Below are 90969 nucleotides of genomic sequence, written 5' to 3'. Positions count from 1 at the left end.
ACGGGCAGGGCATCCCGCCCAGGGGCATGCGCGGGCCGCTCGGCAAGCTCCGGGCGCGCATGTCGCGGGCCTACGGCGGGGAGAAGATCCCCCTGGATGAGGGCCACGAGCCTCACGAGGAGGAGCACGCCGCCATCGGCGCGGGCGAGGACCGCTCGATCACGCGCCACTGACCGGAGTTGAACCAACGGGCCCGGACGGAGTCCTCTCCGTCCGGGCCCGCTGCTTTTTCAGATCCTGTACGGCTAGCGCCACCTTGCGGCCACCCGCCGACGCGGGTGGCCGCCGATCCTCCCACGCCACGCGGTCGGACGTGGTCGCCCACCGTGACGACGCCTGCTTGGGCGCCTCCCGGGTCGTGTTGCGACGCCTCGCCATGGGCGGCAGACCGCACCGGCGCGACGCACGGAGTGCCGTACCGCCAGCCGGACATCGAGGGGTGAGGCGGTCAGTCGGCCTCGCTCAGGCCGATGGAGAAGGCCGCGTCCAGGTCGTGCCGCGAGTAGGCGCGGAAGGCGACGTGGGTCTCGGTGTGCAGCACGCCCGGCACCTTGTTGATGCGCCCCGGGACGACCTCGGCGATCTGCTCGTAGGCGGGCACCCGCACCATGGCGAGCAGGTCGTATTCGCCGGTGATGGAGTAGACCTCGCTGACCCCGTCGATCTCGGCGATCGTCTGGGCGATCTCCGGAATCCGGTCCACCTCGGCGTTGATGTGAACGATAGCCGTGACCATGCGTCACACGATATCGGTCACCGGAGCGGGCGGCCCTCGCGGGACGGGCGCGACTCCAGCCCGCGGTAGGCCTGCTCGATCCGCTCCCTCAGCCGCGCCGCGCCGTGGACCGGCAGCGCCCAGTCGCCCTCGACCTCCACGAGCCGCACGCCGGGGGACTCCAGCCAGCGCAGGATGCACTCGGTCTCCTCGGCGCTGGCCGCGTGGATCGGGCCGGGGCCCGGGATGACGGTCTCGGCGGCGGCGACGAGGGACTCGACGAAGGGCGTGGGGTGGGCGCCGCGGGGCAGGACGCCCGCGGCGCACAACCGGCCGTGGCGGATGACGTGGACGTCCCAGCCGCCGTCGAAGGCGGGGGAGGCGGCCACCAGGTGGGGGATGCGGGTGAGCGCCGACAGGCGCTGCATGCGCGCGGCCGTACGGATGTAGGAGGCCAGGCGGTCGCGGTCGACGGAGGCCTCCTCGTAGCGCTGCTCGACCGACAGCCGTTCCATGCGGGCCAGCACCGCGGTGTAGACCGCGCCGGCGTCGGTCAGCATGGCGCGGCGGGCCTGCTCGACGTGGACGGCGTAGTCGGCGGGGGACAGCCGCCCCTCACAGGGGGCGCCGCAGCGGCCCATCTCGTACAGCACGCAGGCCCGGCGGCCGCCGGAGGCCGACAGCCGGTCGGTGCACTGGCGCAGCGGTATGGCCTCGTGCAGGGCCGTGCGGGCGTCCTCGGCCGCCCGCTGGCTGGAGAAGGGCCCGAGGTAGGTGCCGCGGTCGTCGCGCAGCTCCCTGACGATCGACAGGCGCGGGAACGGCTCGTCGGTGAGCTTGAGCCAGACGACCTTCTCAGGGAAGCGGGAGCGGCGGTTGTAGCGCGGCTTGGCCCCGCCGATCAGACGCAGCTCGCGGACCTCGGCCTCCAGCGCGGTCGCGCACACCACGTGGCGGACCCGCTCGGCGATGCCGATCATCTCGCGGATGCGCGGCCGGGTCTCGCTGGCGGTGAAGTAGGAGCGCACGCGGTTGCGCAGGTTGCCGCTCTTGCCGATGTAGAGCACCTCGCCGCGGGCGTCCTCGAACAGGTAGACGCCGGGCGCGTGGGGCACCTGCTCGGCCAGGTAGCGCTTGCGCTGCTGCTCGGGTGTGGGGGCGCGGACGAAGGACTGCAGCTCCTCCAGCGTGTGGACCTGGAAGGAGCCGGAGCGGGCGATGAGGCCGTGGAGCACGTCGACGGTGGCGCGGGCGTCGTGGAGGGCGCGGTGGATGGGCTCGACGGGGCTGCGGAAGAACCGGGCGAGGGTGCCGAGCTTGGCGTTGGGGATCTCGTCGCGCGTCAGCACCCGGCGGGCCAGGTCGACGGTGTCGAGGACGGGGTTGCGCGGCGGCGGGTAGCCGTGGGCGGCGCAGGCGGCCTTGATGAAGCCCATGTCGAAGCCCGCGTTGTGGGCCACCAGCACGCAGCCGCTGACAAATTCGAGGAAGGCGGGCAGCACCGACTCGATGCGCGGCGCGGCGGTCACCATGGCGTCGGTGATGCCGGTCAGCACCGAGATGAACGGCGGGATGGGCCCGCCGGGGTCGACGAGCGTGGCGAACTCGCCCAGCACCTCGCCGCCGCGCACCTTCACCGCCCCGACCTCGGTGATGGCGTGCTCGGCGGGGGAGCCGCCGGTCGTCTCGAGGTCGAACACGACGAAGGTCACCTCGTGCAGCGGGGTGCCGAGCTCGTCGAGTGTGCCTTGAACCGCGTCCACGCCCCAAGACACTAGATCGGTCCACCGACAGTTAGCGGCGGGCCCCAGGACGGACCAGGACAGACCCCAAGGCGGGCCCCAGGACGGGCCCCAGAGCGGGGCCTGCCTCACAAATCCTGATCTTTCGCTACTCTCGCCTGTATGTCAGGGGGACGGCTCGCCGGTCGCTACACCCTCATCCGCCGGCTTGGCAGCGGCGGCATGGGGACCGTCTGGCACGCCCGGGACGAGATGCTCGACCGCGACGTGGCCGTCAAGGAGCTCACGCTCCCCGAGGGCATCGATCCCGCCCTGCGCCAGGAGATGCTCACCAGGGCGGTGCGCGAGGCCCAGGTGACCGGCGGCCTGCGCCACCCGGGCATCGTGGCGCTGCACGACGTCGTGGTCGAGCACGGCCGTCCCTGGCTGGTCATGGAGCTGCTGCGGGGCCGCACGCTCGGCGACGCCGTACGCCAGCACGGGCCCATGGCCCCCGAGCAGGCGGCCAGGATCGGCGCCGACGTGCTGGAGGCGCTGGCCGCCGCCCACGCCCAGGGGCTGCAGCACCGCGACGTCAAGCCGGGCAACGTCTTCCTCACCGACAGCGGCCGGGTGGTGCTGACCGACTTCGGCATCGCCCGCCAGGAGGGCCAGGCGACGCTTACCCAGGCCGGGACGATGATCGGCTCGCCGGGGTTCATCGCGCCCGAGCGGCTGGAGGGCCATCCCGGCGGCCCGGCGTCCGACCTGTGGTCCCTGGGCGCGACGCTGTTCTACGCGGTGGAGGGACGCTCGGCCTACGAGGGCGGTCCCGCCGAGCGGATCAGGGCCACGCTGAGCGCGCCACCGCCGCCGGCCAGGGGCCCGCTCGGGCCGCTCATCGCCGCCATGATGGCCCGCCACCCCGCCGCCCGGCCCGACGCGGCCACCGCCATCCACGCGCTGCGCCAGCTGGCCGCCGGGCAGGCCGTCCACGTGTCCGAGGCCACCGTGCCCAGCAGGCGGCCACGCCGTACCAAACTGGTGGTCGCGCTGGTGTGCGCGGCGGCGCTGCTGGTCGCCGGAAGCGTGACGGCCCTGACCCTGACCGGCCGGACGCCGGCCAAGCCCACGGCGTACACGGTGCCCTTCGACGTGTGCGGCCTGCTCACCGGCGAGCAGACCGCGCAGCTGCTGGGCACCAGCAGGACGGTCAAGCCGCTGCCCGGCAACGGCGAGGAGGGCCCGCTGTGCGGCTGGGCGCTGCCCCAGATCGGCGTCCAGGTGCAGGTCCAGAAGGACTCCGACGCTCCGCACCCGTGGGCCATGACCGCGCAGCGGGCCAGGTCGCTGCTGATCAGCCAGGCGCGTGACGCGGAGCGCATGGAGGAGACGACCTGGGGCTGGCCCGAGATCGGGGTGAAGGGCGTCAAGGCCAAGCGCACGCCCGTGCGCTGGTTCAAGGGGCTGGGCGAGGAGGCGTTCGCGTTCGAGCTCGCCGGGCCCGACGGGCGGGTCCACACCGCCGTCGTCTTCTTCCGTGCCGCCAACCTCGTCTTCAGGGTCGACCACACCACGCTGCTGGAGCGGGCCACCGACGAGACCGTCAAGCAGACCGGCCTGCGGGCCGCCACGCTCGTGGAGGAGGCGCTGACCCGTGTCCGGTGAGGCGGCCGCCCACGTCCTGGCGGGCCGCTACGCGCTGATCGAGCCGCTCGGCCAGGGCGGCGCCGGGACGGTGTGGCGGGCGCGCGACCAGGTGCTCGGCCGCCAGGTCGCCGTCAAGCAGATCCGCATGCCCCAGGACCCGGCCCAGCGGGAGGAGTTCACGCGGCGGGCCATCCACGAGGCGCGCTCGGCCGGGCGGCTGCGCGACCCGGCCATCGTGCTCGTCCACGACGTGGTGCTCGACCACGGCCAGCCGTGGATCGTCATGGACCTGGCCACCGGCCGCTCCCTCGACAAGGTCATCAAGGAGAGCGGCCCGCTGCCGCCCGGCCAGGTCGCCCGCATCGGCCTGCAGGTGCTGTCGGCCCTGCGCGTCGCGCACGCCCACGGCATCCTCCACCAGGACGTCAAGCCGGCCAACATCCTGCTGGAGCGCGACGGCGGCGCCATGCTCACCGACTTCGGCATCGCCACTCCCATGGACGCCCGCGGCGACGCCCTCAGCAGCGCCGGCTCGCCCGCCTACATGGCGCCCGAGCGCTTCAACGGCCTGCCCGCCGGGCCGGCGTCCGACCTGTGGTCGCTGGGCGCGAGCCTGTACACGGCCGTGCAGGGCGTCGCGCCGTTCGAGCGCCCGCTGCCCGCCGCCGTGGCCGCCGCCGTCCTCATGCAGGACCCGCCGTTCCCGGACAGGGCGGGCCGCGAGCTCGGCACGCTCATCATGGACCTGCTGGCCAAGGACCCCGCCCGGCGCCCCACCGCGGAGGAGGTGCAGGCCCGGCTCATGGGCGCCCCTGCGCCGCGTCCAGGGCCGCGTCCGGAACCGGGGCCCGCGCCGCGCCCGGCACGGCGTCGCCGGCTGCTGCTGGCCGTGCCCGCCGTGGCCGTGCTGGGCGCGGCCGTGTGGTACGGCTCGGCCGTCCTGGCCCAGGGGCCCGAGACGGGCAGGTACGCCACGGCGCCCGACCCCTGCCGCCTGCTGTCGGACGAGCAGGCCGGGCAGCTGCTGGGCGGCAAGGTCACGCACGATAGGCCCAAGGCCGACGAGTGCCGCTGGCAGCTGCGCCGGGGCTCGCGCGTCCCCCGCGAGCTGACGGTGCGGGTGTGGCCGCAGCAGCCACAGGGCGAGGCCGGCGGGCCGCAGATCGCGGCCAGGCTTTACGCCGCCCAGCGGACCGCCCGCGCCGCCAACCAGGGCACCTCGGGCAACAAGGTCACCTCGGCGGTGCAGGACGTGCCAGGCGTGGGCGAGGCGGCGTTCGTCCAGGACGTCTACAGCACCTTCAACTGGCGCGGCTTCAGCACCGTGCTGTTCCGCGCGAGCAACCTGCTGGGGGAGGTGGCGCTCGGCGTCAACGAGGAGCACGGCGTCACACAGGCCGACCGCCGGACCGCGATCAAAGCCGCGCAGGCCGTATCAAAGCGGCTTTAAGCCATCTGTAAGGGCGCTTTACTAGCATGAGGCACCTTCCCGTCAGGGCAACCCCAGGAGTCCGACGTTGACCGAGCCCCCGACCAACCCCTTCCGCATGCCCGAAAGGCCGATCGGCCAGCCGCCCGCCGGACCCCCGACACAGCCCCACAGGCACCGCCGCGGCTGGGTCCTGCCCGTGGTGGCGGTGGCCGTCGTGGTCCTGCTGGCCGGCGGCGTCGGCGGCTACCTGTGGTACGGCAAGCGGTCGGCGACGACGGCCGAGCCGAACGAGCCGAAGAGGTCCTTCGAGCCCGCGCAGCCCGCCAGCGAGCCGGTGGCCAAGACGCCGCCGGACGTGTGCTCGATGATCCCCAAGGCCGAGGCCGACCGCCTGGTGCCCGAGGCCACGGTCGCGGCCACCTCGCGGGAGAGCGAGTACACGGTCACCTTCCAGTGCACCTGGGACAACCAGCGCATCGACCACGGCGAGTACTGGCGGCAGCGCACCGTCGAGGTCAAGGTCGACCAGTACAAGCCCGACGGCGCCCGCACGGGCCGGGCCATGGCCCAGAACTCCTACGACCTCGACTACGGCCAGGCCAAGTACAGCGAGACCTACAAGCCCACGCCCTCGCCCGGCGAGAAGGACTACACCTCCCAGGTCAGGGACATCCCCGGCGTCGGCGACGGCGCCTTCGCCCAGTACTTCTGGCGCCGCTCGGGCAAGCTGCTGTGGTACTCCTGGGGCGAGGCCAAGGCCCGCGTCGACGACATGACCATCGAGGTGAAGTTCCAGGCCAGCCAGCAGCGCAAGGACGCGGCGATACTGAACAACGAGTCGACCCAGTCCATCACCGAGGAGAACGCGCTGCGCGAGGTGAGCGGCCTGGTCGCGCACGTGGCCCGCGGCGTGGCGCAGTGGAAGGCCCAGAACCCGGGCGTGCTGGCCAAGCCGCGGCCGGGCGTGACGCTCTCGCCCTCCGCCCGGCCCAGCCCGTCGCAGTCCACGCTGGCCGCGATGCCGACGGCCTGCCAGGCGATCGGCGAGGTGGCCACCTCGCTGGTGCCCGGCGCCACGACCCGCACCCGGGCGGCGGAGGAGGGCAACGACAGCCAGACCGAGTGCCGCTGGCTCAACCTGAACCTGCCCGACGGCAAGGGCAAGAAGATCCGCAGCGTCCTCATCACGATGCACCGCTTCGCCAACCGCGCCGGCCTGGCCGACCCCACCTCCGCCAAGGGCTACTACACCGAGCAGTACGGCGGGGCCAAGCGGATGCAGGACTTCGAGCCGGGCGACGTGTCCTGGGACGAGCCGGTGACGCTCGACGGCCTGGGCGAGGCGGCGTTCATGCAGTACATCGCCTACCGCAGGAGCACGGTGTTCAACGGGTCGACGACGGTGACGATCCGCCAGGGCGCGCTGGTGGTCGAGGTCTCCTACGCCGGCAGCAGCGTGCCGGCGGGCGAGGGCACCAACAGCCCCAAGGTCAAGCTGATGGACCGCCGCGAGGCCGACGAGGGCGCGCAGAAGGTCGCCAGGGCGTTCATGAAGGCCCTGGCCGGCGACCCCGGCGGCAGCTAGACAGTTAGACAGTCCCGTGCGTCAGGCGCGCAGCTCCTCCACCCGGACGCCGCGCAGCAGCACCTCGCTGACCACGGCCGTGGCCAGCAGGCTCACCAGCGCGGTCACGCCGGCCAGCAGCGCCACCGCCGCCGGCGCGACCTCGAAGGGCAGCGGCGGGCTGGCCGGCGGCTCGGCGAACTGCGGGATGCGCTCCAGCGCGGCGCGCGCCGCCAGCAGCCCGGCGGCCAGGCCCGTCAGCAGGCCCGCGCAGACGGTCACGACCTGCTCCAGCAGGAGCGCGGCGCGCAGGGCACCGCGGCGCGCCCCGGAGGCCTCCAGGGCGGCCAGCTCGTGGCGGCGCCTGCGCGCGGCCGTGTAAAGGGCCAGGACCGTGCGCCCGAGTGCCAGCGCGGCCGCGGCGATGGCCGAGGCCAGGAGCAGCAGCAGCGCCAGGCCCGGCCCCTCACCGGCGAAGCGGGCCTCCAGGTCGGCCACGTGCCGGATGGACACCACGGTGAGGCCCTGGGCGCGCAGCGCGTCGGCGACCGCCGCCGCCTTGCCCGCGGCCGTCCACACCTCGAAGCGGGCCTCCTCCGCGACGCCGAAGGAGACGCGGTCGGCCTGCTCCAGGTCGACGATCACCCCGGTGTCCGACAGCCCGGGCGCGGCCGTGGTGCGGGCGACGGCGGCGGTGCGGGCCGCGTGCAGCCTGTCCAGCCCCGGCATCTCGCGGTCGCCCACCGGGCCGAGCTGGATCGCCGGGATCTTCGCGGGCGTGAGGACCAGCCGCATGCCGCCCGCCACCAGCGGCCCGACCGGCATGGACAGCCCGTCGGGGCCGGCGTGGCCGTCGCCCTCCCAGCGCCGCCGGTCGGTGAGCGCCGCGTCCACCGGCCGCCAGCGCCCGCCGGAGCGGACCTCGACGGCCTTGACCGTCGGATGGATGGTCGGGATGGCGAAGGGGTCCTCGTCCGGGGACTGCGGGGCGTGGACCTCGGTCCTGATCGACCGCAGCTCGCAGGGCTCCTTGGCGCACTCGGGAGGCAGGGGCCAGGCGTGGGCGCCGCCTGTGCCGGCGAGCCGGGCGACCGCGAGCTGCGCCGGGCCCACCCTGCCGGGCACCCGGACGACGGCGAAGAGCCGTACCTGCCAGCCCTCGGGCACCGGCTCGTGCGAGATCCGCAGCCGGATCCGGTCGCCGGACAGCGGCACGCGGGGCAGGTCGGGGCCGCTCAGCCGGGAGGTCGCGTCGGCCAGCCGTACGCCGCCCGCCCGGTCGGGACGCCAGTGGCCGACCCGCGCGAGCCGGGCCGGGTCGGTGGCGATCATGGAGACCGTGCCGGGGACCCGGACGACGGGCGCGGCGGCGCCGCCCGCCGGGTCGGCCGCCCGCACCGCCTCCGCCAGCCGGCGCGGGCTGACCGGCCCGACCTCGATGGCGCCGGGCGCGCCCAGGTGGAAGCGGGCGGTCTCGGCGTAGTTGCCGATCGTCGCGGTCCAGGCGCACACCGCGAACGTGGCCAGCCCGAAGGCCGTGCCCAGCACGATCACGCTGCCCGCCGCGACCGGCCCCCGCGCGACCTGCCGCAACGCCAGGAAGGGGCCCAGCCCGCCACGCCGCCGGGTCAGGCCGAACAGCAGCCGGACGAGCGGCGGCAGCAGGCGCCGGGCCAGCAGCGCCAGGGCCAGGGCGATGAGAGCAGGAACGGCCAGCGCGCCGGTCCGCTGCGCGGAGGCGTCGGTGATCACGCCGGTGCCCAGCAGCTCCAGCAGGCCGAGCCCGGCCACGGCCAGGACCACGGCGTCGACCACCCAGCTCTGCCTGGCCCGGCGGGGCGTGCGCCGCCACTCCTCGGTGACCGGGCGGCGCGCCGTCCGCCAGGCGGCGACCACGGCCGCCGGCAGCCCGCCCGCCAGCGCGGCGGCCCCCGCCAGCGCCGCGCCGGGCGTCAGGCCCACCGGGACGCCGGGCAGCAGGGCGGCCACGATCGCCTCGCCCGCGGCCCGCCCGGCCAGCACGCCGAGGGGATAGGCCGCCGCGAGCAGGACGAGCGGCTCGGTCAGCATGAACAGCCACACGCGCAGCCGCCCGTAGCCGCGCAGCCGGGCCAGCGCGGTCTCCGGCGACCGGGCCCTGACCAGGTCGCCCACGGTCTGGAACAGCAGCAGCCAGCCCAGACCCACCAGCTGGCCGATCACCAGGTAGGTCGGCACGGCCAGCGTGCCGGTCTGGCGGCCGATGTCGCGCAGCGGGCCGTCGATCCAGCTGAAGACCGCCACGCCGCTCTGCTGGCCCATGTCGACGGCGGTGGCCTGCATGGCGGCCAGCCGCTGCACGTCCGAGCCGGTCATCCTGGCCGGGTCGACGTAGACGATGCCGTAGTCGGCCCAGCCGGGCGCCTGGTCGCCGGCGTACAGGACGCCGGTGATGACGACCGCGTCACGGGTCTCCCGGGCCGTGAAGAACGGCTCGGCGCGCTTGTCCGTGCCCTGCGCCTCGGCGGCGAACAGGCTGCGGCCGAACCAGAACGGGTCGGCCGCCGAGACCGGCCGGTACAGGCCCACCACGCGCAGCGGGACGGGCTTGTACCCGGTGTCGCCGGGGCTGGAGGCGACGACGCTGGTCAACGCCACGCGCGCGCCCACGCGGTAGCCCGCGTCCTCGCTCACCATGATCTCGCGGGCGGCGCTCGGGCAGCGGCCGCGCACGATCCGGACGTGCTCGCACTGGCCCTCCTGCCACATCAGCGGCACGATCACGTCGCTGTGGACGATCGGGCTGTCGACCTCCATGCCGAAGACCGGCTCGGTCAGGAAGCGCGCTCCGGCGGTGAACGCGGCCAGCTCGCGCCGGATGTCGCGGTCGCCCTTGACGGTGTAGCGCCAGCCCTTGGCCTCGACCGGCGCCCGGGACAGGACGGTCCTGACGATGGTGGTGCGGGAGGCGTCGGCGTACAGCGGGCCGACCACCGCCGAGGCCACCGGGACGATCGCGATGACGAGGACGACCAGGGCCGGCGTCCGCCGCTCCCACAGCCCGCGCATGATCACGGTTCGGCCCTCCTGACCGCCACGCCGTCCTCGAGCGGCTCGATCCTGGCCCGCGAGCCGGGCGGCAGCAGATGGTGGTACTCCGGCGGGATCTGGACGGTCCCCTCGCGGCCGACCACGACGAACTCCTCGCCGCGCAGGCCCTCCGCGCCCACCCGGCCGTCCCTGATGGTCACCGTACGGCCCAGCGCCTCGCTCACCGCCACGTCGTGGGTCACCACCACCGCCGTGGTGCCCTCCTCGCGGGCCGCCTGCCGGATCAGCTCGATCACGGCCTGGGCGTTGGCGGCGTCCAGCTGGCTGGTCGGCTCGTCGGCCAGCAGCAGGCGGGGCCGGTTGGCCAGCGCCACGGCCATGGCCAGGCGCTGCTGCTCGCCGCCGGACATGCGCCCCGCCACGGTCCGGGCGGCCAGGCCCACGCGGTCCAGCAACTCGCGCGCCCGCCGCCGGTCGCGGCGGGCGCCGCGCTGGGCGAAGGCGACGTTCTGCCCGGCGTCGAGGTAGGGCAGGAGGTTGCGGGAGGGGTTCTGCAGCAGCACGCCCAGCTGGGTGGCGCGCAGCCGGTCCAGCCCTCGCTGGTCGAGCGCGGCCAGGTCGGCGCCGGCCACGCGCACCCGGCCCGCGCTGGGCCGCAGCAGCCCGGCCAGCAGCCACAGCAGCGTGGTCTTGCCCGCCCCCGACGGCCCCAGCAGCGCCACCGTCTCGCCCTCGTCGACCACCAGGTCGACGTCGCGCAGGGCGACGACCTCGACGTCCTGCGCCTTGTAGATCTGCACGACCCCCTCGCACCGCACGGCGTTCATGGCCTCACTCCGTTCGGCGGCTCCGGGCGCCCACAGACCCGCTCTTCCCTCGTCGTGGCTCGGGCGCCGGAGCGCCCGAGCCCCTCCTCAGTCCAGAGCGGGTCGCGCCCTTCGCGGCTCATGGCCGGAGCTCCACGATGCGGTCGCACAGCTTGGCGACGTCCGGGTCGTGGGTGGCCACGATCAGCGTGGCGGCCACGCCCATCAGCTCCTCCAGCACGATCTCGCGGTGACCGGGGTCCTGCTCGGCCGTGGGCTCGTCGGCCAGCAGCACCTCCGGCCGCAGCGCGAGGGCCCTGGCCACGGCCACCCGCTGCTGCTGGCCCCCGGACAGCTCCTCGACCAGGTGATCGGCGAAGGCGTCCACCTTCAGGCGCCTGAGGACGGCGGCGGCGCGCCCCATGGCCTCGGCCGGGGAGCACCCGGCGGCGCGCAGGGCGACCTCGACGTTCTCGGCGGCGGTCAGCAGCGACAGCAGGCCGTAGGACTGGAACACCAGCGCGACCCGGTCGCGGCGCTCGCCCACGGGCCCCCCGCCCACGAGCACGCGCCCGGCGGCGGGCGGCAGCAACCCGGCCAGCGTCGTCAGCAGGGTCGTCTTGCCGCTCCCGGACGGCCCCATGAGGGCCACCCGCTCGCCCGGCGCCACCTCCAGGGAGAAGGCGACGATGATGTCTCGCCCGCCCACGCGGCAGGCCAGGGCGTCACACGACAGGGCTGGGGGCACGCGCCGATCGTCGGCGCGCGCCCGCCCCGTCCGCAACGACCGCCCCCAAAGCGTTGCCGGGCCGTTGCGGGAACCACCGGGAAACGCGGAGAACCGCCGCCGGCGTGATCTTCCACGGGCCCGGTGTGATCCATCCGTTATCGCGTCGTGAGGAAGGGGCCGAGCAGACCTGGTACGGCTCGCGCCGCCAGCTCGAGCCCCTCCTCCGCGCCGACGTCCACCACGTCGTAGTGCCCGGCCCCGGCGGCGGTGGTCGCGGTGACGGTGATGAGGCCGAGCCGCCGCTGGAAGGGCGACTGGGTGACCGTCCAGCCGATGACGCCGTCGCGGTCCAGCGCCACGGTGCGGCGGGCGGCCACGCCGTACCGGGTCACGAGGTGGCGCTCGCCCAGCCCGTGCGCGAGGGCGCGGTACTCGGCCAGCGCGTACCCCAGCGAGAACGGCACGTCCAGGGCGGCGACCAGCCAGATCCAGGACGGCAGCCACAGCAGGTCCAGCGCCGCGGCGACGGCGGCCACCACGGCGATCTCGGCCGGCGCCCGCCGCAGCCGCCTGGCCCTGGCGGCGGCGGGACGGGGCCGCAGGGCGGGCAGCGGGGCGCCGCAGATCCGTTCGGCGACCTCGACGGCGAGCTCGCGCGGCATGGGCGGCGTCAGGGCGGAGACGTCGTCGACGTCCTCGTCGTCCTTCTTGCGCAGCCCGGTGGCGACGGCCTTGACCCGTGCCCCGCCGCCCAGCCGCAGCAGCAGGCCCTCGACGAGCTCCACCCCCCGCAGCCGCCGCTCGGCCAGCGTCAGGGAGCGCGTGGTGAGCAGGCCCCTGGTGAGGCGCAGCCGTCCGGGCTCGCGCTCCAGCCGGTAGCGCCCCCAGTACTCGGCGAACACCGCCACCGCGCCGACGAGCCCGACCAGCACGTTGAGTCCCAGCAGCAGGGGCACCGCCTGCCAGGGCCGCTCGGTGATCCACTCCCACAGGGCGTCGGCGAGGCCGTTCTTGACGGGGTTGAGCCCGAGGGCGTCCAGCGGCTTGTAGGCTGCGCCGGCCACCAGCGCGCCGCCCGCGACCGTCCACACGGTGAGCGGCGCGTAGCGCAGCCAGGCCCAGTCGAGCTCCGCCAGGCTGCCCTCGGGCGGCTGCCCGCCGGCCAGGCTCAGCAGGGTACGGCGCAGCTTCTCGGCGTCCTGCCTGGCCAGCGGGTCCAGGGTGAGCTCGTCGTGCTCGCCGGAGGCGTGCTCCCCGGTGCCGACCTTCACCGCGGCCAGGCCGAACAGGCGCAGCACCGGGTCGGCCTTGAGGTCGACGCTGCGGATCCGCTCGCGCGGCACGGAACGGTGCTTGCGATGGAGGATGCCCGAGCGCAGCTCCAGCCGCTCGCCGGTCAGGCGCCAGCGCGTGGCGCGCAGCCAGAGGACGTCCAGCACGAGCGCGCCGGCGACGACCAGCACGGCCGCCGCGGCGCAGGCGGCGACGACCCCCTCGACCGGCCAGTCCAGGCCGGAGGCCACGCGCGCCACCACGACGCCCGCCGGCGCCGCGATGCCCGCCGACTTCACCGCCGTGACGCCCAGGCTGCGCCTGCTCAGGGTCTGCCACGACGTCATGTGGCATCACCCGGCGTGGCGTGGGTGATCGCCGTGAGCTTGTCCGCCAGCTCGGCCGCGAGCCCGTGGTCCAGCGCCTCGATCATGACGGCGCCCTGCGCCGAGGCGGTGGTCACCTTGACGTTGGCCAGGCCGAAGGCGCGCTGCAGCGGCCCCTGCTCGGTGTCGACGGTCTGGACGCGCGACATGGGGGCCACGCGCCAGGTGTGCCACAGCCAGCCCTTGCGGGTGTAGACGGCCTGGTCGGTCACCTCCCAGCGCTGGAAGCGGTACTGCGCCCTCGGGGCGACCACGGCCGCCACCAGGACGAGGGCCGTCAGGGCGCCGCCCGCGGCGGCCGGCCACCACGGGTCCAGCAGCACCCACAGCGCCCCCGCCACGACCGCCAGGACGGCCGCGAAGACCAGCCACTGGAGCGTCCACCACCACACGGCGCGGGGGTCGGGCCGGTGGCGCGGCGGGCGGAGAGCGGTCACTTCCCACGCTCCGCGCCGGACCTGGCCAACGCGCCCAGCGCCAGCCCGAGGACGCCCACGACGATCCCGGCGTAGACCTCATACCCCTCCAGGAACGGCAGGCGGTTCACCAGGAACCAGCTCCCGCCCTCGCCCCAGACGTTGTCGACGACCGCGCCCACGCCCTGGACCAGGCACAGCAGCGCGGCGAGCCACAGGAAGATCCGCATGCCACCAGCCTCGCGCGGCCAGGGTCCCGGCGGCGACGCACTCCGGTCGAGCACGGCACCGACTTTGGTCGACTGTTTCCCGCCCTCGTCCAGGCTCTAGCCTCGGGAAACGTGAGGGAGTATCGGTGGGCGCTGCCTTCGGTCCTGCTCGGCGACGGCCAGGAGGGCCGCCCCGTCAAGCGGTCCATGCGGGACTGGGTGGTCGACACGGTCATGTTCCTGCTGGCGGCCGGGCTCGCCCTGGTCACCATCCCGGAGGTGAGCCACCTGCCGGAGGAACGGCTGCTGGCCGAGCAGGTGGTGGGGGCGCTCAGCTGCGCCGCCCTGTGGCTGCGGCGGCGCTGGCCGGTGGCGCTCAGCGGGGTGCTGACCACGGTGTCGTCGTACTTCGTGCTCGCGGGAGGCGCGTCGGTGGTGGCGCTGTTCACCGCCACCGTGCACCGGCCGGTCAAGGTGTCGGCATGGCTGCTCGCCTACAACCTGGTGTCGGTGATCCCCTACGCGATCATCCATCCCGACAAGGACCTGAAGTTCGAAGGCACGATCGTGCTGGGCGTGGTGATCGCGCTGCTGTTCTACACGTGGGGCATCCTGGTGCGGCAGACCAGGCAGCAGCTCATGCGGTCCCTGCGCCGCGAGGCCGACGAGGCCGCCCAGCAGGCCAGACGGTTGGAACGTGAGCGCATCGCCCGCGAGATGCACGACGTGCTGGCCCACCGGCTGTCCATCCTCAGCCTGCACGCCGGGGCGCTGGAGTTCCGCCCAGACGCGCCGCCCGCGGAGATCGCGCGCGCGGCGGCGGCCATCCGGGACAGCGCCCACCGGGCGCTGCAGGACCTGCGGGAGGTGATCGGCCTGCTGCGGCGCCCCGAGGACACGCAGGCCACGCCGGAACGGCCCCAGCCCACCCTGGACGACGTGGCGGGCCTGGTGGAGGAGTGCCGCCAGGCGGGCATGGACGTACGGCTGGCGCTGGAGGCCTCCTCGGTGCCGGAGGGGCTCGGCCGCAGCGTCTACCGGATCGTGCAGGAGGCCCTCACCAACGCGCGCAAGCACGCCCCGGGAGCGCCGGTCACCGTGGAGATCGCCGGCGGGCCCGGAGAGGGGTTGACCGTCCGGGTGCGCAACCCGGTGCCGGCCCGGGTCGGCCGCGGCCTGCCCGGCTCCGGCTCGGGACTGATCGGCCTGACCGAGCGCGCCGAGCTGCTCGGCGGGCGGCTCACCCACGGGCACACGGCCCGCGGCGACTTCCTCCTGGAGGCATGGCTACCGTGGAGCGCATGATCCGCCTGCTCATCGTCGACGACGACGCCCTCGTCCGCGCCGGACTGTCCATGATCCTCTCCGGGGCGGAGGACATCGAGATCGTCGGCGAGGCCGGCGACGGGTCCGAGGTCCCCAAGCTCGTGGCCGCGCACCGGCCCGACGTCGTGCTCATGGACATCCGCATGCCGACCGTCGACGGGCTGACCGCCACCGAGGCGCTGCGCGCCGGGGCCAGCCCGCCCGAGGTGATCGTGCTCACCACCTTCCACGCCGACGCGCAGGTCCTGCGCGCCCTGCGGGCGGGCGCGGCGGGGTTCCTGCTCAAGGACATCCCGCCGCGTGACCTGGTGGAGGCCGTGCGCCGGGTGGCCGCGGGGGAGCCGATCCTGTCACCCCAGGTGACGCGGCAGCTCATCGCCCACGTCGCCGACGGCGCCGCCGCCGACCGGCGCGCCCGCGCCCGCGCGCTGCTGGACCGGCTGAGCGAGCGCGAGCGCGAGGTGGCCATGGCCGTGGGGCAGGGCAAGTCCAACGCGGAGATCGGAAGAGAGCTGTACATGAGCGTGGCGACGGTGAAGGCACACGTGTCGCGCATCCTCACCAAGCTGGGGCTCAACAACCGGGTCCAGATCGCGCTGCTGGTCTACGACAGCGTCTACGACGGCGGTGTCCACGACGGCACGGAGGGATGAGGCGGGGCGGCGCTACCCGGCGAGCAGCTCCTCGATGGCCGCCCGGTGCATGACGAGGTCGTCGGGGTCGTCCGGCATGGGCTGTTCGCCGAAGTGGATGCGCCGGTGCCAGACCCTCGCCATGATGACGCCGTGGCGGAGGGCGGCATACATCTCGTAGAAGCCCATGTCACGAGGCTCATAACCGGAAATCTGGTGATATGTCCGGCAGACGTCCTCGCGCCGCATGAACTCCGGCAACCCGGGCAGCCCCAGCGCCACGGCGATGTCCTGGAAGAACCGGTGCAGGAAGACCATCCACCCCAGGTCGACCTCCCGCGGACCGAGGGCGGCCATCTCCCAGTCCAGCACCGCCACCGGCGCGAAGTCCCGGTAGATCACGTTCCCGATGCGCGCGTCCCCCCAGTTGAGCACGTCCGGGCCCGGCTCGGCCGGCCAGTGCGCCTCCAGCCACGCGAAGGCCCGCTCCAGCACCGGGATCCGCAGGGACCCGTGCGCCCACTCGTAGTACTCCCGCGCGGCGTCCACGTGGGCCCGCAGCCCGCCGGGCCCCAGACACGCCAGCGCCTCGTGCCGGGGGTCGGCCGAATGCAGCGCCGCCAGCACGCCGACCGTCGCGTCCTGCAGCCGCCGCCGGTCCGCCGGCGCCGCCTCCAGCAGCCAGCCCTCCATCGTGTACGGCATGACGTCCGGGGGCACCAGGCCGTCCACGCGCTCCATGACGATGAAGGGCGCCCCGAGGAAGGCGTCGTCCGGCTCGTACCACAGCGCCCTCGGCGCCGGGACGTGCCGGCTCGCCACCCGCATGACCGCGAACTGCGCGCCCAGGTCGTAGCTCGGGAAGACCGGGACCGCCTCCCGGGCCGGGGCCAGGCGCGCCACGCACCGTCGCGTCGCGCCCGGCCAGGCGGCCGTGAAGAACAGCGTCTCGCTCGACATCCCGTTGCCGCCGGGCCGTTCGAGCTCCGAGACCGTCACCGGGACGCCCATGCGGCCGGCCAGCCAGCCGCGCAGGCGGTCGTGGAGATCGGCCAGATCCCGCGTGGAGGTGCGCATCTGCTCGGACATGGACCAGTCCTACATACCAACCAAGCGCTTGTCCAGACACGTGGCGACTCCCTGGTGCGCAAGGATCGGCCGTACGGCGGGGCCTTCGCGCACGAGGGCCGACCGGCCCACGCGGGCGGCAGCCGTACCCTTGAGGTCAGGAACGGTAAGAAGCATGACCAGCAGGCGACGGAGGCAGCAGGATGAGCTCAGCCGGAGAAGGCCTGTCTCGTCCGCTTCCCGAGCAAGTACGACTCAACGTCGTCGACCTGGCCGCCCAGGTGCTCGGGTCGCTGCCCGCTGCCTCGGTGCCGCCGCCGCTGCGCGGCATCGCCAAGTTCGACCCGCGCAAGCGCGCCAAGCTCGGCGCCGCGCCCATCGCGGCGCAGCTGGAGAGCGACAAGGAGTTCCGCGAGCTGGTCGCCGAGGCGGTGGAGAAGGGCTGGCCCGAGCTGGCCGCCAGCCTCGCCGACGGCGCCGTGCCGCCCGCGGCCGACCCGGTGCTGGTGGCCGCCGCGGCCTACCTCATCAGACCGCCGGGCTGGCAGGACATGATCGAGGCGGCCCGCGGGGAGATCGAGCGGGCCGCCGCCGTCGCCGAGGGCTCGGCGCAGGAGCAGACCGTGGCCCGGCTGCGCGAGCAGCTCGCGGCGCAGAAGAGCGCCGCCAAGGAGGAGGCCGACCGGCTGCGCGAGCAGCTCAAGGCGGCCCGCGCGGAGAACTCCGACCTGCGGCGCAAGCTCCACGACGCCCGCGAGCGGCTCAAAGCCGCCGAGCGGCGCACCGCCGAGCTGGAGCAGGAGGTCCACGAGGCCAGGGCGGCCGCCGCCAGCGCGGGCGCCACCGGGGAGGCCGAGCTGCGCCGGCTGCGCGAGCGCCTGGCCGATGTGGAAAAGCAGCTCGAAGCCTCGCGGCGGGCGGCCCGCGAGGGCCGCAGCATCGAGGAGGCGCGCATCCGGGTGCTGCTCGACGCGCTCCAGGACGCCTCGGCCGGGCTGCGCCGCGAGCTGGCGCTGCCCACCACGATCCACCGGCCCGCCGACTCCGTCGCGGCCGTCACCCCGGGCGCGCCCGGCATGCGCGTGCCCGCCCGCGCCCTGGCCGACGACGACCCGCAGCTGCTCGACCAGCTGCTCGCCGTCCCGCAGGTGCACCTGGTCATCGACGGCTACAACGTGACCAAGACCGGGTACGGCACGCTCACGCTGGCCGACCAGCGCTCGCGCCTCATGACCGCGCTGGCCGGGCTGGTGGCGCAGACCCGCGTCGAGGTGACCGTGGTCTTCGACGGCGCCGAGCTCAACGCGCCGGTCCAGGTCAACGCCCCGCGCGGGGTCCGCGTGCTGTTCAGCCCGCCAGGCGAGAGCGCCGACGACCTGATCAGGCAGCTGGTCCGCGCCGAGCCGCCCGGCCGGGCCGTCGCCGTGGTGTCCTCCGACCGCGAGGTCGCCGACTCGGTGCGGAAGATGGGTGCCAGACCGGTTCCGTCTGCCTTGCTGCTGCGCAGGCTCGGCCGCGCCTAGGGTGCGGGACGGGCGAATGCATCGAAACCGTCAACTTGGCTTAGTCACACCTTTAACTTCTGTACTATTTCGCCCCAGGTGATTCACTGGGAGGCGACGCTGTGAGGCTTGGCCGCGGACCCCTGGCCGCCACACTCGCGATCGGGGCTCTGCTCGCGCACCCCGGAGGTGCGCTCGCGGACCCGAAGCCCACGATCAAGCAGGCCAAGGCCAGGCTGGAGAAGCTGAACGACAAGGCCGACAAGATCGTCGACCGCTACAACACCGCCAACGAGGAGTACAAGAAGTACAGGAACCTCTACGGCAAGCTCAACCAGCGCTACCAGGCCAAGCTCGCCGGCGTCTCGGACCTGCGCGGCCAGGTCGTCTCCATGGCGGTGGACCGCTACCGGGCGGGCGCCGACATCGTCTCCTGGCCCGCCCTCGTGGCCGACACCGACCCCTCCTCGCTGCTGTCCAGGCTCGCCCTGGCCGACCAGATCGCAGCCGAGCGGGCCCAGCGCCTGGCGCGCTTCGTCGAGGAGAACAAGGGGCTGGCCGCCCAGCGCGACGAGGCCCAGGCGGCGCTGAAGGCCGCCAACGCGCACCGCGACGCCGTGGCGCGGGAGAAGGCGGAGATCGAAAAGCTGATCAAGCAGCAGAAGGCGCTGCTCGTCCGGCTCGGCGCCTACCGCACGGGCAATCCCGACAGCACGGGCATCAAGTACACCGGTCCCGCCACCGGCAACGCCGCGGCCGCGCTGTCCTTCGCCTTCGCCCAGGTCGGCAAGCCGTACCGGTACGGCGGCACGGGCCCGGACGGCTGGGACTGCTCCGGCCTGACCCAGGCCGCCTGGCGGGCGGGCGGCGTGGAGCTGCCGCGCACCACCTGGCAGCAGTGGAGCTGGGGCGCCGACCGCAAGGTGTCGCTGGACGACCTGCAGCCGGGCGACCTGATCTTCAGCGAGGGGCTGGGGCACGTCAGCCTGTACGCGGGCGACGGGAAGATCGTCCACGCGCCGCAGACGGGTGACGTGGTCAAGGTCGTCAGCCTGTCGGACTACGGTCGGCCGCTCATGGGGGCCGTGCGCCCGTAGCGGCACGCTCGGGCCCGGTCTCGTCTGGGCCATCTTGTGGGTGCCGTCTTATGGATCCCGTCTTATGGATGGTGCCTTTGCCGGCACCGGCTTGCGCGTTACGGCCGGAAATAATCCACAATTTCCCCATGCGCCGCGATATCACCACCGACTGGCTCGCCCACGCCGTTGTCTACCAGGTCTACCCGCAGAGCTTCGCCGACGGCAACGGCGACGGCATCGGCGACCTGCGTGGCCTGGAGGAACGCCTGGAGTACCTGTCCTGGCTCGGCGTCGACACCGTGTGGATCACCCCCTGCTTCGCCTCCCCGATGCGCGACGCGGGCTACGACGTCAGCGACTACTACCGCATCGATCCCCGGTACGGCACGCGCGACGACCTAGCCTCCCTGGTGGAGGCGGCCGGGCGGCGCGGCATCCGCATCCTCCTCGACCTCGTCGCCGGGCACACCTCCGACCGGCATCCCTGGTTCCTCGCCTCGGCCGACGACCCCGGCGACCACCGCTACATCTGGTCCGACCAGATGGTGGAGGGCTTCGTCCCCTCGCCCGGCGCCCGGCCGGGCTCCTACCGGCCCAACTTCTTCCCCTTCCAGCCGGCGCTCAACTACGGCTACGCGCGCCCGTCCGCCGACGAGCCCTGGCGGCAACCCGTCGACGCCGAGGGGCCGCAGCAGAACCGGCGGGCGCTGCGCGACATCATGGACTACTGGCTGCGCCAGGGCGTGGCCGGCTTCCGCGTCGACATGGCCTCCTCGCTGGTGAAGGACGATCCCGGGCACGTCGAGACAGCCAAACTGTGGCGGGAGCTGCGCGGGTGGCTGGACCGGGAGCACCCCGGGGCGGTCCTGCTGAGCGAGTGGGGCGACCCCAAGACCGCCGTGCCCGGCGGCTTCCACGCCGACTTCTTCCTGCACTTCTCGGGGCTGGCCTTCCGGTCGCTGTGGGACAACGGGACCGTGGCCACCACGTGGACGCCCGTCGAGGCGTGCTTCTTCGACCCGTCCGGAGCCGGATCCCCGGCGGACTTCCTGGCCGAGTGGAAGGAGGCCAAGGACGCCATCGCGGGGACCGGGCACATCGCGCTGCCCACCTCCAACCACGACTGGCCGCGCCTGGCCTGCGGCGCGCGCACCGGCGAGCAGCTGCGTGCGGCCTTCGCCTTCCTGCTGACGTGGCCGACGCTGCCGGCGATCTACTACGGGGACGAGATCGGCATGCGGTACATCCCTGATCTGCCCGACGTCGAGGGCAGCCTGCTGGCCGAGGGCTACAACCGGGCGGGCTCCCGTACCCCCATGCAGTGGGACAAGTCCGACCCGCAGATCACCTACCTGCCGGCCGACCCCGACCCGGAGCGGCCCAACGTGGCCGACCAGCGCGCCGACCCCGGCTCGCTGCTGTCGCTGGTGCGCTCGCTGATCGAGCTGCGCCGGACGCATCCGGACCTGGGGACCGGGGGAGAGGTGGAGGTGCTCAACGCGGGATATCCGTTCGTGTACCGCAGGGGCTCCTTCCTGGTGGCCGTCAACCCGGGCGCGGCTCCGGCGGCGGCCTCGGCGCCGGGGGACGGGGGTGAGCTGGTGATGGGCGGCGGCGTCGAGTGGTCGGGCGAGCGGCTCCGCCTGGAGGGCTTCGGCTACGGGATCTACCGCATGGCGTCCTCCTGACCGGGCTTCCCTCCCGAGGACTCCCTCAAGCCTCCGGAGCGTCTTCCCCGGCTTTCCGAAACCCTCTGGAGGATTTCCCCGGGACCTCAGGAAAAGGGAAGCGGTACGTGACCTGACGGCTGGTGGAGTCCGGCAGGGGACTTCCCTGGGGCCTCCGGGAATGGTTTCCACGGGCTTCCGCAGGCCCCAGGCAACCCCGGGTGCTTTCCGCAGGGCCTCCAGGCGATCCCGGACGCTTCCTGCGGGCCCAGGCGACCTCCAGACGCTTCTCGCATGACCTCCAGGCGATCCCCGGGTGCTTCCCGCAGGCTCCAGGCAGTCTCCGGGTGCTTCCATAGGACCCCCAGGTGCTTCCGGCAGAACCCCAGGCGGCTCGTAGGGCTTCGAGGGGCGCGATGGAAGGAGGCCGTGTTTCCCGCAGGGCCCCGGATCGGATGCGTCCCCCATGTCCTTGGCGGCGTCTCGCAGCGCCTCCTCGCTGCCCTCTCGCGCTGGCTGCGGGACGATGGGCGCGTGCGGCTACGCCGCCCTACGGGTTGGCCAGGCCGCTCATCCGCCTGGGACGGGCGGGCGCCTGTCCCGCCTGCGGTCCGAAGCGGCGGAGTGTCCTGCTTGGGGCTCGAAACGACGGGTGTCCCGCCTGAGTCGGGAAGCAACGGGGTCGGCCTGGTCGCCCGGCCTGGGCGGGTCGGCATCTGCCACCACTGCGCCGATGCGAGATGGCCGGGATGGCGTTGTCCTGCCGGGTGGATCGAGAGAGCACCTACCCCGGACGCGGTCGTGGACGGGCTCGGCGCCGGCCCGCGAAGCCGTGGCTCAGGTCGCCAGCGGGCGGGAGGGCGGGGTGTCGATGGTGTCGGCGAGGTGGTGGAGGGCGGTGGCCAGGCGGCGGCGGAAGCCGGGGCGGCGCGTGACGAGCGGCGGGGAGGAACGCCTGGAAGAGCGCCGGGCCTGAGCCGCGAGACGCGATTCGGCCGCCTGCCGCATGTGCTCGACGTGAATGAGGACGGCGTGCCGGAAGAGGGGCTCGTCTGTCATCGCGCGGCTCCCGCCCGGACGATGGAGATGTCGCCGCTCGTGGTGCGAGCGCTGACCTCGGCGGTGGGCTCGCCGCCGGACGGCGCCTCGGTCCGGTCCAGCTGGGAGTTCACCCGCCCGGACAGGGACGACACGTCGAGCCAGGCGGCGGTGCCATGGGCGACGGCGATGGTGACGTCGCCGGACGCGCTGCGCGCGACCACGCGGCCCTGACGCACGCCGCGCAGGGTGAGGTCGCCCGAGGCGGACCGCGCGCTCACCTCGGCCCCGGGTTGCTCCAGCTCGGCGTCGCCGCTGGTGGTCTCGATCTCCGTGGTGCCGTGGACGGCGCCGATCCGCACGGATCCCGAGCTGGACGTGACGGCGGCATCGCCCTCGACGGTGCCGCACTTGACGTCACCTGACGCCGTCTTGATGCGAAGTGATGCCACACGTGCGATCGAGATGTCGCCGGAGGCCGTCTTGACGGCCGTCTCCCCGGCCTGCTCCACCGACACGTCGCCGGAGGCGGTCTGCACCTGCACGCCGCCCAGCGGCCCGCGCAGGGAGACGTCCGCCGAGGCCGTGGTGGCGTGGACGGCCGAGCCCGAGGGCAGGCCGACGACGATGCGCAGGGACGGGCTGCGCAGGCGGAAGGCCGCCGGCTCGGGGGCTTTGATCACGACGGTGTCGCCGGCGTGCTCGACCTGGACCGACCGGGCGTAGTCCTCGTCGGCGCCGCGGCTGGGCCGTACCTGGACGTCGGTGTCGGCGCGGTCGCCCGCGACGACCTCGAGGTCGCCCGCGGCGAAGGAGACCTGCAGGGTGATCGGTCCGGGGGTGGGGAAGGTCGGCATGATGTCTGGCTCCTTTGTGCGAATGGTCAGCGGGCCCAGCCGGTCAGGCGCTTGCCCGGCGGCATGCCGGGCGGCGGCTGCTCGGAGACGGCGAAGGTGAGGGCGCGCACGAGCCAGGCGTTGACCGACATGCCCGCGTTGCTCGCGGCCTGCTCGATGCGGGCCTTGAGCGACTCGGGCAGGCGCAGCGTCATCCTGGCCGTGCCGGGCTCGCCCTCGCCGGGAGGCGAAGGCGGCGCTGGCGGCTCGGGGGGCAGCGGCACGCCAGGCGGGAAGCCGGACGGGAAGCCGCTGTGACCGGCCGGGGGCGCGGTGACCACGAGCTGCGGCTCCCTGCCCCTGATGCGGACCTCGACGACGCCCGGCTCGATCTGCCTGGTCACCTCGTCGGCCGCGTCGGAGAGCACCTCGAGCAGGGTCAGCCGGACCGCCGCCTCGAGCGCGGACGTCAGCCGGTCCGCCGCGGCGCCCGCCTCCGGGCCGGCGATCTCGGCGGCGGCGCTGAGCTCCCGCCGGAGGCCGTCGATGTACGTCGTCAACTCCATGACGCCATCATGGCATCACAATGACGTCAAATCAAGCCTTCATGACGTCACCAGGTCGTGGAACCGTGCGGCGACCGAGTCCCACGCCCACTCCCGGACGATCCACTCGCGGCCGAGCGTGCCCAGCTTCGCGGCCCGCGCCCGGTCGGTGAGCAGGTCGATCACCGCCCCGGCCACCTCCGCGACGGACCGGCCGTCCACCACGAGCCCCGTCTCGCCGTGCCGCACCGCGTCCGGGGCCCCGCCGGACGCCCCGGCCACCACCGGCAGCCCGCAGGCCGAGGCCTCCAGGAACACGATCCCGAGCCCTTCCACGTCGACGCCGCCCAGCCTGGTACGGCACGGCATCGCGAAGACGTCGGCCGCCGCGTAGTAGCCGGGCAGCTCCTCGGCCGCCACGGTCCCCGCGAAGCGCACCGAGTCGCCCAGCCCGGCGGCCAGCCGTTCCAGCCGCCTGCGGTACGGCCCGCCGCCCACCAGCACGAGCACGGCGCCGGGCACGGCCCGCAGCACGCGGGGCCAGGCCCGGATGAGCTGGTCCTGCCCCTTGCGCGGCACCAGCCTGGACACGCACAGCACCACCGGCCGGTCGCCCAGGCCCAGCGCCCGGCGCACCGGCGAGCCGTCCAGGCCGGGCCGGAACGTCTCGGGGTCCACGCCCGGCGCGAGCCGTACCAGCTTGTCCTCGGCGACGGCGGCGCGCAGCCGGGCATGCGTGTAGTCCCCCAGGTAGGTCACGACATCGGCGTGCGCGCCGATCCGGCGCAGGAGCGCGCGCGACCCGGGCCAGGCCGCCCAGGAGGCCTCGTGCCCGTGCGTCAGCATGACCACACGCTCGGCGCCGGCCGCCCGCAGGCCGGGCGCCAGCAGCCCGAGGGGGGCGGCGGCGCCGAACACGACGGTGCGCGCGCCGTGCTCGGCCACCAGGGCGGCGGCCCGCCGCGCGACCGCGCGCGTGGGCAGCATGATCGAGCCCGGGTGGCGGATCACCGGGTACGGCTGGCGCCGGTCGAACTCCCGGCAGCCGCGCCAGGAGGAGGCGTAGACGACCACGCCCGGGGTGCGCAGCGCCAGGCCATGCACGAACGACTGGATGCCGCCGGGGCGCGGCGGGAAGTCGTTGGTGACGATCAGGACTGTCATGGCGGGACGGTCATGGCTCCGGGACGTGGTTCAGCCGGGCCCACGTGCGCGCCATCGCGATGCGCTCGGGCGCCGTGGGATGGGAGGCGTAGAGGGCATACTCCACGACATCTGGCGACAAATCGGAAATATTAGTGACTGCCAGGCGTTTCTGCATGGCCACGAACGTGCCCGGATCTCGCGTCAGGTTCAGCGCGCTCAGGTCGGCCCGTGCCTCGATGTGGCGGCTCACCAGGTTCTGCGCGGGCCCGGACAGCACGGTGGCGAGCGTCATCAGGCCCATGACGGCGCCCACGGCACGCGGATCGGCGATCGAGGCCACCCCGGCGCGCCGCCGTACCGGCCCGAAGACCACGAACAGCGCCGTCGCCCCGAAGGCGGCGCCCAGCCCGCCGACCAGCGTGCCGTGCAGCACGTCGCCGGCCTTGGCGTGGCCGAGCTCGTGCGCCACGACCAGCTCGACCTCCTTCAGCGGGGCCTTGAGCAGCGTGTCGTAGACGACGATCCTGCGGGTGGCGCCGAAGCCGGAGACGTAGGCGTTCAGGGCGGTCGTGCGGCGCGAGGCGTCGGCGATGAGCACGTCGTCCACGGGCACGCCGTCGCGGTGCGCCAGGGCCATCAGGTTGGTGCGCAGCTGGCTGGACGGCATGGGCTGGAAGTCGTTGAACAGCGGCTCGAAGACCAGCGGGTAGACGAAGGACGCGGCCACCGTGAACGCGAACGCGCCCGCCGCGGCGGGAATCCACCAGCGGGCCAGGCGGCGGGCCAGGGCGACCAGGGCGAGGATCAGCAGCGCGGTGACGAACGCGCTCACGCCGATGGACTTCAGGCGGTCGGCGGTCCAGCTCGCCCAGTCCTGGGTGGACAGGCCATACTCGCGCAGCCGGGTCTCGTACCACATGCCGAGAGGCCACCTGATCAGCTCGACGATCGCGGTGAGCGCGAGGACCGTCAGGGGGATGCGCAGCCACCAGGGGCCGCGCAGGCGATCGGCGACGCGGGCGCCGAAGGGGGTGGCGACGAGGAGGCCGGCGAACAGGATCGTCAGGCCCAGGGAGAGGTAGCCGGGCGTGCTGACGGCGGCGTCGAAGGCCTGCGAGCGGGCGATCTGGGCGGGGGAGAAGTCGCGGGCGGGATCGGGGCGGACGAGCTCGGGCTGGAGGGACCACGGCGTGGTGAGGGCGACGACGGCCAGGACGGCGGCGCCCAGGACGGCCATGGCGACGCCCGCTTCGCGCCGGATTCGGGGGTGCGCATGCTCGCCGTTGGACGTCCTCGCCGCCGGCGCCCTCCCGTCCCGCCGCGGTGCAGGCATGAGGGGGGAAGAGGGGGCGGGCGGGCCGCCCGGAGGGGGACCGGCGGGCGAGCCGGCGTACGGCATCGCGGTGGCCTCCTGGTCCTCCGGCCGGTCACTCATCCGTCTCCCCCTCCAGCTCCTGCAGGACGTACCGGCGCCACCACGCCGTGAAGGCGGCGGGCAACGCCGGGGCGGCGGCGCCCTCCACGGCATCACGGTAGAGCCTCACCAGCCGGTCCTCGCCGAACCGGGCCGCGATGAGGCGGCAGGCCAGCCAGGCCTCCTGGTAGGCCTGCGCCAGCCGCCGCGACCCCGGCGCGAACGCCTCGGGGCCGGGCAGCGCCGCGGGCAGGCGGCCGGCCCGCACCTCGCCGGCCAGCTCGGCGGCGGCCGTCGCGACCGGCAGACCCGCGTCCCGGTAGGCCACGTAGTCCGCGAACCCCTCACGCAGCCACACCGGCACCCCCGCGGTCCCGGCGACGACGTGCGTCAGCTCGTGGGTCAGCACGACGTCCCGCCCGACCGCCGTGAGGAGCGAGAACGCCTCCGGCACGACGATCACGCGCCCGGCGTGGGCCAGCGCGGCCATCCCGTCGACCGAGCCGGCCCCGGCCAGCCGCGCCGCCTCAGCCGCCGAGCCCGGCACCACCACGACGGGCTCGACCGCCCGCCCCAGCACCGCCTCCACGCGCGCGGCGGCCGTGCGCGCGTGCCGTACCAGATCCGCCCTCGGCAGCCCCGGCACGGCCGAGCCGGTCACCCGCGCCAGCCCGGCCGGAGCCCCGCCCGCGCACGTGGCCGCGGCCAGCAGCGCGCACAGCGCGGCTCGGCGGGTCACCCGGGCGGACATGTCCTCCAGGGTACGGACCGCTTCCTCTTGATGTGATGTTTGACTCGGTGTTATCTGGTCATTACTTAGCGTGGCAAGCGGGCCGGGCGACGAGGGAAGGTCTTCGGGTGGCCACAGAGACGATGCCGTACCAGAACCAGACGGACTGGCTGCGCAGCCAGGTGCACGACGCCCTGACCGCCTTCTTCGCCGAGCACTCGGCGCCCGTGGGCGACCCGGAGGTGACCGCCGCCTTCACGGTGCTGCGCGACTTCGTCCTCGACGGCGGCAAGCGGCTCCGGCCGGTCCTGTGCTTCTGGGGCTGGCGCGGCGCGGGCGGGCACAGCTTGGGCGGGCGCGAAGGCGCTTCCTGCCGGGACCGTCCCATCGTCTCGGTGGCCGCCGCGCTGGAGCTGTGCCACGCCGGGCTGCTGATCCACGACGACATCATGGACGGCAGCGACCTGCGGCGCGGCCGGCCGACCGTGCACCGCGCGCTGGGCCAGTCGGCGGCGATCCTGCTCGGCGTGCTGGCGCTGGCCTGGTCCGACGAGGTGTTCGCCGGGTGCGGGGCCGACCCGGTGCGGCTGCGCGCCGCCCGCCGCCGCTTCGACCGGATGCGCACCGAGGTCATCGCCGGCCAGTTCCTCGACGTGCTGGCCAGGGCCGGCGACGCGCCCGAGCGCGCGCTGACGGCCATCCGGTACAAGACCGCCAAGTACACCGTCGAGCGCCCGCTGCAGATCGGCGGCGAGCTGGCGGGGGCCGGCCCCGAGCTGCTGGCCGCCTACTCCCGGCTCGGCCTGCCCCTGGGCGAGGCGTTCCAGCTGCGCGACGACCTGCTGGGCGTCTTCGGCGACCCCGCCGAGACCGGCAAGTCCGCGCTGGACGACCTGCGCGAGGGCAGGCACACCCTGCTGATCGCGCACGCCTGGCAGCACGCCTCCCCGGCCGCCGCCCGCCACCTGCGGCTGTGGTACGGCAGCGCCGGGCTGACCGAACGGGCCGCCGAGACGATCCGGCAGATCCTCCTGGACACCGGCGCGGTCGCCCACGTCGAGACGATGATCGCCGACCGGGTCCGCCAGGCGCTCGAGGTGCTGCGGACCGCCCCCATCACGCCCGAGGCGCGGCAGGCGCTGACCCGGCTCGCCGACGGCATCGCCAACCGCACGCGCTGACTCCCCGCGGTATCCCTTCCCGATCCCAGTTAGGTGGGTGTGCTCTGCCATGACCGAGACGACCGTGACCAACGCCGCCGGCGACACCGCCGACAACACCGCCAACGGCCGGCTCAGCCTGTCCACCGCGGCGGCGCGCAACCTCGCGACCACCACCAAGACGCCGCCGCAGATGCAGGAGATCACCTCCCGCCACCTGCTCAAGGTCCTGCCCTGGGTGCAGGTGGTCGGCGGGACCTACCGGGTGAACCGGCGGCTCAGCTACGCGATCGGCGACGGGCGGCTGACCTTCGTCAACACCGGCGCCGACGTCCGCGTCATCCCGGCCGAGCTGTGCGAGCTGCCCGCGCTGCGCGGCTACGACGACTCCGGCGTCCTGGACGAGCTGGCCGGGCGGTTCGTCCAGCGCGAGGTCGGGCCGGACGAGGTCGTCGTCGAGGCGGGCTCGCCCGTCACCGACCTGTTCCTCGTGGCCCACGGCAAGGTCGTCAAGCTGGGCGAGGGCGCCTACGGCAACCACATCGAGCTGGGCGTCCTGGCCGACGGCGAGTACTTCGGCGACCGGGCCATGACCGAGGACGGCCTCGTGTGGGACTACACGGTCAAGGCGCTGACCGCCACGACCCTGCTCGCCCTGCCCCGCGAGGCGCTGCGCGAGCTGGCCGGCCGCGAGCGGAGCCTGCGGGAACGGCTGGAGCGGCACCGCACGGATCCGCCCAGGCCCACCAACGACTTCGGCGAGGCGGCGATCGACCTGGCCTCCGGCCACAGCGGCGAGCCGACGCTGCCGGGCACGTTCGTCGACTACGACGCCGCGCCGCGGGAGTACGAGCTGAGCGTCGCCCAGACCATCCTGCGGGTCCACACCCGCGTTGCCGACCTGTACAACGAGCCGATGAACCAGACCGAGCAGCAGCTGCGCCTGACCATCCACGCGCTGCGAGAGCGGCAGGAACACGAGCTGGTCAACAACCGCGTCTTCGGCCTGCTCCACAACGCCGACTTCAAGCAGCGCGTCCACACCCGCAGCGGCCCGCCGACCCCCGACGACATGGACGACCTGCTCGCCCTGGTGTGGAAGGAGCCCGCGGTCATCCTCGGCCACCCGCGCGCCATCGCCGCCTTCGGCCGCCAGTGCAACAGCCGCGGCCTGTACCCGCAGAGCGTGGAGGTCAACGGCCAGAAGGCGCCCGCCTGGCGCGGCGTGCCGATCCTGCCCTGCAACAAGATCCCCGTCACCGACCGCGGCATCAGCACCTTCATGGCCATGCGCGTCGGCGAGCAGAGCCAGGGCGTCATCGGGCTGTTCCGCACCGGCCTGGCCGACGAGTACGAGCCCGGCCTGTCGGTCCGCTTCATGGGCATCAACGACAAGGCGGTCATCTCCTACCTGGTGACCACCTACTTCTCGGCGGCCGTCCTGGTCCCCGACGCCCTGGCCCTGCTGGAGAGCGTCGAGGTCGGCTGAGTGTTCACCGTCGACTTCTACCTGCCGTATCCGGCCAGGCTGAACCCCAACGTCGAGACCGCGCGCGCCCACACCCGGCAGTGGGCCCGCGACATGGGCATGATCGACGGCACGGTCTGGACCGAGGAGCCCTTCGAGGGCATGGACTACGGCCTCATGTGCGCCTACACCCACCCCGACTGCGACGCGGAGGCGCTCAACCTGATCACCGACTGGTACGTGTGGGTGTTCTACTTCGACGACCACTTCCTGGAGACCTTCAAACGCACCCGCGACCTGGCCGGCGCGCAGGTCTACCTCGACCGGCTCGACGCCTTCATGGCCGGCGACCCGCCCGAGCCGGCCAACCCGGTCGAGCGGGGCCTGGCCGACCTGTGGGCCCGCACCGTGCCCGCCCGGTCGGCCGGGTGGCGCGAGCGGTTCGCGGAGGTGACGCGGGACCTGCTGCAGGAGTCGATGTGGGAGCTGTTCCACATCGACGCGGGCCTGGTGTCCAACCCGCTGGAGTACATCGAGGAGCGCCGCAAGGTGGGCGGCGCGCCCTGGTCGGCCTGCCTGGTGGAGCACGCCACGGGCGCGGAGGTCCCGCCGAGGCTGGCCGGCACCCGGCCGCTGCGGGTGCTCACCGAGAGCTTCGCCGACGCGGTCCACCTGCGCAACGACCTGTTCTCCTACCACCGCGAGGTGGCCGAGGAGGGCGAGCTGTCCAACTGCGTCCTGGTGTGCGAGCGCTTCTTCGGCTGCGACACCCAGCGGGCCGCCGAGCTCACCAACGACCTGCTCACCTCGCGGCTGCACCAGTTCGAGCACACCGTGCTCACCGAGCTGCCCCAGCTGTTCGCCGACCACGCCGTGGACCCGGCCGAGCAGGAGCGCGTCCTGCGGTACGCCAAGGGCCTGCAGGACTGGCAGGCCGGCGGCCACGAGTGGCACATGCGCTCCAACCGGTACGTCAAGCCCGGCACGGGCAGCTGGCCGGCCGTCTCGGCCTGGCACCTGACCGGTCCCGGCGGACTGCGCAACCACACGGCGGTGCCGTACCGGACCGTGGGCCCGGTGCGGCTGCCCGAGCTGCACATGCCGTTCCAGGTCGGGCAGAACCCCCACCTGGAGCAGGCCAGGGCGGCGGAGATCGAGTGGGCCCACAGGATGGGCTTCACGAGCGTCTGGACCGACCGGCAGATCCGCCTCCACGACTTCGCGCTCTGCTCGGCCGGCATCGACCCGGACGCCTCGCCGGAGGAGCTGATCCTGTCGGCGAACTGGCTCACCTGGGGCACCTACGGCGACGACTACTATCCACTGGCCTTCGGGCCCGACCTCGCGGCGGCCAAGGCGCAGAACCGGCGGCTGTCGCTGTTCATGCCGCTGGACCTGGCGCCGGCGGCCACCCCGGCCAACCCGCTGGAGCTCGGCCTGGCCGACCTGTGGTCCCGTACGGCCGAGCCGATGCCCCCGGCCTCACGCGCGGCCTTCCGCGCCGCCGTGGAGCGCATGGTCGTCAGCTGGGAGTGGGAGCTGGCCAACCAGGCGCAGCGCCGCGTGGCCGACCCGGTGGACTACATCGAGATGCGCCGCCTGACCTTCGGGTCGGACATGACGATGTCGCTGGCGCGGCTGAGGCCCGGCAGGCACATCCCGGACGAGCTCTACCGGGCCCGGCCGCTGTGGAGCATGACCCACGCCGCGCAGGACTACCTCTGCCTGCTCAACGACATCGTCTCCTACCAGAAGGAGATCCAGGTCCACGGCGAGACCGCCAACGGCGTGCTGGTCATGGAGACCTTCCTCGGCTGTGACCTGCCGCGGGCCGTCGAGGTCGTGGCCGCCCTGATGAACTCGCGGATGAAGCAGTTCCTGCACGTCGAGGCCGCCGACCTGCCCGCGCTGCTGGACGACGCCGGGGCGGACGACGAAGTCCGCCGCGCGGTCGCCGACCACGTCCAGGAGATGAAGGACTGGATGGCCGGGGTGATGAACTGGCACCTGCGCACCGGCCGCTACCGGCAGTACGCCGAGTGGGACCCGCTGCCGCGCGGCCTCGGCACGGCCACCACCAAGATCGTGAGCCTGGTGGGAGGCGCCCGATGGCCGATCGGCTGAGCCTGTCGACCGCGGCGGCGCGGCAACTGGCGACCACCACCAAGACACCGCCGCAGATGCGGGAGATCACCCCCCGGCACCTGCTTCGCGTCCTGCCCTGGGTGGAGGTGTCCGGCGGCGCCTACCGGGTGAACCGGCGCCTGACCTACGCGGTCGGCGACGGCCGGGTGACCTTCGTCGCCACCGGCGCCGACGTCCGCGTCATCCCGGCCGAGCTGGGCGAGCTGGCCTGGCTGCGCGGCTTCGACGACCCCGGCACGCTCCAGGCGCTCGCCGACCGGTTCGTCCAGCACGAGCTCGAACCGGGGGAGCGGGCCCCCGAGGCCGCCGTCCTGCTGGTGGCCCACGGCAAGCTCGACAAGCTGCGCCCCGGCGAGTACGGCAGGCCCCGCTCGCTCGGCGTGCTGGCCGACGGCGACCACCTCGCCACAGACCGTCTCGACGGGGAGCCGGACGTCTACGCCCGGGCCGTCACCTCCTGCACGGTGCTGACCCTCTCGCGCGCCGACCTGGAGGACGTCGTGTCCCGCTCCCCGGCGCTGCGGGCCCACCTGGACCGGCGCACCGACGGGCGCGCGGACGGCAGGGCGGTCAACAGGTACGGCGAGGCGGCGATCGAGCTGGCGGCCGGGCACAGCGGCGAGCCGACGCTGCCGGGCACGTTCGTCGACTACGACGCCGCGCCGCGGGAGTACGAGCTGAGCGTCGCCCAGACCATCCTGCAGGTGCACACCCGCGTTGCCGATCTGTACAACGAGCCGATGAACCAGACCGAGCAGCAGCTGCGGCTGACCACCCACGCGCTGCGCGAGCGGCAGGAACACGAGCTGGTCAACAACCGCGACTTCGGCCTGCTCCACAACGCCGACTTCAAGCAGCGCGTCCACACCCGCGCCGGGCCGCCCACCCCCGACGACCTGGACGAGCTGCTCAGCCGCCGCCGCAGCTCTCACTTCTTCCTGGCCCACCCCCGGGCGATCGCCGCGTTCGGCCGCGAGTGCAACCGGCGCGGCGTGAGCCCCGGCGTCGCGGAGCGGGGGATCATGGCCTGGCGCGGCGTCCCGATCCTGCCGTGCGACAAGATCCCCGTCAGCCGCCGGGGGCTCACCTCGATCCTCGTGATGCGGACCGGGGCGGACAGGCAGGGCGTGGTCGGGCTGCGCCGTACCGGCCTGGTGGACGAGTACGAGCCCGGCGTGTCGGTGCGGTTCGCCGGGATCGACGACAAGGCGGTCGTCTCCTACCTGGTGACCACCTACTTCTCGGCGGCCGTGCTGGTGCCCGACGCGCTGGGCGTCCTGGAGAGCGTGCAGGTCTGACGGCACGCGAAGGCCCCGCCCGGGATGGGGCGGGGCCTTCTGCCGCTTGTGGACGAGCGCGACCGCACGGTCACGCGCCGGGCCGGACCGCGCCGGCGAAGGCGCGCTTGCGCCAGCCGCTCAGCGGCTCGATCCGCACGGTCTTGCCGGTGCGGGGCGAGTGCACGAAGCGGCCCTTGCCGACGTACATGCCCACATGGCCGCGACCGCTGAAGAACACCAGGTCGCCCGGCTTGAGCTGGCTGAAGGACACCTTCTTCCTGATGCGCGCGTACTGGCTGTGCGTCACGCGGGGGATCCTCACGCCGGCCTTACGCCAGGCGTACTGCACCAGGCCCGAGCAGTCGAAGGAGCCGGGACCCGTGCCGCCGTAGCGGTAGGGGTCACCGACCTGCGCCTTGGCGACGGCGACCGCCTTGCTCGCCCTGAGCTGCTGCAACGCGGCCTTGCTCAGCCTGGCCGTGCGGGCGGCGGGGGCGGTCTTGACGGTGCTCGTGCTGGTGACGGTGCTCTTGACGGTGACCGTCGCGGCCTGAGCCGGGGCGGCGTGGGAGGCGGGGAGCACCAGGCCGGTGCTCACGGCGACGCCACCCAGGGCAAGGCACGACAAAAGGGGGATACGGCGGGTAGACAGTGTGTCTCCTTGGGACTTCCACGAACGCCTACCGGGTTAGCTGACGGGTTAGGGCGTGGAAGTCGCCCTTCGGCGCCCCGCTGTTCAGCGGGCCGCGCCGATTCACCCCGAGAAAGGTGGGTCCCCGGCTCCGTGCCTCCTGTCTGCACGGATTCGGCAAGCGGATGGCTATCTGTCCAGATCGGCCGTCATGGGGGCCGATGCCTCGAACGGCGGCGCCATGGCTTGAACGCCGCGAGGCCCGAAGCTAGCCCGGGGATCTCGAAACGGCAACGCCACGGTCAAGAGTCAGGATTCTCCGGGCGGTTTGTCAAAAAAGAATCTACCTGCTCATAGGCAAACAAGAAGCCGCGAATGTGGCCTTGCTCACATTCGCGGCCTCACAGCAGCCGTCAAGTCACTTTTATGGCATTAATCACAAAAATCTCAGGAGTAAAGCGCCTCGATCTCGTCGGCGAAGTCACGCATGACGACATTTCGCTTGATCTTCAGCGTCGGCGTGAGATGTCCTGACTCCTCGGTCAGGTCGCGGTCGAGGATGGCGAACTTGCGGATCTGCTCCGCGCGCGACACCGACCGGTTCGCCGCGTCGACGGCGGCCTGGACCTCCGCCCGGATCTGCTCCTCGCTCAGCCGCGTCCCCTCCAGCGCCTCCTGGTCGAGGGTGACGAGCGCGGCCACGAACGGGCGGTTCTCGCCCACGACCATCGCCTGGGAGACCAGCGGGTGGGCGCGGATGGCGTCCTCCAGCGGCCCGGGGGCGACGTTCTTGCCCGCCGCGGTCACCAGGATCTCCTTCTTGCGCCCGGTGATGCGCAGGTAGCCCTCCTCGTCCAGCTCGCCGACGTCGCCGGTGTGGTACCAGCCGTCCGCGTCGATCGCCTCGGCGGTGGCCTCCGGGTTGTTCCAGTAGCCGTCGAACACGTGACGGCCCTTGACGAGGACCTCCCCGTCGTCGGCGATCCGCACGGTGACGCCGGGCAGCGGCTTGCCGACCGTGCCGACCTTGTTGGCGCCGGGCGGGTTCACGGACGTGGGGGCGGTGGTCTCGGTCAGGCCGTAGCCCTCGAACACCTCGATGCCCGCGCCGCGGAAGAAGTGGCCCAGCCGCTCGCCCAGCGCCGAGCCGCCGCTGACGGCCGCGGTCAGCCGCCCGCCGGTGGCCTCGCGCAGCCTGCCGTACACGAGCCTGTCGAACAGCCAGTGCCGCAGCCGGGCGCGGGAGGGGTCGCGGCTCCAGGCCACGGCGGCGTCGGCGGCCATGGCGAAGATCTTGCCCTTGCCGGAGGCGATCGCCTTCTGCTCGGCGCCGTTGTAGACCTTCTCGAACACGCGCGGCACGCCCAGCAGGAACGTCGGCTGGAAGGAGGCCAGGTCGGGCGCGACGTTCTTCATGTTCGGCGTGTGGCCCAGCACCGCGCCCGTCTCCACGAACACGACCTGGATCAGCCGGGCGAAGATGTGCGCCAGCGGCAGGAACAGCAGCGCCGAGGCGTCGCTGCGGCTCAGCAGCGGTTCCAGCGGGCCCTGGGCCACGTTGCGCGCGGTGAACAGCAGGTTGTCGTGGGTGATGCGGCAGCCTTTGGGCCGGCCGGTGGTCCCGGAGGTGTAGACGATGGTCGCCAGGCCGGGGCGGCGCAGTCCCTCCAGCGCCGCCTCGCCGACCTCGCCGGGGTCGAGGTCCTGGTCGACCCGCCACACCAGCTTCAGGCCGGGCGCGGCCTCGCGCACCGTCGCCTCGTGGGCGTCGAGCTCGACGAAGGCCGCCTTGGCCCCGCTGTCGGACAGGATCCAGCGGACCTGCTCGACCGAGGAGGTCTCGTAGACGGGCACGGTCACCGCGCCCGCCAGCCAGATCGCGTAGTCGACCAGGGTCCACTCGTAGCGGGTGCGGGACATCAGCGCCACCCGGTCGCCCGGCTCGACGCCCGCCGCCACCAGCCCCCTGGCCAGGGCCGCCACCTGGTCGCGGAACTCCCGCGCGGTCACCGGCAGCCACCGCTCGCCGTCTTTGCGCCGCATCACCACGGCGTCGGGGGTCTGCTCGGCACGCCGGACCACGGTGTCGGCCAGGGTCGCCGAAGGGGGCACATCCACCAGGACCGGGACGCTGTACTCACGCACGGAAACACTCCTCGATGAAACGCGGTCCACACGCTAGCAGCCCCTTCGTAGGATGACGGCCATGCGGGTTCACGTGGTCAGCGACGTCCACGGCAGGGCCGACGCGCTGGCCCGGGCGGGCGACGGCGCCGACGCGCTCATCTGCCTGGGCGACCTGATCCTGTTCATCGACTACGACGACCACGCGCAGGGCATCTTCGCCGACTTGTTCGGCGCCGAGCGGGCCGCCGAGTTCATCGCGCTGCGCACCGCCCGGCGGTTCGAGGAGGCCAGGGCCTTCTCGGCGCGGCTGTGGGCGAGCCTGGGCGGCGACCCGCGCGAGCACATCGAGCGCAACGTGCGCGAGCAGTACCGGACCCTCTTCGAGGCCATGCCCACCCCGGCCTACCTCACCTACGGCAACGTGGACGTGCCGCGGCTGTGGGCCGAGCACCTCAAACCGGGACACCACGTGCTCGACGGCCAGACGGTCGAGCTGGGCGGCTGGCGGTTCGGCTTCGTCGGCGGCGGGCTGCGCACCGAGTACCGCACGCCGCACGAGCTGGACGAGGCCGACTTCAACGCCAAGGTGGCGGCCCTGGGCGAGGTGGACGTGCTGTGCACGCACATCCCGCCCGCCGTGCCCGAGCTGCTGTACGACACCGTCGCCCGGCGCCTGGAGCGCGGCAGCGAGGCCACGCTGGAGCTGATCAGGCGGACCCAGCCCCGCTACGCCCTGTTCGGGCACGTCCACCAGCCGCTCTATCCACGCATGCGCATCGGCCGCACCGAGTGCGTCAACGTCGGACACTTCCGCGGCAAGGGAGTTCCGTACATCCTGGAGTGGTGAGCGGACCGGTACGGTTGTCGCATGGCTGATCGCACTTCCTCGAGCATCACCGTCGACGCCGACCCGGCGAGCGTGATGGCGGTCATCGCCGACTTCCCCTCCTACCCCCAGTGGGCCGGCCAGGTGAAGAGCGCGGAGATCCTGTCCACGCGCGAGGACGGCAGGCCGGCCACCGTCCGGTTCGTCCTGGACGCGGGGGTCATCAGCGACTCCTACACCCTCGCCTACGACTGGAGCGGCGAGGAGCTCGTCAGCTGGCGGATGCACGAGCCCGGCACGATGGTCTCCGGGCTGACCGGGAGCTACCGGCTCGTGCCGCAGGACGGCGCCACCCACGTGACCTACGAGCTGGCCGTCGACCTCAAGGTCCCCATGATCGGCATGATCAGGCGCAAGGCGGAGAAGGTCATCGTCGACACCGCCTTGAAGGGCCTGAAGAAGCGCGTGGAAGGCCGATGAGGCTCCTGCTGTTCACCGGCAAGGGCGGGGTCGGCAAGACCACCGCCGCCGCGGCGACGGCCACGCTGGCCGCCCGGCGCGGACTGAAGACCCTGGTGGTCTCCACCGACACCGCGCACTCGCTGGCCGACGCCCTGGCGGCCGAGCCCGGCGAGATCGCCCCCGGCCTGCGCCTGCACCAGGTCGACACGCAGCGGTCGCTGGAGCGCCACTGGGGCGAGCTGCAGCGCTACGCCAAGGACGTGCTCGGCGAGCTCGGCCTGGACGAGATCACCTCCGAGGAGATCACCGTCCTGCCCGGCGCCGAGGAGGTCATCGCCCTGCTGGAGCTGCGCGAGCACGCCCGATCCGACAGCTGGGACGTCATCGTCGTCGACTGCGCGCCCACCGCCGAGACGCTGCGCCTGCTGGCCCTGCCCGAGGCGCTGGACTGGCACGTCACCAAGCTCATGCCGGTGGGCCGCCGCCTCATGAAGGTGGCCGCGCCGTTCGTGCAGCGCGTCGCCCGCGTCAGCGCGCCCGGCGAGGAGGTCATGAACGCCGGCGAGCGCTTCCACCGCGGCCTGCTCGAACTCCGCGAGCTGCTCACCGGCCCCGGCGCCTCCGTCCGCCTGGTCCTGACCCCCGAGGCCGTCGTGCTGGCCGAGGCGCGCCGCACCCTGACCTCGCTCAACCTGTACGGCTACCGCGTCGACGCGGTCATCGCCAACCGCGTCTTCCCGGCCGACGGCGCCGACGCCTGGCGCGCCCAATGGGTGGCGGCGCAGTCCAGGCTGCTGGCCGAGGCCGAGCAGTCCTTCGCCCCGCTGCCCGTCCACATCGTGCCCTACCTGCCCGCCGAGCCGGTCGGCCTCGACGCGCTCGCCGAGGTCGGAGCCGCCCTGTACGGCGAGGCCGACCCCTTCGCGCCGCCCGGGGTCGACCCGCCGCTCACGATCGAGGGCCCGCTCCTGCGCCTGTCCCTGCCCGGGGCCAGCAAGGAGCAGGTCGACCTGGCGCGCAAAGGCGAGGAGCTGATCGTGACGGCCGGGCCGTACCGCAGGATCCTGGCCCTGCCCGCCGGGCTCGCCCGCAGGAAGATCTCGGCCGCGACGCTCCGCGACGGCGTGCTGGAGGTACGGTTCGAGCATGAGTGAGACCAGCGGGAGCGATCCGATCGGGACCGTGGCCGAGGAGGCCCGCAAGCTGTTCGAGGCGATCCAGGGGCGGGCCACCCGCCAGATGGGCAGGAGCATGCTCAACTCCATCGGCGGCGGCGGCCGCCGGGAGCGTGACGTGTGGAGCGAGGCGGTCTCCGAGCAGGACGAGTACATCTGCCGGGCCTGCCCCTTCTGCCGGGCCCTGGCCGCCCAGCGGGAGGCCGGCGGCGACGTGGCCGGCCACCTCATGGCCGCGGGAGGCGAGCTGTTCGCCGCCTTCCGCCAGGCGCTGGAGGCGCTGAGCCGTCCCGCCCCCCGGCGGCGGGAGCCCGAGCCGGCCGGGCAGAATGTCGAGCACATCGACCTGGGCTGAAAGGGTTTCGAGCATGCTCACGATCGGCGTGGACATCGGCGGCACGAAGGTCGCCGCGGGCGTGGTGGACGAGGAGGGCCGCATCCTCGCGCAGGCGCTGCGCCCCACGCCCGCCGACCGGCCCGACCTGGTCGCCGAGACCGTGGCCGACGTCGTGCGGGAGCTGGCCGACGGGCGCGACGTCGAGGCGGTCGGGGTCGGCGCGGCGGGCTTCGTCGACGAGACACGGTCGATCGTGCGCTTCGCGCCGAACCTCGCCTGGCGCGAGGAGCCGCTGCAGAAGAAGATCACCGAGCTGGTCGGGCTGCCCGTGGTCGTGGAGAACGACGCCAACGCCATGGCCTGGGCGGAGACCCGGTTCGGCGCGGGACGCGACCAGACCCACGTCGTGTGCATCACGGTCGGCACGGGGATCGGCGGCGGCCTGGTCTTCGACGGGCAGCTGTACCGCGGGCGGTGGGGCATGGGCGCCGAGCTGGGCCACATGCAGGTCGTCCCCGGCGGCAGGCGCTGCGGCTGCGGCAACCTCGGCTGCTGGGAGCAGTACGCCAGCGGCAATGCCCTGGTCACCCGGGCACGGGAGATCGCCGCCGAGGAGCCGGAGCGGGCCGCGATCCTGCTGGGCCTGGCCGGGGGCACCATCGAGGGCGAGGAGGTCACCGAGGCGGCCCGCCGCGGCGACCCGGCCTGCGCCGAGGCCTTCGAGCACATCGCCGACTGGCTCGGCCAGGGCATGGCCGACCTGGCCGCGGTCCTCGACCCGGGCTGCTTCATCGTCGGCGGCGGCGTCTCGCGAGCGGCCGACCTGTTCCTGGACCGGACCCGCGCGGCCTTCGCGCAGCGCCTCACCGGCCGGGGCCACCGCCCGGTCGCGGAGATCCGCCTGGCCCGGCTGGGCGCCTCCGCGGGCCTGGTGGGCGCCGCCGACCTCGCCCGCCAGCGCTAGCGTCCCCTGCCCGCACTGTGGGCGAAACGTCCATGTCGCCGCACAATCGACACTGTGAGGGTAGGGACGTACAACATCCGAGGGATGCGCGATGACGTGCCGGCTCTTGTCCGGGTCATCGCGGCGATGGACGCCGACGTCCTGTGCGTCCAGGAGGCGCCGCGCGCCCTCTGGTGCGGGCGCAGGCGCCGGGAGCTGGCCGAGCTGACCGGCACGCGCGTGGCCGCCGGATGCGGGCTGGCCGGTCTGGCCGTCTACGTCAAGCCCACGGTGAAGGTCGTGCACGCGGAGGCCCACCTGCTGCGGGTCTTCTTCCCGCGCGAGGTCCGCGGGCTCGCGACGGCCGTGGTGGAGCTGGAGGGCCTGCGGCTGGCGGCCGGCTCCATCCACCTGGATCTCGTCCCCGCCCACCGGCTCTACCACGCGACCGAGATCGTGGCGTTACTGGAGCGGGTGGCGGCGCGCTTCGCGGCGATCCCGGTGCTCGCCGGCGACCTCAACGAGCGCGACCACGAGCCGACGTGGCGCTACCTGGCCGCCAGGCTGGCCGACTGCTACGCGCGGGCCCCTCTCGGCGACGCGCCCACCTTCCCGGCGCGCAACCCGACGGCGCGCATCGACGCGGTCTTCGCGGGCGCCGGGCTGGAGGTGGACTCGTGCGGCGTCGTCCCCGCCCCGCGCGCGGACCTGGCCGCCGCGAGCGACCACCTTCCCGTCGTGGCCCGGCTCCGCCGGGCGGCGGTCGCGCCGGAGCCGTGACGGCAGCAAACAGCCGCATAACGGATTGCACCTCCCGGCGAGTCGCGGTCCGGCACCCCGTACGATTTGCACATGACCCGTCGCTCATGGCGGCGTGTGGTGGCGGCGTGCGCGCTCTCCCTGTCGATGGCTGCGTCGATGGCTGCGGGCCCTGCCGCGCACGCCGATCCCCGGCCCGGCACGATCGAGGCCTGGCAACGGTCCACCAGCGTGAGCCTGGAGGCCGACGGCGCGCTGTCCGACGTGCAGGCGCTGCCCACCGGAGAGGTGTGGGCGGTCGGCCACCAGCAGATCTGGGACGTCTGGCGCAACCGGGCGGCCATCCGCCACTGGAACGGCACGACATGGGCCGAGGTGCCGTTGCGCGACACCACCGGGGCCAGCGTGCTGCGCGGCGTGGCCGTGGCGGGACCGCGCGAGGTCTGGGCGATCGGCGACGGGCTGGACGGCCTGCCGTACCTCGCCAGGGGCGACGCGAGCGGCCTGGACCGGGTGACGGTGAGGGAACTGGCGGCCAGAGACCGGCTCGGCGGCGTCTACGCCAAGGGGGGCCGCGTGGTGGTCGTGGGCAGCCGCCGCGACATGTGGATGGTCCTGATCAAGGACGGCTCGTCCTGGACCACGCAGGTCTCCTCCACGCCCGGCGCGCTCTACGCCGTCTCGGGCGCCTTCGCCGTGGGCGACACGGGCACCCGGCCCCTTGTGGTGCGGCACTCGGGCGGCACGTGGAAACCGATGCGGCTGCCGGACATCCCGGGCGGGTACCTGCGCGACGTGCGCGCCGACGGCTCGCGTCACGCGGTGGCCGTCGGCGGCGTCTACACCCCGGCCGGGAAGGTCGAGCCGCTGGTGCTCACCTGGGACGGCAAGCGCTGGAGCCGCCAGGCGCTGCCGCGGACCGAGGCCCGGCTGTACGGCGTGGCGGGCGACGGGCACGGCAGGTACTGGATCTCCGGCTTCGATCCCGCCCGTCCCGGCGAGCCGTTCCTGCTGCGGCTGGAGAAGGGCGTGGGCACGATCATCAGGGGCGCGCCGTCCGGCGGGCGGGAGACCGTGCGGCTGCAGGCGGTGACGTACCTGCCGGGCAAGGGCCAGGTCTGGGCGGTCGGGCACGCGGTCGACACGGCCGACCGCTACACCGGCATCGTGGAGGCCTTCGGGCCGCGGCCCCAGGTCTCCTGAGCGGCCTCGCGCGACCGCCGGCCGGTCTCACACGACCGCGCCGTCGTCCCAGCCGGAGTCGTTGGGCGGGCCGTCGCCCATGCGCAGCACGAGCGCCACGAAGCCGCCGATGAACGCCGCGACCGCGGTGAACAGCGCCCAGCCCTCCATCTCCCAGTTGGCCATCGCGGCGATCAGCAGGTACGCCGGGCCGCCGAACAGCGCGACCCAGGCGACCTTGGTGGCCAGGTCGATCTTGGGCAGGGGCGGCGGGGGCGGCGGCGTGTAGTGGTCCTCGTCCTCGGCCGCCGCCGGCTCGCCCGCGGGCTCCCCGGCGTGATCGGCGTGATCGGCGTGGTCGGCGTGGTCGGCGTGGTCGGCGGCCTCGCCGAGCTCGGGCTGTGAGGGCTTGACCACGCGGCGGGCGGGCTCGGGCGGGAGGTTCTCGCTGTCCGGCCACGGCTGGTCGGCCGAGTCGCGCTCGGCTGTCTCGTTGAAGGAGGCGACGATCTGACGCCAGACCTCGTCCTCGTCACTCTGGGGCGTCACTACGCGCCTTCCCCTGGGTGCGTTCAGTCCCTCTGCAAGGGTACCGATGCATGTGTCCGGATGAAGTCGAGGCTCCCGGCAAAGATCCTGTCCGCATCGTTGTCCAGGGTCGCAACATGGTAGCTATCGGTCAGCTCCTCGATCACCGCATGGGACAGGACCTGTCGGATCATGGCCACGCTCGTCGGCTTGACCACGTGGTCGTCGGCGCTGTGGTAGACGAGGACCGGCTGGGTGACCCTGTCCAGGTCCGCCTGCACCAGCGACCACAGGCGCGGCAGCGACGCCGCCGCGCTCACGGGGGTGCGCGGGTAGGCGAGCTCTGCCACGCCCGGCTTCTTCACGTCGCCCGCCACGCCGGGCACCGACCTGACGAACCACTTCAGCACCGGGGCCAGCCTGAGCAGCGGCACGTCGTTGGCGATCGACGGGTTGACCACGATCACCCCTGCGACCGCCGCGCCGTGCACCTCGGCCAGCCGCAGCGCCAGGCAGCCGCCCAGCGACAGCCCGGCCACGAACACCTCGGCGCAGCGCCCGCGTAAGTCCTGGTAGGCGTTCTCCAGCTCGGCGTACCAGTCCTCCCAGCGGGTGCGGTTCATCTCCTGCCAGGTGGTCCCGTGCCCGGGCAGCCGCGGCAGCGACACGCTCAGCCCGTGCCCGGCGAGGTACCGCGCCCAGGGCCGCAGCGACTGCGGGGTTCCGGTGAACCCGTGGCACAGCAGCACCCCGATCTCGCCGCCCTCGTGGGCGTACGGCTCCGCGCCTGGCATGACCGGCATAACACCCTCGCTCCCACGAAATCATCCCGAATTTCCCGATAGTTACACGATCCGGCACGGTAGGGCGAGAGCAAGGTGTAGGTGCGTGCCCGATCTGATGGGAAGATGACCCTGCACAACGACATGGGGAGGTGTCCGGGTGTTCTACTGGGTGGTCAAGGCGATCTTGGGCCCCATCCTCCATCTGGTGTTCCGCCCCTGGGCCGAGGGCGTCGAGAACGTGCCGCGGGAGGGCCCCTGCATCCTCGCGGGCAACCACCTGTCCTTCGCCGACCACTTCTTCGGCCCCCTGCACCTCAAGCGCAAGGTCATCTCGCTGGGCAAGTCCGACTACTTCACCGGCCGCGGGATCAAGGGCTTCCTCACCCGCATGTTCTTCAGCGGCGTCGGCACCGTCCCCATCGACCGCTCCGGCGGCAAGGCCAGCGAGGCGGCGCTCCGCACGGGCCTGCGCATCCTCAAGGAGGGGCAGATCCTGGGCATCTACCCGGAGGGGACCCGCTCGCCCGACGGGCGGCTGTACAAGGGCAAGACCGGCGTCGCGCGGCTCGCGCTGATGTCCCGTGCGCCCGTCATCCCGTGGGCGATGGTCAACACCTTCGAGATGATGCCGCCGGGGCGCCCGCTGCCGAAGCTGGGCATCCGGCCGGGCGTGCGGTTCGGCAAGCCGCTGGACTTCTCGCGCTACTACGGGATGGAGGACGACCGGCTCGTCCTGCGCGCGGTGACCGACGAGATCATGTACGCGCTGATGGAGCTGTCGGGGCAGGAGTACGTGGACAAGTACGCGACCAGCGCGAAGGTGGAGATGGAGCGCGCCAGGCGCGCCGCCAAGGACGCCAAGGACGCCAAGGAGAGCGCCGTCAAGGAGTGACGGCGGCGGGCGTCAGGTCAGGTGCAGCCGGATCTGCCTGATGTGCTCCGGCGTCGTGCGGCAGCAGCCGCCCACCAGCTCGGCCCCCCACGTGGCGGCGGCCTGGCCGTACTCCACCGGGTCGGCCAGCCCCACCCAGCGTCGCAGCGTGGCGTTCCAGGTCTCCCCGGAGTTGGGGTAGGCGACGGCCGGCTTGGCGTGGAGCCGGGCGACCAGGCCCGGGACGAACCGCGGCGCGGTGCAGTTGACTCCCACGGCCACGACCTGCGGCAGGCCGTCGAACAGCTTGGCCGCCTCCGCCAGCGGCGTCCCGTCGTTGATGTGCTCGTCGTCGCGGCAGGAGAAGCTCACCCAGGCCCGCACGCCGGGCGAGTCGGCCAGCAGCCTGGCCAGCGCCCGCGCCTCGGGGTAGGAGGGGATGGTCTCGACGGCCAGCAGGTCGGCCCCGGCGCCGGCGAGGATCTCCCAGCGGGGCCGGTGCCAGGCCAGCAGGCCGTCCTCGTCCAGGTCGTAGGCGCCGGTGTACTCCGACCCGTCGGCCAGGTACGCCCCGTAGGGGCCGACCGAGGCCGCCACCAGTCCTGACCCGTGCTCGTCCCGCGCCTGCCGCGCCAGCTCCACCGACAGCCGGATCAGCCGCTCGGCCTCGGCCACGCTCAGCCCGCGCCGCATGAACCCGGGCAGCGACGCCTGGTAGCTCGCGGTCGTGGCCACCTCGGCCCCGGCGGCGAAGTAGTCGGCGTGGACGCGGCGGATCAGCGCCGGGTCCTCCAGCAGCAGCCGCGCCGACCACAGCTCGTCGCCGAGGTCGGCGCCGAGCGTCTCCAGGTGGGTGGCCAGGCCACCGTCGAGGACGAGCGTCTCCACCCGACCAGGCTAGACCCCGGCCAGGCCGGACAGCGCCGCCAGGTCCCTGACCGTCACCTCCCGGTCGCCGATGGCGATCAGGCCGCGCCGCTCCAGACCGCGCAGGGCCCGGTTCACGCTCACCCGCGTCGCGCCGATCTGCGCCCCCAGCCCGGCCTGGCCGCCGGGCAGCGGGATCCGGCCGGAGGGTACGGCATGCCGTACCAGCCAACGGGCCACGCGGGTCGGGACGTCCGACAGGGCGACGTCGGCCAGCCGCTCGTCGAGGTCGCGCACGGCGCGGGCGAGGGTCACCAGGAGCCTGGCCGACACGGCGGGCTCGGTGGCGATCAGCCGCAGCACCGCCTCGCGCGGCACCGACGCCACCTCCACCGGTGTCACCGCGGTGAGCGTGGCGCGATGGCGGTCGCCGGTCAGCAGCGCCGTCTTGTCGAAGGCGACCGGCGGATCGTAGATCCCGAGCACCAGCTCGCGGCCCTCGGCGGTGAGCCTCGCGGCCTTGACCCGCCCTTCGAGCAGGACGATGAGCTGGTCGGCCGGATCGCCCTGCGTGCACAGCACCCGGCCGGCCGGATGGCGTCGCCGGCTCGCCGGGACGTCGTCCAGCCGCACCCCGCGGAACATCGGCAGACCGGCCAGCGCGTGCGTCATGTATCCGGTGATACAGCATGATCCGCGGCAGGTGCCTAGCGTGCCGGGCATGACCATGTTCGTCCTGCAGATCGCCTTCACCGACGACCCGCGGCGGCTGGCGGCCCGCCCGGCCCACCGCGAGCACCTGGGCAGGCTGAAGGCCCAGGGCAAGCTGGTGACCGCCGGGCCGTGGGCCGACGACGGCGGCGCCCTGCACGTCTACGACGTCGCCGACGAGGCGGAGGTCCACGGCATCCTGGCGCGCGACCCCTACACGGCCGTGGGCGCCTACGAGATCGTCCAGCTCAGGGAGTGGCGTCCCCTCTACTCTTGACGCGCTCCCCGGTCTGAAGGCCGGGGATTCAGCCTGCGCCGCGTGTGCGGCGCTTCTGCGGCTTCCTGTTTCATCGGGTTCTGCCCTCCGTCAGGCGGAGGGTCTTACGGTCCCTCTGCAGGCGTTTAGCCTCTCCGCCTGCCCGGCGGCGAGGATGTTGATCGCGGCGTTGACGTCCCGGTCGTGGCCCGCCCCGCATGAGCAGGCCCACGTCCGGACGTTCAGCGGCATCGACTCGGCAACGGCACCGCACGCCGAGCACAGCTTCGAGCTGGGGAACCAGCGGTCGATCTTGGTGAAGGTCCGGCCGTGCCGGGCGGCCTTGTAGGCGAGCATCGCCGTGAACTGGCCCCACCCGGCGTCGTGGACGGACTTGGCGAACTTCGTGCGGGCCAGGCCCTTCACGGACAGGTCCTCCACTATCACCGCTTGGATGCTCTCGCGGATGATGCGGGTGGAGAGCTTGTGCGTGAAGTCCCGGCGCGCATCGGCCATCCGGGCGTGTGCCTTGGCGACCTTGGCTCGCGCCTTGGCCCGGTTGTTCGACCCCTTCTCCTTGCGGGACAGCGCCTGCTGGGCTTTCTTCAACCGGCGTTCGGCGCGGCGCAGGAACCGAGGGTTGTCGATCTTCCGGCCGTCCGACAGCACCGCGAAGTGGGTCAAGCCCAGGTCGATGCCGACCTCGGCGGTCGTCTCCGGCAGCGACTGCTCGCCGACCTCGACCACGAACGACGCGAAGTGCCGGCCGGATGCGTCCTTGACGACCGTCACGCTGGACGGCTCCGACGGCGGTCGCCGGGACCAGCGCACCTTCACGTCGCCGATCTTCGGCAGGCGCAGCTTCCCGCCTACCGTGATCTGGAACCGGGCGTTGTGGATGAAGCGGATGGCCTGCCGCCTGTCCTTGCGGGACCGGAACTTCGGCGGGGCGACCTTCGCCCCCTTGCGCTTGCCGGTGATCGAGGCGAAGAAGTTCCGGTAGGCGGCATTCAGGTCTGCCAGCGCCTGCTGGAGCACCACGGAGGACACCTCGCCCAGCCAGGCCCGCTGCGGTGTCTGCTTCGCCTCGGTGATGACCCGCTTGGACAGCTCGGCGTCCGAGATGTACGGCAAGCCCCGTTCCCGAGCGTCCTGCCGGATGCTGCACGGTAACAAGTGTACCATTCGATCTATGGATATTCGCATGGGTATTCGAGAAACCAGGGAACGACTCGGTGATCGGGTCAATGCCGCCCACTACCTCGGCGAGGTCACCATCGTCGAACGAAACGGCACGCCGTACGCGGTCCTGGTCCCCTACCAGTGGTGGGCCGGTCAGCAAACCCATCCCAATTCCGCCGGATGACGCCGATCCGCCTTGACGGCGGATCGGCTTTTCCCTGCCCCGCTACGCGGGAGAGTCCGCTTCACCCCGGCCTAAAGGCCGGAGCACTGCGGATGAATTGGGTAGCGCAGGCCGACGCCCGGCGTGCAGGCGACGTCGACGCGGCGCTCCGCTCCGGCGTCAGGTCCGCTTCCAGAACGCGCCGCGCCGTCCCTGCTTCTGGCCGCCCTGTTCCCGGCCGCCGCCCGCGAGCCGGGTGAGCACCTCCACCGCGCGCCGCCACAGCGCTTCGACGTCGGCGTCCGGCTGCTCGGCTCGCTCCAGCTCCCTGGCGAGGGCCTCCAGCTCGGCGTGCCCGCCCAGGTGGGCGGCCAGCGCGGCCAGGCGGCTGGCCAGGTCGGTGAGGTAGGCCGCGCGGCCGGAGGCGCCGTCGGGGGTGGGGGTGCGCAGCCGTTCCAGCTCGGTCGCCAGCTGCTCGGCCACGAACTCGTCACGTGGGCGCGCCTTGCCCTGCGGGGCCGCCTTGGCGAAGCCCGGCCCGCGGAAGGCGGCCATGGCCGGTGGCGCGGCGGCCCCGGCGAACGTGGCCGCCTGCTCCTGGAAGCCCATGGGCATGGCCGCGCCCGCCGCCATCATCGGCACGGCGGGCGGCGGCAGCGGCGGCTGCCAGCCGCTGGGCAGCTCGACGGGCTGGATCACGTGGTGCCCCGGCCCGCCCTCGGCCACGACCCGAGAGTCGACCGCCACGTAGGCCGTGAACCGGCACAGCACGCCCGTGGCCAGCGACGTCTCGACGATCCGCGCCTCCAGCTCGTGCTCGCCCATCGCGTAGCGGTCCTCCAGCTCGCGCAGGCGGGCGCGGGCCCACACCGCCTTCAGCGCCGGGCTGGCCGCCGTCGTCGGCTCGACGGTCTGCTCCCACGGCGCGCCCGAGGCCAGCCCGCGTACGGTGACCGGCCCGGCCTCCCGGTAGCGGCCGAACACCCGCAGCGGCACCCCGGGGAAGATCGACCCCAGGTGGGTGACGTCGTGGGCCTCCAGCCCCTTCAGCGACAGATCCGTCACCAGCGGCGCGCCGATCCTGCGGTGGATCTGCTCCATCGCGGCGTCCAGCCGGTCCTCGGACTCCACCAGCTCGCAGCGGCCCGCGCCCAGCCCGGCCAGCCGTCCCAGGAACCCGGCGTTGACGGCTCGGTCGATGCCGACCACGTGCACGCGCATGGCCGACAGGGCGCCGCCGACGCGCTCGAGGATCTGGTCCTCGTTGCCCACCTGGCCGTCGGTGACGAGCACCAGGACCCGTTCCCTGGCCGGGTCGCCGAGCAGGGAGATCGCGCGGCGCAGCGGCTCCAGCAGCTCGGTGCCGCCGCGCGCGTCCACCCGGGCCAGGTGCTCCACGGCGCGGTAGCGGTTGCGGTCGGTGGCCTCCACGAGCCCCTCGAAGGCGCTCTCCACGCTGGTGTCGAAGGTCAGCACCGCGAACCTGTCCCCGGCGGTGAGGGTGTCGACGATCCGCGCGGCCGCCCGCCTGGCGGCGACCATCTTCCAGCCGCCCATGCTGCCCGAGCGGTCCAGGACCAGCGCCACGTCGCGGGGCGTCCGGGCCGTGGGCAGCTCCGGCGGCACCACGGTCAGCGCGAAGACCCCCTCGCCGTCGAGCTGGAGCGAGGTGGAGGCGTCGAAGGCCAGGCGCAGGATGAAGTCGCGGTCCAGCCGCTCGCCCGGCCGTACCCGCACGGTCATGCCGTCCTGCTCCACCACGTGCAGGCTGGAGGCCAGCTCCCGCAGCTCCAGCCCGGCCGGGTCGACGGTGGCGGCCAGCGAGAGCCGTACCGGGTTGGGGAAGCCGGGCAGCAGCACCGGGGGAGTGATGCGGGAGGCGTCGGGGGTGGCGTCGGTGTCGGGAGCCGTGCCCGAGCCGGCCTGCGGGCCGTCCAGGGGCGTGCCGGGGATGTAGCGGGGCGCCACGACCAGGGGGAAGCGGAAGGTGGCCGCGCCGTCCTCGTACGGCAGGGGCTGGCTGAGCGTCAGCCGTACGGTGACGCGCTCGCCGGGGACGATGTTGCCCACGCGGATCGTGAAGACGTCGGACCTGTCCTCCTCGGCGATCGCGGCCCTCCTGCCCTCGCGCAGGGCCTGGTCGTAGTCGGCCCTGGCCTCGGCCCGCTCCTTGAGCACGCCCTCGACCACGCGGTCGTCGGCCTCCATGCGGAACCCCGTGACCGCCGCCCGGTCGGGCAGCGGGAACACGTAGGTGGCCTCCAGCGGCACGTCGAACGGGTTGCGGAAGGTCTGCGCCACCTTGACGCCCGCGATGAGGCCCGAGATGTCGGCCGCGACGTCCAGGCTCTCCAGCGGGAGGTTGCCGCGCTCGGTCTCCAGCGCGCCCAGCCCGGCGTCCTCCAGGGGGCGGCAGCCGGCGGGGTCGAGCGACGTGATCTTCATAGGAGCCTCCTTGCCTCGAGCACCTCCACGAGCGGCCCGGCCGCGGCGAGGACTGCCTCGATGTCCTGGGTCGATGGGGTACGGCGAGCGCCGTCGAGCAGCAGGGTGACGCCTGGGGCCAGCCGGAGGGCGGGAAGCGTGGCGAGCGGTCCGGCCTCGCCGGCGGTACGGCTGGGCGGGCTGGTCGTGGTGGGGACGGATGACTCGGCCGCGGGGGCGGGCGGCTCGGCCGCGGGGACGGGCGGCCGGGCCCAGAAGCGGGTGCGGGCCGGGGCCGCCTGCCGCAGTGGGGCCTCGCCCTGGTGCGGCCGGGCCTCGCCGTCGACAGCGGCGTCCGGCACCCCCGCGATCCGCTCCAGGACGGCGTCGGTCGCCCCCGCCAGCGCGGCCTGGATCTCGGCGATGGACCGGCCCTCGGCCTGGAGCCGCTTGACGGCGACCAGCTGGAGGAGGTGGCGCCTGCCGTACCTGGCGATCCTGCCGCGCCGGGTCAGCGGGGGATCCACGAGGCCGATCGTGGTGTACCAGCGGATCAGCCGCTCGCCGGGCACCTCGCGGACCCGGCCGTTGACGGGCTGCGCCGCGGGGCCGAGCGCATCCGCCGCCCGCCGCGCCAGCTCGCCGATCGTCCAGGTCTCCGCCATGCCCCCACTATGACACTGTCACAATTGCAGTGTCAATGTAGGAGGGGAGGGGTAGCGAAAGGACTGAAATACGGACATCAGGGAAGAAAGGGGCAGGTAACGGGGGTTCTTCTAAGAGAGCCAACACTGCCGAACGACGGAGGGACAAGCTCATGGCACCCATCACCGGATCGCTGTCCGGCCAGGCCAAGACCGTCGTCGCCGAGGCGCTGCAGGGCGCGTTGGTGGACCTCGTCGACCTGACGCTCGTGGCCAAGCAGGCGCACTGGAACGTCGTCGGCTCCCAGTTCCGCTCGCTGCACCTGCAGCTGGACGAGCTCGTCGCCATCGCCAGGGCGCACACCGACACGGTCGCCGAGCGCGCCGTGGCGCTGGGCGTGAACCCGGACGGCCGCTCCTCGACAGTGGCCTCGACGACGAAGATCCAGCAGCCCGAGGCCGGGTGGATCGAGACGGGCAAGGTGGTGGCGACCTTCACCGATCTGCTCGAAGGCGTCATCAAGCGGATGCGCGAGCGCATCGAGGCGACCGCCGAGCCCGATCCCGTGACCCAGGACCTGCTCATCGACGTCGCCCGTGACCTGGAGAAGCAGCACTGGATGTTCCAGGCGCAGCGCTGAGGCCGCGCCGGACGTCGGCGACGCCGCAAGCCCGGGACGCAGGTTCCCGGGCTTCGGCGTGTCAGAGCGGTTCGGCGGGCGGCTGGCCGGGCCGCCCGACCGGCGGCCCGCTAGAGTTCCCGCGCCCAGATCTGCTCGGTGACCGGCACGCCGTTCTCGACGCCGGGCTCCTCCGACTCCAGCGCGAACCCGTTGGCCTGGTAGATCCTGCGGGCGCTGGCCAGGCAGCCGCGGGTCCACAGCATGATCCGCTTGTAGCCGCGCTCCCGCGCGTGCCGCAGGCACTCCTCCACGAGCCGCCCGCCGATGCCCAGCCCCCGGGCGGACGGCTCGACCAGCAGCATCCGCAGCTGGGCGGTCTGGTCGTCGCGATGGACGCAGAAGACGCACCCGACCGGCGAGCCGTCGATCTCGGCGATCCACCCGGCGTCCCTGCCGAAGTCGAGGTCGGCGCAGATGCGGGCCACGGTCTGCTCGAAGGCCGGGCCCCAGCCGTACTCCCTGGAGTACAGCACGCCGTGCCGCCAGACCACCCAGCCGAGGTCGCCGGTCCGCGGCGGCCGGATGACGTACGGCTTGCGCTCCCCGGAGGGCTCCAGCAGCTCGCGGATGGACCGCATGCTGCCCACCAGGCGCTGCTGCTGCTCCTCGGTCAGCGGCGCGAGCAACCCCTTGACCTCCTCGGCAGAGCGCCGGTCCAGGTGGCGGAAGACCTCCGTGCCGGCCTCGGTCAGCCGGACGACCTGCCTGCGCCCGTCGGCCGCCGAGCGCTCCCTGGCGACCAGCCCGTCGGACTCCAGGCGGGCCATGATCCGGCTGAGGTACCCGGCGTCCAGGCCGAGCAGCCGCCGCAGCTCGGCGGTCTCCATCTGGCCGGCCTGGGCCAGCTCGTAGATCACCCGGGCCTCGGTGAGCGAGTACGGCGAGTCCATCATGCCGTCCCGGACCACCCCGATGACCTTGGTGTAGAAGCGGTTGAACGCGCGGATCTCAGAGACCCTTGCCTCCGTCAACGAATTCATTGACATAGTCAAGCATGAGAGGATGCCCGTTGTGAAGCAGCTCTTCCTCGGCGGCTACGGCGCCGGCATCACCACCCTCGGCGAAGACCTCCGGCCCGTCGGGCACACCCCCTTCGCCGCGCCGTCGTTCCTGGCGGCCCACCCCTCGCTGCCCGTCCTGTACGCCGTGGGGGAGCACGAGGAGGGCAGGCTGGGCGCCTTCACCCGGTCGGCGGCCGGGCTCACGCCGGCGGGGGAGCGGTCCAGCGGCGGCTCGCTGCCCTGCCACCTGGCCGTCCATCCGTCCGGCCGGCTGCTCGCGGTGGCCAACTACGGCGACGGCACGGTGAGCCTGCACCGCCTGGACGAGCGCGGCGGCTTCGACGGCGAGCCGATCCTGCTGCGCCATGAGGGCAGCGGGCCGGTGGCCGACCGGCAGGAGCGCTCCCACGCCCACCAGGCGGTCTTCCACGACGACGTGCTCCACGTCTCCGACCTCGGCACCGACGAGATCCGCCGCTACGGCCTCGACGGGCGGGCCCTGGAGCCGGTACGGCTGGCCCCCGGCTTCGGGCCGCGGCACTTCGCCTTCGACGGGACAACCTGGCACGTCGCCGGAGAGCTGGACGGCACGGTCCGCGCCTACGACGCCTCCTGGCTGGAGACCGCCCGCGCGCGGGCGTCGGAGGGGCAGCCGAACCACCCCTCCCACCTGGAGGTCTCCGGCGGCCTGGTCTACGTGGCCAACCGCGGTCCCGACACGATCTCGGTGCTTCGCGCCGGGTCCCTGGAGAAGGTCGCCGAGGTGCCCTGCGGCGGGCGCTGGCCGCGTCACTTCGCCCTGGCCGGCGACCGGCTGCTGGTGGCCAACCAGCACTCGGGCGGCGTCGCCGTCCTGCCGCTGGAGGACGGGATCCCCGGGAAGGCGGAGCACGTGATCGACGCCGAGAGCCCTGCTTGCGTCCTGAAGTCGTAAGGTGTCACTCAAGCGGCGGACACGGGCGGTGACTCTTCGTAACGATGACTCGCTGTGCGTATCACAGCGATAGCCATGGTCCTGCTCCTGGCAGGCTGCAACGCCTCCCACGCCACCGACGCCTCGCCACCGCCCCGTGGCCGGTCCGCCGAGTCGGCCCTGTCCGCCCGGCCGAGCCCGCGACCGCCCAAGCCGGAGTTCGGCCTGGAGGCGCCGGCCAGCGAGCCGGGGCTGGCCCTGCCCACCCCGGACGCCACGCAGGAGCCGGCCGTCGAGGCCGCGGCCGACTGGCAGCTGACCAGGAGCGGCGGCATCGAGGGCTACGCCACCCGCGTCAGCGTGCTGCCCGGCGAGCGCTTCTACCTGCGCGTCTCCACGGCGGCGCCGTACTTCACCGCCACGGCCTTCCGCATGGGCGGCCAGGTCCGCCGGGTGTGGACCTCCGGGAGGGTGCGCGGCCTCCTGCAGCCCAGGCCGCGCACGATCAGCACGACCAAGAGGATGGCGAGCGCGGCCCACTGGAAGAACTCGCTCATCGTCAGCACCTCGGGCTGGCCGGAGGGCGCCTACCTCATCAGGCTCGACTCCCCTCTGGGCCAGAGGTACGTGCCCGTCACCGTGCGGTCGCGCTCGACCCGGGGCAAGGTGGTGATCCTCAACGCGGTGACCACGTGGCAGGCGTACAACGCCTGGGGCGGGCGCAGCCTGTACCGCGGGCCCGGCGGCTACAAGGACAGATCGTGGGCGGTCACCTTCGACCGGCCCTACGACGGCACCGGAGCCCGCAAGTTCCTGCTGTTCGAGAAGGACGTCATCGAGACGGCCGAGCGCAGCGGCGTGCCCTTGGCGTACCTGACGGACCTGGACCTGGTGCCCGGCGCACTCGACGGCGCGCGGGCGCTGGTGTCGCTGGGACACGACGAGTACTGGTCGCCGCAGATGCGCCAGGTCGTCGAACAGGCCCGCGACCGCGGCACCAACCTGGCCTTCCTGGGCGCCAACGCCGTCTACTGGCGCATCGGCCTGCGCGGGCGCGTGATCGAATGCGACAAGAAGGTGCGCTGCCGCCGCTGGCGGGACGTCGGCAAGCCGGAGAGCTCGCTGGTCGGGCAGATGTACGCCTGCTACCCCGCCGAGGGCACCTACCTCGTCACCCAGCCCCGGCACTGGGTCTTCCGGGGAACCACCGGCACCAGCTTCCCCGGTCTGGCGGGCCACGAGGTCGACACCGTGATGCGGGGGTCCCCCAAGAACGTGCAGATCCTCGCCGAGTCCCCGGTGCGTTGCAACGAGAAGTCGGCCGTCGCCCACACCACCTACTACGTCGCGCCCAGCGGCGCGGGAGTGTTCGCCACCGGCACCCTGCGGTGGGTGTGCGCCATGCGCGGCAGCCTGTGCGGGCACGGCGTGACCGACGAGGCGGCGGACTTCACCCGCCAGGTGACCACCAACGTGCTGCGGCGCTTCTCCGAGGGGCCGGTCAGAGATTCTCGAGCAGACGCTTGATCTCCCGCTCGGCGGCCTCGTGGGTGACGTTGAGCCCGGCCAGCGCTCTGACGACCCGGCTCTCGCCCGCCGCGAGGACGCCCAGCAGGATGTGCTCGGTGCCGATGTAGTTGTGGCCGAGCCGCAGCGCCTCGCGCAGGGTGAGCTCCAGCGCCTTCTTGCACTCGGCGCTGAAGGGCAGGCCCTCGCCCTCGGCGGTGTCGGCCGAGCCGGTGCCCAGCCCCTCGGCGATCGCCTTCCTGATCGCCGTGGGCGTGGCGCCGAGGGCCTGCATCGCCTTGACGGCCAGGCTCTCCGGCTCGCACAGCAGTCCCAGGGCGAGGTGGTCGGGCTCGATGTGGTCGTGGCGGGTCTGGCGGGCTTCGGCCTGTGACTGGACCACCACGTGGCGGGCCCTGTGGGTGAAGCGCTGGTAGTTCTTCAGGTCGTCGATGAGCATGGGCTCCTTGGGGACGAAGCGCTTCTGCGCGGCCTGCTTGGTGACGCCCATGCTGCGGCCGATCTCCGTCCAGGAGGCGCCCGCGCGCCGGGCCTGGTCGACGAAGTGGCCGATCAGGTGGTCGGCCACCTCGCCCAGGTACTCGCCGAGGGTGACCGCGTCGGACAGCTGCGTCAGGGGGTCGTCGGCACGGCTCTTGATCGCGTTGATGAGGTCGTCGAGACGCACGGTGTTGTCCATGCGTCAACGATAGGTTGACGCATGCTTGCGGTCAACCCGAAGTTGACGCCTAGGGTGTCATGAGTGGGTGGACGCCAGCCGTACGGCATGCCTCCAGCGCTCGTAGGCCGCGTCGTCCCGGTCGCCGGGCTCGAAGCGGCGGTCGAGCTGCCATGTCTTGCGCAGCTGCTCCGTCGAGGCCCACACGCCGTGGCCGAGCCCGGCCAGGAAGGCCGCGCCCAGCGCCGTGGTCTCCTGGACGACCGGCCGCTCGACCGCGACGCCGAGCTGGTCGGCCTGGATCTGCATGAGCAGGTCGTTGGCGCTGGCCCCGCCGTCGGCCTTCAGCACCGAGATCCGCGGCATGACCTCCGCGACGTCGCGCACCTCGAAGGCGATCGCCTCCAGCGTGGCGCGCACCAGATGGGCCCGGGTCGTGCCCCGCGTGATCCCGCTGATCAGGCCCCGCGCCTGCGGATCCCAGTGCGGGGCGCCCAGGCCGGTCAGCGCGGGCACGAACACCACGCCGCCGCTGTCGGGCACGGTCCCGGCCACCGCCTGCGACTCCGGCGCGCTGCCGATCAGCCCGAGCCCGTCGCGCAGCCACTGCACCGCCGCGCCGGTCACGAAGATCGACCCCTCCAGCGCGTAGGTCAGCTCGCCGGAGGGCGCCTGCCAGGCCACGGTGGTCAGCAGCCCCGCGTCCGACCTCACCGGCTCGGAGCCGGTGTTGACCAGGATGAACGAGCCCGTCCCGTAGGTGCACTTGACGTCGCCCGGCTGGAAGCAGGTCTGCCCGAACAGCGCGGCCTGCTGGTCGCCCGCCATCCCCGTGATCGGCACCCGCAAGCCCAGGAAGGCCTCGGGCTCGGTGTGGCCGAACAGGCCGTAGTTCGGCTGGATCTCCGGCAGAGCCTGCCGCGGCACGCCGAACAGCTCGCACAGCTCCGGCTCCCAGGTCCCGGACCGCAGGCCGTACAGCAGGGTCCGCGAGGCGTTGGACGGGTCGGTCACGTGCCGCGCGCCCGCCGTCATGCGGGCGACGAGGTAGGAGTCGACCGTGCCGAGCGCCGTCTCGCCCGCGGCGACCCGGCTCCACAGGTCCGGCTCGTGCCGGGCCAGCCAGGTGAACTTCGTGGCGGTGAAGTACGGGTCCAGCCGCAGCCCGGTCAGCTCCGACACCCGCGCCTCGTGCGGGCGCAGCTCCTCGCAGATGCCCGCGGTGCGGCGGTCCTGCCACACGATCGCCCGGCGCGGCGCGGCCAGCGTGCGGCGGTCCCAGAGCACCGCGGTCTCCCGCTGGTTGGTGATGCCGACGCACACGGGCACATCGGCGGCGCTCGCCAGGGCGGTCCGGCACGCCGCGAGCGTCGCCTGCCAGATCGACTCCGGGGCGTGCTCCACCCAGCCGGGCCGGGGGAAGTGCTGGGCGAACTCCTCATACCCCCGGGAGACGACCGCGCCCTCCTCGTTCACGAGCAGCGCGGTGACGCCGGTCGTCCCCGCGTCGATGGCCAAAACGCTCACGGACTCGCCCTTCTGTCACTACGTTGGTCTAGACCACTGCCCGATCCCCCGGGCACAATGCGATTCTGGTCGTGAACCCCATCGGGAGGAACCCGCCATGCGAATTGGAGTGCTCACCGGAGGTGGCGACTGCCCCGGTCTCAATGCTGTGATCAGGGCCGTCGTCCGCAAGGGCGTGAGCGTTTACGGTCATGAGTTCGTCGGATTCCGCGACGGCTGGCGCGGCCCCCTCGAGGGCGACACCATGCCCCTGGACATCCAGGCGGTCCGCGGCATCCTGCCGCGTGGCGGCACCATCCTCGGCTCCTCGCGGACCAACCCCATGAAGATCGAGGGCGGCGTCGACAGGATCAAGGACAACCTGGCCTCGGGCGGCGTCGACGCGCTGATCGCGATCGGCGGCGAGGACACCCTGGGCGTCGCGCGCCAGCTGTCCGACCGTGGCGTCAGGGTCGTGGGCGTGCCCAAGACGATCGACAACGACCTGGCCGGCACCGACTACACCTTCGGCTTCGACACCGCCGTCAACATCGCGATGGAGGCCATCGACCGCCTCCACACCACCGCCGAGTCCCACCACCGGGCCCTCATCTGCGAGGTCATGGGACGCCACGCGGGCTGGATCGCCCTGCACGCGGGCATGGCCGGCGGCGCGAACGTCATCCTCATCCCGGAGAAGCCCTTCGACATCGACAAGGTCTGCGAGTACGTCGAGTCGCGCTTCCGCACCCGCTACTCGCCGATCATCGTCGTCGCCGAGGGCGCCCACCCGATCGAGGGGCAGATGGCGGTGCAGACCGGCGAGCTGGACGCCTTCGGCCACGTCCGGCTCGGCGGTATCGGCGAGGTGCTGGCCAAGGAGATCGAGAAGCGCACCGGCAAGGAGGCCCGCACCACCGTGCTCGGCCACATCCAGCGCGGCGGCACCCCGACCGCGTTCGACCGGGTCCTGGCCACGCGCTTCGGCCTGCAGGCCATCGACGCGGTCCACGACGGCGCCTTCGGCACCATGGTCGCCCTGCGCGGCACGGAGATCGTCCGGGTCGGGCTGGACGAGGCCACGGCGGAGCTGAAGACCGTGCCGGTCTCGCGCTACGAGGAGGCCGAGGTCTTCTTCGGCTGATGCGGTGCCGTTGACGCGCCGTTCAGGAGCCTGACAGCGCCCTGCAAGCGGGCCGCCGTAGGTTGCTCGCATAGCGGGGTCAGCGCAGACCTCCTTGTCGCGGGTACGGCTCGCGCCGACAACCAACTCGGCGGCCCACCACGGCGCGAGCCGTGCCCGCTCCTCACGCCCGGCGCCGGCTCTCCAGCAGGGCGAGCAGTTCGGCGTCCTCGCGCTCCTCCTGTTCCGACGGCGACAGGATGACCATCAGGAACATGGTCAGCGTCAGGACGCTCACCAGCGTCATGAGGGGGACGAGGAAGTCCAGCGCCTCGGCGCCCGGCACGAACCGGGGCCGCGGATCCAGATCGACGGTCATCGCGAACATGCCGGTGTAGTGCATGCCCGACACCGCCACGCCCATGATCAGCGCGGCGACGGTGATCCAGACGGGCCGTTTGATCCGCAGCGTGAACCACAGCGCCACGGTCGCCGCCACGACGGCGATCGCCACCGACAGCGCCACGGTCGCCCGGTCGTAGTGGACGCGGCCGGAGAGGTTCATCGCGTACATGCCCATGTAGTGCATGGCCGCCACGCCCAGGCCGGTCAGCAGCCCGCCCCCGAGCAGCGGCAGCACGGTGCCGCGGCCGGAGGAGACGACGAGCAGGCCGGCGGCCACGACGACGACGGCCACGACCGCCGAGGCCGCCGTCAGTCCGACGTCGTAGCGGATCGCCGTGCCGGGCACGTCGAAACCGAGCATGGCGATGAAATGCATGACCCAGATGCCGGTGCCGCCGATGGACACCGCCGCCCCGGCCAGCCAGCGCAGCCGCGTGCCGCCGGAGCTGCGGTGCGCCTGGGCGGTGAGCCGCAGGCCGAGCATCGATCCCAGGCACGACATGACGTAGGCCAGGACCGGGGTGAACGCGCCGTACGCGAAATGATGAATATCTGTCACAATTGCCTCGGAAATAAGCGGGCTTTCACGTATTGATAGCGCTCCCAAGGTGTTTATGAATGGATAATTCGACTATCCTGTGAAATGCGAAATAAATTCACTGAATGGGATGGGCGGAAAGTCCGCTTTGCGGAGAGCGCCGTCTTCCGCCCCCAAGGCTCCAAGCCAGGGCCGGACGAGGACTAAACTCGGTGGGTCGCGGCGTTGCCAACAGACGGCGTTGCCCCACAGTTGCCCCACGGTTGCCCGACAACCTGCCGCACGTCCCGATGGAGGTCCCACCATGACGATGTCCGCCCTGGGCGAGCCCTGCGTGCTGCTCAAGCTGGGCGAACTCGTGCTCAAAGGCAAGAACAGAGAGCTGTTCGAGCGGCGGCTGGTGGGCAACATCCGCGGCGCCCTCAAGGAGTTCGACGTCAAGCTGGACATCCGCGTACGGCACGGCGTCATCGCGATCTTCCTGCCCGAGGGCACGAGCGTGGAGACGGCCGAGGCCATCGCCCGGCGCGTCACCGAGGTGCCCGGCCTGACCTGGGTGCACCGGGCCTGGCGGGTCGCCAAGGACCCCGACGCGGTCCTCAAGGCGGCGATGGAGCTGGTCGGCGACACCGAGCAGGCCCGGCGCGGCGCCACCTTCCGCGTGCGCTCGCGCCGCCGCGACAAGCGCTTCCCGCTGCGCTCCAACGAGATCGACCGGCTGGTCGGCGGGGAGATCAACGAGAGGTACGGCCTGCCGGTCGACCTGACGGGCGCCGAGCTGACCGTCTCCATCGAGGTCGACCGCGACGAGGTGTTCGTCTACACCGACGGGCTGCCGGGCCTGGGCGGGCTGCCCGTGGGCAGCAGCGGGCGGGCGCTGGCGCTGATGTCGGGCGGCATCGACTCGCCCGTGGCGGCCTACCGGATGATGCGGCGCGGGCTGCACGTCGACTTCCTGCACTTCTCGGGCATCCCGTTCACCACCTCAGAGTCGATCTACAAGGCGTATGCCCTGGCCAGGCGCCTGGACCGGTTCCAGGGCAAGTCGCGGCTGTGGGTGGTGCCCTTCGGCAAGGCGCAGCAGTCGATCAGGACCTCCGGGCAGGACCGGCTGGCGGTCATCGCGCAGCGGCGGCTCATGCTCAAGACCGCCGAGGAGGTCGCGCACCGCATCCGCGCCGAGGCCCTGATCACGGGCGACGCGCTGGGCCAGGTGTCGTCGCAGACGCTGGCCAACATCACCGCCCAGGACAACGCCGTCGACCTGCCGATCCTGCGCCCGCTGGTGGGCTGGGACAAGACGGAGATCATGGCCGAGGCCCGGAAGATCGGCACCCTGGAGATCTCCGAGCTGCCGGACGAGGACTGCTGCACGCTGCTGGCGCCCAGGCGGGCGGAGACGCGGGCCAAGATCGAGGACCTCAAGGCGATCGAGCGGCGGCTGGACGCCGAGGAACTGGCCGTCCGGCTCGCCGACTCGGTGCAGGAGTACACGATCTGACCGAGTGATCCCGTTGGCNGGCGGGCGCCCACCCCGGGCGCCCGCCGTACCACCACCGCCGGACGGCGCTCAGACGGTGAGGACGTCGCCCACGAGGGCCCTGCCGAGCACGGGCGGGAGGGTGCGCAGCAGGTGGGCCAGCTCCTCCAGGTCGCCGTCGACGAGCGCCTGGGGGCCGTCGCAGAGCGCCTGCGCCGGGTTGGGGTGCACGTCGATGATGACGCCGTCCGCGCCGACGGCGACGGCCGCGCGGGTGAGCGGCAGCACCAGGTCGCGCCGCCCGCCGGAGTGCGACGGGTCGACGATCACCGGCAGGTGCGACAGCCGCTGGGCGACCGGCACGGCGGAGACGTCCAGCGTGTTGCGCGTGGCCGTCTCGAAGGTGCGGATCCCGCGCTCGCACAGCACGATGTCGAGGTTCCCGCGCTGCGCGATGTACTCGGCCGCCATGAGCCACTCCTCGATGGTCGCGCTCATCCCGCGCTTGAGCATGACCGGCCTGCCCGCCTGGCCGACGGCCTGCAGCAGCGCGAAGTTCTGCGCGTTGCGGGTGCCGACCTGCAGCATGTCCGCGTAGGAGGCGACCAGCTCGACGTCGTGCGCGTCGACGACCTCGGTCACGATGGGCAGCCCCGTCTCCTCGCGGACCTCGGCCAGGATGCGCAGGCCCGCCTCGCCGAGCCCCTGGAAGGCGTACGGCGAGGTGCGGGGCTTGAACGCGCCGCCGCGCAGCAGCGTCGCCCCGGCGGCCTTGGCCATCCGGGCCGCCTCCAGCGTCTGCTCGGGCGTCTCCACGGCACAGGGGCCCGCGATGAGCGTCACCGTGCCGGGCCCGATCGGCACGCCGCCGACGCGCACCGTCGACCGCTCGGGGTGGTTGTCCCTGCTCACCAGCTTGTACGGCGTGCTGATCCGCATCACGTCGGCCACGCCCGGCATGCTGCGCAGGTTGGGCGCGTCCAGCTGCTCGACGTCGCCCACCAGCCCGATGATCGTGCGCTGCACCCCCCGGCTGACGAACGCCTCGACCCCTGCCGCCTGGACGATCGCGACGATCGCCTCGACGTCCTCACCGGTGGCCTGCGGGCCCATGACGATGACCATCTTCATCTCCTCGGCACTCGATCGGAAAACTGGCCAGGAAAACGAAAAGGCCCCGGGTCCTCGATGGACCCGGGGCCTTCCCGACGCCTGTCTGCTAGCGCAGCGCCTCATGGCGATCGGTCCCCCTGGGTCCGTCGCCATACCAAAACAGGAACGCGGTGCGCATAGGCCGCAATGATAACCACACGCGAGCGTCGATCACAAAGCCAGCCCGCCGGAACCGGCGCGGGGGCGCGATGGCAGGATGGCGAGGGTGAGTGAGGCCATGGGAGATGAACCACGCTTGCCCCCGGGGCAGTACATCCCTCGCGGCAGGCCGATCATTCACTACGGCAGGGTGCCCGAGTTCAAGCCCGACCGCTGGGACTTCCGGATCTTCGGCGCCACCGCCTCCGGCCAGGAACACCGTTTCACCTGGGCCGACATCGAGCGGTTGCCGCGCACGACCGTGATCGCCGACTTCCACTGCGTCACCAGGTTCTCCATCATGGGCAACGAGTGGCGCGGCGTGAGCCCGGCCACGCTCATGGAGCTGGCCCCGCCCGATCCCGGCGTGCGGCACGTGATGATCTGGGCCGAGTACGGCTACAGCGCCAACCTGCGGATGAGCGACTTCACCGCGCCCGGCACCCTGTTCGCGACGGACCTGGACGACAAGCCCCTGTCGCCCGAGCGCGGCTACCCCCTGCGGATCGTGGTGCCGCACCTGTACGCCTGGAAGAGCGTCAAGTGGGTGCGCGGCGTGGAGTACATGCTGGAGGACCGCAGGGGCTTCTGGGAGGAGCGCGGCTACCACAACGTGGCCGACCCCTGGCGCGAGCAGCGCTACTCCTACCAGGAGGAGCCGGGCGAGGGACCGCCGTAACTCGCCGTTTCGGTCCCGTCGCGGCCCGTGTCCGGCTACGGTTGCCCGCATGTCGACCGCCGCATGGGTGGTGATCGCCCTGCTGGCCTTCCTCGTGGGCCTGGCCGTGGGGCGGGGCCGGGCTGCCCGGCCGTACGCGAGGGGGGAGAGGGGATCCGTCTACGCCGTGCTGCGCGCGGCGGCGCTGGCCGGCTCGCCCCTGCGCGGCGGGCTGAGCCGGGAGTCCGCCCGCCGGGCCGTACGCCGGCTGAGGCCGCTGCTGGGCGCGCGGGCCGTGGCGCTGACCTCGACCGACGTGCCGCTGGCGTGGGAGGGGCCCTGCGGCCAGGAGGTGTTGGCCCACGTGCGCCCGGCCCTGGCCTCGGGGCGGCCGCACGTGGTGGCGGGCGAGCCGCTCGCCGCGGTGGCGGTCCCGCTCCGCGTCGGCGGCAGGGTCGTCGGCGCGCTGGCGGCCTACGACGCCGAGGTGGGCACGGCCCTGGTGCGCTCCGCCGCCGAGGCCGCCAGGTGGATCTCCACCCAGCTGGAGCTGGCCGAGCTGGACGCCGCGCGGCGGCGCGCGGCCGAGGCCGAGATGCGGGCGCTGCGCGCGGAGATCTCCCCGCACTTCATCTACAACGCGCTGACCACCATCGCCTCCTTCGTCCGCACCGACCCGGCGCGCGCCCGCGAGCTGCTGCTGGACTTCGCCGACTTCGCCCGGTACGTCCTGCGCCGGGCGCGCGACTTCACGACCCTGTCGGAGGAGCTGACCTGCGTGGACCGGTACCTGCTGCTGGAGCGCGCCAGATTCGGCGACCGGCTGCGCTTCTCGGTGCAGGTCTCGCCCGAGGTGCTGCCCGTGCCGGTGCCCTTCCTGTGCCTGCAGCCGCTGGTGGAGAACGCCATCAAGCACGGCATGGACGGCCGTGACGGCGGCGAGATCCGCGTGGTGGCGTGCGACGCGGGCCCGGAGGCCCACATCACCGTGGAGGACGACGGCGCCGGGATGGACCCCGAACGCGCCGGGCGGCTGCTGGACGGCGACGGGGGCGGCATCGGGCTGGCCAACGTCGACGTGCGGCTGCGGCACATCTACGGCGAGCGCTACGGGCTGGCGGTGGAGACGGCGGTCGGCGCGGGAACCAGGATCCTTCTGCGCATCCCCAAGTCCGCGCCATAGCTCTTTGTAGTCAATTCTTGACGGTCCGTTGGCGGAACGCTTGTGGCCACGTCGAGCTTCCGGCAGCGTGTACCCATGCTGCGTGTGCTGGCCGTCGACGACGAGGAGCCCGCGCTGGAGGAGCTGGCCTACCTCCTGCGCCGGGACACCCGGGTGGAGCAGGTCCTCACCGCGTCCGACGCGGTCGCGGCCCTGCGGGACATGATGCGGATGATCGGCACGGGCGAGCGGCTGGACGCGATCTTCCTGGACGTGCGCATGCCCGGCCTCGACGGCCTGGACCTGGCCAGGCTCGTCGGCGGCTTCCCCGACCCGCCCAAGCTCGTCTTCGTCACCGCCCACGACGACCGCGCGGTGCAGGCCTTCGAGCTGGCCGCCGTCGACTACCTGCTCAAGCCCGTGCGGGCCGAACGGCTGGCCGAGGCGGTGCGCCGCGTCCAGGCCGCCGCCGAGCCCGCCGGCGAAGGCGAGCCGGGCGACGTCATCCCGGTCGAGCTGGGCGGGCGGATCAGGTTCGTGCCGCAGCAGGCGGTGTGGTTCGCCGAGGCCAAGGGCGACTACGTGCGCCTGCACACGGTCGACGGCAGCTACCTGGTGCGCATGTCGCTGGCCGCCCTGGAGCGGCGCTGGGCCGCCGCCGGGTTCATGCGGGTGCACCGCAGCACGCTCGTCTCCACCCGCCACGTCAGCGAGCTGCGCTTCGACCAGGGCAGGGTGCTGCTGACCGTGGGGACGGAGACGCTCACCGTGAGCCGCCGCCACAGCCGGCAGGTCCGCGAGCAGCTCGTCCACCAGCCCCGCGCGGGGCTCGCGCGGTGACCGCGCGCCGGGTGGCGGTCGTGCGCCGCCAGGCCACCCTCGGCCGTCCCCCCGGCCGAGAGTGGGGGAACGGCCCGGATCACGCCCTTGCCCGCGCCCTTGAGGCCGCCCCCGGCGTCCCGGGTCTGGAGGAGACGCGGCACGCGGACGTGACCGCCGTGCTCGCCGGGCAGCTGCGGGCGTCCCTGCCCACGCTCGCCGCGGTCTTCGGCGCGCTGGTCGGCCTGCCCGTCCTCGTCGCGCTGCTCGGCCCGGGCAGCGTGTGGCTGTCGCTGGCCGCCCATCCGATCTGGGTGGCGCTCGCCGTCCTCCACCTCAACCGCGCCGAGCGGCTGGAGCGATGCTCGCCGCCGCGCTGACCGGGATCGCCGTCGTCCTCGTCGTGTCCGTGATGGTCGGCACGGTACGGCCCCGCCGCTACGCCACCGTCGCCGACTTCTATGTCGCCGCCCGCACCGTGCCGCCGTTGCGCAACGGCGCGGCGATCAGCTCCGAGTTCACCTCCGCGGCGGCCTGCCTCGGGCTGGCCGGGATGATCGCCACGCACGGCCCGCAGATGCTGTGGTATCCGGCGGGCGCCGCGGCCGGGTTCGTGGTGCTGCTGGCGCTGGTGGTCGCCCCGCTGCGCCGCTCGGGCGCCTACACGCTGCCCGACTTTGCCCGGTGGCGGCTGGGCTCCGGCGCGGTGCGGCGCATGACGACCTGCGTCGTCCTCGCGGTCGGGGTGGTGTACCTGGTCGCGCAGTTCCACGCCGCCGGGCTGGTCGTCGGGCTGCTCACCGGGCTGCCGGAATGGGCGGGCTGGGCGGCCGTGGCCGTGCCGTCCGTCGCGGTGGCGCTGGCGGGCGGCGCCGGCAGCGTCACCAGCGTGCAGGCCACGCAGTTCTGGATGAAGCTGGCCGTCTTCTCCGGGGTCGCGCTGGCGCTGTGGGCCGCGTGGCACTGGGGCGCCGTGCCGGACGGGCCCTCGCGGCAGGCCGCCCCGGCGCCGGGCCCGGTCCGTCCGGAGATCCTGGCCGGCGCGGGCGACACCTCGCTGCCGGGCGTGCTGGCCGTCCTGCTGGCCTGCGCCCTGGGCGCCATGGGGCTGCCGCACGTCGTGGTGCGCGTCTACGCCAGCCCCGACGGGCGCGGCGCCCGCCGCTCCCTGGTGGCCGCCCAGGCGCTGCTGGCGGTGTTCTTCCTGCTGCCGCCCCTGTACGGGCTCCTCGGGCGGATCCACGTCCCGCACGCGCACCCCGACGAGGTGGTGCTGCTGCTGCCCTCGGCGATGCTGCCCGGGCCGGTGGGCGACCTGCTCACGGGCCTGCTGGGCGCCGGGGCGTTCGCGGCGTTCCTGTCGACCTCCTGCGGGACGCTGGCCTCCGTCGCGGGAGCCGTCTCCTCGTGTGTGACGCGGGCCAGCGTCGAGTCCTTCCGCGCCTCGGTCGCCGGCGTGGCCGCGCTCACGCTCGCCGTCTGCGGGGCGACCGACCACGGCGGCTCCGTGCCGCTGGTGCTGGCGGCCTTCAGCCTCTCGGCCGCGACGTTCTGCCCGATGCTCGTGCTGGGCATCTGGTGGCGCCGCCTGACCGACGCGGGCGTCGCGGCGGGCGTGGTCGTGGGAGGCGGTCTGACCGCGGGCCTGGTCTGCGCCGACCTGGTGGGTGTGAACTTGGGGCTCGCGTCCGCGTGCCCCGCGGCCTTCGCCGTCCCGCCTGCGTTCCTCGCGATGGTGCTGATGTCGCTGGTCACGCCCGATCGTGTACCGCCGGGCGTGGACGCCATGATGCTCAGGATGCACCTGCCGGAGGACCGCTCGCCGCGCTGAGACGACCGCTCGTCGCTCTGATACCCTCCGTATGGCTACGACTACGCACCGTTAGGCGAGCGGCGGGCGAAGAAGGTTTCAGGCACAAGATCGCGACCGTAGGGTCTACGGCATCGGAAAGCCAAGCCGCCGCGTGGAGGGGGCGAGCCGCAGGCTCGCGAGACGGCCCACCGCGACGGGAGCGCCGGTGACCCATCGGGTCGCCACGGCTGTCGGGCCCTTGACCGGGGGGTAGGGCCCGCCGGCCGCTCCGATGGAGGGATGTCCGCCGGGCCGCGGAGAGGACCGTGATCCGGCCTCACGGGGGCGGCCGGATCGCGGGGCGGACATCCCTACCTATGGCCCCGCCGGAGGCGGGGCGTGCTCGGGGCGCTCTGTTTACGGCCCCGCCGGAGCCGGGGGGTGCTCGGGGCGCCTTCAAGGCTCGCCCCTCGCGGCCTCGGGCGCGGGGCGCCCGAGGCAACCCTCAGGGGTGACTCTCAGGGGAGTGTCTCGGTTGCAATTTCAGGGGCGTGCTTCGGAGCGGGGCTTCTTCAGCAGTTCGATGTCGGCCTTGTAGTCGGCCGGCTTGCCGGGGATCTCGATGCACACCGGCACGCCCGCCGCCACGGGGTGGCGGAACAGCTCGCGGAACGGGTCGAGCCCGATCCTTCTCGGAGCCGCACCCGGCGGGCTCGGGAACCGCGCTGGACGGCCTTCCTCGGCTCGCGAGACGAAGGCCCAGCCGGCAAGCTGAACCCGCCGGCGGTGCGAACGTGGGTCCCGGCCCCGCGGTGATGTGGGGACGGAAGGAGATCTTGCCGAGAGACGAACGGTTCCTCGACAAGATCTCGGTTGAGAGGGCCGGTGGACGGGCAGCCGTCACGCGGCGCTAACGGCGGACTCGATACAGCAGGTGCAGCACCCGGTCGCCCTGGATCACCACGTGCGGGTCCTCCAGCAGATGCCGGCCGTCGACCGACCCGAAATACCGCTTGCCCAAGCCGAAGACCACCGGCACGACGTCCATCGCCACCTCGTCCACCAGGCCGAGGGCGAACGCCTGCCCGCCGACGTCGCCGGCCGCCACGGCGACGGTGCGCCGCCCCGCGAGCTCCTTGGCCTTTGCGATCGCCTGTGCCACGTCGTCGACGAAGTGGTACGACGCCTCAGGATGCCACCCGTCGGGCCTGGGCCGGTGCGACACCACGACCACGTGGTCGCCCGCAGGCGGCTTGCCTTGCCAGCCGTCGGTGATGTCGAACAGGCGGCGTCCTATGACCATCGCCCCGATTCCCGCCCACGTCGGCCGGACGTACTCGGCCGAGGCCTGCGAGACCTTCGCCGTGCCGCGTTCGTCGAGTGGGACGTCGCCGTTGGCGTACCAGTCGAACAGCGGGCCGACCTGGTCGTCGGGGTCGGCGATGAAGCCGTCCACCGACACGACGTTGTGCATCACTACTTTGCTCATCACTTCTCCTGGGCGTACCGAGGGTTTGATCTTGCTCATGTCCTGCCTGCTGCCGCAGCTCAGCCGATGCGGGCGGCAGGGGGCAGCGACACGTGGGTGCGGTGGTCGAAGGTCTGCCCGTGCGGGGCACAGGGAGTGCCGGACTCGTGCGGGCACAACGTCCAGTGCCGGGTGACGCGCGCCCGATAGAGGCGGTACGGCGCGGGCGGGCGCAGCCGGTCGGGCGGGACAGCCCAGCCGCCGCGTCCCGGGTCTCCTGGATAGACCGGGAGCCACCGGTCGAGGTCGCTCTCCTCGGCGGCGGTCGCCGCCATGTACACCGCCTGCCCGGCGCCGGGCTTCACCTGGGAGTCGAAGACCACGATGCTGATCTCGGGGCGCTCGGCGATGTTGCGTGAGTGGGCCGCCCCGGGCGTGGAGATCCACAGGAAGTCCCGGTAGCCGTCGTGCGCGAAGAAGACCGGGGTGACCCAGGGGGTTCCCGTCTGGTCGGCCGTGCCGAGCGTGAGGTAACGGTTGGCGTCGATGATCGCCCGTACGGTGTCCGCGAGGCTGCTCATCGCCGCCTGCCCCACACGATCAGCGCGGCCACCGTACCGAGGGCGAGGGGCAGCCACGGCTGCGTGTGCAGGATCGCGATGTTCGTGACGGCCGCGCCGGCCATCAGGCCGACCAGGCCCAGTGCGGCCATCCGGCACAGGCGCGGCACGAGCAGGCCGATCGCGGCGGCGACTTCCAGTGCTCCCACCAGGTAGCGGAACCACTGGCCGGCGCCGATGGCCTCGAACATGTCCACCATCGCCGGGTCGCCGGCGAGCTTGACCGCGCCGCCCATCGCGAACTGGACGGCGAGTACCGCTTGCCCCGCCCACAGAGCGATCGTCTTGGCCTTGCGGCGGGCGCGGGTCCGGGTGGGGGTGATCGTGGTAGTCATCGGTGACCTCCGGGTCGTCGTTGTGACGTCGATGTCCCCAAGCCTGCGCCGCCAGGCGGCAGCACTCATCCGTGGCGCCCACCGAACCGCCACCGAACCGCCACCGAGGCACCACCGAGAGACCGCCGACCTCCTACCGCCCATCCCGCGGATGCGCCATTCTGGGGTGATGGACGGTGAGATCTCCCCGAGGGAGGCCGAGGTCCTGGCAGCTGTCGGTGAGCACCTGTCCAATGCGCAGATCGCCGGGCGCCTGCGGCTTTCGGTGCGGACCGTGGAAAGTCACGTGGCCTCCCTGCTGCGCAAGTACGGCGTCGCCGACCGGCGGGCGCTGGCGGCGCACGCCGCTCTTCGAACCGTCCGGCCGGGCGAGATCAGCCGTCTGCCCGTGGGCCGCACGAGTTTCGTCGGCAGAGGCGCCGAGCGGGAGGCCGCCCTCCTCGCGCTGGCGGACTCGCGGTTGGTGACGCTGCTCGGCCCCGGGGGAATGGGCAAGACGCGGCTGGCGGCGGTGGTGGCCGGCGAGTATCCGGACGGCGGTGCCTTCGTCGACCTGGTCCCGGCCCGCGCGGGGCACGTCGTCCAGGCGGTGGCGGCCGCGCTCGGCGTGTCGGAGCGCCCGCCCAGGCCGCTCGAGCACACCGTGATCGAACATCTGGCTCCCGGACGGGCGCTGCTCGTCATGGACAACTGCGAGCACGTGATCGACGAGACCGGCGCGCTGATCGACCGTGTCCTGTCCGGCTGCCCCGGAGTACGGGTACTGGCCACCAGCCGGGAACGGCTGGGTGTCATGGGGGAACGGGTCATCCCGGTCTCCGCCCTTCCGCTACACACCGATGCGCGCCGGCTGTTCCTCGACCGCGCGCGTGCGATCGACGCGGCCTTCGACGCCCCGCCCGCGCTCATCGACGACCTGTGCGCCAGGCTCGACGGCATGCCGCTGGCCATCGAGCTGGCGGCCGCCCGCGCCGGGTCGCTGGGCGCGGCGGGCCTGCTGTCCGCGATCGAGGACCGGGCGCGGCTGCTGTCAGGCGGTCGCGGACCGGATGCGCGACACCGGTCGCTGCGATCGGTGCTCGACTGGAGCCACGAGCTGCTGGACGACGAGGAGCGGGCCGTGTTCCGGCGGCTGTCGGTCTTCTCCGGCGCCTTCGACCTGGACGCGGCCGCGGCGGTCTGCCCGGGGATGCCGCTCGCGGAGGTGGCCGACGTGGTGGGGCGGCTCGCCGACAAGAGCATGGTGGCCCGCCACGGCGAGCGCTGGCGGCTGCTGGACACCGTACGGGCCTACGCCGCCGAGCAGCTCGCCCTGTCGGCGGAGCCGGCCGGGACGCGCGCGGCCCGGTTGTCGTGGGCCGCGGACACGGCGCCCCGCCTCCAAGAGCGGCCGGTCACGGGCCCCGAATTCGACCGGGTGGCCGGAGAACTGCGCGCGACGCTGGCGGAGGCGGACGATCAGGCCGAGCCGGCGGGTGCCGCGCACCGCCTCGCCCGGTCACTGGCCCGGCTGACGTTCGGCAGAGGCGCGTTCGCGGAGGCGAGGGGTCACTACACGGCGGCCGCCCGGCACGCGGGCGACGTGGCCGAGGCGTGGCGGGACCTCCGGGACGCCGCCCAGGCCGCGGTGGCCGTGGCCGACGGGGAAGCCGCCTACGCGCTGATGATGGAGGCCGCCGACCTCGCCCGCCGGGCGCGTCCGCCGCGGCCCGATCTGCTCGCGTCCGCGCTGGCACACGCGGTGATCATCGCGGTGCGGTATCGGCCGGACGCCGAGGAGACCCGCCGAAGCCAGGCCGCCCTGCTGGCGGAGGCGCCCCCGGCGACCGACCCGCACGCCTCGGCACTGCTCCTGACCGCGCGCGCCTGGCACGAGGGCGGAGCCGGCCTCGCCCGCCAGGCCGTCGCCGCCGCCCGCGCCACCGGCGACGACGTGCTGCTGCTCGGCGCCCTCGACGCTCTGGCCACCGCGACCGCCCAGGCGGGCGACACGCGGGAGGCGCACCGGATCGGCGGCGAGCGACTCAAGCTCATCACCGCGCTGCCCGCCGACGACCCCGCGTCCGCAGCGGAGATCATCGACGCCTTCCACGCGGCCGGCACCGCCGCGATCGCCACCGGCGACCTGCCGGCGGCGCTGACCATCCAGCGGCGGTCCCGGACGGAGGACCCCATCGGCGCTCACCCGTACATCGCGGCGCCGCGGCGCATCCGGGTCCTGGCGTTGAGCGGCCGCTTCGACGAGGCCCTCGCGCACGCGGAGACCATGTGGAACGGCTGGCGCGGCGACGGCTCCCCGCGGATGACCTGGATGGCGTCCGCGGTGGCCATGGCCGCCCTAGTGCATGGACTGCGGCGATCCGACCGGTTCGAGCTGTGGCGAGCTCGCGCCACCGAGATGGCCGGCTGCTCAGACCCGGCCGACTCGCCCGAGCTCGCGGCGTGCATGGCGTTCGTCGACGCCAGGACCGCCGTGCACACCGGCCGCTTCGACGATGCCGAGTCCTTGGTCGAGCGGGCGTTCGCCGACTTCGCCGAACCGTGGTGGGCGGCCTACGCGCGGGCCGCAGGAGCCGAGCTCGCCGTCGCCGTCGGGCTGCCGGACCGCCGGGCTCGCCTCGCCGAAGCGGCGCCCTGCGCGGCGCAGAACGACTGGGCCGCCGCCTGCCTGGCCCGGGCCGGCGCCGAGGACGCCGCCGCGCTGAACGCCGCCGCGGCGCGGTGGGAACGCATCGACGCGGTCTTCGAGCGAGCGTGCACCCTGGCCCTGATCCCGGACCGCGCGGCCGAAGCCACCGCAACCCTTCAAGCCCTGGGCAGCCACGCCCCGGCCTCTCGCTGAACTGCACGCCGGGCTGACTCGCAGTCTCTGGTCGCCGAGACCGAACTCAGCCACGTCACCCTGAACGCACTCTCAGGGGCGTGCCTCGTCGCGGAGCTTCTTCAGCAGCTCGATGTCGGCCTTGTAGTCGGCCGGCTTGCCGGGGATCTCGATGCACACCGGCACACCCGCCGCCACGGGGTGGCGGAACAGCTCGCGGAACGGGTCCAGCCCGATGTGCCCCTGGCCGATCTTCTCGTGGCGGTCCTTCTTGGAGCCGCACCCGTCCTTGGAGTCGTTGGCGTGGATCAGCTTGAGCCGTCCGGGGGCGACCTTGTGCAGAGCCTCCAGCGTCTCCGCGACGCCGCCCTCGGCGGCCAGGTCGTGCCCGGCGGCGAAGGCGTGGCAGGTGTCGAAGCAGACCCCCGCCTTGGGGTGCCAGTCGAGCGCCGCCAGGTAGGGCTCCAGGTCCTCGACGGTGGCGCACAGCATCGCCCCCTGCCCGGCCATCGGCTCCAGCAGCAGGTCGGGGCCGTCGTCGGGCAGTTCCTCCAGCAGCGGCAGCATGTGCTCGCGCACCTGGGCCATGGCCGCCTCCCGCGGCTGGCTCACCGCCGAGCCGGTGTGCAGGACCACGCCCTTGGCGCCCGTCTGGACGCCGCGCCGGAGGGTGTAGCGGGTCAGCTCGACGGAGGCGGCCAGCGTGTCGGGGTTGGGGGAGCCGAAGTTCACCAGATACGGGATGTGGATGAAGCACTCCACCCCCGACTCGGCGAGCTTGGCGTCCTCCTCCGGCTTGCCCTCCGTGAGCGCCCAGGCGCGCGGGTTGGTGACGAACACCTGCATCATCTCGGCGCCGATGTCGGCCATGTACTTCAGGCCGCCCGTGGCCAGGCCGCCCGCGACGGACACGTGCCCGCCGATGAGGGATTGTGAGCTCATGATGGCCCTCAGTTTAGGCCCGAACTTCTGGCCGCCTCCCCGCGTCTGACCTTTCATGATCTTGCTGATGGCCGCCCTGCTGGCGATTCCCCAGAACTTCCTGCTGCTGGAGCGCGAGGCGCGCCAGGTGGACAACCAGGAGACCTGGTCGAAGATCAGTAACTCGCTGCGCAGGCCGCTGCTGCTGAACCCGTGCGAGCGCAAGCGCACCCCCGCCGACGGGCGGATCGCCGCCCGGCAGGTGGACATGTCGAGCTCCGCCCCTTCCTGGTACGGCGAGCAACTGGTCGTCTACCCCGACAGCCGGCAGGCGGCCGCCGCGGTCCGGCGGGTCCGCGCCGACCTCAAGCGGTGCGCTGTCTTCAAGGTGCCCAAGAGCAAGCGCGCGGAGAGCTACCCGGCCTTCCGCTACAAGGCCGCCGAGGTGCGGGTGGGCGACGACGCGGTGCTCGTGCGATCGGAGGCCTACGTCCGCGACGTCAAGAGCTGGACGGGATGGGAGCACTACGTGCTGGCCCGCCGGGGGAGCGCGGTGATGGTCTACCAGCTCAGCGACGCCGCGGTGAACAGCGAGGCCCAGGGCCGCCGCCAGGTCGTGCGGTGGGCCCGCGCGATGGCGGGCAAGGCGTGCGGGCTGGCCCTTCCCGAGCTGCCGCAAGGGCCGTGCTGACGTGCCCGGAGGTCAGCCCGGAGCCGACTGCAGCTCCTTGAGATAGTCCTTGAGCGGCTTGAGCCCCACCTCGGCCCGGCGCTTATCGACCTCGGCCTCGTTCTCGATGCCGACCCTGGGCCGCCACTTCCCCTCGGGCGTGGTCTCCCACTGCGTGCCGTACACCTGGGGCTTGCCCTCCGCCACCCGCACCCGGTCGACCAGGTAGGCCATCTCGCCGGGGTCGGCCTCACCCTCCTCGACCGCCTCGCGCATCAGCTCCAGGCCCCTGCGCTGCAGGTCCAGCCGGCGGTCGGCGTGCTGGACCAGCGCCCAGGCGGCGGTGGCGCCGTCCTTGCCGACCATGGAGAAGCCCGGCCAGCCGTACCGGCTCAGGATCTGCTCCATGCGGTCGGTGTTGGCCTTCTCCACGCGGTCCCAGTCCTCCTGGGAGGCGTCCATCGTGCGGTACTTCTGGTCCTCCTGGAGCATGCGCAGCAGCTCGGCGCGCAGCTGCGGATGGGTGGGCTCGCCCCGCCCGCAGGCCGACAGGAGCAGAGACGCCGCCAGGAGGCAGCAGACCAGTAACCGCATGATCACAACCGTACGCCGGTCCGGCCGGTCAGCCCAGACGCAGGGCCAGGAAGAAGTCCACCCGGTCCTCCAGGCGCGACAGGTCCCGGCCGGTGAGGTCCTGGATGCGCTGCACCCGGTAGCGCAGCGTGTTGACGTGGACGTGCAGCAGCTCGGCGGTCTTGGTCCACGACCCCGAGCACAGCAGGAACGCCTCCAGCGTGCGCACCAGCTCCGCGCGGTGCACCTGGTCGTAGGAGCGCAGCGGGTCCAGCAGCCGCACGCGGAACATGCGCCGCACGTCGTCGGGCACGGACGCCAGCAGCAGCACGTGGGTCGCCAGCTCCTCGTGCCCCACGACCGCGTCGGGCTCCGAGCGGCCCTCGGCCATCCGGCGGGCGTAGCGGGCCTCCTCCACCGCGCCGCGCAACCCCTCCACCGGCGCCGCCCCGCTGACCCCGACGGTCAGCCGCGCGCCGCCGAGGCCCGGCGCCAGGGCGTGGACCGCCTGCCGGATCTTCGCCGTCAGGTCCGTGTCGGCGGCCGGGACGAGCGCGATCGCCTCCTCGTGCTGGACGCCGATGACGGGCGGCGCGGCGCTGCCGTACAGGATCTCCCTGACCACCGAGCGCAGCTCGCCCGGGCGCAGGCCGCCGTGGGCGGTGGCGGCGACGGCGACGAAGCGCTCGGCCCCGGCCAGCCCGGTGACCTCCAGGCGGGGCAGGATGTCGCTGGGTTTGCCGTCGCTGAGCACCAGGCGGACGAGTTCCTGCGCGATGCGGCCCTCGGGGCTGTGCCGGTCGTCCTGCCGCACGCGCTCCAGGGCCGCCACGGCGGCCAGCTCCCCGGCCAGCGCCTGCCGTTCCTCAGGCCAGTCGGTGTAGCAGCCCTCGAAGGCCACGAACCAGTCGGCCACCCGCGAGGTGGTCTCCTCGTCGACCGGGAACAGCGAGTAGTCGCCGCGGGCGCACGGCAGCCGCTTGGCGGTGAGGAACGTCCGCGCCAGCACGGCGGCGGCCTCCTCCTCCAGCGGGTGCGATCCGGACACCACGCGGCCCAGCGGCGTCAGCACCCAGCAGCGCATGCCCAGGTCCCGGCCGATCATCTCCAGCACCGGGTCCAGGCCGCCGCCGGAGACCAGCTGGCGGTGCCGGTCCAGGACCGCCTTGACGTCGGAGGCCCGCGCCCCCGACAGCCGCCGCACGATGTGCTCGGTCACCTCGGCGAAGCCGACGGACGGTGAGACGTGGAAGAGCGGGATGCGATTCCTGGCGCAGGCCTGGACCAGGTCGTCGGGCAGGTCGCTGCCGCGCGGGTCGCCCGCGCCCACGGCCGCCACTCCGGCGCGGGCCAGGGCGGCGACGAAGGTCTCGCTGTCGTCCGGGGAGTTGCGCCAGATGAGGCCGGTCAGCACGAGCTCACCGCCGGACAGGTAGCGGCCGGGGTCGAGCAGGTCGGTGGTGACGACCCAGCGGATCGGGCGATCCAGGTCCTCCCGCCACACGACCGGCGACAGCCCCAGCTCGGGCATGTCGAGCAATGCGGTGAGTCGCATGTGAGGAAGGTAACTCACCGGCCGGTATGGGTTGAACTTGGAGCATGACACGAAAACCTCGCGGTCACCCCTCGTTCACTTCGGATTTCTTGCTGCTGGACCGGGCGGCGGGACGGCAGGTGTACTGCTGGCATGTCGAACGCGACCACCCTTGAGGGGCTCGCCGCCTTCAACGCGCTGAGCGCGGCGGACGCGGAGCGAGAGCTGCTGACCTGCTGCGCGTCCCGCGCCTTCGCCAGGCACGTGGCCGCGCTGCGCCCCTACCGCGATCTGGCCCAGCTGACCGCCGCGGCCGACTCCGCCGTGCGGGAGCTGGACTGGCCGGACGTGCTGGAGGCCCTCGGCGCCCACCCCCGGATCGGCGAGCGCAGGGCCGGAGCCGACCGGGAGTCCTCCTGGTCGCGGCAGGAACAGTCCGGCGTGCAGGACCACGTGAGAGCCGAGCTCGCCGAGGGCAACCGGGCTTATGAGGCCAGGTTCGGGCACGTCTACCTGATCTGCGCGACCGGGCTGACCGGCGAGGAGATGCTCGCCCGGCTCCGGGAGCGGCTGGGCAACGACGAGGAGGCCGAGCGCGCGGTGGTGCGCGACGAGCTCGCCAAGATCACCCGCCTGCGGATGGCCAAGCTGCTGGGGGGCGGCGCATGAGCTTCTCGACGCACGTGCTGAACGCGGTGACGGGACGTCCCGCCGCGGGCGTCCACGTACGGCTGGAGCACCAGGGCGAGGTGGTGGCCGAGGGCCGCACCGACGCCGACGGGCGGATCAAGGGCTGGAACCCCGGCGCGGGCGTGCACCGCGTGGTGTTCGACACCGGCTCCTACCTGGAGGAGACGTTCTACCCGGAGGTCGTGATCACCTTCACGGTCACCGACCCCGCCGAGCACTACCACGTGCCGCTGCTGCTCAGCCCCTACGCCTACTCCACCTACCGAGGGAGCTAACCGCACATGTCAGTCATCCTTGGCCCGAATCGGTACGGCAAGGCGGAGACGAGGGTCGTCCGCGTCGTCAGGGACGGCGGCGTCCACCACATCAAGGACCTCAACGTCAGCTCGGCGCTGTCGGGCGACATGGAGGCCGTGCACCTGACCGGCGACAACTCGGCCGTGCTGCCCACCGACACGCAGAAGAACACGGTCTACGCCTTCGCCGGCAAGCACGGCGTCGACCAGATCGAGGACTTCGCCCTGCTGCTGGCCCGCCACTTCGTCGACAGCCAGCCCACCATCCACCACGCCCGCGTGGCGATCGAGGAGTACGCCTGGGACCGCATCCCGGTCACCGGCCACTCCTTCGTGCGCGCCGGGCGCGAGGTGCGCACCTGCGTCGTCCACTACGACCGCGACGGCCGCGCCACGGTGGTGAGCGGGCTGAAGGACCTGGTGGTGCTCAACTCCACGGGGTCGGAGTTCCACGGCTACATCGTCGACGAGTACACCACGCTCCAGCCGACCACCGACCGCATCCTGGCCACGGCCGTCACCGCCCAGTGGCGGCACGCCGGCGACGGGCCGGGCTTCGGCAAATCCTACGAGCGGGTGCGCGAGAGCCTGCTGGAGGCCTTCGCCGACACCCACAGCCTGTCCCTGCAGCAGACGCTGTACGCCATGGGCAGGCGGGTGCTCGACGCCTGCCCGGAGGTCTGCGAGATCCGGATGGCGATGCCCAACAAGCATCACTTCCTGGTGGATCTGCGGCCCTTCGGCCTGGACAACGCGGGCGAGGTGTTCTACGCCGCCGACCGCCCCTACGGCCTGATCGAGGGCACGGTGCTGCGCGAGGACGCCCCCGACGCGGCCTTCGCCTGGGAGTAGTGATCATGGACTTCTTGCGCCCCACGACGTGGGAGGAGGCGCTGGCCGCCAAGGCGGACCAGCCGGAGGCGATGCCCATCCAGGGCGGCACCGACGTGATGGTCGAGATCAACTTCGACGTGCACCGGCCGCCGGCGCTGCTTGACCTGGGCCGGGTGCCGGAGCTGTTCACCTGGGAGCAGGTCGACGGCGTCTACCGGGTCGGGGCCGGCGTGCCGTACGTCAGGATCATCGAGGAGCTCGGCGAGGCGCTGCCGGGGCTCGCCCAGGCGGCCAGGACCGTCGGCTCGCCGCAGATCCGCAACCGCGGCACGGTCGGCGGCAACCTGGGCGCGGCCTCGCCCGCCGGGGACAGCCACCCGCCGCTGCTGGCGGCCGGGGCGATGATCGAGGTGGAGTCGCGCGACCGGGGCGTGCGCATGATCCCCGCCCACGAGTTCTACGTGGGCGTCAAGAAATCGGCCCTGGAGCCCGACGAGCTCATCAGGGCGTTCTGGACCAAGCCCGCGAGCGGCCCGCAGTACTTCTCCAAGGTCGGCACCCGCAACGCCATGGTCATCGCGGTGTGCTCCTTCGCCATCGCGCTGCACCCCGAGGAGCGGCGGGTCGGCACGGGCATCGGCTCGGCCGCCCCCACCCCGCGCCGGGCGCCGGCCGCCGAGGAATTCCTGGCCGCCGAGCTGGACTGGGACGCGCCGCTGGACCCCGCGGTGGTCAGGCGCTTCGAGGAGCTGGCCGCCCAGGCGGCCTCGCCGATCGACGACGTGCGCGGCACCGCCGACTACCGCAGACACGCCATCTCCGTGATGGCCCGCAGGACCCTCACCTGGGCCTGGAACGACTACCTGAGGAGGAGGGCAGCCTGATGCGGGTCAGCTTCACCGTGAACGGCCGCCGGGAGACCGTCGACGACGTGTGGGAGGGCGAGAGCCTGCTGTACGTCCTGCGCGAGCGCATGGGCCTGCCCGGCTCGAAGAACGCCTGCGAGCAGGGGGAGTGCGGCTCCTGCACCGTCTACCTCGACGGCACGCCGGTGTGCGCCTGCCTGGTGGCCGCCGGGCAGGCCGAGGGGCGCGAGGTGCGCACCGTGGAGGGCCTGGCCGACGGCGACCGGCTGGACCCGGTGCAGGAGGCGTTCGTGGAGTGCGGCGCGGTGCAGTGCGGGTTCTGCACGCCCGGGCTGGTCGTCCAGGCGCACGACCTGATCGAGCGGGTCGAGCAGCCCTCCGACGCCGAGATCCGCGAGGCGCTCGCGGGCAACCTGTGCCGCTGCACCGGCTACGAGAAGATCCTCGACGCGGTACGGCTGGCCGCGGCGCGGAAGGCCGCGGACCGATGATCCCCACGTCGACAATCATCGAGAACGTCCACATCGCGCCCGTCAGAGGCGAGGAGATCGAGTCCGGATATATCCGGATCGAGGGGGACCGGATCGCCGCGCTCGGCCCCATGAGCCAGGCGCCGGCCGTACGCGACGAGGAGCGGATCGACGGCTCCGGCTGCCTGGCCACGCCCGGCCTGGTCAACACCCACCACCACCTCTACCAGTGGGCCTCCCAGGGCCTGGCCCAGGACGCGACGCTGTTCGAGTGGCTGGTCGCGCTCTACCAGGTGTGGGCGGCCATGGACGCCGAAGTGGTGCACGGCGCCGCCTCCGCCGGGCTCGGCTGGCTCGCGCTGAGCGGCTGCACGACCTCCAGCGACCACCACTACGTCTTCCCCAAGGGCCGCGGCGACCTGTTCGCCGCCGAGGTGGAGGCGGCCCGGGAGATCGGCATCCGCTTCCACCCGGCGCGCGGCTCGATGGACCGCGGGCAGTCGCAAGGCGGCCTGCCGCCGGACGTCGTGGTCGAGCGGCTGGACGACATCCTGGCCGCCACCGCCGAGGCGATCGACGCCTACCACGACCCGTCCTTCTCCTCCAAGCTGCGCGTCGCGGTCGCGCCCTGCTCGCCGTTCTCGGTCAGCGCCGAGCTGATGACCGAGGCGGCGACGCTGGCCCGCGCCAAGGGCGTGCGCCTGCACACCCACCTGGCCGAGACGCTCGACGAGGACGAGCACTGCCTGGCCCAGATGGGCATGCGGCCCGTCGACTACATGGAGAAGCTCGGCTGGCTCGGCCCCGACGTGTGGTTCGCCCACACCGTGCACCTGTCCGACGCCGACATCGACAAGTTCGCCGCCACCGGCACCGGCTCGGCGCACTGCCCCAGCTCCAACGGCCGCCTCGGCGCGGGCATCGCCCGGGTGTCGGAGATGTTGCGGCGCGGCGCGAACGTGGGCCTGGGCGTGGACGGCAACGCCTCCTCCGAGCTGACCACGCTGTCCGGCGAGATGCGCCAGGCGCTGCTGTTCCAGCGGGCCAAGTACGGCCCGACCGCGCTGACCGCCCGCCAGGCGCTGAAGCTGGCCACCCTCGGCGGCGCGCGCAACCTCGGCCGCCACGACGAGCTGGGCACCCTGGAGGTGGGCAAGCTCGCCGACATCGTGCTGTGGCGCACCGGCACGCCGTTCGCCTCGGCCGTCGCCGACCCGGTCTGCGCGCTGGTGTTCGGCCCGCAGCCGCCGATCGCCCGCGTGCTCGTGGGCGGCGAGACGATCGTCGAGGACGGCGAGCTGAAGACCGTGCCGCAGGACGCCGTGGGCAGGGCGGGCGCCGACGCGCACCGCCGCCTCATGCGCCTGGCCCGGGACCAGGGCTTCGTCGTCGCCAAGGAGGTTCATCAGTGACGATTCCCTTGCGGGCGCCGCGCGACATCGCCGCGCCCGGCACCGGACGGGTGGGCGACAGCCCCCTGCGGCCCGACGGGACGCTCAAGGTCAAGGGCGAGTTCGCCTACTCCTCGGACCTGTGGATGGACGGCATGCTGTGGGGAGCCACCCTGCGCAGCCCCCACCCGCGCGCCAGGATCGTCTCGATCGACATCGCCGAGGCGCTCGCCCACCCCGGCGTGCACGCCGTCCTCACCCACGAGGACGTGCCGGGCCGCAAGCACTACGGCCTGGACCACACCTGGGACCAGCCGGTGCTGGCCATCGGCGAGGTCCGCCACCAGGGCGAGCCGATCGCGCTCGTGGCCGCCGACCACCCCGAGACCGCCCGCCGCGCCATGGACAAGATCAGGATCGAGTGGGAGGTGCTGGAGCCGCTGGTCGACGCCCGCCGGGCCGCCTTCGACCCTGCCTACCCGCAGGTCCAGGAGCGCAAGAACCCGGCCCGGCACCAGCCCGTGCGGGTCGGCGACGTGGCCAGGGCCAAGCAGGAGGCCGAGGTCGTCGTCACCGGCGTCTACGAGGTCGGCATCCAGGACCAGGCCTTCCTCGGCCCGGAGTCCGGCCTGGCCGTACCGGCCGAGGACGGCGGCGTGGACCTGTACGTCGCCACCCAGTGGATGCACAACGACCTCAAGCAGATCGCGCCCTGCCTCGGCCTGCCCGAGGAGAAGATCCGCATGACGCTGTCGGGCGTCGGCGGCGCGTTCGGCGGGCGCGAGGACCTGTCGATGCAGATCCACGCCGCGATGCTGGCGCTGCGCACCGGCCGCCCGGTCAAGATGGTCTACAACCGGCACGAGTCGTTCTTCGGGCACGTGCACCGGCATCCGGCGCAGATGCGCTACGAGTACGGCGCGACCCGCGACGGGAAGATCCTCTACGCCGACGTCGAGATCATCCTGGACGGCGGCGCCTACACCTCCGCGACGCTCAACGTCGTCGGCAACGCCGCGTCGCTCGGCGTCGGCCCCTACGAGATCCCGAACATCAAGATCGACGCTTACGGCGTCTACACCAACAACCCGCCCTGCGGCGCGATGCGCGGCTTCGGCGCGGTGCAGGCGTGCTTCGCCTACGAGTCGATGATGGACAAGCTGGCCGCCGCCTGCGGGCTGGACCCGGTGACCATCCGCCAGATCAACGCCTGCAAGCAGGGCTCCAAGCTGGCCACCGGCCAGGTCATCGAGGCCCCGCTGCCCATGGCCGAGATGCTCCAGACGGCGCGCGAGCTGCCCCTCCCGCCGCCGCTGGACCCCACCGACCTGCGCAACCTGCCCGGCGGCGCCTCGCAGACCACCCACGGCGAGGGCGTACGGCGCGGCATCGGGTACGGCGTGGGCATCAAGAACATCTGCTTCTCCGAGGGCTTCGACGACTACTCCACCGCCCGCGTGCGCCTGGAGGTCATCGGCGGCGAGGCGACCGCGCTCGTCCACACGGCGGCGGCCGAGGTGGGCCAGGGCCTGGTCACCATCGAGGCCCAGATCGCCCGCACCGAGCTGGGCGTCGACCGGGTCGTCATCCACCCGGCCGACAACCGGGTGGGCGACGCGGGATCCAGCTCCGCCTCGCGTCAGTCCTACATGACCGGCGGCGCGGTGAAGGTCGCCTGCGAGGCGGTCCGCGAGCGGGTCTTCGAGCTGGTCCCGGTACGGCTCGGCCGTACATATCCGGATTTGTCGCTCGAAGGCGGCAAGGTGGTCTCCGCCTCAGCCGGAGTCCTGGCCTCCATCGAGGACGTCCTCGGCGAGGAGGTCATCGAGGAGACCCGCGAGTTCCACCACCACCCGACCACCGGCATGGACCCGGTGACCGGGCAGGGCAGCACGCACACCCAGCTCGCCATGTGCGTCCACCGCGCGGTGGTCGACGTGGACGTCGAGCTGGGCCTGGTGAAGGTCGTCGAGCTCGCCGCCGTCCAGGACGTCGGCAAGGTCATCAACCGCGTGTCGGTCGAGGGCCAGATCCACGGCGGCAGCGCCCAGGGCCTGGGCCTGGCCGTCATGGAGGAGATCGTCGTCACCGGCGGCAAGGTGCGCAACCCGTCCTTCACCGACTACCTCATCCCCACGGTCCTCGACATGCCGCCCATGCGGCTGGAGATCCTCGAGAACGCCGACCCGCGGGCCCCATACGGCCTGCGCGGCGTGGGAGAGCCACCCACGCTCTCCTCCACCCCCGCCATCGTCGCGGCCATCCGCGACGCGACGGGGCTCGATCTCAACCGAGTGCCGGTGCGGCCGGAGCACATCACCAGCCCGGCGGCGCCGTAGCGGAGTGACACCACTCCGGGTGAGTTGATCAACAGGGGCAGCCCGCACCCCCCGTTCAGCGGGACAGACTCCACAACCGCACCCGCGCGGAGGGACCCAGGAGGGTCCCTCCGCAGGTCGACCACGCCCGAGGAGGGCCCGGCCATGACCCAGCTCAAGCAGCCCAGACCAGAGACCGGCCAGTCGCCGCTCGACCGGTTCTTCGACCTCACCGGCCGGGGGACCACCGTCGGCAGGGAGGTGCGCGGCGGCGTCACGACGTTCGTCGCCGTCGCCTACATCATCCTGCTCATCCCGATCATCCTCAGCGGCGCCAAGGACGTGACCGGCGCCTCGCTGTCCGTCCCGCAGCTCACCACCGCCGTCGCCCTGTCGGCGGCGCTGACCACGATCCTCATGGGCCTGGTGGGCAACGCCCCCTTCGCCCTGGCCTCGGGGCTGGGCGTGGCGCCCGTCGTGGCCTTCCAGGCCGCCCCGCACATGACCTGGGACCAGGCGATGGGGCTGGTCGTGCTGGAAGGCGTGGTCATCGTCGTCTTCGCGCTCACCGGCATCCGCCAGCTGATCATGGATGCCATCCCCACGCCGATCAAGCACGCGATCGGGGTCGGCATCGGCATGTTCATCGCGCTCATCGGCCTGGTGGACGCCGGGTTCGTCGGCCGGGGCGAGGGCACCCCGGTCACGCTCGGCGCCGGCGGGCACCTGTCCGGCTGGCCGGTCGCGGTGTTCTGCGCCGGGCTGCTGCTCATGCTGGCGCTGTACGTCCGGCGCGTGCCCGGCGCGATCCTCATCAGCATCATCGCCGCCACGGCGCTGGCCGTCGTCGTCAACTCGATGGTCGGCGGGCTCAAGTGGGGCGTGGTCACGCCGCAGTTGCCCGAGCAGGTCGTCGCCAGTCCCGACTTCGGCCTGCTGCTGAACGTGGACCTGTTCGGCGGCTTCGCCTCGGCGGGCGTGCTGACGGCCACGGTGGTGCTGTTCACGCTGGTGCTGTCGGGCTTCTTCGACGCGATGGGCACCATCCTGGGCGTGGGCGAGGAGGCGGGCCTGACCGACGAGCAGGGCCGCGTCAGGGGCATCGGCAGGATCCTCACCATCGACGGCCTCGGCGCCGTCATCGGCGGCGGCACCGGCGCGTCGGCCAACACGGTCGTCGTCGAGTCGGCCGCGGGGGTGGGGGAGGGCGCTCGCACCGGCCTCGCCAGCCTCGTGACCGGCGCGCTGTTCGCCGCCGCCATGTTCCTGACGCCGCTGGCGGCCGTGGTGCCCGCCCAGGCGGCGGCCCCGGCGCTGGTGCTGGTCGGCGCGCTCATGATGACGGCCGCCCGGAAGATCTCCTGGGACGACCTCCAGGTCGCCGTCCCGGCCTTCCTCACCATCGCGCTGATGCCGTTCACCTACTCGATCACCAACGGCGTGGGCGCCGGGATCGTCGCCTACACGCTGATCAAGGCGGCCTCCGGGAAGGCCCGCGAGATCCACTGGCTGCTGTGGGTGATCAGCGCGATCTTCGCCGGCTACTTCGGCATCGAGTTCATCGAGAACCTGCTCGGCTAGGTGTCTTTTCCGGAGGTACGGCATGCGCGAGATCGCCGGTGAGCTGCGCGGCTGGCTGGCCGAGGGGCGCCGCTTCGCGGTCGCGTCGGTGACCGCCGTCAGCGGCAGCGCCCCCCGGGAGGCGGGCGCGGCCCTGGCCGTGGCCGAGGACGGCACCGCCGTCGGCAGCGTGTCCGGCGGCTGCGTCGAGGGCGCGGTCTACGAGCTGTGCCTCCAGGCGCTCCAGGGCGGGCGGCCGGTCAGGCAGACCTTCGGCTACAGCGACACCGACGCCTTCGCCGTGGGGCTGACCTGCGGCGGGGTCGTCGAGGTGCTCGTCTGGCCGGTCCAGGTACGGCAGGCCGCCGTGGTGGACGCCTACCTGGAGGCGGTGCTCGCCGGGGAGCCGGTCGCCCTCGCCCGCGTCCTGCCAGGAGAGCCGGGTTCGCCGGGCTCTCCTGGCTCCCTGAGCTCTTCCGGCTCCCGGACCGGGGTCGTGGCCGTCTGGGCGGACCGGCACGCCGGGAGCCTGGGCGAGGACGAGTTGGACCCCGTGGTCGTGGCCGAGGCCAGGGCCATGCTGGAGGCCGGGCGGACCGGGCCGCGCGAGCTGGGCTGCGACGAGCGGCGCGCCGAGGTGTTCGTCGAGACGCACACCCCGCCACCCCGGCTGCTGGTGTTCGGCGCGATCGACTTCGCCGCCGCCCTGGCCCGGGCGGGCCGTTTCCTCGGCTACCACGTCACCGTGTGCGACGCCCGCCCGGTCTTCGCCACCGCCGCCCGCTTTCCCGACGCCCACGAGGTGGTCGTGGACTGGCCGCACCGTTACCTGGAACGCACCCGCGTCGACGCCCGCACGGTGATCGCCGTGCTGACCCACGACGCCAAGTTCGACATCCCGGTCCTGGCCCGCGCGCTGCGCTCCCCGGCGTGCTACGTCGGGGCGATGGGCTCCCGCCGTACCCACGAGGACCGGATGCGGCGGCTGCGGGCCACCGGGCTGGACGAGGCCGAACTGGCCAGGCTCCGTTCGCCCATCGGCCTGGACCTGGGCGCCCGCACCCCCGAGGAGACCGCCCTGTCCATCGCCGCGGAGTTCGTGGCGCTGCGCCGGGGCGGCTCCGGCCTGCCGCTGTCGGCAACCTCAGGCCCCATCCACGCCAGAACCACCGCCCGGATGCGCATGGCAGGCTGACCGGCGGGGCTTCCCGGCGGGCTGACTCGCGCCGGCGGTAGGCGCGGACCTTGGCGATGCTTCCGCAGCCGCGCGCGCCGGTGGGACCCTCGGCCGCGGAGGTCAGGCGTGGGCCAGCGCCGACGGCGTCCGGCAGCCCACGATCGCCGGAGCCTCGCGCACCAGCGAGTCGTCCGTGAGCGCGGCCACCATGAACAGCGCGTAATCGATCCGCCTGGTCATGTTGCCGGCCAGGATCGGGTCGCCCACGCGCCGGCTCCAGACCGGCAGCCCCTCGCTCTCGCCCTCCTCCAGGTCGCTGCCGCGCACGACGGTCCAGCGGGTGTCGCTGGCGAAGATCCGCCGGCAGGCCTCGACCTGGTCGTCGAGGTCGGCGATCCGGGCCAGCTTGACCAGCGGCATGAGCAGCTTGACGATCAGCCGGATCTTCCACGAGTACACGTCCTGCCCGTCCCGCGTGATGTGCCATCCGCAGGAGAAGACCAGCCGCGCGCCCGGCTCGGCGAAGTCCAGCACCGCCTGGGCGGTGCCGGTGCTGTAGTGATGCACCCCCCACGGCACGAGCACGGTCAGCACCCCGTCGCACCCGGCGACGGCCCGCTCGATGACGGCGCGGTCGTCGGTACGGCCCGGCATGATCGTGATGAGGTTGCGGTAGTCCGCCAGCTTGCCCACGCTCTCCGGGCGGCAGACCCCGACCACCTCGTACCCCCGGTCCAGGCAGTGCTGGATCATGTAGCGCCCCAGCTTGCCCGACGCGCCGATGATGCAGACCTTCATGCGATCCCCCCGATGACGACCTTGCCGCGCGCGTGGCGGCTCTCTACGTACCGCAGCGCCTGCGGCGCCTCGGCGAACTTGTAGGTGCGGTCGAGCACGGGCCGCACTCGCCCCGCCTCGATGAGCGCCGCCAGCCTCCGCAGCGCCTCCCCGGTGGGCGTCCAGCTCACGCCCACGATCCGCTGGCTGACGAAGCGGCTCAGCAAGCCGCCGAGCACGATCTGGGGAATGGGGCCGAGCAGCCGCCCGCCCGCGTCCATCCCGCCGACCAGCGCCAGGGTGCCCCCGGGCACGACGACCCGGCGCATCTCCCGCAGCGAGTGGTTGCCGATGAGATCCACGAGCAGGTCGTGGCGTCGGCCCGAGCGGGTGAAGTCCTCGCGCGTGTAGTCCACGACGTGATCGGCGCCCAGCGAGCGGACCAGCTGCGCGTTGCGCCCGCTGCACACCGCGGTGACCTCGGCGCCGTAGGCATTGGCGATCTGCACGGCGAAGGTGCCGATGCCGCCCGCGGCCCCGTTGATCAGCACCCGCTGCCCGGTCCGCAGCCCGGCCAGCGCCTTCAGCGCGGTCTGCCCGGCCATGGGAACCGCCGCCGCCTCCTCGAAGGAGAGCGTGCCGGGCTTGGCGGCCAGGCGCTCGGCGGGCACGCAGGCCAGCTCGGCGAAGGCGCCCAGCTTGGTCTCGCCGAAGACCTCGTCGCCCGGCCGGAAGGCGCTCACGCCCGGGCCGACGCGCTCGACCACGCCCGCCAGGTCGGCGCCGAGGATCGACCCGGGCTTAGGCCGTCTGAATCCGGCGTAGAGCCGGACGATCTGCGGGTCGGAGCGCAGGTGGCGCCAGTCGTAGGGGTTGACCGAGGCCGCCCGGACGCGCACCAGCACCTCGCCGTCCCCGGGCTCGGGCGCGGCGAGGTCGCGCAGCTCCATGACGTCGGGAGGGCCGTAGCGGTCCCACGTCCACGCCTTCATACGCTGTAAGGTTCCCATACGCCATAAGGCTGCCATACGGCGTAAGGAAGTCAAGAGGGGAAGCTGAGAGGATTCTCAGGCGGTGCGGCGGCGCTCGAGGCCGTCGAGGAGCACATCCAGCCCGAACTCGAACTCGGCCTGATCGTCACACCAGCTCAGCGTGGTGTCCGGGTCGTCGTGGACGATCGCCGCCATCATTCCGGCGAGGTTGGGGAACCGCTCGGCCATCTGCGCCATCATCTCGGGATCGTCGCCGCCCGCCTCGTCCGGCTGGAACAGCTCCTGCGCGAAGCCGAGCGCGCGGCTGCCCAGCGCGTGCAGCGCGTGGTGGGCGAGGTCCCAGGAGAAGCCGCCCGCCCGCAGGATGCCGAGCACGCCGTCGTAATAGGCGACCGTCGGCAGGGCGATGGAGGTGCGGGTCTGGAAGACCGCGGGCGCCCAGCGGTGGCGCAGCAGCACCTGGCGGGCGGTCAGGATGCGCGTGCGCAGCGCGCCCCGCCAGTCGTCGGCCGGGTCGGGACCCGCGGCCTCCTCGACGGCGGCCAGGATCTCGCCGACCACCACCTCGATGAGGCCGTCGAGGATCGCCTCCTTGTTGGCCACGTGGTGGTAGAGCGACATGGGCTCGACCCCGAGCTCGGCCGCCAGCCGGCGCATGGTGAGCGACTCCACGCCGTGCTCGTCGGCGATCGCGACGGCGGTGCGCAGGACCCGGCGCCTGCTCAGCGGCACGCGCGGCTGCGCCTCGGTCTCCTCATCGATCCACATGGGACAGCCTACGCTCCAGGGGAGTGCGGAACCGCGGTGTGATCTTCGTTCCGCCCAGCCACTTGGCCAGCGCCGCCGCCTCGGCCTCGATCAGGGTGCGGGCCTCGGCGCCGACGTCCTCCAGCAGCTCCCAGACGATCTCGCCGCCCGGCCTGGTCGCCCAGCCGCCGACGATCCGCCCGTTCCACCACACGGTCGGCCCGATGTTGCCGCTGCGGTCGAACAGCGCGGCCCGGTGCTCCTCCGGAAGGTACCAGTCGCGCTGCTGCCAGCCCATCGGCGTGGGATCGAGCGCGGGCAGCAGGGCCGCCCACGGCTCCGGCCCGTCCACCGGCTCCAGGTCGTCCGGCAGCACGTAGCCGGTGCCCTCCTCCAGCTCGACGGGCACCGCGCCCACGGCGGCCAGCGCCCTGCGCACCTCGCCGAGCGTCCAGCCGGTCCACCACTTGACGTCGGCCTCGGTGCCGGGCCCGAAGGCCGCCAGCCACAGCCGCACCAGTTCCGCCTGTGCCTCGGGCGCCGTCAGCTCCGGCCTGGTCAGCTCCGCCGGGGTGACCGCCCACGTGTGCAGCGCGCTCACCCACGTGCCTCCCGCGCGGCCCCGCCGTACCAGAGCGCCGTCCATGGCCATGAGCGGCAGCAGCCGCGAGCCGACGGTCTGCGTGGCCTCGTAGCTCTTGCCCACGGCGAAGCGCATGCGCTCGTTCAGGCGGGGCTCTGCCGCCGCCAGATCGGCCGTGCCGAGCTCGCCGCGCTCGGCGAGCACCCGCAGCACGCTCGCCTCCACCTCGGCCAGCTGCTCGGCCGTCCACGACAGCCCGCCCTGGGACATCTGCTTGAGCAGGTTCCTTCTCTCCCGTACGGCTATCGCCGCCGTCGAGGAGCGCTGCACCACGGGCACCAGCTCGGCCGGGACCACGAAGAGCGTGCGCCGCATGCCGTGCATGCGCACCAGCGTGCGGTCCTCGAACAGGGCGCGCTCCACCGGCTCGGGACCGGCCGACTCCGTCCGCCCGGCGGCGCTCAGGAACACGGTCGCCGGATCGGTGGCGTGCAGCACCACCACCGACCGGACGGCCTCCTCCACCGTGGCGGCGGGCTTGGCCAGCCGGTGCCGCACGCCCAGCCGGGCGCGCCGTTCCGCGACCGTGATCCGCACGATTCCTCCCAGACCGGCTTGGACTAACACACAAGGCGACCTTCATCTTGGCACGCCGAGTTTCGGAGGTCCTGCCGCTAGACCCGCCGGAGCCGGGCTGTGTGTACTGAGTGTCACGAGCCAGCAGGTACCGCGCTGCCGCGCCAGGCAGACCTACGGGCCTCCCCTTCGACAGAGGACCTGCGATGGCACTGATGTTCCTCAACGGCGGCGCCATGCGTGGTGGTCCGCTCCACCACCTGCTCGACGGCGCCCCGCTCGTGGCGGAGACCACCACGGCGCCCAAGTACCGCTTCTACTCCGTCGGCGGCCGCTTCCCCGCCCTGGCGCCCGTCGCGCACGGCGGCGGCGCGATCGCGGGAGAGCTCTACGACGTCCCCATGGACGTCCTGCGCGACCGGCTGCTGCCCGCCGAGCCGCCCGAGCTGGAGCTGGGCGTCATCGAGCTGGCCGACGGCCGCTCGTCGCTGGCGATGCTGCTGCGCCGCCCGGTCACCTCGCACGCCGAGCTGGTCGACATCACCGAACACGGAAAGTGGATCCGATGAGATTCGACGTCAACTGCTCGATCCTGTTCACGCACCTGCCCGTGCTCCAGCGGCCCGAGGCCGTCAGGAGCGCCGGGTTCGACGGGGTGGAGTTCTGGTGGCCGTTCGCGGCGGCCGTACCCGGGGACAAGGAGGTGGATGCGTTCGTCGCCGCCGTCGAGGACGCGGGGGTGCGGCTGGTCGGGCTGAACTTCGCCGACGACATCCCCGAGGGCGGGCGCGGGCTGTTCTCCCGCCCGGCCGACGTCACGCGGCTGCGCGACAACATCGACGTGGCCGTCGGCATCGCCGGACGGCTGGGCTGCAAGGCGCTCAACGCCCTCTACGGCAACCGCGCCGAGGGGGTCGAGCCGCGCCAGCAGGACGAGCTGGCGCTGGAGAACCTCCGGCTGGCCGCGCGCAAGGCCGCCTCCATCGGCGCGGTGGTGCTGGTGGAGGCACTCAACGGCTACGAGTCGCCGTCCTATCCGCTGGTGTCGGCCCGGGCCGCGCTGGAGGTCGTCGACGCCGTCGGCGAGCCGAACGTCCGCTTCCTGTGCGACCTGTACCACCTGGCCCGGATGGGCGAGGACCTGGAGGCGGCGCTGCGCGACCCCCGGGTGGGGCACGTGCAGATCGCCGACAACCCCGGCCGGGGCCGTCCGGGCACGGGCGAGCTGCCGCTGGCCGAGCTGCTGAAGGGCTACGACGGCTGGGTGGGCCTCGAATACAAGGATCCCGACCTCGACTTCGACTGGATGTCGTCGTGGGAGCTTGCGACCACGACCGGGAAAGAGGAGTTCGATCAGTGAGGATTGGTTTCATCGGCCTCGGCATCATGGGCCGTCCCATGGCCGGGCACCTGGTCAGGGCCGGGCACGAGGTCAAGGGCTACGACCTCAAGGAGGTCGCCTTCGGCGGCCGGTTCGCCACCAGCGTGGCGGACGCCGTGCGCGACGCGGAGGTCGTCATCACGATGCTCCCCGCCGACCCGCAGGTCGAGGCCGTCTTCCCGGACATCGTGGCCAACGCCCCGGCCGACGCGCTCTACATCGACTTCTCCACCATCACCCCGCAGACCTCCCGCAGGCTCGCCGAGCAGCGGAAGCGCACCCTCGACGCCCCGGTCTCCGGCGGCGAGAAGGGCGCGGTCGACGGCGTGCTGTCCATCATGGTCGGCGGCTCGGAGGAGGACTTCCAGGCCGCGCTGCCGATCTTCGAGGCGGTCGGCAAGACCTACCGGCTCGTCGGCGGCCCCGGCGCCGGGCAGTTCGTCAAGGCCGCCAACCAGCTCGTCGTCGGCGGCACCTACGCGCTCCTCGCCGAGGCCATCGTGCTCATGGAGGCGGCGGGCGTGGACGCCGAGGCGGGCCTGGACGTGCTCGCCGGCGGCCTGGCCGGCAGCCGCATCCTGGAGCTCAAGCGCAGGTCGATGCTGGCCAGGGACTTCACGCCCGGCTTCCGCATCGACCTGCACCACAAGGACATGGGGATCATCCTCGACGCCGCTCGCACCGCCGAGGTGTTCGTCCCGATGGGCGCGCTGACCGCCCAGCTGATCGCCGCCGCCCGTGCCCAGGGGTACGGCTCGCTCGATCACTCCGCACTGCTGAAGGTCGTCGAAGGGCTGTCACGATGAAGATGCCGGCGATGAACGCGGTCGTCCACGTCCTGCGCTCCGAAGGCGTGGACGTCGCCTTCGGCTGCCCGGGCGCGGCGATCCTGCCCCTGTACAAGGCGATGGAGGAGCTCGGCGGCATCGAGCACCTGATCGTCCGCCACGAGGAGGGCGCCACCCACATGGCCGACGGCTGGGCCCGCACCAACGGCCGCGTCGGCGTGGCCATCGGCACCAGCGGCCCGGCCGGGACCAACATGATCACCGGCCTGTACACGGCGCTGGCCGACTCCATCCCGATGATCTGCGTCACCGGCCAGGCCGCCACCGCCAAGCTGCACCAGGAGGCCTTCCAGGCGGTCGACATCGTGGAGATCGCCAAGCCGGTCACCAAGTGGGCGGTGCAGCTCAAGGAGGCCGCGCAGGCGCCGTGGATCTTCCGCGAGGCCTTCCGCGTCGCCCGGTCCGGCCGTCCCGGCCCGGTGCTGATCGACATCCCGATCGACGTGGCCAGGCAGGAGATCGAGTACGACCCGGCGATCGACGCGCCGCTGCCCGTGGCCAAGGTGGAGCCCCACCTGCCGCGCGTCGAGCGGGCCCTGGACATGCTGCTGGCCGCCGAGCGCCCGCTCATCCTGGCCGGCGGCGGCGTCATCATCGGCGAGGCCGCCGGGGAGCTCGCCGAGCTGGCCGAGCTGCTCCAGGTGCCCGTGCAGGCCACGCTCATGGGCAAGGGCGCCATCGCCGAGGACCACCCGCTGTACTGCGGCATGACCGGCATCCAGACCTCCCAGCGGTACGGCAACGCCTCGTTCCTGGAGTCGGACCTGGTGCTGGCCCTGGGCGCCCGCTTCGGCGACCGGCACACCGGCACGCTCGACGTCTACCGGGGGGAGCGGAAGTTCATCCACGTCGACATCGAGCCGACCCAGATCGGCAAGGTCTTCGGGCCCGACCTGGGCGTGGTGTCGGACACCAAGCTGTTCCTCCAGGCCATGCTGCGGATCGCGCGGGAGCGCGGGCTCCGCCGTACTCCCGGGCCGTGGGTGGCGCGGGTGCAGGAGCTCAAGCGGACGCTCACCCGGCGCGAGGACTTCGACGACGTGCCCATCAAGGCGCCGCGCGTCTACAAGGAGATCAACGAGTTCTTCGACGAGGACACCTACTT

General features: G+C 73.0%; 85 protein-coding genes, 1 pseudogene and 1 riboswitch (1 of these 87 running past the window's edge). Of the genes and pseudogenes, 47 read left to right on the top strand and 39 right to left on the bottom strand.

Annotated features, from left to right (window positions below; genetic code table 11):
- Positions 1-448 precede the first annotated feature (448 nt).
- Positions 449-736 (bottom strand): Lrp/AsnC family transcriptional regulator, encoded by a 288-nt coding sequence (locus BSB02_RS04270; RefSeq protein WP_084956926.1) that lies wholly within the window; start codon positions 734-736, stop codon positions 449-451.
- 17 nt (positions 737-753) lie between these two features.
- Positions 754-2478, bottom strand: coding sequence for a DEDD exonuclease domain-containing protein (locus BSB02_RS04265; protein WP_084956924.1), 1725 nt, complete (start codon positions 2476-2478; stop codon positions 754-756).
- A 141-nt stretch (positions 2479-2619) separates the two neighbouring features.
- Between BSB02_RS04265 and BSB02_RS04260 the strand changes: the two genes are divergently transcribed.
- From BSB02_RS04260 to BSB02_RS04250, 3 genes are all read left to right on the top strand, one after another.
- Positions 2620-4104 carry a serine/threonine-protein kinase gene (locus tag BSB02_RS04260; RefSeq protein ID WP_084956922.1) on the top strand — a complete coding sequence of 495 codons (1485 nt, stop codon included), beginning with the start codon at positions 2620-2622 and terminating at the stop codon, positions 4102-4104.
- Positions 4094-5536, top strand: a complete 1443-nt coding sequence (locus BSB02_RS04255; protein WP_084956920.1) for a serine/threonine-protein kinase — start codon at positions 4094-4096, stop codon at positions 5534-5536. Before BSB02_RS04260 ends, BSB02_RS04255 begins: the two co-directional genes overlap by 11 nt.
- A 67-nt stretch (positions 5537-5603) precedes the next feature.
- Positions 5604-7103 (top strand): hypothetical protein, encoded by a 1500-nt coding sequence (locus BSB02_RS04250; protein ID WP_084956918.1) that lies wholly within the window; start codon positions 5604-5606, stop codon positions 7101-7103.
- A gap of 21 nt (positions 7104-7124) precedes the next feature.
- On the opposite strand, the gene BSB02_RS04245 is transcribed toward BSB02_RS04250, so the two are convergent.
- From BSB02_RS04245 to BSB02_RS04220, 6 genes are all read right to left on the bottom strand, one after another.
- Complete coding sequence (locus tag BSB02_RS04245; RefSeq protein ID WP_240506173.1) at positions 7125-10130, bottom strand: FtsX-like permease family protein; 3006 nt, start codon at positions 10128-10130, stop codon at positions 7125-7127.
- 2 nt (positions 10131-10132) lie between these two features.
- Positions 10133-10939, bottom strand: a complete 807-nt coding sequence (locus tag BSB02_RS04240; RefSeq protein WP_084956914.1) for an ABC transporter ATP-binding protein — start codon at positions 10937-10939, stop codon at positions 10133-10135.
- 118 nt (positions 10940-11057) lie between these two features.
- Positions 11058-11666: an ATP-binding cassette domain-containing protein gene (locus tag BSB02_RS04235; RefSeq protein ID WP_143590211.1), complete on the bottom strand. Its 609-nt coding sequence runs from the start codon at positions 11664-11666 to the stop codon at positions 11058-11060.
- A gap of 137 nt (positions 11667-11803) precedes the next feature.
- Positions 11804-13267 (bottom strand): PH domain-containing protein, encoded by a 1464-nt coding sequence (locus tag BSB02_RS04230; RefSeq protein WP_084956912.1) that lies wholly within the window; start codon positions 13265-13267, stop codon positions 11804-11806.
- Positions 13264-13743, bottom strand: a complete 480-nt coding sequence (locus BSB02_RS04225; protein ID WP_084956910.1) for a PH domain-containing protein — start codon at positions 13741-13743, stop codon at positions 13264-13266. Before BSB02_RS04225 ends, BSB02_RS04230 begins: the two co-directional genes overlap by 4 nt.
- Entirely contained in the window at positions 13740-13952 is a 213-nt protein-coding gene (locus tag BSB02_RS04220) for a hypothetical protein (protein WP_084956908.1), read from the bottom strand. Before BSB02_RS04220 ends, BSB02_RS04225 begins: the two co-directional genes overlap by 4 nt.
- A 111-nt stretch (positions 13953-14063) precedes the next feature.
- Between BSB02_RS04220 and BSB02_RS04215 the strand changes: the two genes are divergently transcribed.
- Positions 14064-15236, top strand: a complete 1173-nt coding sequence (locus BSB02_RS04215) for a sensor histidine kinase (RefSeq protein WP_240506163.1) — start codon at positions 14064-14066, stop codon at positions 15234-15236.
- Entirely contained in the window at positions 15233-15910 is a 678-nt protein-coding gene (locus tag BSB02_RS04210; protein WP_084957012.1) for a response regulator, read from the top strand. Before BSB02_RS04215 ends, BSB02_RS04210 begins: the two co-directional genes overlap by 4 nt.
- Positions 15911-15922: 12 nt before the next feature.
- Here BSB02_RS04210 and BSB02_RS04205 read toward each other — a convergent pair whose 3' ends face one another.
- Entirely contained in the window at positions 15923-16978 is a 1056-nt protein-coding gene (locus tag BSB02_RS04205; protein WP_084956906.1) for a phosphotransferase family protein, read from the bottom strand.
- Between the two features lie 182 nt (positions 16979-17160).
- On the opposite strand from BSB02_RS04205, the gene BSB02_RS04200 reads away from it, so the two are divergent.
- The 3 genes from BSB02_RS04200 to BSB02_RS04190 all read left to right on the top strand — a co-directional run bounded on the left by BSB02_RS04200 (position 17161) and on the right by BSB02_RS04190 (position 21226).
- Positions 17161-18480: an NYN domain-containing protein gene (locus BSB02_RS04200; RefSeq protein WP_084956905.1), complete on the top strand. Its 1320-nt coding sequence runs from the start codon at positions 17161-17163 to the stop codon at positions 18478-18480.
- A 101-nt stretch (positions 18481-18581) separates the two neighbouring features.
- Entirely contained in the window at positions 18582-19556 is a 975-nt protein-coding gene (locus BSB02_RS04195; RefSeq protein WP_084956903.1) for a C40 family peptidase, read from the top strand.
- A gap of 128 nt (positions 19557-19684) precedes the next feature.
- Positions 19685-21226: an alpha-amylase family glycosyl hydrolase gene (locus BSB02_RS04190; RefSeq protein WP_084956900.1), complete on the top strand. Its 1542-nt coding sequence runs from the start codon at positions 19685-19687 to the stop codon at positions 21224-21226.
- Between the two features lie 816 nt (positions 21227-22042).
- Here BSB02_RS04190 and BSB02_RS04185 read toward each other — a convergent pair.
- From BSB02_RS04185 to BSB02_RS04160, 6 genes are read right to left on the bottom strand one after another with little or no spacing between them, the layout of a single operon-like run.
- The gene (locus tag BSB02_RS04185) at positions 22043-22264 is read right to left on the bottom strand and encodes a hypothetical protein (protein ID WP_084956899.1); all 222 of its coding nucleotides are present in this window, start codon (positions 22262-22264) and stop codon (positions 22043-22045) included.
- On the bottom strand, positions 22261-23100 hold the full coding sequence (locus tag BSB02_RS04180) for a DUF4097 family beta strand repeat-containing protein (protein WP_084956897.1): 840 nt from the start codon (positions 23098-23100) through the stop codon (positions 22261-22263). The genes BSB02_RS04185 and BSB02_RS04180 overlap by 4 nt, the downstream gene beginning before the upstream one ends.
- A 26-nt stretch (positions 23101-23126) precedes the next feature.
- Complete coding sequence (locus tag BSB02_RS04175; protein ID WP_084956895.1) at positions 23127-23645, bottom strand: toxin-antitoxin system HicB family antitoxin; 519 nt, start codon at positions 23643-23645, stop codon at positions 23127-23129.
- A gap of 39 nt (positions 23646-23684) precedes the next feature.
- On the bottom strand, positions 23685-24788 hold the full coding sequence (locus tag BSB02_RS04170) for a glycosyltransferase family 4 protein (RefSeq protein ID WP_084956893.1): 1104 nt from the start codon (positions 24786-24788) through the stop codon (positions 23685-23687).
- Between the two features lie 10 nt (positions 24789-24798).
- A complete protein-coding gene (locus tag BSB02_RS04165; RefSeq protein ID WP_240506162.1) occupies positions 24799-26205 on the bottom strand; it encodes a M48 family metallopeptidase in 1407 nt (468 codons plus the stop codon).
- Positions 26198-26935 (bottom strand): hypothetical protein, encoded by a 738-nt coding sequence (locus BSB02_RS04160; RefSeq protein ID WP_084956891.1) that lies wholly within the window; start codon positions 26933-26935, stop codon positions 26198-26200. The genes BSB02_RS04165 and BSB02_RS04160 overlap by 8 nt, the downstream gene beginning before the upstream one ends.
- A 107-nt stretch (positions 26936-27042) precedes the next feature.
- Here BSB02_RS04160 and BSB02_RS04155 point away from each other — a divergent pair, with 107 nt between their 5' ends.
- Genes BSB02_RS04155 through BSB02_RS04140 form a run of 4 tightly spaced genes read left to right on the top strand, consistent with a single transcriptional unit; the run spans position 27043 to position 32985 of the window.
- Positions 27043-28095: a polyprenyl synthetase family protein gene (locus BSB02_RS04155; RefSeq protein ID WP_240506161.1), complete on the top strand. Its 1053-nt coding sequence runs from the start codon at positions 27043-27045 to the stop codon at positions 28093-28095.
- Positions 28096-28144: 49 nt separating this feature from the next.
- Positions 28145-29563, top strand: a complete 1419-nt coding sequence (locus BSB02_RS04150) for a family 2B encapsulin nanocompartment shell protein (protein WP_084956887.1) — start codon at positions 28145-28147, stop codon at positions 29561-29563.
- Positions 29564-31666, top strand: coding sequence for a terpene synthase family protein (locus tag BSB02_RS04145; protein ID WP_084956885.1), 2103 nt, complete (start codon positions 29564-29566; stop codon positions 31664-31666).
- Complete coding sequence (locus BSB02_RS04140; protein ID WP_084956883.1) at positions 31651-32985, top strand: family 2B encapsulin nanocompartment shell protein; 1335 nt, start codon at positions 31651-31653, stop codon at positions 32983-32985. The genes BSB02_RS04145 and BSB02_RS04140 overlap by 16 nt, the downstream gene beginning before the upstream one ends.
- Before the next feature lie 70 nt (positions 32986-33055).
- Here the strand turns inward: BSB02_RS04140 and BSB02_RS04135 are convergent, their stop codons facing one another.
- Together BSB02_RS04135 and BSB02_RS04130 are read right to left on the bottom strand one after the other, a co-directional pair.
- Positions 33056-33565 (bottom strand): C40 family peptidase, encoded by a 510-nt coding sequence (locus BSB02_RS04135; protein ID WP_240506160.1) that lies wholly within the window; start codon positions 33563-33565, stop codon positions 33056-33058.
- Between the two features lie 64 nt (positions 33566-33629).
- Positions 33630-33788, bottom strand: a riboswitch (cyclic di-AMP (ydaO/yuaA leader).
- Positions 33789-34045: 257 nt separating this feature from the next.
- A complete protein-coding gene (locus BSB02_RS04130; RefSeq protein WP_084956881.1) occupies positions 34046-35743 on the bottom strand; it encodes an AMP-dependent synthetase/ligase in 1698 nt (565 codons plus the stop codon).
- Between the two features lie 61 nt (positions 35744-35804).
- Between BSB02_RS04130 and BSB02_RS04125 the strand changes: the two genes are divergently transcribed.
- The 7 genes from BSB02_RS04125 to BSB02_RS04095 all read left to right on the top strand — a co-directional run bounded on the left by BSB02_RS04125 (position 35805) and on the right by BSB02_RS04095 (position 41430).
- Positions 35805-36572, top strand: coding sequence for a metallophosphoesterase family protein (locus BSB02_RS04125; RefSeq protein WP_143590207.1), 768 nt, complete (start codon positions 35805-35807; stop codon positions 36570-36572).
- A 21-nt stretch (positions 36573-36593) separates the two neighbouring features.
- Positions 36594-37031 carry an SRPBCC family protein gene (locus tag BSB02_RS04120; protein WP_084956877.1) on the top strand — a complete coding sequence of 146 codons (438 nt, stop codon included), beginning with the start codon at positions 36594-36596 and terminating at the stop codon, positions 37029-37031.
- Positions 37028-38167, top strand: coding sequence for an ArsA family ATPase (locus BSB02_RS04115; protein WP_084956875.1), 1140 nt, complete (start codon positions 37028-37030; stop codon positions 38165-38167). The genes BSB02_RS04120 and BSB02_RS04115 overlap by 4 nt, the downstream gene beginning before the upstream one ends.
- Positions 38160-38543: a DUF5304 family protein gene (locus BSB02_RS04110; RefSeq protein WP_084956873.1), complete on the top strand. Its 384-nt coding sequence runs from the start codon at positions 38160-38162 to the stop codon at positions 38541-38543. Before BSB02_RS04115 ends, BSB02_RS04110 begins: the two co-directional genes overlap by 8 nt.
- A gap of 13 nt (positions 38544-38556) precedes the next feature.
- Positions 38557-39489, top strand: a complete 933-nt coding sequence (locus BSB02_RS04105) for an ROK family glucokinase (RefSeq protein ID WP_084956871.1) — start codon at positions 38557-38559, stop codon at positions 39487-39489.
- 84 nt (positions 39490-39573) lie between these two features.
- Positions 39574-40248, top strand: a complete 675-nt coding sequence (locus tag BSB02_RS04100) for an endonuclease/exonuclease/phosphatase family protein (RefSeq protein ID WP_084956869.1) — start codon at positions 39574-39576, stop codon at positions 40246-40248.
- Between the two features lie 72 nt (positions 40249-40320).
- On the top strand, positions 40321-41430 hold the full coding sequence (locus BSB02_RS04095; protein ID WP_240506159.1) for a beta propeller repeat protein: 1110 nt from the start codon (positions 40321-40323) through the stop codon (positions 41428-41430).
- Positions 41431-41457: 27 nt separating this feature from the next.
- Here BSB02_RS04095 and BSB02_RS04090 read toward each other — a convergent pair whose 3' ends face one another.
- Both BSB02_RS04090 and BSB02_RS04085 read right to left on the bottom strand, forming a co-directional pair.
- Complete coding sequence (locus tag BSB02_RS04090) at positions 41458-41958, bottom strand: hypothetical protein (RefSeq protein ID WP_084956865.1); 501 nt, start codon at positions 41956-41958, stop codon at positions 41458-41460.
- A gap of 23 nt (positions 41959-41981) precedes the next feature.
- On the bottom strand, positions 41982-42740 hold the full coding sequence (locus BSB02_RS04085; protein WP_084956863.1) for an alpha/beta hydrolase: 759 nt from the start codon (positions 42738-42740) through the stop codon (positions 41982-41984).
- A 139-nt stretch (positions 42741-42879) separates the two neighbouring features.
- Between BSB02_RS04085 and BSB02_RS04080 the strand changes: the two genes are divergently transcribed.
- Positions 42880-43614 (top strand): lysophospholipid acyltransferase family protein, encoded by a 735-nt coding sequence (locus BSB02_RS04080; RefSeq protein WP_084956861.1) that lies wholly within the window; start codon positions 42880-42882, stop codon positions 43612-43614.
- A gap of 12 nt (positions 43615-43626) precedes the next feature.
- Here BSB02_RS04080 and mmuM read toward each other — a convergent pair whose 3' ends face one another.
- Positions 43627-44481, bottom strand: coding sequence for a homocysteine S-methyltransferase (gene mmuM, locus BSB02_RS04075; protein ID WP_084956859.1), 855 nt, complete (start codon positions 44479-44481; stop codon positions 43627-43629).
- Positions 44482-44490: 9 nt separating this feature from the next.
- Positions 44491-45132, bottom strand: a complete 642-nt coding sequence (locus BSB02_RS04070; protein WP_158088549.1) for a Crp/Fnr family transcriptional regulator — start codon at positions 45130-45132, stop codon at positions 44491-44493.
- Positions 45133-45181: 49 nt separating this feature from the next.
- On the opposite strand from BSB02_RS04070, the gene BSB02_RS04065 reads away from it, so the two are divergent.
- The gene (locus tag BSB02_RS04065) at positions 45182-45448 is read left to right on the top strand and encodes a YciI family protein (RefSeq protein ID WP_084956855.1); all 267 of its coding nucleotides are present in this window, start codon (positions 45182-45184) and stop codon (positions 45446-45448) included.
- Positions 45449-45538: 90 nt separating this feature from the next.
- Here the strand turns inward: BSB02_RS04065 and BSB02_RS04060 are convergent.
- Positions 45539-46585: pseudogene (locus tag BSB02_RS04060) on the bottom strand (RNA-guided endonuclease InsQ/TnpB family protein); the annotation flags it as partial.
- A gap of 34 nt (positions 46586-46619) precedes the next feature.
- On the opposite strand from BSB02_RS04060, the gene BSB02_RS39320 reads away from it, so the two are divergent.
- Positions 46620-46793 (top strand): type II toxin-antitoxin system Phd/YefM family antitoxin, encoded by a 174-nt coding sequence (locus tag BSB02_RS39320; protein WP_143590205.1) that lies wholly within the window; start codon positions 46620-46622, stop codon positions 46791-46793.
- A gap of 159 nt (positions 46794-46952) precedes the next feature.
- On the opposite strand, the gene BSB02_RS04055 is transcribed toward BSB02_RS39320, so the two are convergent.
- Together BSB02_RS04055 and BSB02_RS04050 are read right to left on the bottom strand one after the other, a co-directional pair.
- Positions 46953-49217, bottom strand: a complete 2265-nt coding sequence (locus tag BSB02_RS04055) for a VIT domain-containing protein (RefSeq protein ID WP_084956852.1) — start codon at positions 49215-49217, stop codon at positions 46953-46955.
- Positions 49214-49861 carry a helix-turn-helix domain-containing protein gene (locus tag BSB02_RS04050; RefSeq protein ID WP_084956850.1) on the bottom strand — a complete coding sequence of 216 codons (648 nt, stop codon included), beginning with the start codon at positions 49859-49861 and terminating at the stop codon, positions 49214-49216. The genes BSB02_RS04055 and BSB02_RS04050 overlap by 4 nt, the downstream gene beginning before the upstream one ends.
- A 152-nt stretch (positions 49862-50013) precedes the next feature.
- Between BSB02_RS04050 and BSB02_RS04045 the strand changes: the two genes are divergently transcribed.
- Positions 50014-50481, top strand: a complete 468-nt coding sequence (locus tag BSB02_RS04045; protein WP_084956848.1) for a Dps family protein — start codon at positions 50014-50016, stop codon at positions 50479-50481.
- 110 nt (positions 50482-50591) lie between these two features.
- Here the strand turns inward: BSB02_RS04045 and BSB02_RS04040 are convergent, their stop codons facing one another.
- Positions 50592-51503: a bifunctional helix-turn-helix transcriptional regulator/GNAT family N-acetyltransferase gene (locus BSB02_RS04040; protein ID WP_084956846.1), complete on the bottom strand. Its 912-nt coding sequence runs from the start codon at positions 51501-51503 to the stop codon at positions 50592-50594.
- Between the two features lie 22 nt (positions 51504-51525).
- Between BSB02_RS04040 and BSB02_RS04035 the strand changes: the two genes are divergently transcribed.
- Positions 51526-52458, top strand: a complete 933-nt coding sequence (locus tag BSB02_RS04035; RefSeq protein ID WP_084956844.1) for a lactonase family protein — start codon at positions 51526-51528, stop codon at positions 52456-52458.
- A 54-nt stretch (positions 52459-52512) separates the two neighbouring features.
- Positions 52513-53964, top strand: a complete 1452-nt coding sequence (locus tag BSB02_RS04030) for a N,N-dimethylformamidase beta subunit family domain-containing protein (protein WP_158088548.1) — start codon at positions 52513-52515, stop codon at positions 53962-53964.
- Here BSB02_RS04030 and BSB02_RS04025 read toward each other — a convergent pair.
- Together BSB02_RS04025 and BSB02_RS04020 are read right to left on the bottom strand one after the other, a co-directional pair.
- On the bottom strand, positions 53939-54643 hold the full coding sequence (locus BSB02_RS04025; RefSeq protein ID WP_084956840.1) for a Clp protease N-terminal domain-containing protein: 705 nt from the start codon (positions 54641-54643) through the stop codon (positions 53939-53941). The two genes, BSB02_RS04030 and BSB02_RS04025, sit on opposite strands and share 26 nt — an antisense overlap.
- Positions 54644-54700: 57 nt before the next feature.
- Positions 54701-56149, bottom strand: a complete 1449-nt coding sequence (locus BSB02_RS04020) for an FGGY family carbohydrate kinase (RefSeq protein ID WP_084956838.1) — start codon at positions 56147-56149, stop codon at positions 54701-54703.
- 97 nt (positions 56150-56246) lie between these two features.
- Between BSB02_RS04020 and BSB02_RS04015 the strand changes: the two genes are divergently transcribed.
- The gene (locus BSB02_RS04015) at positions 56247-57272 is read left to right on the top strand and encodes a 6-phosphofructokinase (protein ID WP_084956836.1); all 1026 of its coding nucleotides are present in this window, start codon (positions 56247-56249) and stop codon (positions 57270-57272) included.
- Positions 57273-57435: 163 nt separating this feature from the next.
- On the opposite strand, the gene BSB02_RS04010 is transcribed toward BSB02_RS04015, so the two are convergent.
- The gene (locus BSB02_RS04010) at positions 57436-58215 is read right to left on the bottom strand and encodes an MHYT domain-containing protein (protein ID WP_240506158.1); all 780 of its coding nucleotides are present in this window, start codon (positions 58213-58215) and stop codon (positions 57436-57438) included.
- A gap of 283 nt (positions 58216-58498) precedes the next feature.
- On the opposite strand from BSB02_RS04010, the gene thiI reads away from it, so the two are divergent.
- The gene (gene thiI / locus BSB02_RS04005) at positions 58499-59695 is read left to right on the top strand and encodes a tRNA uracil 4-sulfurtransferase ThiI (protein WP_084956834.1); all 1197 of its coding nucleotides are present in this window, start codon (positions 58499-58501) and stop codon (positions 59693-59695) included.
- 69 nt (positions 59696-59764) lie between these two features.
- Here thiI and aroF read toward each other — a convergent pair whose 3' ends face one another.
- Positions 59765-60799 (bottom strand): 3-deoxy-7-phosphoheptulonate synthase, encoded by a 1035-nt coding sequence (aroF, locus tag BSB02_RS04000; protein ID WP_084956832.1) that lies wholly within the window; start codon positions 60797-60799, stop codon positions 59765-59767.
- Positions 60800-61043: 244 nt separating this feature from the next.
- Between aroF and BSB02_RS03995 the strand changes: the two genes are divergently transcribed.
- The 5 genes from BSB02_RS03995 (at position 61044) to BSB02_RS03975 (ending at position 65455) form a co-directional block, all read left to right on the top strand.
- Positions 61044-61664 (top strand): sulfite oxidase-like oxidoreductase, encoded by a 621-nt coding sequence (locus tag BSB02_RS03995; protein ID WP_084956830.1) that lies wholly within the window; start codon positions 61044-61046, stop codon positions 61662-61664.
- 49 nt (positions 61665-61713) lie between these two features.
- Complete coding sequence (locus BSB02_RS03990) at positions 61714-62826, top strand: histidine kinase (RefSeq protein ID WP_084956828.1); 1113 nt, start codon at positions 61714-61716, stop codon at positions 62824-62826.
- Positions 62827-62901: 75 nt separating this feature from the next.
- Positions 62902-63645, top strand: a complete 744-nt coding sequence (locus tag BSB02_RS03985) for a LytR/AlgR family response regulator transcription factor (protein WP_084956826.1) — start codon at positions 62902-62904, stop codon at positions 63643-63645.
- Complete coding sequence (locus BSB02_RS03980; protein ID WP_084956824.1) at positions 63642-64004, top strand: hypothetical protein; 363 nt, start codon at positions 63642-63644, stop codon at positions 64002-64004. Before BSB02_RS03985 ends, BSB02_RS03980 begins: the two co-directional genes overlap by 4 nt.
- A complete protein-coding gene (locus BSB02_RS03975) occupies positions 63986-65455 on the top strand; it encodes a sodium:solute symporter family transporter (protein WP_084956822.1) in 1470 nt (489 codons plus the stop codon). The genes BSB02_RS03980 and BSB02_RS03975 overlap by 19 nt, the downstream gene beginning before the upstream one ends.
- Positions 65456-66326: 871 nt before the next feature.
- Here BSB02_RS03975 and BSB02_RS03970 read toward each other — a convergent pair.
- From BSB02_RS03970 to BSB02_RS03960, 3 genes are read right to left on the bottom strand one after another with little or no spacing between them, the layout of a single operon-like run.
- Complete coding sequence (locus BSB02_RS03970) at positions 66327-66905, bottom strand: dihydrofolate reductase family protein (protein ID WP_084956820.1); 579 nt, start codon at positions 66903-66905, stop codon at positions 66327-66329.
- A 59-nt stretch (positions 66906-66964) separates the two neighbouring features.
- Entirely contained in the window at positions 66965-67465 is a 501-nt protein-coding gene (locus BSB02_RS03965; RefSeq protein WP_084957003.1) for a pyridoxamine 5'-phosphate oxidase family protein, read from the bottom strand.
- Complete coding sequence (locus BSB02_RS03960) at positions 67462-67839, bottom strand: DoxX family protein (protein WP_084956818.1); 378 nt, start codon at positions 67837-67839, stop codon at positions 67462-67464. Before BSB02_RS03960 ends, BSB02_RS03965 begins: the two co-directional genes overlap by 4 nt.
- Positions 67840-68008: 169 nt before the next feature.
- On the opposite strand from BSB02_RS03960, the gene BSB02_RS03955 reads away from it, so the two are divergent.
- On the top strand, positions 68009-70681 hold the full coding sequence (locus tag BSB02_RS03955) for an ATP-binding protein (protein WP_158088547.1): 2673 nt from the start codon (positions 68009-68011) through the stop codon (positions 70679-70681).
- Positions 70682-70753: 72 nt separating this feature from the next.
- Here BSB02_RS03955 and BSB02_RS03950 read toward each other — a convergent pair whose 3' ends face one another.
- On the bottom strand, positions 70754-71602 hold the full coding sequence (locus BSB02_RS03950) for a deoxyribonuclease IV (protein ID WP_084956814.1): 849 nt from the start codon (positions 71600-71602) through the stop codon (positions 70754-70756).
- Positions 71603-71669: 67 nt separating this feature from the next.
- Here BSB02_RS03950 and BSB02_RS03945 point away from each other — a divergent pair, with 67 nt between their 5' ends.
- On the top strand, positions 71670-72272 hold the full coding sequence (locus BSB02_RS03945) for a hypothetical protein (RefSeq protein ID WP_158088546.1): 603 nt from the start codon (positions 71670-71672) through the stop codon (positions 72270-72272).
- A 12-nt stretch (positions 72273-72284) separates the two neighbouring features.
- Here the strand turns inward: BSB02_RS03945 and BSB02_RS03940 are convergent, their stop codons facing one another.
- Positions 72285-72845 carry a DUF6624 domain-containing protein gene (locus BSB02_RS03940; RefSeq protein WP_143590199.1) on the bottom strand — a complete coding sequence of 187 codons (561 nt, stop codon included), beginning with the start codon at positions 72843-72845 and terminating at the stop codon, positions 72285-72287.
- 28 nt (positions 72846-72873) lie between these two features.
- Positions 72874-74379 (bottom strand): PucR family transcriptional regulator, encoded by a 1506-nt coding sequence (locus BSB02_RS03935; protein ID WP_084956809.1) that lies wholly within the window; start codon positions 74377-74379, stop codon positions 72874-72876.
- A 132-nt stretch (positions 74380-74511) separates the two neighbouring features.
- Here BSB02_RS03935 and uraD point away from each other — a divergent pair, with 132 nt between their 5' ends.
- The 9 genes from uraD to BSB02_RS03890 all read left to right on the top strand — a co-directional run bounded on the left by uraD (position 74512) and on the right by BSB02_RS03890 (position 83978).
- Positions 74512-75027, top strand: a complete 516-nt coding sequence (gene uraD, locus BSB02_RS03930) for a 2-oxo-4-hydroxy-4-carboxy-5-ureidoimidazoline decarboxylase (RefSeq protein WP_084956807.1) — start codon at positions 74512-74514, stop codon at positions 75025-75027.
- On the top strand, positions 75024-75323 hold the full coding sequence (gene uraH, locus BSB02_RS03925; RefSeq protein WP_084956805.1) for a hydroxyisourate hydrolase: 300 nt from the start codon (positions 75024-75026) through the stop codon (positions 75321-75323). Before uraD ends, uraH begins: the two co-directional genes overlap by 4 nt.
- Before the next feature lie 6 nt (positions 75324-75329).
- Complete coding sequence (pucL, locus tag BSB02_RS03920) at positions 75330-76196, top strand: factor-independent urate hydroxylase (RefSeq protein ID WP_084956803.1); 867 nt, start codon at positions 75330-75332, stop codon at positions 76194-76196.
- 5 nt (positions 76197-76201) lie between these two features.
- Positions 76202-77062 carry an FAD binding domain-containing protein gene (locus BSB02_RS03915; RefSeq protein ID WP_084957001.1) on the top strand — a complete coding sequence of 287 codons (861 nt, stop codon included), beginning with the start codon at positions 76202-76204 and terminating at the stop codon, positions 77060-77062.
- Positions 77062-77535, top strand: a complete 474-nt coding sequence (locus tag BSB02_RS03910) for a (2Fe-2S)-binding protein (RefSeq protein ID WP_084956801.1) — start codon at positions 77062-77064, stop codon at positions 77533-77535. The genes BSB02_RS03915 and BSB02_RS03910 overlap by 1 nt, the downstream gene beginning before the upstream one ends.
- Complete coding sequence (locus BSB02_RS03905) at positions 77532-78926, top strand: 8-oxoguanine deaminase (protein ID WP_206184493.1); 1395 nt, start codon at positions 77532-77534, stop codon at positions 78924-78926. Before BSB02_RS03910 ends, BSB02_RS03905 begins: the two co-directional genes overlap by 4 nt.
- Positions 78923-81244: a xanthine dehydrogenase family protein molybdopterin-binding subunit gene (locus BSB02_RS03900; protein WP_206184492.1), complete on the top strand. Its 2322-nt coding sequence runs from the start codon at positions 78923-78925 to the stop codon at positions 81242-81244. The genes BSB02_RS03905 and BSB02_RS03900 overlap by 4 nt, the downstream gene beginning before the upstream one ends.
- Before the next feature lie 144 nt (positions 81245-81388).
- Complete coding sequence (locus BSB02_RS03895; protein ID WP_084956799.1) at positions 81389-82804, top strand: NCS2 family permease; 1416 nt, start codon at positions 81389-81391, stop codon at positions 82802-82804.
- 22 nt (positions 82805-82826) lie between these two features.
- The gene (locus tag BSB02_RS03890; RefSeq protein WP_084956797.1) at positions 82827-83978 is read left to right on the top strand and encodes an XdhC family protein; all 1152 of its coding nucleotides are present in this window, start codon (positions 82827-82829) and stop codon (positions 83976-83978) included.
- Positions 83979-84080: 102 nt separating this feature from the next.
- Here the strand turns inward: BSB02_RS03890 and BSB02_RS03885 are convergent, their stop codons facing one another.
- The 4 genes from BSB02_RS03885 to BSB02_RS03870 all read right to left on the bottom strand — a co-directional run bounded on the left by BSB02_RS03885 (position 84081) and on the right by BSB02_RS03870 (position 87656).
- Positions 84081-84758 carry an NAD(P)-dependent oxidoreductase gene (locus tag BSB02_RS03885; protein WP_084956795.1) on the bottom strand — a complete coding sequence of 226 codons (678 nt, stop codon included), beginning with the start codon at positions 84756-84758 and terminating at the stop codon, positions 84081-84083.
- Positions 84755-85729 carry an NAD(P)-dependent alcohol dehydrogenase gene (locus BSB02_RS03880; protein ID WP_084956793.1) on the bottom strand — a complete coding sequence of 325 codons (975 nt, stop codon included), beginning with the start codon at positions 85727-85729 and terminating at the stop codon, positions 84755-84757. Before BSB02_RS03880 ends, BSB02_RS03885 begins: the two co-directional genes overlap by 4 nt.
- 75 nt (positions 85730-85804) lie before the next feature.
- A complete protein-coding gene (locus tag BSB02_RS03875) occupies positions 85805-86497 on the bottom strand; it encodes a TetR/AcrR family transcriptional regulator C-terminal domain-containing protein (RefSeq protein WP_084956791.1) in 693 nt (230 codons plus the stop codon).
- Entirely contained in the window at positions 86484-87656 is a 1173-nt protein-coding gene (locus BSB02_RS03870; RefSeq protein ID WP_240506157.1) for a winged helix DNA-binding domain-containing protein, read from the bottom strand. Before BSB02_RS03870 ends, BSB02_RS03875 begins: the two co-directional genes overlap by 14 nt.
- Positions 87657-87841: 185 nt before the next feature.
- Here BSB02_RS03870 and BSB02_RS03865 point away from each other — a divergent pair, with 185 nt between their 5' ends.
- The 4 genes in view from BSB02_RS03865 to gcl are tightly spaced (at most 2 nt apart) and all read left to right on the top strand, a layout consistent with a single transcriptional unit that may run on beyond the window.
- Positions 87842-88204, top strand: coding sequence for an allophanate hydrolase-related protein (locus BSB02_RS03865; protein ID WP_084956789.1), 363 nt, complete (start codon positions 87842-87844; stop codon positions 88202-88204).
- Positions 88201-88995 (top strand): hydroxypyruvate isomerase family protein, encoded by a 795-nt coding sequence (locus tag BSB02_RS03860; RefSeq protein ID WP_084956787.1) that lies wholly within the window; start codon positions 88201-88203, stop codon positions 88993-88995. The genes BSB02_RS03865 and BSB02_RS03860 overlap by 4 nt, the downstream gene beginning before the upstream one ends.
- Positions 88992-89822 carry an NAD(P)-dependent oxidoreductase gene (locus BSB02_RS03855; RefSeq protein WP_084956785.1) on the top strand — a complete coding sequence of 277 codons (831 nt, stop codon included), beginning with the start codon at positions 88992-88994 and terminating at the stop codon, positions 89820-89822. The genes BSB02_RS03860 and BSB02_RS03855 overlap by 4 nt, the downstream gene beginning before the upstream one ends.
- Before the next feature lie 2 nt (positions 89823-89824).
- Positions 89825-90969: the 5' portion of a glyoxylate carboligase gene (gene gcl, locus BSB02_RS03850; protein WP_206184500.1), read on the top strand. Its footprint extends 556 nt past the window's final position; the window shows 1145 of its 1701 coding nt (coding positions 1-1145); its start codon is at positions 89825-89827; its stop codon lies beyond the right edge, outside the window.

This window comes from Thermoactinospora rubra (assembly GCF_002093975.1).
Classification (GTDB): Bacteria; Actinomycetota; Actinomycetes; order Streptosporangiales; family Streptosporangiaceae; genus Nonomuraea; species Nonomuraea rubra_A.
The sequence above is the reverse complement of the archived record's forward strand: the minus strand, read 5'-3'. Positions and strand labels throughout refer to the sequence as shown.

Excerpts from the sequence above, each read along its gene's own strand:
- BSB02_RS03975 (WP_084956822.1), top strand. The coding sequence starts at position 63,986 with ATGCTCGCCGCCGCGCTGACCGGGATCGCCGTCGTCCTCGTCGTGTCC.
- BSB02_RS04100 (WP_084956869.1), top strand. The coding sequence starts at position 39,574 with ATGCGCGATGACGTGCCGGCTCTTGTCCGGGTCATCGCGGCGATGGAC.
- BSB02_RS03990 (WP_084956828.1), top strand. The coding sequence starts at position 61,714 with ATGTCGACCGCCGCATGGGTGGTGATCGCCCTGCTGGCCTTCCTCGTG.
- thiI (WP_084956834.1), top strand. The coding sequence starts at position 58,499 with ATGACGATGTCCGCCCTGGGCGAGCCCTGCGTGCTGCTCAAGCTGGGC.
- BSB02_RS04120 (WP_084956877.1), top strand. The coding sequence starts at position 36,594 with ATGGCTGATCGCACTTCCTCGAGCATCACCGTCGACGCCGACCCGGCG.
- BSB02_RS04260 (WP_084956922.1), top strand. The coding sequence starts at position 2,620 with ATGTCAGGGGGACGGCTCGCCGGTCGCTACACCCTCATCCGCCGGCTT.
- BSB02_RS04165 (WP_240506162.1), bottom strand. The coding sequence starts at position 26,205 with ATGAGTGACCGGCCGGAGGACCAGGAGGCCACCGCGATGCCGTACGCC.
- BSB02_RS04245 (WP_240506173.1), bottom strand. The coding sequence starts at position 10,130 with ATGCGCGGGCTGTGGGAGCGGCGGACGCCGGCCCTGGTCGTCCTCGTC.
- BSB02_RS04205 (WP_084956906.1), bottom strand. The coding sequence starts at position 16,978 with ATGTCCGAGCAGATGCGCACCTCCACGCGGGATCTGGCCGATCTCCAC.
- uraH (WP_084956805.1), top strand. The coding sequence starts at position 75,024 with ATGAGCTTCTCGACGCACGTGCTGAACGCGGTGACGGGACGTCCCGCC.
- BSB02_RS04040 (WP_084956846.1), bottom strand. The coding sequence starts at position 51,503 with ATGAATTCGTTGACGGAGGCAAGGGTCTCTGAGATCCGCGCGTTCAAC.
- BSB02_RS04140 (WP_084956883.1), top strand. The coding sequence starts at position 31,651 with ATGGCCGATCGGCTGAGCCTGTCGACCGCGGCGGCGCGGCAACTGGCG.
- BSB02_RS39320 (WP_143590205.1), top strand. The coding sequence starts at position 46,620 with ATGGATATTCGCATGGGTATTCGAGAAACCAGGGAACGACTCGGTGAT.
- BSB02_RS04085 (WP_084956863.1), bottom strand. The coding sequence starts at position 42,740 with ATGCCGGTCATGCCAGGCGCGGAGCCGTACGCCCACGAGGGCGGCGAG.
- BSB02_RS03940 (WP_143590199.1), bottom strand. The coding sequence starts at position 72,845 with ATGCGGTTACTGGTCTGCTGCCTCCTGGCGGCGTCTCTGCTCCTGTCG.
- BSB02_RS04050 (WP_084956850.1), bottom strand. The coding sequence starts at position 49,861 with ATGGCGGAGACCTGGACGATCGGCGAGCTGGCGCGGCGGGCGGCGGAT.
- BSB02_RS03910 (WP_084956801.1), top strand. The coding sequence starts at position 77,062 with ATGCGGGTCAGCTTCACCGTGAACGGCCGCCGGGAGACCGTCGACGAC.
- BSB02_RS04095 (WP_240506159.1), top strand. The coding sequence starts at position 40,321 with ATGACCCGTCGCTCATGGCGGCGTGTGGTGGCGGCGTGCGCGCTCTCC.
- pucL (WP_084956803.1), top strand. The coding sequence starts at position 75,330 with ATGTCAGTCATCCTTGGCCCGAATCGGTACGGCAAGGCGGAGACGAGG.
- BSB02_RS03965 (WP_084957003.1), bottom strand. The coding sequence starts at position 67,465 with ATGAGCAGCCTCGCGGACACCGTACGGGCGATCATCGACGCCAACCGT.
- BSB02_RS04200 (WP_084956905.1), top strand. The coding sequence starts at position 17,161 with ATGAGCTCAGCCGGAGAAGGCCTGTCTCGTCCGCTTCCCGAGCAAGTA.
- BSB02_RS03955 (WP_158088547.1), top strand. The coding sequence starts at position 68,009 with ATGGACGGTGAGATCTCCCCGAGGGAGGCCGAGGTCCTGGCAGCTGTC.
- BSB02_RS04180 (WP_084956897.1), bottom strand. The coding sequence starts at position 23,100 with ATGCCGACCTTCCCCACCCCCGGACCGATCACCCTGCAGGTCTCCTTC.
- uraD (WP_084956807.1), top strand. The coding sequence starts at position 74,512 with ATGTCGAACGCGACCACCCTTGAGGGGCTCGCCGCCTTCAACGCGCTG.
- BSB02_RS03860 (WP_084956787.1), top strand. The coding sequence starts at position 88,201 with ATGAGATTCGACGTCAACTGCTCGATCCTGTTCACGCACCTGCCCGTG.
- BSB02_RS04045 (WP_084956848.1), top strand. The coding sequence starts at position 50,014 with ATGGCACCCATCACCGGATCGCTGTCCGGCCAGGCCAAGACCGTCGTC.
- BSB02_RS03895 (WP_084956799.1), top strand. The coding sequence starts at position 81,389 with ATGACCCAGCTCAAGCAGCCCAGACCAGAGACCGGCCAGTCGCCGCTC.
- BSB02_RS04025 (WP_084956840.1), bottom strand. The coding sequence starts at position 54,643 with ATGGACAACACCGTGCGTCTCGACGACCTCATCAACGCGATCAAGAGC.
- BSB02_RS04210 (WP_084957012.1), top strand. The coding sequence starts at position 15,233 with ATGATCCGCCTGCTCATCGTCGACGACGACGCCCTCGTCCGCGCCGGA.
- BSB02_RS04270 (WP_084956926.1), bottom strand. The coding sequence starts at position 736 with ATGGTCACGGCTATCGTTCACATCAACGCCGAGGTGGACCGGATTCCG.
- BSB02_RS04220 (WP_084956908.1), bottom strand. The coding sequence starts at position 13,952 with ATGCGGATCTTCCTGTGGCTCGCCGCGCTGCTGTGCCTGGTCCAGGGC.
- BSB02_RS03890 (WP_084956797.1), top strand. The coding sequence starts at position 82,827 with ATGCGCGAGATCGCCGGTGAGCTGCGCGGCTGGCTGGCCGAGGGGCGC.
- BSB02_RS04105 (WP_084956871.1), top strand. The coding sequence starts at position 38,557 with ATGCTCACGATCGGCGTGGACATCGGCGGCACGAAGGTCGCCGCGGGC.
- BSB02_RS03950 (WP_084956814.1), bottom strand. The coding sequence starts at position 71,602 with ATGAGCTCACAATCCCTCATCGGCGGGCACGTGTCCGTCGCGGGCGGC.
- BSB02_RS04070 (WP_158088549.1), bottom strand. The coding sequence starts at position 45,132 with ATGACGCACGCGCTGGCCGGTCTGCCGATGTTCCGCGGGGTGCGGCTG.
- BSB02_RS04150 (WP_084956887.1), top strand. The coding sequence starts at position 28,145 with ATGACCGAGACGACCGTGACCAACGCCGCCGGCGACACCGCCGACAAC.
- BSB02_RS03960 (WP_084956818.1), bottom strand. The coding sequence starts at position 67,839 with ATGACTACCACGATCACCCCCACCCGGACCCGCGCCCGCCGCAAGGCC.
- BSB02_RS03985 (WP_084956826.1), top strand. The coding sequence starts at position 62,902 with ATGCTGCGTGTGCTGGCCGTCGACGACGAGGAGCCCGCGCTGGAGGAG.
- BSB02_RS03915 (WP_084957001.1), top strand. The coding sequence starts at position 76,202 with ATGGACTTCTTGCGCCCCACGACGTGGGAGGAGGCGCTGGCCGCCAAG.
- BSB02_RS04015 (WP_084956836.1), top strand. The coding sequence starts at position 56,247 with ATGCGAATTGGAGTGCTCACCGGAGGTGGCGACTGCCCCGGTCTCAAT.
- BSB02_RS04110 (WP_084956873.1), top strand. The coding sequence starts at position 38,160 with ATGAGTGAGACCAGCGGGAGCGATCCGATCGGGACCGTGGCCGAGGAG.
- BSB02_RS04160 (WP_084956891.1), bottom strand. The coding sequence starts at position 26,935 with ATGTCCGCCCGGGTGACCCGCCGAGCCGCGCTGTGCGCGCTGCTGGCC.
- BSB02_RS04065 (WP_084956855.1), top strand. The coding sequence starts at position 45,182 with ATGACCATGTTCGTCCTGCAGATCGCCTTCACCGACGACCCGCGGCGG.
- BSB02_RS04240 (WP_084956914.1), bottom strand. The coding sequence starts at position 10,939 with ATGAACGCCGTGCGGTGCGAGGGGGTCGTGCAGATCTACAAGGCGCAG.
- BSB02_RS04175 (WP_084956895.1), bottom strand. The coding sequence starts at position 23,645 with ATGGAGTTGACGACGTACATCGACGGCCTCCGGCGGGAGCTCAGCGCC.
- BSB02_RS04055 (WP_084956852.1), bottom strand. The coding sequence starts at position 49,217 with ATGAAGATCACGTCGCTCGACCCCGCCGGCTGCCGCCCCCTGGAGGAC.
- BSB02_RS03905 (WP_206184493.1), top strand. The coding sequence starts at position 77,532 with ATGATCCCCACGTCGACAATCATCGAGAACGTCCACATCGCGCCCGTC.
- aroF (WP_084956832.1), bottom strand. The coding sequence starts at position 60,799 with ATGGTCATCGTCATGGGCCCGCAGGCCACCGGTGAGGACGTCGAGGCG.
- BSB02_RS03945 (WP_158088546.1), top strand. The coding sequence starts at position 71,670 with ATGGCCGCCCTGCTGGCGATTCCCCAGAACTTCCTGCTGCTGGAGCGC.
- BSB02_RS03875 (WP_084956791.1), bottom strand. The coding sequence starts at position 86,497 with ATGTGGATCGATGAGGAGACCGAGGCGCAGCCGCGCGTGCCGCTGAGC.
- BSB02_RS04125 (WP_143590207.1), top strand. The coding sequence starts at position 35,805 with ATGCGGGTTCACGTGGTCAGCGACGTCCACGGCAGGGCCGACGCGCTG.
- BSB02_RS04035 (WP_084956844.1), top strand. The coding sequence starts at position 51,526 with ATGCCCGTTGTGAAGCAGCTCTTCCTCGGCGGCTACGGCGCCGGCATC.
- BSB02_RS03865 (WP_084956789.1), top strand. The coding sequence starts at position 87,842 with ATGGCACTGATGTTCCTCAACGGCGGCGCCATGCGTGGTGGTCCGCTC.
- BSB02_RS04170 (WP_084956893.1), bottom strand. The coding sequence starts at position 24,788 with ATGACAGTCCTGATCGTCACCAACGACTTCCCGCCGCGCCCCGGCGGC.
- BSB02_RS03970 (WP_084956820.1), bottom strand. The coding sequence starts at position 66,905 with ATGAGCAAAGTAGTGATGCACAACGTCGTGTCGGTGGACGGCTTCATC.
- BSB02_RS04190 (WP_084956900.1), top strand. The coding sequence starts at position 19,685 with ATGCGCCGCGATATCACCACCGACTGGCTCGCCCACGCCGTTGTCTAC.
- BSB02_RS03935 (WP_084956809.1), bottom strand. The coding sequence starts at position 74,379 with ATGCGACTCACCGCATTGCTCGACATGCCCGAGCTGGGGCTGTCGCCG.
- BSB02_RS04115 (WP_084956875.1), top strand. The coding sequence starts at position 37,028 with ATGAGGCTCCTGCTGTTCACCGGCAAGGGCGGGGTCGGCAAGACCACC.
- BSB02_RS04185 (WP_084956899.1), bottom strand. The coding sequence starts at position 22,264 with ATGACAGACGAGCCCCTCTTCCGGCACGCCGTCCTCATTCACGTCGAG.
- BSB02_RS03880 (WP_084956793.1), bottom strand. The coding sequence starts at position 85,729 with ATGAAGGCGTGGACGTGGGACCGCTACGGCCCTCCCGACGTCATGGAG.
- BSB02_RS03995 (WP_084956830.1), top strand. The coding sequence starts at position 61,044 with ATGGCGAGGGTGAGTGAGGCCATGGGAGATGAACCACGCTTGCCCCCG.
- BSB02_RS04230 (WP_084956912.1), bottom strand. The coding sequence starts at position 13,267 with ATGACGTCGTGGCAGACCCTGAGCAGGCGCAGCCTGGGCGTCACGGCG.
- BSB02_RS03885 (WP_084956795.1), bottom strand. The coding sequence starts at position 84,758 with ATGAAGGTCTGCATCATCGGCGCGTCGGGCAAGCTGGGGCGCTACATG.